We start from the raw sequence: 110,106 nt of genomic DNA, 5'->3' as shown, positions 1-110,106 counted from the left end.
ACGGGCAGGACATCACCGCCGTCACCCAGGATTCCTTGCGCGCCGCCATCGGCATGGTGCAGCAGGAAAGCACGCTGCTGCACCGCTCGGTGCGGGAGAACATCCTCTACGGCAGGCCCGAGGCGAGCGAGGCGGAGATGATCGCCGCCGCGCGGCGGGCGCATGCGCATGACTTCATCATGGGGCTGCGCGATGCGCAGGGGCGCAGCGGCTATGACGCGCTTGTCGGCGAGCGTGGCGTGAAGCTTTCGGGCGGGCAGCGGCAGCGTATCGCGCTGGCGCGGGTCATACTGAAGAACGCGCCGATCCTCATCCTCGACGAGGCCACCAGCGCGCTCGACTCGGAGGTCGAGGCGGCGATTCAGGAAACCCTTGCGGACATCATGGAGGGCAAGACGGTGATCGCGATTGCGCACCGGCTCTCCACCATCGCCCATCTCGACCGCATCGTGGTGCTCGACCAGGGCCGCATCGTGGAGGACGGCAGCCATGCCGAGCTGATCGCCCGAGGCGGGCTCTACGCGCAGTTCTGGGCGCGGCAGTCGGGCGGGTTTCTGGGGCTCGAGGAGGCGGCGGAGTGATGGGCGGGGCGATCGCACGCTTCTTCGCCGGGCTCATCGACCCCGAGCGCCCGGCCCCCGGCCCGCCGCCTCGGAGCCGCGCGCGCTTCTTCGCCTGGGTGCTCGAGGGCGCCTGGGGCGTGCTGGCGGCGGCGGCGCTGGCCTCGATGGTCGCGGGCGCGCTCGAGGTCGTCACCGCGCTCATCCTCGGCCGGGTGATCGACGCGGCGGTTGCGGGCCGGCCGGAGAGCTTCCTTGCCGACAACGCCGGGCTCATCGGCGCGGCGCTTGTGTTCATGCTGGTGCTGAGACCCCTTTCCTTCGGGCTGTCCTCGGCCTTTCAGAGCCTGACGCTGCAACCGAACCTCAACAACCTCGTTCTGGCGCGGCTGCACCGCTGGACGCTCGGTCAGGCGGTGACCTTCTTCGACAACGACTTTGCCGGCCGCATCGCCCAGAAGCAGATGCAGACCGCCCGCGCGCTCACCGAGGTGGTGGTGGAGAGCGTCAACACGCTCTTCTTCGCGCTTGCCACCGTGGCGGGTGCGGCAACGCTTCTTCTGGCCATCGACTGGCGGGCGATGGTGGTGCTGGCGCTCTGGTTCTGTCTCTATCTCGCCGCGATCCGCGCCTTTCTGCCGCGCATCCGCGCCCGCAGCGCCGAACGGGCCGGGGCACGCGCGATGGTGACGGGGCAGGTCGTTGACACCATCACCAACATCAAGATGGTCAAGCTCTTCGCCCATGATGAGCATGAGGATCGCGCCGCGCTCTCGGCGATGCGCGGCTATCGCGATGCGGCGGTGGGCTTCGGGCGCATGTCGGCGAGCTTCCGGCTGGTCTTGATGACGCTTGCGGGGGTGCTGCCGGTGGCGGTCGTCGGCACGGTTCTGTGGCTCTGGACGAAGGGCATGGCCGGGGCGGGCGACATTGCCGCGGCCGGCACGGTGACCATCCGCATCGCCCAGATGACCGGCTGGGTAAGCTTCACGCTGATGAACATCTACGCCAATCTCGGCGAGGTGGAGGACGGCATCCGCACCCTGACCCCGCCGCATCAGCTCACCGATGCCAAGGATGCGCGCGAGCTGCCCCATGCCTCGGCCATCGAGTTTCGCGACGTGAGCTTCGCCTACGGCCAGCGCACGGGCGGGGTGGACGGGATCAACCTGAAGATCGCGCCGGGCGAGAAGATTGCCATCGTGGGCGCTTCGGGGGCGGGCAAGTCCACGCTCGTGTCGCTTCTGTTGCGGCTCTATGACACCGAGAAGGGCGCGGTTCTGGTCGATGGCCGCGACGTGCGCGAGGTCAGCCAGGAGAGCCTGCGCCGCCAGATCGGCATGGTCACGCAGGAGACCGCGATGTTCAACCGGTCGGCGCGGGAGAACATCCTCTATGGCCGGCCCGATGCCAGCGAAGAGGAGATGATCGCGGCGGCGAAGCGGGCGCGGGCGCATGACTTCATCCTCGGGCTGCGCGATCACGCGGGCCGCAAGGGATATGACGCGCATCTCGGCGAGCGGGGGGTGAAGCTTTCGGGCGGGCAGCGCCAGCGCATCGCGCTTGCCCGGGCGATCCTGAAGGACGCGCCGATTCTCGTGCTCGACGAGGCGACGAGCGCGCTCGACTCGGAGGTGGAGGCCGAGATTCAGGCCGCGCTCGACGAGGTGATGGAGGGCAAGACGGTGCTCGCCATTGCCCACCGGCTTTCGACCATCGCGCGGATGGACCGCATCATCGTGCTGGATCAGGGTCGAATCGTCGAAGAGGGCACCCATGCCGAGCTTCTGGCGCGCGGCGGGATTTACGCGCGTTTCTGGGCGCGGCAGTCCGGCGGTTTCATCGGACTCGATGCAGCGGCGGAGTAGGCGATGGGCGAGGTGCGGCGGCTGACGGTCGAGCGGCTCGGCCATCGCGGTGACGGTGTGGCCGGTGACGTGTTCGTGCCCGGCTCGCTGCCGGGCGAGCAGGTCGAGGGCGAGGTAGAGAAGGGGCGCATGAGCGCGCCGCGCATCCTTGCGCCCGCGCCCATGCGCGTGCGCCCGCCCTGCCCGCACGCCAAGGCATGTGGCGGTTGCGCGCTGCAGCACGCAAGCGACGCCTTCCTGCGCGCGTGGAAGGCGGAGGTGGTGAGGGGCGCGCTCGCCGCGCAGGGGCTCGCGGCGCCGATCCGCGCGGTGCATGTCTCCCTGCCCGCGAGCCGGCGGCGGGCGGTGCTGCACGGCCGGCGCACCAAGCGCGGCGCCACGGTGGGGTTTCACGGACGCGCCTCTGATGTGATCACAGCCGTGCCCGAGTGCCGCGTGCTCGACCCGCGCATCGTTGCCGCGCTGCGCGCGCTCGCGGCGCTGGTCGAGGCGGGCGCCTCGCGCCGGGCGCGGCTCGACATCGCGGTGATCGCGAGCGAGAGCGGGCTTGATGTGGCCGTCACCGGGGGCGGCGTGCTCGATGCTGCGCGCCGCGCGCGGCTTGCGGGGCTGGCGATGGAGGCCGGCCTTGCCCGGCTGTCATGGGAGGGCGAGCCGCTCGCCATGGCGCGCGCGCCGCTTGTGCGCTTCGACGGCATCGCCGTCGAGCCGCCGCCGGGCGCTTTCCTTCAGGCCACCGCGGAGGGCGAGGCGGCGTTGCGCGCGTGCGTGGCCGCGGCGGTGGGAGAGGCCCGGCGCGTGGCCGATCTCTTCGCCGGCTGCGGCACCTTCGCCTTGCCGCTCGCGCGGCGGGCCGAGGTGCTCGCGGTGGAGGGCGACCCGGCGCTCGTGGCGGCGCTCGAGGCGGGCTGGCGCGGAGCGGGCGGGGCGCTCAGGCCGGTCACGGTGGTGCGGCGCGATCTCTTTCGCCGTCCGCTGACGCCGCCGGAGCTGGCGCGCTTCGAGGCGGTGGTGATCGACCCCCCGCGCGCGGGTGCCGAGGCACAGGCCCGGGCGCTGGCCGAAAGCCCCGTGCAGGCGGTGGCGGCGGTGTCCTGCAACCCGGTCACATTCGCGCGCGATGCGCGGATTCTGGTGGCGGGCGGATTTTCCCTCGACTGGATCGAGGTTGTGGACCAGTTCCGTTGGTCGCCGCATGTGGAGCTTGTGGCCAGGCTGTCGCGACAAGGCCGTTCGTGATAGCCTGCCGGAAAAGCAGTCGAAACGGGCAGTCAGATGGGCATCCTGCGGGTAGTTGCGGCGGCGGCGCTGGTGCTGGCGCTTACCGGCTGCGCTTCGAAGTTCAAGAGCTATGACGGCCCCGAGGTCACACGCATCGTCGTGCACAAGAGCGCGCGCGTGATGTATCTGATGCACCACGATCAGGTGCTGACACGTCACCGGATCGACCTCGGCTTCGCGCCCGAGGGCGCCAAGCGGGCGGAGGGCGACGGGCGCACGCCCGAGGGGCGTTATTACATCGACCGGCGCAACCCGCGGAGCCGTTACTATCTCTCGCTCGGCATCTCCTACCCCAATGCGCGCGACATTCAGGTGGCGCGGGCGGCAGGCGCCTCGCCGGGGGGTGACATCTTCATCCACGGCAAGGCCAGCCCGTTTCCCTGGGCGCGCGAGGACTGGACATGGGGGTGCATCGCCGTCACCAACCGCGAGATGCGCGACATCTACGCGATGGTGAAGCTCGGCACGCCGATCGACATCTACCCTTGAGGCATCAGCTGGTGGCGGGCGGGGCTGATTCTTCAACCGTGGGGTCGGTGAGCTCGTCTTCGCCGACCGGCACGGTGGGCGGCGCGCCCGGAGGTGCGGTGTTGGCCGGCGGCGTGACCACGGGCGGGGTCTGCAGCGGGCCGCCGCCGATGATCAGCGTCCACCAGATCTTGCCGCCCTGCTCCTGAAACCAGCCAAGCCCCATTTCCTCGGCCTGCGGATCCATGATCGGCTGGCGGGTCGTGGGCTCCTCCATCCAGGCGGCGAGAACTTCGAGCTCGGTCTCGTAGGTCTCGGCGATGTTCTCTCCGACAAGCTCCTTGTCATAGCCAACGCGCTGGACGCGCTGCACCGGCGAGGAGCCGTCGTGGCCGAAGTGCCAGGGGCGCTGCTGGCGGTACATGTCTTCGGAGTGAAGCTCGGCGGCGCGGTTGAGGCGCTCGTCGAGTGTCAGGGGCGGCAGGCCTTCGGCCTGGCGAAGGGCATTGATGCCGTCCAGCATCCGGAAACGCACGCGGGATGGCGACTGGCCGTCGAGATTGTAGGGCCGGAAGCCGGAGGAGGAGGGCCCCATCGTCGAGGTTGTCGCAGGCGCGCAGGCGGCGAGCGCCAGGAGGCTGGCGAAAAGAAGGCCCAGTAGACGTGTCATGCGAGGTCCGATCCCTTGGCGAATGGCGCGCGCACTATACGTGGGAGGACGGGCAATGAAAGCCCCATCGGCGCCCGTTTGCCGATATCGCGCGGGATTGCACGGGCGCGTGAATTGCAGGCGCGCGCCTGTCGGGTATAAGGGCGATGACCATGATGGCTTCGTGCAAGGGAAACAGGCGATGACGGACAGGACAAAGACCGGCATGAGCCGGCGGGCACTCCTGGTGACAGGTGCCGCGGCGCTCGGCGCGGCGGCGTCCCCGGCGCTTGCCCAGACCATCGAATTCGAGAAACAGGTGAATCCGGGCACGGTGCGGCGCAACATATCGGCCTTCCGCATGCTGCACTGGCAGCCCTATTTCGACGATCTGAAGAACGGCGCGATCCTTGTCGACACGATCTCCCGCGCGCTGCACTTCTGGTCGGAGGACGGGCAGACATACAAGCTCTATCCCACCAGCGTGCCGCTCAGCGAGGAGCTCACCCGCCGCGGCCGCACGCGGGTAGTGCGCAAGGTCGAGGGGCCGAGCTGGCGGCCGACGCCCTCGATGAAGAAGCGCTACCCCGACTGGCCCGACTACGTGCCGCCGGGGCCCGACAACCCGCTCGGCACGCATGCGCTGTATCTGTCGTGGCAGTACTACCGGATCCACGGCACGCACGACACGCGCAAGATCGGGCGGCGCTCGTCGAACGGCTGCATCGGCCTTTACAACGAGCACATCCAGGAGCTGTTCAATCTCGCCAAGGTCGGCACGCAGGTGCTTCTGATCTGAGACGACCGCGCGCGGCTGGCTTCAGTCAAGCCAGCCGGCGAGGTTGCGCGCCGCCACATCGGCCAGAAGCGCGATGTGCGCCTCGTCGTCGTTGAGGCAGGGGATGTAGGTGAAGCTCTCGCCGCCGGCCTCGAGAAAGGCGTCGCGGATCTCCTCGTTGATCTCCTCCAGCGTCTCGATGCAGTCGGCCGAGAAGGCGGGCGCGATCACCGAGATGCGCTTCTTCCCGGCCGTGGCGAGGCGGGCGACCTCCTCCACCGTGTAGGGCTTGAGCCACTCCTCCGAGCCGAAGCGCGACTGGAAGGCGGGCACGACGCGGCCCTCCTCCCACCCGAGGCGCTCGCGCAGAAGCCGCGTCGTTTTCACGCAGTGGCAGTAGTAGGGGTCGCCCTCGGTCAGGTAGCGCTCGGGCAGGCCGTGGTAGGAGGCGACGAGCACGTCCGGCTCGGCGCCCGTCTCCGCGACCGAGCGGCGCACGGAAGCGGCAAGCGCGTCGATATAGGCGGGTTCGTCGTAATAGGCCGGCACGGTGCGGATGGCGGGCTGCCACTTCTCCTCCATCAGCGCGCGGAAGAACTGGTCATTCGCCGTGGCCGTGGTGGTGGCCGAATACTGCGGATAGAGCGGAAAGAAGAGGATGCGCGTGCAGCCCTTCTCGCGCAACGCGCGCAGGCGCGAGGCGGTGGAGGGGTTGCCGTAGCGCATGCAGAAATCCACCTCGACCGCATCGCCGAAACGCTCGGTGAGCGCGGCGCGCAGCTTCTCGGTCTGCGCGCGGGTGATCGTCAGCAAGGGGCTCTCGTCGCGCTCCTCGTTCCAGATCGAGCGGTAGGCCGCGCCGGAGGTGAAGGGGCGCTTGGTGAGGATCACGAGTTGCAAGAGCGGCTGCCAGAACCACGGCGAATAGTCGATCACCCGCCGGTCGGACAGGAACTCGTTGAGATACCGGCGCATGGACCAGTAGTCGGTGCCATCCGGCGTGCCGAGATTGGCGATGAGCACGCCGACCTTCTGGGGCGGGATCGGCGGATGATCGGCGGGGGCATGTTCGGGCCTTGCGGCTTCGGTCATGGCGGCGGTCCCTCTCTGGAGTCCGGGGTGAGATAGCGGCTGAGGCAGGGCGGTCAATCGGTCGGCATGTCGCCGGGGCGCCGTTCGACGGTGCCGAGCGCATCGGCAAGCCTTTGCGCCGCCGAGCCGGGGCGGAGCGGCTTTTGCTGCGAGGGGTGCGGCGCCCAGCCGGTGAGCACCACCATCTCGAAGGTTGCCGGAATGCGCCCGCCCGGGCGGGCGTGGGCCCTGGCATAGAGCTCGGCGGCGGTGGTGAACAGGGCGCGCGGCGGCGTGCGGCGATGGCGCTGGGCGAGCGCGTTGGTCTCGCCCATGGCGCGCAGGTCGCGCATCAGCGCAAGCGCGTCGGGGTATTCCACCGTCACGTCGATGGCGTCGGCCACGGGCAGGGCGAACCCCGCCCGCTGCAGGAGCGTGCCGAGGTCGCGGATCTCGCCCATCGGGGCGACGCGGGGGGAGGCGCCCCCCGTCAGCGCGATCTCCGCTTGCAACAGGGCCGCGCGCAGCTCGGTGAGCGTGCGCCCGCCAAAGAGGATGCCGAGAAACAGGCCGTCGGGCTTCAGCGCACGCAGGCACTGGATGAGCTGGCCCACCGGGTCGTTGGCCCAGTGCAGCGCCAGCCCGTGGATGACGAGATCATGCGCCGCGGGCTCCAGCGTGAGGATCTCATCGTCAGGCACCACCCGTGCGGCGGGAAAGCGCGCCGACCACGGCGCGGGAAAGCCCGTCACCACCGCGGGCGCCGTAAAGGCCCTGTTAACCAGAGCCAGTCTCTCCTTGATCTCGCCCGCGGCGTAGTCGTGCAGAAACAGCGCCGGCTCGGCCATGGCGGCGGCGCGGGCGCGGTGGCGGGCAAGCGCCGCGCGGTCGACGAGCTGGGGCGGGGAGTGCGTCATTTCCCGTCTCTCTAGCCGATGGAAGGAGGGATGCAAGGCCCGCTCATGAAGGAGCTCATCAGCCTCGTGTATCCGCCCCGCTGCGTGGCCTGCGGCGAGCAGGTGCTTGACGAGGGCGGGCTGTGCGGGCCGTGCTGGCGGCAGACGCCCTTCATTACGGGCCTTGTGTGCGACCTCTGCGGCGTGCCGCTCATCGGTGCGGCAGAGGAGGGGGTGGCGGAATATTGCGATGACTGCCTCGGCGTCCTGCGCCCGTGGTCGCGGGGGCGGGCGGCTCTTGTCTATGCCGGGCAGGGGCGGCGGCTGGTGCTGAAGCTCAAGCATGAGGACCGGCACGATCTGGTCGCGCCGATGGCGCACTGGATGGCACAGGCGGCGCGGCCGCTTCTGCAGGGCGCAAGCGGGGAGGTGGTGGCGGTGCCGGTACCCTTGCACTGGCGGCGGCTCATGGCGCGGCGCTTCAACCAGTCCGCGCTTCTTGCCCGCGGGGTGGCGCGGCGGCTTGGCATCGCCTGCGCTCCCGCGGCACTGCGCCGCATCCGCCACACCGCGGAGCAGGAGGGCCGGGGGCATGACGCGCGCTTCGCCAATCTCGCCGGAGCGATCGTGCCGGGCCGCCGCGCGCGCGAGCGCCTCGCGGGCCGCACGGTGCTCATCGTCGATGACGTGATGACATCGGGCGCCACGCTTTCGGCGGCGGCGGAAGCGGCGCGTGCATCCGGTGCAAGGGAGGTTTTCGCGCTGGTTCTGGCGCGCGTTGCGAAGGCGCCCTAAATCCCCCATCATCGCGGCGTTCCGGTGCAATGGGCAAATGATGAAGAAGGTCGAGATCTATACCTCGCCGTTTTGCGGCTACTGCCACATGGCCAAGCGGCTTCTGACGCAAAAAGGCGTCGCGTTTCACGAGATCGACGTGATGCGCGAGCCGCATAGGCGCGAGGAGATGGTGCGCCGTGCTGCCGGCGGCTACACCGTGCCGCAGATCTTCATCGGCGAGACGCATGTGGGCGGTTGCGACGACCTCTACGCGCTCGAACAGGCGGGCAAGCTTGATCCGCTTCTGGAGGGCGCGTGAGCCGCATTGCCCTCATCCAGATGACAAGCTCCGACACGCCGTCGGAGAACCTCGAGACGCTGCGCGCCATGCTCGGCGAGGCGGCGGCGGGGGGCGCGGAATTCGTGCTGACGCCTGAGGTGACGAATTGCGTCTCGCTCAGCCGGGCGCGCCAGCGCGAGGTGCTCCGCCGCGAGGCCGATGACCCCACGCTTGCCGCCATGCGCGAGGAGGCGGCGCGGCGGGGGCTCTGGCTTCTGATCGGCTCGCTCGCGCTCAAGGGCGAGGACGAGGCGGACGGCCGCTTTGTCAACCGCTCCTTCCTCATCGCGCCTTCGGGCGAGATTGCCGCGCGCTATGACAAGATCCACATGTTCGACGTGGAGATCGGCGGGACCGAGAACTTCCGCGAATCGGAAGGCTTCCGCCCCGGTGACCGCGCGGTGCTGGCCGAGACGCCCTTTGGCCGGGTGGGGCTCAGCATCTGCTATGACCTGCGCTTTCCGGCGCTCTACCGGGCACTTGCCAAGGCGGGGGCTGAAATCCTGACCGTGCCGGCGGCGTTTTCGCCGGTGACGGGTGCGGCGCACTGGGAAGTTCTTGTGCGCGCGCGTGCCATCGAGAATGGCTGTTTCGTGCTTGCTCCGGCGCAGTGCGGGCTGCATCCCGCGCGCGAGGGGCGGCAGCGGCGCACCTGGGGGCACAGCCTCGCGGTCGGGCCCTGGGGCGAGGTGCTGGTGGACGCGGGCGCGGCGCCGGGCGTGGTCTTTGCCGAGATCGACCGGGAGAAGGTGGCGAAGGCGCGCCGGCGCGTCCCTTCACTCTTCCATGACCGCCCCTTTGGAGGACCGGATGGCCGAGACGATTGACAGCCTGTCCATTGCGCTGTTCGGCGAGCTCCTGATGGCCGATCAGCTGGCGCGCAGCCGGCTGGCCAAGGCGTTGCCGAAGGGGATGGAGCTGAGCCATTTCGCGGTGCTCAATCATCTGGCCGGATCGGGCGCCGAAAAGACCCCGGCGCAGCTTGCCCGCGCCTTCCACGTCACGCGCGGTGCGATGACCAACACGCTCAACCGATTGGAATGGGCGGGTTACGTTCATGTCCGCCCCGACTGGGAAGATGCCCGCCGCAAGTTCGTCTCGATCACCCCGGCGGGGCGGCGGGCGCGCGATGCCGCGATCGACTCGATCGCGCCGATTCTGGGCGAGGTGGTGCAGGCGGTCGGGCCCGAGCGGGTGCGCGCGGTGCTGCCCGTCTTGCGCGAGCTGCGCATCAGGCTTGAGCGGGAAGAGTAGCCTGCTCTCACGGACGGAACGGAGGGCATGTGCCCGGCCCGGTGGGCATCTCAGGGCCTGCGGGCGGCCGTGACGTAGTTGACCGACAGGTCGCGCTCCGAAATCGACCAGCTCCAGGTGAGAGGGTTGAAGACGAAGCCCTTGGCATCGAGCGGCTCGAGCCCCGCAGCCTTGCTCATGGCGCGCAGCTCATCGGGTGTGATGAAACGCCGCCAGTCATGGGTGCCGCGCGGCAGCCAGCGCATCACCCATTCCGCCCCGACGATGGCCAGCGCGAAGCTCCTTGCCGTGCGGTTGATGGTGGAGCAGATCATCAGCCCGCCGGGCTTCAGCAGCTCCCGGCAGGTGGCGAGAAAGGCGCGCGGGTCGGCGACATGCTCGACCACCTCCATGTTCAGCACCACGTCGAAGCGCTCGCCCGCCTCGGCCAGCGCCTCGGCGGTGGTGTGGCGGTAGTCGATGGCAAGCCCCGACTGCTCGGCATGGATGCGGGCGACATGGATGTTGCCCTCGGCGGCATCGGCGCCCACGACTTCGGCGCCGAGCCGGGCCATGGGCTCGGAAAGCAGTCCGCCGCCGCAGCCGATGTCGAGAAGCCGCAGGCCCTTGAACGGCGCCTCCTCGCGCAGGTCGCGTTCGAACTCGGCCTCGATCTGGCGGGTGATGTAGTCAAGCCGGCAGGGGTTGAGCATGTGCAGCGGCTTGAACTTGCCGTGCGGATCCCACCACTCGGCGGCCATGGCCTCGAACTTGGCGATCTCGGCGGGGTCGATGCTGGTCTGACTGGCTTGCATTCCGGCGCTCCTGCTGCATGCTCGTCATGCGCCCGGATCGGTCCGGGTGCAAGGTGTTACGCAGGGCGCGCGGTGATGGATCGGAACAGAGGCGGCAGGCAAGCGGGTCACGGGCTCTATCCGCCGCTCGATCCGTTTGACCAGCGCATGCTGCCGGTGGGCGATGGTCATGTGATCTATGTCGAGCAATGCGGCAACCCCGATGGCGTGCCGGTGGTGGTGCTGCATGGCGGGCCCGGCGGCGGCTGCAGCCCGGCGATGCGGCGCTATTTCGACCCGCGGCATTACCGCGTGGTGCTGTTCGACCAGCGTGGTTGCGGCCGCTCGCGCCCGCATGCAAGCGTGGAGGCCAACACCACCTGGCATCTTGTCGCCGACATCGAGGCGATCCGGCAGGCGCTGGGCATCACCGCCTGGGCCGTCTTCGGCGGCAGCTGGGGGGCGACGCTGGCGCTCGTCTATGCCCAGACCCACCCCGAAAGGGTGCGTGCGCTGATCCTGCGCGGGGTGTTCCTGATGACCCGCGCCGAGCTTGACTGGTTCTACGGCGGCGGGGCGGGGCAGTTCTGGCCCGAGCTCTGGGCGCGCTTCAAGAGCCAGATACCCGAAAGCGAGCAGGGCGATCTGATCGCGGCCTATCACCGGCGGCTGTTTTCGGGCGATCTGATGCTCGAGACGCGCTTTGCCCGCGCCTGGGCCGCTTGGGAAAACGCGCTCGCCTCGATCGACAGCAACGGCCACGCCGGCGAGAGCCCCGCCGACTACGCCCGCGCCTTTGCCCGGCTCGAAAACCACTATTTCATCAACGGCGGATTTCTGGAGCGCGACGGCCAGATTCTCGAGGACATGCCGCGCATCGCCCACATCCCCGGCGTCATCGTGCAGGGCCGGTATGACATGATCTGCCCGCCCGTGTCGGCCTGGCGCCTCAAGCAGAGATGGCCCGCGGCGGAACTGCGGATGGTGGCGCGCGCAGGCCATGCGCTCTCGGAGCCGGGGATAACGCAGGAGCTCGTGCGGGTGATGGACCGGCTCTCATACGGGCCGCTGGCCCGGCCGGGCCTTACCTGACGTCACCCTCCTTGCCGCGATGCCAAGGCAAGATTCTTGCCTTTACACTCGCGTGTCAGCCGTTAACGTTGCGCACATACGGGGAGGGGGCAGAAAGAGCCTTGGGAGCAATCCTGAAGATCATAGCGCAGCGGCTGGTGCTCGGGGGTGTCACGCTGCTGGTTGTGTCGCTGGTCATCTTTCTCGCGGTCAACGCGCTTCCGGGCGATTTCGCCGAAGCGATCCTCGGGCAAGGCGCCACGCCGGAGGCGATCGAGGCGATCCGCCGCGACCTCGGCCTCGACCGGCCGCTGTGGGAACGCTACCTCGTGTGGCTCGCGCGCATGCTTCAGGGCGACCTGGGGGTCAGCTTCGCGCAGCTCAACTTCCAGTCCAACCTTGGCGGCACGCAACTCAAGACCGTGGCCGAGCAGATCGCCCCGCGCTTTGCCAACACCATCTTCCTCGCTGGCGTGACTGCCGCCATCGCGGTGCCGGTGTCGCTGATGCTGGGCGTTCTCGCCGCGCTCTATCGTGGCTCGATCTTCGACCGTGCCGCGAACATCTTCACGCTCACCTCGATCTCGAGCCCGGAATTCTTCCTCGCCTACATCCTGATCCTGTTCCTTGCGGTGCTGAACCCGGTGTTTCCCTCGCTGTCGAACATCTACGAGGGGATGAGCTTTTTCGACCGGCTCGAGCGCACCATGCTGCCCGCGCTGACGCTGACGCTGGTGGTGACCGCCCACATGATGCGCATGACCCGCGCGGCGATCATCAACCTGCTCGCCAGCCCCTACATCGAGATGGCGCGGCTCAAGGGGCTTTCCCCGATGCGGGTGATCGTGGTGCACGCGCTGCCCAATGCGCTGGCGCCGATCATCAACGTCATCGCCCTCAACCTCGCCTATCTCATCACCGGCGTGGTGGTGGTGGAGGTGGTGTTCGTCTATCCCGGCATCGGCCAGCTCTTCGTGGACAGCGTGAAGATCCGTGACATCCCGGTGGTGCAGGCCTGCTGCCTGATCTTCGCGGGGGCGTACATCCTCCTCAACCTGACGGCCGACATCCTGTCGATCCTGTCGAACCCGCGGCTGAGGCACCCGAAATGAGCTTCTGGGCGACGATCCTTCTGAGCCTGGCCGCGATTGCCGTGGCGGCATGGGTGTTTCGCTGGGGGGGTCAGAAGCTGACGAACAACCGCCCCTTCTTCCGCGACATGCCGTTTGGCGTGGCCTTCGGTTATGTATTCGGCGCGGTGGCGCTTGCGGGCGTCGTCCACCTTTATGTGCTGGCGCGCACCCTGCCGCCGGCGGAGGCGAACAAGTATTTCTTCTTCCGCCTCGCGGTGGAGGGCTTCATCGGCTTTTCCATCGCCGCCTGGCTCTTTCGCGCGGCCGGCCGGCGGATCGGCACGCAGGCATCCCGCAAGCTCTTCCGCCAGATGCCGCTGACCGCCGCCTTCGGCATCATGATCATCCTCGCCTACGCCTTTGTGGCCATCTTCGCCGGGTGGCTCGCGCCCTATGGCCAGGAGGAGGTTCTGGGCGCGGCCAATGTCGTGCCCGGCGGCGACCCGGCGATCGGTGGTGATCCGCGCTTCCCGCTCGGCACCGACCAGATCGGCCGCGACATTCTCTCGCGCCTCATCTACGGGGCGCAGAACACCGTGGGCATCGCCTTTGTCACCACCGCGCTGGCCTTCTTCCTCGGCGGCAGCTTCGGCTTTCTCGCCGCCACGCTGGGTGGCTGGCTCGATCAGCTCCTGAGCCGCTTTGTCGATGTGCTGATGGCCATTCCCGCGCTCATCTTCGCGCTTCTCCTGATGACCATCGCCACCGTCTGGGCGCCGAAGCTCGGCATTCCGCTCACCGTCTTCATGGTCATCATCATCGCGGTGATCGATTCCACCCGCGTCTTTCGGCTGGCCCGGGCGGTGGGGCTCAACATCGTGGTGATGGACTATATCGAGGCGGCGAAGCTCAGGGGCGAGGGGCTGGGATACCTCATCTTCCGCGAGATCCTGCCCAACGCCTATGCGCCGCTTCTGGCGGAGTTCGGGCTGAGGTTCTGCTTCGTCTTTCTCACCATCGCCTCGCTCAGCTTCCTTGGCGTCGGCATCCAGCCGCCGCTTGCCGACTGGGGGACGATGGTGCGGGATCTCGCTCAGTTCATCAATTTCGCCGCCTTCGCGCCGCAGGTGGCCGTGGCACCGCTGCTGGCGGCAGGCGCCATCGCGCTTCTGACCGTGGCGGTCAATTTCGTCGTCGACTGGATGCTGCAGAAATCCTCGGGGCTGAAGGAATGAGCCGGCTTCTCGAAATGCGGGATATCTGGATCGAGGGCCGCACCGACGAGGAGTGGATTCCGATCATCAACGGCGTCGACCTGACGCTCGACAAGGGCGAGGTGCTGGGGCTGATCGGCGAATCCGGTGCCGGCAAGTCGACGCTGGGGCTGGCGGCGATGGGCTACACCCGCGACGGTGTGCGGATCAGCAAGGGCAGCGTCGTCTTTGACGGCATCGAGCTCACCACCGCCCCGGCGAGGGTGAAGCGCGATCTTCTCGGCCGGCGCATCGCCTATGTGGCGCAGTCGGCGGCGGCGAGCTTCAACCCCGCGCATCGGCTGATCGACCAGCATGTGGAGGCGCCCGTCGTCCACAAGGTGATGAGCCGTGAGGAGGCGATGCGCGATGGCATCGAGCTTTACCGACGCCTGCGCCTGCCCAACCCCGAGGAGATCGGCTTTCGCTACCCGCATCAGGTCTCGGGCGGGCAGCTGCAGCGGGCGATGACGGCAATGGCGATGTCGTGCCGGCCCGATCTCATCATCTTCGACGAGCCGACGACGGCGCTCGACGTGACCACGCAGATCGAGGTGCTGGCGGCGATCCGCGACATCGTCGAGCAGTTCGACACCGCGGCGATCTACATCACCCATGACCTTGCGGTGGTCGCCCAGATGGCCGACCGCATCAAGGTGCTCTTGAAGGGTGACGAGGTGGAGGAGGCGCCCACGCGCGAAATGCTGGCGCATCCGAAGGAGGATTACACCAAGTCGCTCTGGGCGGTGCGCAGCTTCCAGCGGCCGCAGAAGCCGCCCGCGCCCCCCGATGCCACCCCGGTGATCCGGGTCGATCACGTCACTGCCGCCTATGGCAAGGTGCCGGTGCTGTTCGACGTCTCCTTCGACATCCACGCCGGCCGCACCGTGGCGGTGGTGGGCGAGTCGGGCTCGGGCAAGTCCACCGCGGCGCGGGTCATTACCGGGCTTCTGCCGCCGCGTCAGGGACAGGTCTTCTTCAAGGGCGAGCCGCTGCCCGCCGACTACCGCCACCGCACGAAGGACCAGCTGCGCCAGGTGCAGATGATCTATCAGATGGCCGACACCGCGCTGAACCCGCGCAAGACGGTGGGCGAGATCATCGGCCGTCCGGTGGAATTCTACCTCGGCCTCAAGGGAACGAAGAAGCGCGAGCGCGTGCGCGCGCTTCTCGACGCCATCGAGCTTGAGCCCGACGAGTTCATCGACCGGCTGCCCGGCGAACTTTCCGGCGGGCAGAAGCAGCGCATCGGCATTGCCCGCGCGCTCGCCGCCGAGCCCGAGTTCATCATCTGCGACGAGGTGACGAGCGCGCTCGACCAGCTCGTGGCCGAGGGCATCCTGCGGCTTCTCGCACGCCTGCAGGACGAGCTCGGGCTGAGCTACATGTTCATCACCCATGACCTTGCCACGGTGCGCGCGATCGCCGACGAGGTGGTGGTGATGAAGGACGGGCGTGTGGTCGAGTCGGGGCCGAAGGACGAGATGTTCACCCCGCCGCACCATCCCTATACCGATCTTCTCTTGAGCTCGGTGCCGGAGATGGATCCGGACTGGCTGACAAATCTTCTCGCCGAGCGCGGAGTTGAGAACATCGGCGATGCTGCGGCTGGTAGAATGTAGGCGAATCACCCGGGCGAGGGGCCGGGAGATCAACCGGCGGCATGTGCCGCCCAAATCTTGAACCGATCAGGGAGAGACTGAATGACACGTATCAGCAGACGCGGACTTCTCGGCAGCTCGGTTGCCGCGGGCGTTCTTGCCGCCACCGGGGTGCCGGTCTTCGCGCAGGCGAAGCGCGGCGGGCATTTCAAGGCCGGGCTTTCCGGCGCCAACACCTCCGACAGCTGGGATGGGCGGACGCACTCCGACCTGTTCATGATCGCCTCCGCACAGGGCGCGGTCTTCGACAGCCTCACCATGGTTGCCGCCGACGGCACGCTGGTGGGCGAGCTCGCCGAAAGCTGGGAAGCCTCGCCGGACGCCAAGGTGTGGACCTTCAACCTGCGCAAGGGCGTGACCTTCCACAACGGCAAGTCCTTTGGCGCCGATGACGTGATCGAGTCGCTGCAGATGCATGTGGCCGAGGGCGCCAAGTCGGCAGCGAAGCCCATTGTCTCGGCGATCGCCGAGATGAAGAAGCTGGGCGAGCATCAGGTGCAGTTCACGCTTCAGTCGGGCAACGCCGACTTCCCCTACCTGATGTCGGACTATCACATCCTGATCTATCCGGCGGGGATGATCGAGGAGGCCATCGCCAAGGGCATCGGCACCGGCCTCTATCAGGTCGAAAGCTTCGACCCCGGCGTGCGGATGGTCGCCAAGCGCTACCCGAACCACTACAAGGGTGACAGCGCGGGCTTCTTCGACTCGATCGAATACATCGCCATCAACGACAACACCGCGCGGATGAACGCGCTCCTCACCGGGCAGGTGCACGCGATCAACCGCATCGACTTCAAGACCGAGGCGCTTCTGAAGGCCAACCCGGCGGTGCGCATCCAGGAGGTGACGGGCAACCAGCACTACACCTTCGCGATGCTGACGGATGTGCCGCCGTTCAATGACGTGAACGTGCGGCGGGCGCTGAAATACGCCATCAAGCGGCAGGAGATGGTCGACAAGATCCTGCTCGGCCACGGGATGGTGGGCAACGACCACCCGATCGGGCCGGCCAACCAGTATTTCGCCGCCGACCTGCCGCAGCTCGAATTCGACCCTGACAAGTCGCGGTATTACCTCAAGCAGGCCGGGCTCGACTCGCTCGACATCGACCTGAGCGCCTCGAACGCCGCCTTCGAGGGCGCGGTGGATGCGGCGCTCCTCTACCAGGCTTCGGCGAAGGAGTGCGGGATCAACATCAACGTCATCCAGGAGCCCGCGGATGGCTACTGGTCGAACGTGTGGCTGAAGAAGCCCTTCTGCGCCGTCTACTGGTCGGGCCGGGCCACGGAGGACTGGATGTTCTCCACCGCCTATGAGGAGGGCGCGCCCTGGAACGACAGCCAGTGGGACAGCAAGGACAGCGCCCGCTTCCAGGAGCTCCTGAAGCTCGCCCGCGCCGAACTCGACAGTGAGAAGCGGCGGGCGATGTATCGCGAGATGCAGGACATCCTGCGCACCGACGGCGGCGTAATCATCCCGATGTTCGCCAACTACGTGCAGGGGGTGAGCAACCAGATCGCCACGCCCGAGATCATCGGCAATCTCTGGCAGATGGACAACGCGCGGATGGCGGAGCGCTGGTGGTTCGCCTGATCTCCACGGCCTGAAATGCCAAACGCCCCGCCCTCGCGGCGGGGCGTTTTCGTTGTGCGGCTATTCCTCCTCGATGCGCCCGCGTTGGGCCTTCACGGCCGCGCGCCGCTTCTTGGCGGCAATCCGCCGCTCGATGCTGCCCTTGGTGGGGCGCGTCGGCACGCGGCGCTTGGGCTTTTCCAGCGCCTTGCGGATCAGCTCGGCAAGCCGCTCGCGGGCGATCTCGCGGTTGCGCGTCTGGCTGCGCGTGTCCTCGACGCGGATGACGATCTCGCCGCTGTCGGTCCAGCGCCGCCCGGCAAAGCGCTTCAGGCGCCGTTTCACCGGCTCGGGCAGGTGCGGGGAGCGTTCGGCGGCGAAGCGCAGCTCCACCGCGGTGGAAACCTTGTTCACGTTCTGCCCGCCGGGGCCCGAGGCGCGGGTGAACTGCTCTGTGAGCTCCCAGTCGGCGATGGCGATGTCGTCGGTGATGCGCAACATGCGCGCGCTCCACAATGCGGAAAGGGCCGCCCTCAGGCGGCCCTCCGAGTTCTCGCGGAGATGGGCCAGTTAGAGCCTCGGCCCAATCGGAGGCGTTCTGCCTTCGGGGCTGCCCTCAGGCAACCGGCCCTCCGACTGTTCCGGCACCTCTCTCCAACATCCCTCTCGACACTGGACCACCTCCTTTCTTCTGGTTGCTGCTGAAGGCAAGGTTGGCACAGATCTTGGGGATGTCAAAGATTTTTACACAGCCTGTGGCCGCAGCCAGCCGATGATGAGGCGGAAGGGCACCAGCGCGACCAGGGCAAGCGAGAGCTTGACCATCCAGTCGGCGACGGCGAGCGACACCCACAGCGGCGACTCCGGCCCAACCCCGAGCAGCGGCAGCACCTCGTTTGCCCAGCTCACATCGTTGGAGGGCTCGATCCAGCTGAAGGCGGCGGCGAAAGCGATGGAGAAGAAGATCGCCGTATCGAGCGTGGATCCGACGAGGGTGGAGACGAAGGGCGCGCGCCACCAGACGCCCTTGCGCAGCCGGTCGAAGACGAAGACGTCAACCAGCTGGGCCACGAGGAAGGCCGTGCCCGAGCCGATGGCCACGCGGAGCGTCACGAGGGGGCCGAATTCGCCTTGAATCTGGCTGCCGATCAGCGAGCAGATCACGCCGGTGACGAAGCCTGCAAGCACCACCTTGCGGGCGGTGGCCGCGCCATAGACACGGTTCATCACGTCGGTGACGAGAAAGGCGAAGGGATAGGTGAAGGCCCCCCAGGTCAGCCACTGGCCGACGAGATATTGCACGAGGATGTTCGAGGCCACGACGACGGCGGCCATGGCGATGATGCCGGGAAGAAGGCGCTGCATGTTCATGGTGTTCCGTTTTGACAAGGTTGCGGAGACTTGGCCCCGCCTGGGCTGGCATGCCGCGCGGGACGCGGTCACATAGCGCCTGGTGAGGCTTCCGGCAAGTCATTCCTCAATGGCGTATTCGACGAATTCGGTGCGCTGCAGCAGCGGGTTGTTGTTGTCATCGGAGATCATCGTGAGGCGGATGCGCCCCGCCCCGTCGCGCCACACGGCGATGCCTTCGAGGTTGTCGTGTCGGCCGATTTCCGTCTCAAGCTCCACGCGCTCGCCCTCGAGCCCGCCTGACGTGACGGCAAAGCTGCGCACGCGGGTGGCGAAACCGAAGAAGCCGCCGAAGCGGCGCTCGAGCACATAGAGCCGCCCGTCCGGCCCGAAATCCGCGCCGACCACGAGAAACGCCCCGCGCCGCGGGATGCGGGCGAAGGTGCGCCAGCGCGCGCCGGGCTTCGCGCGGTAGAGCTTGTAGGGCCGGTCGAGCGCGCCGGAGCGCTCGGGGATGGCATAAAGCGCGCCATCCGGTCCCATCGCCAGCGCCTCGATGCCGGAGTTGCGCTGGAGCCGGGTGAAGTCGATGTGCAGGCGCAAGGGGCGTGCGGGCGCGGTGGGGGTTGCATAGGCCCAGATGCGGTGGCCATGCTCGAAGGAGACGTAGATCGTGCCATCGGGGCCGATGGCCAGCCCCTCGGCATCCCCGCCGAGGCCGTGCATGGGCTGGCCATTGGTATCGGGCAGGCGGAGGATCGGGCCGGCCTCGACGCCGATGATGCGCCCTTCGCCGTCGCGCCGAAAGCGGCCTTCGACGAAGCGCGCGCCTTTGTCGGCGTTGGCGGCAAAGCGTGTGCCGTCCGCCGAGACCTCGAGGCCCGAGAAGCCGCCGAAGCCGCGCACGCTCTCCGTCCAGCGCCAGGCACCGAGAAACACCGCCTCGGCAGCGGCGGGCGCGGTCAGGGCGAGAAGAAGCGCGGTGATCAGCGCGCCGAGAGCGTGGCGAGGCATTGCGCGGGCAGATCGGCGAGCGTCAGTTGCGGCCGGGGTTTCGGCGGCGGCGCGTCAGGGTCGGGCGGCGGCGGGTTGAGGATGCGCTCGACCCAGCCTTCGGCTTCGGCGCAGCCGTCGCCGGGCGGGGGTGGCGGCTGATCGGTGCAGGCGGTCGAGCCCTCGGGGCATTTCAGGCGTACATGGAAGTGATAGTGATGTCCCCACCACGGCCGCACCTTTCTCAGCCAGCGCCTGTCGCCGGTTTCGTCGCGGCACATCTGCACCTTGGCGCCGGGAAAGACGAAGATGCGCGCCACCGCCGGATCGCGCGCCGCCGCGCGGATGATGGCGTGGTGCTGCGCCGTCCAGTTCTCGTTGACATAGGCGCCGGCCGCCCGGCGGGTGGAGATGGAGCTGAGCGTTTCGCGCTCCTCGGCCGAGAGGTCGAGCCGTTTCGGCGGCAGCATCCAGATGTCCACGTCAAGCCCGATCTGGTGCGAGCGGTGGCCCGTCAGCATCGGCCCGCCGCGCGGCTGGGACATGTCGCCCACATAGAGCCCTGCCCAGCCGGGCTGGGTCGCGGCGAAGGCGGAGAGGCGCCTGACGAAGGCGATGAGCTCGGGATGGCCCCAGTTGCGGTTGCGTGAAAGCCGCATCGCCGCCCAGGTCGGGCCGGTCTCGGGCAGGCGCTCGGCGCCGGCGAGGCAGCCGCGCGCGTAGCTGCCGATGGCGGCGGGCGGCTCGGGCGAGGGGGTGGAGAGCCGGCCGAAGAGCTGCTTTGCAACGGCAGCGAGATCGAAGTTCGCCGCGCTGTGGCTGACGACGATGCGCGCGGCCTCGTTGCCGCTGCCGCAGCCGGCAAGGGCGGCGAGTAGGGCGAGTGAGGTGAGAACGGGGCGGATCATGGGGTTTCGCGGTGTCCCTCGGGGCGGACCCACAGTAGCAGGACAAGCCCCAGAAGGAAGAGCGCGATGAGCGGGGTGACGCCCATGCGCTGGCTGCCGCTCAGATCGGTGGTGACGGCGATGGCCGCGGGGGCGAGGAAGGTGGTGGCCTTGCCGGCAAGCGCATAGAGCCCGAAGGCCTCGGTCATGCGCGCGGGGTTGGCCTGGCGCACCATCATGGTGCGGCTCGCCGCCTGCAGCGTGCCGCCCGCCCCGCCGATCACCCCGCCGCAGATGTAGAACAGGATGTCGGGCAGCGCCGAGCTCTGCGCAAGCGGCAGCCCGAACACCGCCTCGCGCGAGATGCCGACAATGACGATAGCCGTCAGCGTGAGCGCGAGGATCGAGGCAACGATCACCGGTTTCGGGCCGAAGCGGGCATCGGCCTTGCCGCCCAGCCAGGCGAAGAGCGCGCCGGTGAGCGCGGCCATGATGCCGAAGATGCCGATGTCGATCACGCTCCAGCCCAGCACGCCCAGCGCATAGATGCCGCCGAAGGTGTACATGCCGTTGAGCGCGTCGCGGTAGAACATCGACGAGCCGAGATAGGCCGAGAGCGAGACATTCCGCGGCAGCCGCCTGAGCGTGGCCCACAGATCCCGCAGCCCCTGCGCCACGCTGGGCCCGCGCACGACCTCCGCGCGCGGCTCCTTCACCCAGGCGAAGAAGGGGATCATGAAGACGGCATACCAGAGCGCCGTGAAGGGGCCGACAAAGCGCGTGCCCTCGCGCGCCGCCGGGTCGAGCCCGAGCGCGGGCGGGGTGCCGAGCATGGTCACGCCCTGGGCGTTTTCGGCGAAGAAGGCGAGCATGATGACGAGCGATAGCACGCCGCCGACATAGCCCCAGGCCCAGCCCGAGCCGGAGATGCGCCCGATCTCCGGGTCTTGGCCCAACGCGGGCAGAAGCGCGTTGGTGAAGATGGTGGCGAATTCCATGCCGATGAGGCCGATGCCGAAGGCGACAAGCAGGAAGACGACGCTGAACTGCCCCGGCGCGGAGAACCACAGCGCGCCCGCGCCCACCACGTAGAGCACCGAGAAGGCCCGGATCCACGGCATGCGGCGCCCGGCGGAATCGGCGATCGCGCCGAGAACGGGCGCGAGAAAGGCGATGAGAAGCCCCGCCGTGGTCAGCCCGTAGCCCCACCAGGCCTGCGCCTCGGCGCGCGCCGCCTCATGGGGCACACCTTCGCCCTCGAGCCGGGCGATGACGATTTCGGCGAAATAGGGGCCGAAGATGAATGTGAGAAGCAGCGTGTTGTAGGGCTGGCTTGCCCAGTCGAACATCATCCAGCCGAAAATGCGCTTGCGGCGCTCGTCCATGGCGCGTCTCCCCCGTCCCGGCCCGATCAAACGGTCAAAACCGGCGCTTGGCAACGGGAAACGGGGGCTGATCCTTGCCTGAGGCTTCAGCGTTCCGGTGGCCAGGGGCGACGGTTTTCGAGTTCGACCCAGCCGGCGACCCAGTCTGGCAGCTTCGGGGCGTTGCCCTCGACACCGAGTGCGGCGGCGACTTCGGCGGTCGGCACGATGCCCGACGGCCCGGTGATGGCGCTGCGGTAATGCACCTGGCTGGCGCATTCGCCGTTCTTCTTCCACATCGACTGCTCGATGTAGATGAAGCGCTCGTCCCAGCCCACGCAACGGCTGTGAATCTCCACCGTCTCGAAGGCGCGCACGCGCCGGCGCCAGCGCACCACGGCGCCCGCCATCGTCAGCCCCCAGCCGCGCGCGCGCAAGACGCGCACAAGACCGATGCGCATGGCCAGCGGGATGCGGCCGAGGTCATAGAGCGTGAGCGAGCGGCCGTTGTTGAGCTCGGCCCACATGTCGATGTCCCACGGCCAGCAGGTCAGCGTCGTCACATGGGTTCCGTCCACCGGCAGGGGTGGGGCCTTGCGGTGGCGGATGAGCTCCTTGGCCATGCGGATGAAGGGATACATCGGGCACGCTCTCCTGCCGTGATGACGACCGATTGCGGGCAGGCTGCCCGAACGTCAAGCCGTGACGCGGCGGCAGCGGGTTGTCATGTGCGGGCGCGCGCCTTACCTCTGCGCGAAACCCGCAATGCAGGGACGCATCCCATGACCTCGCTCTTTCAGATCCTGATGCTCGTGCTCGACGTGGTGTGGTTCATCATGATCGCCCACATCATCATGAGCTGGCTGATCTCCTTTCAGGTGCTCAACCTGCGCCAGCCGCTGGTGGCGCAGATCTGGCACGGGCTGAACAGCCTTCTCGAGCCGATCTATCGCCCCATCCGCCGGGTGCTGCCGCCGATGGGTGGGCTCGACCTTGCGCCGCTGGTGGCGCTCATTGGCGTCTATGCCATCCGCATCATCCTCGTGAACAACATGCACGCGTTCATGTGACGGAGGCACACTCGAGGTTTTGACATCCCCTGCCGCGGGGTGCCGGTTCCCGTAGCGCTTATGTTTCGCCCGGCCGTCAGGCCGGGCAGCGCCCGACCCGCCCCCCCACTGGGCGGGCGCTTCGCTGCCCACCCCGCCGGGCCGGCCGCTGCCCTTCGTGCGTGTTCAGGTCAAGGCGCGCAGAGCGCCTGAGATCGGGTCTTGTTGGCGATTCGTTCATGTGAAACTGTTCCGCTCGAGGCGAGCAGTGCGCATGAACGAGGGACCATGAGCCGCGCAGAGGCGATCCTTTCCGACATCTTCGGGTTTGACAGCTTCCGCCCCGGCCAGCGCGAGATCGTGGAGGCCGTGGCCGCGGGGCGCGATGTGCTGGCGATCATGCCCACGGGCGGGGGCAAGTCGCTGTGCTACCAGCTGCCGGCGCTCATGCGCGAGGGCGTCACGGTGGTGATCTCGCCGCTGATCGCACTGATGCGCGACCAGGTGCGCGCGCTCAGGGAGGCCGGCGTGGAGGCGGGCGCGCTCACCTCCGGCAACACCGAGGAGGAGACCGAGGCCGTCTTTTCCGCGCTGGAGGCGGGGCGGCTGAAGCTTCTCTACATGGCGCCCGAGCGGCTCGCCTCCACCGCCACGGCGGCGATGCTCAGGCGCATCGGCACCAGCGCCATCGCCGTGGACGAGGCCCATTGCGTGAGCCAATGGGGCCATGACTTCCGCCCCGATTACCTGCGCATCGGCGAATTGCGCCGCCGCCTCGGCGTGCCTCTTGCCGCCTTCACCGCCACGGCCGATGCCGAGACGCGACAGGAGATCGTCGCCCGCCTCTTCGAGGGTCGCGCGCCGCAGACCTTCATCCACGGCTTCGACCGGCCCAACATCCACCTCGCCTTCGCGCCGAAGGACCGCCCCCGCGCGCAGATCCTCGCCTTCGCTGACGCCCGGCGCGGGCAGTCGGGCATCGTCTATTGCGCCACGCGGGCCAGGACCGAGACGCTGGCGCGTGCTCTGACCGAGGAAGGCCACGCGGCGGCGGCCTATCACGGCGGCATGGAGGCCGAGGCGCGGCGGGAGGTCGAGGCGCGGTTTCAGCGCGAGGACGGGCTCATCGTGGTGGCCACGGTGGCCTTCGGCATGGGGGTGGACAAGCCCGACATCCGCTGGGTGGCGCATGCCGATCTGCCCAAGTCCATCGAGGCCTATTATCAGGAGATCGGCCGCGCGGGCCGCGATGGGGCGCCTGCCGAGACGCTGACGCTCTTTGGCCCCGACGACATCCGCCTGCGCCGCGCGCAGATCGACGAAAGCCTCGCGCCCCCCGAGCGCAAGGCTGCCGATCACATGCGCCTCAACGCGCTTCTGGGGCTCGCCGAGGCGGTCGAGTGTCGCCGCCGCCGGCTTCTGGCCTATTTCGGCGAGGCCGAGGCGGAGCCCTGCGGCAACTGCGACCTGTGCGACGCGCCGCCCGCGACCTTCGACGGCACGGAAGCGGTGCAGAAGGTGCTCTCGGCTATCCTCCGCACCGGCCAGAGCTTCGGCGCGGGGCATGTCGTTGACATTCTCACCGGCACGCTGACCGACAAGGTGGCGGCGCGCGGCCATGACCGGCTGCCCACCTTCGGGGTGGGGCGAGAGTTCGACCGGCGCGGCTGGCAGGCGGTGATCCGGCAGATGCTGGGCCATGACCTCATCCGCCCCGACCCCGAGCGGCACGGGGCGCTCGTCATGTGCGGAGGCGCGCGGGCGGTGCTGAAGGGGGAGGCGGCAATCACCCTCAGGCGGGACAGCGTGGCGGCGGCGTGGCGCCGGCCCGTGGCGCGGGCGCTGGTGGCCGAGGAAGATGCGCCGCTCCTTTCGGCGCTGAAGGCCAAACGCCGGGCACTCGCCGAGGCCCAGGGCGTGCCGGCCTATGTGATCTTTCCCGACCGCACGCTGATCGAGATGGCCGAGAAGCGCCCCGTCACGCTTGACGAGATGGCGCGCATCTCGGGCGTGGGCGCGAAGAAGCTCGAGCGTTACGGGCCGGCCTTTCTCGCCGTGATCACCGGCGAGGCGGCGGCCACCGCGCATCCCGCGCGCAGGCGGCTTGCCGGCCGCGCGGCGGGCACGCTCTATGACCGGCTTCTCGAGGTGCAGGCGCGGCTCTCGCGCGGCGCCTGTGGCACGGAAAAGCCGCTGAGCTGTTCGGCCTCGCAGCTCGCAAAGCTTGCCGAGCTGCGCCCGCGCGATGCCGGCACGCTGGCGGCCATTCTGGGCGAACGGCGCGCGGAGCGCTTTGCCGAGGCGTTTCTCGAAGTGCTGCGCGAGGCGTGCTAGTCTGGCGGCGCCATCAAGGGGAGATGAGATGCTCGTCGTTGTCTCACCGGCCAAGCGGCTTGACCTTTCCTCCGACCCCGCGCTTGCCCGGAGCAAGCCGGAGTTTCTGGCCGAGGCGAACCGCCTTGCCGCCCGCGCCAAGCGGCTGACGCTCACCGAGCTCAAGGCGCTGATGGGGCTTTCCGACAGCCTCGCGCGGCTCAACCGCGACCGCTTTCGCGCCTGGGAGGATGACCCCGCGCCTCAGAGCACTCGCGCCGCCGTCTTCGCCTTTGCCGGCGATACCTATGTGGGGCTCGAGGCGAAGAGCCTTGAGCCCGAGACGCTCGACTATGCCCAGCGGCACTTGCGCATCCTCTCCGGGCTTTACGGTGTGCTGCGCCCGCTTGACGCGATTCAGCCGCACCGGCTGGAGATGGGCACAAGGCTGAAGACGCGACGCGGGCGCAACCTCTATGACTACTGGCGCGATCTGCCCGCGCGCGCGCTCAACGCCGCCGCCGAGGAGGCAGGCACGGCTATTCTCGTCAATTGCGCGAGCCGCGAGTACTTCGCCGCCGTCGATCGCGCACGGCTGAAGCTGCGGGTGATCGAGCCGGTGTTCATGGAAGACCGCGGCGGCACGCCGAAGATTGTCAGCCTGTTCGCCAAGCGCGCGCGGGGGGCGATGGCGCGCTTCATCCTCGAGCGGCGGATCACCGACCCAGAGGGGTTGAAGGATTTCGACAGTGGCGGCTACCGCTTCCGCCCCGAGATGAGCGAGGGCGAGAGGCTCGTCTTCGTGCGCGGCGAGGAGGCGGCGCGCGAAAGCGCGGCCGCCTGAAGAAGGATCATGGCGACAGGCCAGGCCCGGGCGGCGTGGGGTGTGCGACTGCCGGCGGCGGCGGGTCCTCGCCCGCAGGGGCGGCGGGCGGCTCCGGCGGGCGGCACTCCGGCGGGCAGTGCGCCGCGATCGCCTCGAAGATTGCAGGTTTGCGCAGCGGCTTGGTGAGGTAGTGATCGAGCCCGGCGGCAAGGATTTCCTCGGCGTCGCCGGGCATGGCATGGGCGGTGAGCGCCACGATTGGGGTGCGGCCAAGCCCCTCGCGCGCCTCGATCGCGCGAATGCGGCGGGTGGCTTCCTTCCCGTCCACCTCGGGCATGGAAATGTCCATGAACACGAGATCGGGGCGGAATGACTCGAACTTCTCCACCGCCTCGGCACCATCGCAGGCGAAGGTGAGGTCAAGATCGAGCCTGCGCACCAGCCGCTCGAAGACCAGCCGGTTGGTTGCGTTGTCCTCGGCGGCGAGCACGCGCATCGCGCGTGGCGGCGCGCTTGGCTTGCGCCCTTCCTCGCCGTTCGCGGGCGTGTCCTGCGCCCGTTCGGACGTGGCATTTTCAGCGGGATCGGGCAGGCTTGCGAGGAGCTCGGCCAGGGCGCTGCGGCGGAGAGGCGCGGCAAGGCGGCTCATGCGGGCATCGTTGCAGGCCGGTGCCGTGCCCTCGCCGGGCGCGCAGAGCACGACATGCCCCGCAAAGCCCGACTGGCGCAGATCGGAAAGTATCGCGGCGGCGTCCTCCTCGGTTCCAATGCCGAGCACGAGCACATCCTCCCGCCGGCTGGCGTTGGCGGGCGCCTCCCGCCAGTGGCGCAAGGCGCGTGTTTCGGCCCCGAGCGCCGAGAGCTGCCGTTCGGCGATGATCGCGTCAAGCCGCCCGAGGCCCGCGAGGCATACGGTTCCGAGCCATGGGGGCAGCGCCAGCGGCTCGGGGCGCTCCGCGCGCGCTGGCGGCAGCATCAGCTTCACCCCGAAGACGGAGCCTTCGCCCGGCGCGCTCTCCACCCATATCTCGCCGCCCATCATCGTGACGAGGCGGCGGGTGATGGCAAGGCCGAGCCCGGTGCCCTCGAACCTGCGGTTGCGCTCATCCTCGACCTGGTTGAACTCGCCGAATATGTGCTCGAGCTTGTCGGGCGGAATGCCGACGCCGGTATCCTCCACCGTGATGTGAAGGCCGAATGCCTCATTCTCCCCCGCTGGCTTCCCGGTGACGCGCACCAGAACATGGCCGGCCTCGGTGAACTTGACGGCGTTGCCGATGATGTTGGTCAGCACCTGCCGGATCCGGCCCGGGTCGCCAATGAAGCCCGTGGGCGCGAAGATGTCATAGTCGAGCCCCAGCTCGACGGGCCGGCCCTGCACGGTTGCCTGCATCAGCACCAGGACTTCCTGAATGCAGCGCTCAAGATCGAAGGGTTCGGGGTGCAGGACGAGCCTTTCGGCCTCGATCTTGGAATAGTCGAGCACATCGTTGATGAGCACCAGAAGCGCTTCGCTGGAGCTGCGGATGGTGTCCACATAAAGGCGCTGGTCGTCATCGAGGGCGGTATCGGCGAGAAGGTCGGCCATGCCGAGCACGCCATTCATCGGCGTGCGCAGCTCGTGGCTCATGTTGGCCAGAAACGCCGACTTGGCGCGGCTTGCGGCTTCGGCCCGGCGGCGGGCCTCGTTGAGTTCGCGCTCGCGGCGCATGGTCTGGGTTATGTTGAGCGCCAGCAGGACCGTGTCGCCTCCCGGGGTGCGCCTTTCGGTCAGGCGGATGTAGATGCCGTTGTACAGGCGCAGCGTGATCGGCGCGATTCTGTCCTCGCGCCAGCGGAGCCGCATCGTTTCAATCCATTCGGCGGGGCGCCGGCTGCCGATGTCAACCACCCCCTCCTCCACGGCGAGGCGCAGGAGATCGTCGTAGGCGATGCCGGGCCCGACACTTTCAAGCCCGTCAAAGGGAGCGAGAAACGCGGCATTGGCCGCAACCATGACATTGTCGGGATCAAAGACCGCGAAGCCGTCGCTGATGGCGTCGATCGATTCCCACAGGCGGCGCCGGGCAATCAGCACCTCGCCGCGCATGTTCTCGAGTTCGCACCTTGCCGCCTCGCTCTGCGCCCTGAGCGCCTGTGCCTCCTCGCGCTTTTCGATCACCTCTTCGGAAAGGTGGCGGGCATGGGCGGCAAGCTTGCGGTTGGCTTCGAAAAGCTCGGCCTGCTTCAGTTCCAAAAGCCGCTCGGCCGCGAGCCGCGCGCGGCGTTCGCGTGCCAGAAGATCGGCCAGGTCCATGAACGTCCTCTCCCGTGCGTTCGCGCCATCCTGGCCAACGTCTGGTGAATGGAGCCTTAACGCCCGTGAGCAGCCCGCCCCGCCGGTCGCGCGCCACGGCAAGGGTGGCTCTGTAAGCGTCTTGCGTCGGAACCGCCCGCCTCAGGCGGCCTTCTCCAGATCGCCGATCAACCCGGCGATCGAGCCGCGGTTGCGGTCGAGCATGGCGCGGATCTCCACCGCCTCGCTCTTCAGCAGGCTCACGCCTTCGATCACCATGTCGATGAATTTCGTCGAACCGCCCCGGTCGGAGACGATGAACACCACCTCGAAGGGTTCGCGGCCCGGGAGCACGGTGGTGGTGACGACCTCGACGTAGCGGCCGGCCGAGCGGACGCCCCGCACCTCGACGCGCCCGCCGACGAATTCGCGAAAGCGCGCGCCATACTTGCGCGCCATGTAGCGCGCGAAGGCGTCGGTGTAGGCCCTGAGCTCGGCCGGGCTTGCCGTGCGGGCCGCCGGCCCCAGCGCCGCGGCGGCAATGCGCGGCACATCGGCATATTCCCGGAAGATCTCCTCGAAGCGGGCAAACATCCATTCCCGCGAGCGCCCCGAGTTGATGACCTCGTTGATCTCGGCGATCGCGCGGTCAATGAGCGCGCGCGCCTCGCCTTGTGTCAGCGCGGTTGCGGGTGCGGGCAGAGCCACCAGCGCGCCCGCGCCAAGTGCCGCGGCGAGAAATCCGCGGCGGGTGAGATCACTCCGCATAGGGAAGCTCGAAAAGCTCTGCATAGGGGTCCTGTTCCTCTTCGCCGAGAACCTTGCGCCCGCGAATCTCGAAGCGGCGGTTCTCCAGATAGATCAGCCGCGCCTGGGCATATGAGTCGGCCGATCCGTACAGAAACGCATCCACGGTTTCGCCGTAGGCGCTGCGCTGGCCGAGAGCCGCCGCGGCCTTCGCGCCAAGCACGATGTAGGGGTATTCGTCCGGCACCGCCCAGGCCAGCGGATCGAGCGCCAGATCAACGACCATGCCGACCGTATCGCGCTCGGTGGAGGGGCCGATGAGGGGGTGCATCACGAAATTGCCCTCGGGCACGCCCCAGACGCCCAGCGTCACGCCGAAGTCGGTGGCGCGATGCTCAAGCCCCATCTCGGTCGCCGGGTCGAGCAGCCCGCCCAACCCGAAGGTGGCGTTTACCAGCAGGCGCATCGAGTTGTGAGCTGCATCGTCAAGCCGCAGCTGCAGCACGTCGTTGACGATGCTGCGCGGCAGCGCGAGGAAACCGGCAACGTTGCCGAGCGTCCGGCGCACCGGCTGGGGCAGCTGCGTGTAGCCTTCCGCCACCGGTTTAAGGAAGGCGCGGTCGAGTTTCAGGTTCGCCTCGTGCACACGCCGGTTGCGCTCCTCGTAGGGATCGTTCAGCCCCTGCGCGACGTCCGGCCCGCGCGCGCAGCCCGCAAGCAGCACGGCCGCCACAACAACCACCCATCGCGCCGGCCATGCCAATCTCATGCGAGCTCCGCGGATCTCAAGATACACCCAACCCTAGAGATAAGCCGGGGCCGGTTGCAACCAACCTTCGCGCGGCCTCGGGCAGGACGTGTTGCGCGAACGCGCCGCCGCGCGCGATGGTCGCGCGGTTTCCCGCTTGCGCCGCACCGTGCGCACGCTAGCTTGACGCGCGACAGAACGATGCACGGAGCACCCCACATGGCAGGAAAGATCGAAACGCGGCTCGCCGAACTCGGTGTGACGCTGCCGCAGGCGCCGGCCCCGGCCGCCAATTACGTTCCCTTCGTGCGGTCGGGCAACACCGTTTATGTCTCCGGTCAGATTTCGCAGGGGCCCGGGGGGCTGATCGTCGGCAAGCTCGGCGCCGACATGGACGTTCCCGCCGGGGCTGCCGCCGCGCGCATCTGCGCGATCAACCTGCTTGCCCAGGTGAAGGCCGCCTGCGATGGCGATCTCGATCGGCTGCGTCGGGTCCTGAAGCTGACCGGCTTTGTCAACTCCACCGCCGATTTCACCGATCAGCCCAAGGTCATCAATGGCGCGTCCGACTTTTTCGTCGAGGTGCTGGGCGATGCGGGACGGCATGCGCGCTCGGCCGTCTCGGCCGCCGCGCTGCCCCTGGGCGTGGCGGTGGAGATCGAGGGCATCTTCGAGATCGCGTGATGGCACCGCAGTCGCCGCCCCTGCACCCGGCTTTCCTGCGTGCGCCCATTGCGCATCGCGGGTTGCATGACCTCGCCGCCGGGCGGCCCGAGAATTCCCGCGCGGCGGTGGCGGCGGCCGTGGCGGCGGGCTATGGCATCGAGATCGACGTGCAGCTCACCGCCGACGGGCGCGCGGCGGTGTTCCATGACTATCACCTCGGCCGGCTGACCGGCGAGACGGGGCCGCTGCGCCAGCGATCGGCTGCGGAACTCGGCCGGCTCGGGCTCACCGGCGGCGCCGAGGGCGTGCCCATGCTCGAGGACATCATTGCGCTCGTCGCCGGGCGGGTGCCGCTGCTGATCGAGGTCAAGGATCAGGACGGCGCCCTCGGGCCCGATGTGGGCGCGCTCGAGGCGGCGGTTGCCGAGGCCATCAAGGGCTATGCGGGGCCGGTTGCGGTGATGTCCTTCAATCCGCACAGCATCGGTTGGCTCGGCGCGCGGGGCGGCATGCCCGCGCTCGGGCTCGTCACCTGTGCCTTTGACGATGATGAATTCGGTCCGCTGCCCGAGGACCGGCGCGCACATCTGCGCGATATAGCCGATTTCGAGGCGGTGGGCGCGAGCTTCATTTCCCACGACAAGGGTGATCTCGGCAATCCGGCCGTCGCCCGCCTGAAGGCGCGCGGCGTGCCCGTTCTGTGCTGGACGGTGCACTTGCCCGAAGAGGGGGCGGAAGCGCGGCGGATCGCTGACAACATTACCTTCGAGGGCTATCTTCCCGCCATTCCGGCTTGACCGCATGGCAGGCGCGCCCACCTTTCGGCCCATGCGCGAGACCCGGATCGAGATTTCCATGCTGGCCGGGCTGTCCGAGATTGCCCCGGCCGAGTGGGACGCCTGCGCCTGCCCCGAGGCGGCCGACGGCGGGCAGCCGCGTGACCCATTCACGACGTGGCGCTTTCTCCATGCGCTCGAGGCCTCGGGCTCGGTCGGCCCCGGCACCGGCTGGCAGCCGCGCCATCTGGTGGCGCGCATCGACGGCGAGGTGATTGCCGTTGCCCCCTGCTATGCCAAGGCCCACAGCCAGGGCGAATACATCTTCGACCACGGCTGGGCGCACGCCTATGAGAATGCCGGCGGGCGCTATTACCCCAAGCTGCAGATCGCGGTGCCCTTCACCCCGGCGACGGGGCGGCGCTTTCTGACCCGGCCGGGGCTTGAGGACACGGGCCGCGCGGCACTGGTGCAGGGCGCGGTTCAGGTGGCGGCGAAGAACGGGCTGAGCTCCGTGCATGTCACCTTCTGCACCGCTGGAGAGGCGGAGGCGGGCACGCGCATGGGGCTTCTGCCGCGCATCACCGAGCAATTCCACTGGGAAAATCGCGGCTACGGGAGTTTCGATGACTTCCTCGCCGCGCTGTCCTCGCGCAAGCGCAAGAACATCCGAAAGGAGCGCGCCACCGCGCAAGGCTTTGGCGGGCGCATCCTTGCGCTGACCGGAGACGATCTGCGCCCCGAGCACTGGGATGCCTTCTGGCGCTTCTATCAGGACACCGGCGCGCGCAAATGGGGCCGCCCCTATCTCACCCGCGCCTTCTTCGACGAGCTGCAGGCGCATCTGCGCGATGACGTGCTTCTCTTCCTCGCCGAGCGCGATGGGCGTCCTGTGGCCGGCGCGCTCAACTTCATCGGGCGCGACACGCTCTACGGCCGCTACTGGGGCTGTGTGGAGGACCACTCCTGCCTGCACTTCGAGTTGTGCTATTATCAGGCCATTGACTGGGCCATCGCGCATGGGCTCAGGCGCGTGGAGGCCGGCGCGCAGGGGCCGCACAAGCTTGCGCGCGGCTATCTGCCGGTGGCCTGCCACTCGCTGCACTGGATCGCCGATCCGGGCTTCCGGCGGGCGGTGGAGCAGTATCTCGCCGCCGAGGCCGAGGCGGTGGAGGAGGAAATCGAGGTGCTCACCGATTACGGGCCGTTCCGAAAGGTGAAGGAGGAAGAGTGATGGCCGAGAAGCTGACCGGGGAGGAGCGCGCGCGCGAACTTCAGCCGCTGCTCGAGGCTGGGTGGCGCTTGGTCGAGGGCCGCGACGCCATCGCGAAGAACTACAGCTTCGCCAATTTCGTCGAGGCTTTCGGCTGGATGACGCGCGTGGCACTCTGGGCGGAGAAGCTGAACCATCACCCCGAGTGGTCGAATGTCTACCGCACGGTTGAAGTGACGCTTTCCACCCATGACGCGGGGGGCCTGACCATGCTCGACGTCAGGCTCGCCCGCAAGATGGATGAACTGGCAGGACTGTAAGGCGCGTCAGAGCGCCTCGAGGATTGCCTCGCCGGCGGAAACCGAGCAGTCGGTGTCGGGCTCGAGGTTGAACACCGTCACCACACCGTCATCGGCCACCATCGCATAGCGGCGCGAGCGGCGGTAAAGCCCTGCCGCGGGCGCATCGAATGCGAGCCCGAGCGCCTCGGTGAAGCTCGAATCGGCATCGCCCAGCATGGTGATGCCCGCCTTGCCGGCGCCGGTGGCCTCGTCCCACGCCTTCATCACGAAGGGATCGTTGACCGAGATGCAGATGATCTCGTCAACGCCCTTCTCGCGCAGCCTGTCGGCGGTGCGGATGAAGCTCGGCACATGGGCATTGGAGCAGGTTGGCGTGAAGGCTCCCGGCACGGCGAAGATCACCACCTTGCGGCCGGCGAGCTTCGGCGCCAGCTCCACCGCCTCGGGCCCGTTCTCGCCCAGCCGCAGGAGCTTCGCGTCCGGCAGCCGGTCACCCACCTTGAACGTCATCGCCATTCCTCCGCTGATGCGATTGCCATTCTCTTGCCCAAGCTTATAGGGTCTCGCCCCGAAAGCTGCCAGAGGGGGCAACGGGCATGGAGCGCATCGTCATCGTCGGCGCGGGTCAGGCGGCGCAGTCGCTGGCGGCCAAGCTCAGGGCGCTCGGCCACGCGGGGCCGATCACGCTCATTGGCGAGGAGCCGGTGCCGCCCTATCAGCGCCCGCCGCTTTCCAAGGCCTATCTCCTGGGCGAGATGGAGCGCGAGCGGCTCTATCTGCGCCCCGAGAGCTGGTATGACGAGCAGGACATCGCGCTTCTCACCGGCACGCCGGTGACGGCCATCGACCGCGCTGCAAGGACGGTTGCCGCCAGCGGCCGCGAGATCCCCTACGACCGGCTCGCGCTGACCACGGGCGCGGTCCCGCGCCGCCTGCCGGCCGCGATCGGCGGCGATCTCGCCGGCGTCTACACGGTGCGGACCTTGGCCGATGTCGATGCGATGGCGCCCGAGTTTGCTGCGGGGCGGCGGGTGCTGATCGTGGGCGGGGGCTATATCGGGCTCGAGGCGGCGGCGGTGGCGCGCAAAAAGGGGCTCGAGGTGACGCTTGTCGAGGCCGCACCGCGCATTCTCGCGCGCGTCGCCTGCACCGAGACGGCCGCCTGGTTCGCCGCGCTTCATCGCGCGCATGGGGTCGATCTGCGCGAGGGTGTGACGCTTGAGCGGCTCACCGGGGAGGCTGGGCGGGTCACCGGCGCTGCGCTTGCCGGCGGCGAGACGGTCACGGCGGATTTCGTGATCGTCGGCATCGGCGTGGTCCCCGACACGCGCCTTGCCGAGGCGGCGGGGCTTGCCATCGACAACGGCATCGCGGTGGGCGAGTTCTGCCGCGCCTCCGACCCTTTGATCTGGGCGGCGGGCGATTGCGCCTCCTTTCCCTGGCGCGGGCGGCGGGTGCGGCTCGAGAGCGTGGGCAACGCCATCGACATGGGCGAGGCGGCGGCGGCGAACATGCTCGGGCAGAGCACGCCCTATGTGGCAAAGCCCTGGTTCTGGTCCGATCAGTATGACGTGAAGCTGCAGATCGCCGGGCTCAGCACCGGCTATGACCGGGTCGTGACCCGTGGCGACCCGGAGGCTGGGCAGGGAGCACCGGTGAGCTTCTGGTATTACGCGGGTGCCGAGCTTCTGGCGGTGGACGCGATCAACGACCCACGGGCCTACATGGTGGGCAAGCGGCTGATCGAGGCGGGAAAGTCGCCCCACCCGGAGGCGGTCGCGGACACCGGAACCGAGTTGAAGGCGCTGCTCTAGCATGGCGGCGTCGGGTGGATCTCGCGCGCGGCGTGACAACGTCTGTTTCCTTCGAGAAGGGCAGCGCCCGGCACGGCGGGGTGGGCGTGAAGCGCCCGCCCCGTGGGGGGCGGGTCGGGCGCTGCCCGGCCTTTCGGCCGGGCGTGCCTGCTTTCGGAACCCTGAACCATGCGCATCATCGGCGGCGCGCTGAAGGGGCTGCGGCTGGCTGCGGTGGGTCGCGGCGACCCGGCCGCGCGTCTGCGCCCCACCGCCGACCGGGTGCGCGAGGCGATCTTCAACGTGCTCGGCGGCGGCGCATTCGAGGTGGAGATCGAGGGCGCCGAAGTGCTCGACCTCTTTGCCGGCACCGGTGCGCTCGGGCTCGAGGCGCTCTCGCGCGGGGCGGCGCATGCGACCTTCGTCGAGCAGGGGCGCAAGGCGCTTGCGCTTCTGGCCGAGAACATCGCCCGCGCGCGGATGGGCGACCGCGCGACCGTGCTGCGCCGCGACGCCACCCGCCCCTTCCCCTGGGCACGCCCGCCGGCGACGCTCGTGTTTCTCGACCCGCCCTACGGCAAGGGGCTCGGGGCGCGCGCCCTCGGCGCTGCGCTGGCCTCGGGCGCGATCGCTCCCGGCGCGGTGGTGGTGTGGGAAGAGTCAGGGCCCCAGGAGCCGCCCCAGGGCTTCACCCTTCTCGACCGCCGCCGCTGGGGCGAGGCGCATGTCACCTTCTTGCGTCGGAACCCGGCGTGAAGGTTGGCATAGCGAAGGGCATGCGCCCGCCAAGGGGGCGGGCGGGCGCATGCCCGGGCCGCTTCGCGCACCGGGCGAGAATGCGCGGGCCGAGACCGGTGCGGCTCAGTCCCAGCTCGGGTAGAACTTCCCCGCCGGCGACAGGGTGAAGATCTCGCAGCCGTCCGCCGTCACCCCGATGGAGTGCTCGAACTGCGCAGAGAGCGACTTGTCGCGGGTCACGGCCGTCCAGTCATCGGCGAGCACCTTGGTCTCGGGCCGGCCGAGGTTCACCATCGGTTCGATGGTGAAGAACATCCCCTCCTCCAGCACCGGCCCGGTGCCCGGCCGGCCGTAGTGGAGCACGTTGGGCGGGGCGTGGAAGACGCGGCCGAGCCCATGGCCGCAGAAGTCCCGCACCACCGACATGCGGTGGGCCTCGACGAAGCTCTGGATGGCGTGGCCGATGTCGCCGAAGGTGTTGCCGGGCCTGACCGCCTCGATGCCCTTGAAGAGGGCGTCATGCGTCACGCGTATCAGCCGCTCGGCCTTCCGGCTGGGCTTGCCGGCCACATACATGCGGCTCGTGTCGCCATACCAGCCATCGACGATCACGGTGACGTCGATGTTGAGGATATCGCCCTCCTTCAGCACCTTCGGCCCCGGAATGCCGTGGCAGACCACGTGGTTGACGCTGATGCAGCTCGCGTGCTGGTAGCCGCGATAGCCGATGGTGGCCGAAACCGCCCCCGCCTCCTTCACCATGCGCTCGATCTCGGCGTCGATGGCCGCGGTCGTCTGGCCCGGAAACACATGCTCCCCGATCGCGTCGAGGATCTCGGCCGCGACACGGCCGGCCTTGCGCATCCCTTCGAAATCCTGCGGCTCGTGAATGCGGATCCCGTCCCGCGTCAGCCGCCCGCGATGCTGGTCCTTCAAGAAACTCATCTCCATCTGCCGTTCCCGCCCTAGATAGGCGAGCGGGGCGCCGAGAACCAGAGGCGCGGCTCAGCCCTCGTCGATGGGGAGGGGCTCGGCAAGCGTCACGTCCTCGGGCGAGATGCGCGTGCCGAAGGCAAGCGCCTCGACGCCCGCCGCCCGCGCCTCTGCGAAGGCCGCGGCATAGGCCGGGTCAATGTCGGCGGCGAGGCGGAAGCGCGTGCAATCGGTGCGCTGGACGAGATAAAGCATCACCGCCCTGTGCCCCTCGCCCACCGCCGCCGCCAGCTCGCGCAGGTGCCGCGTGCCGCGCGCGGTCACCGAATCGGGAAACTCCGCCCAGTCGCCCTCGCGGCGAAGGTGAACGTTCTTCACCTCCACATAGGTGTCGGGCCGCCCGTTGCCTGCGAGCAGAAAGTCGATGCGGCTCTTCTCGCCGTATCGAACCTCGGCCCGAAGATGCTCGTAGCCGGAAAGCGGCGCGATCTGACCCGCCTCCAGCGCCTCGCGCACCACCCGGTTGGCGAGCGTCGCATCAATTCCCGCCCAGTGGCCGCCGCCAAGCTCCACCAGCCGCCAGGCGAAGGGCAGCTTGCGGCGCGCATCGCGGGCGGGTTCGAGCCACACCCGCATGCCGGGCTCCGCAAGCCCCGTCATCGCGCCCGGATTGGGGCAGTGCACCGTGAGCTCGCGCCCGTCCGCCTCCAGCGCCACATCGGCGAGGAAGCGCTTGTAGCGGCGGATCAGCCGGGCCGGCACGAGCGGGGTTTGAAAGCGCATGGCCCCCCTCTATAGATCGCAGGCGGCTGCGCAACCCCGCGCAGCCCCACGCCGCAGAGGAAGGCAGAAAGCCCATGGCCAACCCCACCGCCGCAATGCTGGTGATCGGCGACGAGATCCTCTCGGGCCGGACCCGCGATTCGAACATGCACCATCTCGCCCGCAAGCTCAGCGAGGCGGGCATCGACCTGCGGGAGGTGCGCTTCGTGCCCGACGAGGCGGAGGCGATCATCGCCGCCCTCAACGCCCTGCGCCACGCCTACGACCATGTGTTCACCTCGGGCGGCATCGGCCCCACCCACGACGACATCACCGCCGATGCGGTGGCGGCGGCCTTCGGCGTGCCGATCGACGTGCGCGAGGATGCGCGCGCCATTCTCGCCGAACATTACGCCCGCAATGGCATCGAGATGAACGCGGCGCGGCTGCGCATGGCGCGCATTCCAGAGGGTGCGACGCTCATCGAAAACCCGGTGTCGGCGGCACCGGGCTTCAGCCTTGGCAACGTGCATGTCATGGCAGGCGTTCCGGCGGTGTTCGAGGCGATGGTGGCCAGCCTTCTGCCGCGGCTCACGGGCGGTGCGCCGCTGACCTCCGCCTCGGTGGACATTCCCCGCCCGGAAGGCGACATCGCCGGCCCGTTGGCGGCTCTCGCCGCGGAGTTCCCGCAACTCTCCATCGGCAGCTATCCCTACATTCGCGAGGGCCGCTTCGGCGCCAATGTGGTCATCCGTGGCAGCGATGCAGAGGCGGTCGAGGCCGCCCGCGCGCGGCTTATCGAGATGTTCCCCGGGGAGGCAAGGTGAGCGAGGCCGCACTGCCGGACACGCGGCGCCTTCTGGCGGCGATCGATGCCACCTGGCCGGCGGCGCGCAGGCTTCGTGTGGGGCCATGGCTCATTCGCGAAGGTGCGGGCGGCGGACAGCGGGTTTCGGCGGCTTCGCCGGCAGCGCCCGTGAGCGGGGCCGACATTCCCGATGCCGAAGCGGCCATGCGTGCGCTCGGCCAGACTCCGCTCTTCATCCTCACAACGGCCGATTCGGCACTTGACGCGGCGCTCGGGGGACGCGGCTACGAGGTCGTCGATCCGGTCAACCTTTACGCGGCGCCGGTGGAGGAGCTGGCGCGTCAGCCGCTGCCGCCGGTCCGCGCCTTCGCCATTTGGCCGCCGCTCGCGATCATGCGTGACTTGTGGGCCGCCGGTGGTGTGGGCGCGGCGCGAATCGCGGTCATGGAGCGGGTGCGCGGTCCGGCCACGGGCATTCTGGCGCGCAGCAACGACCGACCCGCAGGGGTGGGATTCGCCGCGATCGACGGCGAAATCGCGATGATTCACGCGCTGTATGTGCCGAGCGAGCATCGGCGTGGCGGCTCGGCAACCAACATGATGCGTCTTGCGGCGCGCTGGGCACAGGATCGCGGGGCGAAATATCTTGCATTGGCGGTAACCCGCTCAAATCTGGCGGCAAATGCGCTATACACTTCCCTCGGAATGCAGGTGGTGGGAGAGTACCACTACCGAAAGGCAAAGAGGGACGGTTGAAAGCCCCGTGAACGAGCAGTTGTTCGAGGAAAACTTGCGCAAGGGTGTCGCGAGGATGTGCTCCTTTGTGGGCGGCGCTCTGCGTCGTCACGCGGCGACCACCATCGCCTGCGTGGCCTGTCTTGCCAGCGGTGCCGGATCGGCGATGGCGGCTCAGGCCACGGCGCAACCGATAACGCTCGAGTTTTCGGCGGCAGCGCGGCAGACCGCCGAGATCCGGGTGAGCCATGAAAGCTACCGCCTGCCGGTTTCTCCCTACCGTGACGGGGGAATGGAAGAGATTCAGGCGGAAGGTCCGGTTGTCACCCGTGCCTGGCGCGTCGCTGCGCCGGGGATGACCACCCTGCAGTTGCTGGCGCCGTTGCGCGACCAGCTTGCGTCGGCGGGATTCACGGTGCTCTTCGAATGCGCCGATCGCGCCTGCGGCGGTTTCGACTTCCGCTTCAATGCCGAGATCCTGCCCGAACCGGAGATGCATGTCGATCTGGGCGACTTCCGCTACGTCGCCGCCCGGCGCGAGACGCAGGGCGGGCCGGAATACGCGGCGCTCGTTGTCAGCCGGTCCGCGGAAGCGGGTTTCGTGCAGCTCACCCTCGTCGGCCAGGCAGCTGCCGTGCCGGAGCTGACCGTGGCGACCAAGTCGCCCGATGCGGCCGGCATCGCACTTCCCGCGCCACGTGGCGCGCTCGCCGAGGTGCTCGCGGCCGAGGGGCGCGCGACGCTCGAGGATCTGCGTTTTGCCACCGGCTCGAGCGCGCTGGAGAGCAAGCGTTTCGAGTCGCTCGATTCGCTTTCCGCCTTCCTGAAGGCCGACCCCTCCCGCAGGGTGACGCTTGTCGGTCACACCGATGCCACGGGTTCCCTCGAGGCCAATATCGCGCTGTCGCGCAAGCGCGCCCAGGCGGTGGCCGACCTTCTCGTTTCCGTCTATGGCGTGGCGCCGGAGCAGGTTGCGGCCGAGGGCGTGGGTTATCTCGCGCCGCGCGCCCGCAATGACACGGCCGAGGGCCGCGCACTCAACCGCCGCGTGGAGGCGGTTCTCGTCACCGAGTGAGCTGCCCCGGCCCGCAGCCGGCGGCAGGATGCCCCCCCGCGCCTTGCATACGGGGCGCGCCAGCACCAGCGCGCCCGCCCCTTTACCAGCGGTCTGGCCCCTTGTCGGCGAACTTCTCGACAAGAAAGTCGATGAAGGCGCGCACCTTGGGCTGGGTGAAGCGGCCGGGCGGATATACGGCGTAGATGCCCAGCGTCTCCCGCGGCAGGTCGGGAATCGCCTCCTCGACAAGCCCCTTCGCCATGGCGTCGTGGTAGAGGTAGCTCGGCAGATAGGCGATGCCGAGCCCGCTGATTGCGGCGTTCAGCAGCGATTGGCCGTCATTGACGCTGAGCCAGCCGGAGGTGCGCACCTGGCGCTTCTCGCCGGAGGGCGCGGTGATCTTCCAGACACTGCCCGAGGCCTGGCTGGAATAATGCAGAAGCTTGTGCTCGTTGAGATCGTCGATCTTCATCGGCCGGCCGTAGCGCTGGAAATAGGACGGCGAGGCGATCATCCGCTTCGTTGTCTCGGTCAGCTTGCGCGCCCGCAGCGATGAATCCTCCAGCTCGCCGATTCGGATGGCCATGTCGAATCCCTCCGAAATCAGCTCGACGAAGCGGTTGTTGAGCACCATGTTGATGCTGATTTCGGGGTAGGTCTGAAGAAACTCCCCCAGTATCGGCGAGATGTGGTTCACGCCGAAGTCGGTGGCCACCGAAATGCGCAAAAGCCCCGAAGGCGCCGACTGCATTGCGGTGACCAGCGCCTCGGCTTCGCCGGCATCGTTGAGCACCTTTCGCGCGCGGTCGTAGAAGATCAGCCCGATCTCCGTCGGACTTACCCGCCGCGTGGTACGGTTGAGCAGCCGCGCGCCCAGCCGCTGTTCCAGCGAGGAGACATGCTTGGACACGGCGGACTTTGAAATTCCCAGCTTCTTGGCAGCATCGGTGAAACCGCCCTGGTCAACGACGGTCGCAAAGGCCTCCATCTCGGTCAAACGGTCCATCTCGTCACTCGCATCATTTCGGCCCCACGGCGAAACGATATGCCGCCGAATTCCGGCGAGATTGCGGAACCTCCCCGACAATATCGGGAATTCGGACCGAAAGTCGGCCGACCGGAAACCGGACTGTTGCCGCAATGGAAACAGCCGGCGCTCAGAGCCGGGCGGCGAGCCGCGTGCCCTGTCCGATCGCGCGCTTGGCGTCGAGCTCGGCGGCGACATCGGCCCCGCCGATCACATGCACCTCGGCGCCCGCTGCTGCCAGCGCGTCGGCAAGCCCGCGCTCGCTTTCCTGACCGGCGCAGATGACGATGTTGTCAACCTCGAGCACGCGCGGCCTCTCGCGCGCCGGCCCGAAGGATATGTGCAGCCCGTCGGCGTCGATCCGTTCGTAGTTGACGCCCGAGAGCATCTCGACACCCTTCATCCTGAGCTGGGCGCGGTGGATCCAGCCCGTGGTCTTGCCAAGCCGCTTGCCGGGGCGTTCGGGCGAGCGCTGCATCAGCGTCACTCGGCGCGCGGGCGGCGCGGGGTGGGGGCCTTTCGGGTCAAGCCCGCCGCGGGCGCGCTCGGGGTCTTCCACGCCCCACTCCTCGAGCCATTCACGCAGGTTGAGCGTCGGGCTCTCGGTGGTGACGAGGAATTCGGCCACGTCGAAGCCGATGCCTCCGGCGCCGATGATCGCGACCCGATCGCCGACCTCGGCGCCGCCGCGCAGCACGTCGATGTAGCTGAGCACATGCGGCGCATCCTGACCGGGGATCCGCGGGTCGCGGGGGCGCACACCGGTGGCCACCACGACGGCGTCAAACCCATCGAGAAGCGCGGGGCTGGCCTCCACGCCCAGTTCCAACTCCACGCCGGTTTGCTCCAGCATGGTCCCGAACCATTCCACGAGCCCGTCAAACTCCTCCTTGCCGGGGATGACGCGCGCCATGTTGAGCTGGCCGCCGATGACCGTGTCCTTCTCGAAGAGCGTCACCAGATGCCCGCGCTGGGCGGCGGTGATGGCCGCCGACATGCCGGCAGGCCCCGCGCCGACCACGGCAATGCGGCGCGGCCGCGCGGCGGGCTCGATGACGAGCTCGGTCTCGTAGGCCGCGCGCGGGTTGACGAGGCAGGTGGAGATCCTGCCCTGAAAGGTGTGGTCGAGACAGGCCTGATTGCAGGCGATGCAGGGGGCGATCTCGCGCGCCCGCCCCGCCGCCGCCTTGGCCACGAAATCGGGGTCGGCGAGGAAGGGGCGGGCAAGCGAGACCATGTCGGCGCAGCCCTCGGCGAGCACGCGCTCGGCGAGCTCGGGCGTGTTGATGCGGTTCGAGGTGATGACGGGCACCGAGACGTGGCCCATCAGCTTCTTCGTCACCCAGGTGAAGGCGCCGCGCGGCACCGAGGTGGCAATGGTAGGCACCCGCGCCTCGTGCCAGCCGATGCCGGTGTTGATGAGGTTGACGCCGGCCTTCTCCACCTCGCGGGCGAGTTGCACCACTTCGTCCCAGCTCGAGCCCTCGGGCACGAGGTCGATCATCGAGAGGCGATAGATGACAATGAAGTCCTCGCCCACGGCCGCGCGCACCGCCCGCAGAACCTCGAGCGGAAAGCGCATGCGGTTCTCGTAGCTCCCGCCCCAGTCATCGGTGCGCTTGTTGGTGCGGGTGACGAGGAACTCGTTGATGAGGTAGCCCTCCGAGCCCATCACCTCGACCCCGTCATAGCCTGCCTCGCGGGCGCGGGCGGCGGCGGTGGCGAAATCGGCGATCTGCTTTCTTATGCCCGCCTCGTCGAGCTCCTTCGGCGGGAAGGGCGAGATCGGCGACTTGATCGGCGAGGGCGCCACGCAGTCGGGGCTGTAGGCGTAGCGTCCGGCGTGCAGGATCTGCATGGCGATGCGCCCACCCTCCTCATGCACGCGGCGGGTGACGATACGATGATTGGCAATGTCCTCCGGCGTGAAAAGCCCCGCCGCACCGGGAAAAACCGCGCCCTCCGGGTTTGGCGCCATTCCGCCGGTGACCATGAGAGCCGCACCACCGCGCGCGCGCGCGGCGTAGAACTCGGCCACACGGTTCCAGTCGCCCGTCTCCTCGAGATTGGTGTGCATCGAGCCCATCAGAACCCGGTTGGGCAGGACGACATGGCCGAGGTCGAGGGGCGAGAGAAGATGGGGATATGCGCTCATCATCGGGCCTCCGCTCAGGCGCGCAGAATGGCGCGGGCGCGCGCCGCTGTCACGCGGGACGCGACGTCAGCCGGCTCACATGGCGCCGGTTTCCACGCAATGGCGGCGGAAGGCGCGCTTGAGCATGTCGAGCTCGGCGCGAAGAAGCCGCACTTCGGCCCGCAAGTCTTCCGTTTCGTCGGCATCGGCTGCAATGGTCACGCGGCCCAGAACGGTGCCGGTTTCGCGCTCTGCGATGGTGACGAGGTGCACGCCGTCGGAGATCAGCTCGCGCCCCAGCGGAATGCGCAGGAGAAAGGCGACCTCCTCGCCCGGCACCGGCTCGAGCGTGAAGTCCTCGATGGCGCCGCCGGGGTGGAAGATCTCGAGCGCCGGCGGCGTCGGCGCGCCGGTCGCGCAGCTCAGGACGCCTTCCCAGACGCCGCCCCTGAGCTGGGTCTTGACCAGGGTGAGCCCCCGATCTTCCGCTTCAGGCCTTGCGCTCATGCGATCCTCACAGTTCGGCGCGCGGGCGCCGGGTGAGCGCCACGTCGCGCAGGGTGATCTGGTTCATCGCCGCGCCCTCGAAGATGAGGTCGAGCCACATGTGCTCCACCCGCTTCTCGTTCAGCTCGGTATAGGCGAGGTCGAAATCGACAGACACTTCCGGCTTGTCCAGCGGCAACTCGCGCACGATCTGCTCGGTGTTGGGCCCGTGGCGGATGTTGAGGCGGGCGAAGATCTCGAGCGGCCGTTCCATCTCCAGCACCGTGGCGAGACGCACCAGATGGCGGCGCTGCAACCCGGCCACGCCCTCCTTCGGAACTTCGAGCACGAGGCTGAGAAAGCTGCCGTCGAAGGCGAAAACGTCCATGCGCAGACCGAAGGGGGCAAGGTCGCTTTCCCGCTGGTTCCGCACCTGGCGGATCGTCAGCTCCGACACCCGGCAGTCGTGAAAGATCTTCAGTTTCGGCCCGATATCCGTCTTGGAGGCGACCGAGGACATTCCCGGTGGGGATACGGGCCGCCGCCAGAGCTCGGGCCGCCACGCCCAGTCGGTGAAAAGGGGCTTCTGGATGGCATTGGAGCCGATGGCGGGCAGCGCGAGCCGGTCATTGGCGACGTCGAGAAAACGGTCTATCTGGCGGCGCAGGCTCTGCGCGCGGTCGCGAAGACTGCGCAACCGGGCGAGGTCAAGCGTGCCCGCCCTTCGTTCGGCCCGGCGCCACCGGCGAAGCTCGGCCGCATGCCGCAGCCGCCCAAGCGCGCCGTCAATCAGTCTCGACATGCCCTGCCTCGTGCCCCCTGCCGATGAACGTCGTGCCTGCCGCGCGCGCAGGATACCAACGCCCGGTTTCACCTTAGCAAACGGGAAAGCAGGCTGGAAAGGGGCGCTGGTCCGCGCCTGCCCTTCGCCTCGGTCTCCTCGGCGGCACGCGGCGGCGGGCTGTGCCTCTCGACGCGCGAGATGAAGGCGCGCAGGGTTGCCAAGCCGGCGTCGCGGCTCATGGGGCGGCTGGCGAAACTCAGTACCGACAGCGTCACCAGCTGTCCGTTGAGCGCGAAGACGCCGCGCCAGTAGAGCGGCACGGTGCCCGGCGGCGCGCCGGCGCCGGTATCCTCGATGAACATCATCACCGCATCGCCCTCGACGAAGGAGTCGAGGACGCGCACGGACGAAGGCTTCCCATCGCGTGCCAGCGCCGCGCGCCCTGCCGGGCTGACGAAGAAGCTGCGCATGATATCGGGCGTGGCGCCCTCGACCCTGGCTTCGGTCACCGAGGCGGTCAGCAGACCGGCCACGAGCGGACGGGGAGCCGCCGGATCACCGGTGATCGCAGCGCAGCTGGCCAGGAGGACGAATGCCGGTTCACCGCCGCGGCTGGCGCGGCGGTCCACGCAATAGCCCTCGGGACCGACGACGATCACGGCGCCGCGCGCCACGGCCATTTCGGTTGGCGCGGCACGGCCGAAGGAGGTCATGCCGCTGCCGCTGCAACCGGCAAGGACAAGTGCAAGGCCGCCCGCGAGGGCGGCCGCGCGCAGCGGCAGGGCCATGCTAGAGGTCCATGTAGGAATGGCCTTCGGCAGCCCCGCCAGGATGAGTGACGGCGCCCTTGTAGGTCGGGCCGACAAGCTGCGCGTATTTCCACAGCGCGCCGGAGGTGTAGATGGTCTTGCGCGGGCCCTTCCACTCGGCACGGCGGCGCTCGAGCTCCTCGTCGGAGAGATCAACGCTGATCTCGCCCTTGATGGCGTCGATGGTGATGATGTCGCCGTCGCGGACGAGCGCGATCGGCCCGCCGTGATAGGCCTCGGGGCCGACGTGACCCACGCAGAAGCCCCGCGTGGCGCCCGAGAAGCGGCCATCGGTGATCAGCGCCACCTTCTTGCCCATGCCCTGACCGGAGATCGCGGCGGTGGTGGCCAGCATCTCGCGCATCCCCGGCCCGCCTGCAGGCCCCTCGTTGCGGATGACGATCACCTCGCCCTCCTTGTACTGCCGCGCCTTGACGGCGGCGAAGGCATCCTCCTCGCATTCGAAGACGCGCGCCGGGCCGCGGAACACCTGCTCCTCCTCGCTCATGCCGGCGACTTTCACGATGGCACCTTCGGGCGCGAGGTTGCCCTTCAGCCCCACCACGCCGCCGGTTTTCGTGATCGGCGACTCGATGGGGTAGATCACCCGGCCGTCGGCCTCGCGCTCGATGAGGTCGAGTTCCTCGCCGATGGTGCGGCCGGTGACGGTGAGGCAGTCCTCGTGGATGAGGCCCGCCTTGCGGAGCTCCTTCATCACCACCGGCACGCCGCCGGCCTCCCAGAGATCCTTGGCGACGTATTTGCCGCCCGGCTTGAGATCGACGAAATAAGGCGTGTCCTTGAAGATCTCGCAAACGTCATCGAGGTAGAACTCGATGCCCGCCTCATGGGCGATTGCCGGCAGGTGCAGCCCGGCGTTGGTGGAGCCGCCGGTGCAGGCGACCACGCGCGCGGCATTCTCGAGGCTCTTGCGGGTGACGATGTCGCGGGCGCGAATGTTCTTCTCGATGAGGTTCATCACCGCCTCGCCCGAGGCTTCGCAGTAGCGGTCACGGCTCTCGTAGGGCGCCGGCGCGCCCGAGGAGTTGGGCAGCGCCAGCCCGATCGCCTCGGAAACGCAGGCCATGGTGTTGGCGGTGAACTGGCCGCCGCAGGCGCCGGCCGATGGGCAGGCGACGCGCTCGAGCACCGCCAGTGCCTCGTCGGAGAGATTGCCGGCCTGATGCTGGCCCACCGCCTCGAACACGTCCTGAACGGTCACGTCGCGGCCGTCGAGCCGGCCCGGCAGGATCGACCCGCCATAGATGAAGACGGAGGGCACATTGAGCCGCACCATGGCCATCATCATCCCCGGCAGCGACTTGTCGCAGCCGGCAAGCCCGACGAGCGCGTCGTAGCTGTGTCCGCGCATGGTCAGCTCGACGCTGTCGGCAATCGCCTCGCGGCTCACCAGCGAGGAGCGCATCCCCTCGTGCCCCATGGCGATGCCGTCGGTAACGGTGATGGTGGTGAATTCGCGCGGGGTGCCGCCCGCGGCCTTCACGCCGAGCTTCACCGCCTGCGCCTGGCGGTTCAGCGCGATGTTGCAGGGCGCGGCCTCGTTCCAGCAGGTGGCGACGCCCACGAAAGGCTGGGCGATTTCCTCATCCGACAGCCCCATAGCGTAGTAGTAAGAGCGGTGCGGCGCCCTTTCGGGGCCGACGGTGGCGTGACGGCTGGGCAGACGGGACTTGTCGAAGTTGCGCTTGAGCATCGTGCACCTCCCATTGAGCGGCGCCCTCGGAATAGTGAAGCCTCCCCGGATGCACAAGGGACCCCGGATGCACGAGGGACAGGACCGCGGGAATGGACGCCCGCCCGCGGCAGCCCTAGTGTCGGGCGGGTTCGCAGCAAGGGAGGCGGCCGTGTTCAACCCCGACTTCGAAACCTATCTCGCACCGGCGCGCGCGCGCCCCGAGCTCTGGCGGCTGATCCTTGGCGTGATCCTCTGCGCGCTCGTCTATGCCGGTTATGTCGGGGCGCTCGTCGGGCTGGTGGCGTGGCTGGCCGGGCCCGAGGCGCCCCCGATTCTCGCCGGCATGGTGCGGGGGACGACGCCCACGGGCGCGCTCCTGCTGCTTCTGAGCTTTCTGGGCATGGCGCTTGGCCCCGCGATCGCGGTGCGCCTCCTGCATGGCCGGCGCGCGGCCACGCTCTTCGGGCCGGCGGGGCGTGTCGTTCTGCATTTCCTGGTCGCGGCCGCGGTTGTGGCGATCATGAGCGGGCTTTCCGTGGCGCTCTGGCGCAGGAGCTTCACGCCCGAGCCCGGCCTGCCCTTCGATCTGTGGCTGCGCCTCCTGCCGCTCGCGCTTCTCGGCGTGCTGATCCAGACCGGCGCGGAGGAGGTCCTGTTCCGCGGCTACCTGTTGCAACAGCTCGCCGTGCGCTTTCGCCGCCGCCTCGCCTGGATGGTGCTGCCGAGCCTGATCTTCGGCGCGCTTCACTTCGACCCGGCGGCGGGCGGCGCCTCGGCGCTTCTGGTGGTGGCCGCGGCCGCGCTCTTCGGGCTGATCGCCGCCGATCTCGTCGCCGCCACGGGCAGCCTTGGCGCGGCATGGGGCTTTCACTTCGCCAACAATGTCTTCGCGATTCTCGTGCTGGCCACCAAGGGCACGATTCCGGGCCTTGCGCTGTGGCTCACGCCTTATGAGGCGCGCGACATCGCCGCGCTGGGGCCGATGGTGCTGCACGATCTCGCGGCGATGGCGGCGGCGTGGCTTCTGGTGCGGCTTCTCCTGACGCGCTGATTGCAATTCGCGCCCGCCGCGCTTATCTGCCAGCGCGATCCTTTCACGCAAGGGCACCGAGAGATGAACTGGATCACCAACTATGTCCGGCCGAAGCTCGGCTCGCTTTTCGGCACGCGCCGCGAGGTGCCCGAGAACCTGTGGATCAAATGCCCCGAGTGCGGGACGATGCTGTTTCACCGCGAGGTGAAGGAAAACCTCAACGTCTGCACGCAGTGCGACCATCACATGGCGATCTCGCCGCGCGACCGGCTCAGAGCGCTCTTCGACGGTGGCGCGTTCGTCGAGATCGAGGTGCCCGAGCCCGTGCACGACCCGCTGCATTTTCGCGACCAGAAGAGATACCCCGACCGGCTGAAGGCGGCGCAGAAGGCCACCGGCGAGAAGGAGGCGATGCTGGTGGCCGAAGGCGCACTCGGCGGCGTCGAGGTGGTCGCCGCGGCGCAGGACTTCTCCTTCATGGGTGGCTCGATGGGCATGTATGTGGGCAATGCGATGATCGCCGCCGCCCGCCGCGCCGTCGAGCGCAAGCGGCCCTTTATCGTTTTCACCGCCGCGGGCGGGGCGCGGATGCAGGAAGGCATCCTGAGCCTGATGCAGATGCCGCGCACCACGGTGGCGGTGGAAATGGTCAAGGAAGCGGGCCTGCCCTACATCGTGGTGCTGACCCACCCCACCACGGGGGGCGTGACGGCCTCCTACGCCATGCTCGGCGACATCCAGATCGCCGAGCCCAATTCGCTGATCTGCTTCGCAGGCCCGCGGGTGATCGAGCAGACCATCCGCGAGAAGCTGCCCGAGGGCTTCCAGCGCGCCGAATACCTGCTCGATCACGGCATGCTCGACCGGGTTACGCACCGCAAGGAGCTGCGCGAGGAGCTCATCACCATCCTGCGCATGCTGCTCGGCCTGCCGCCCGCGGTGAAGGGCGACCTGCCCGAACCGGAGGAAGAGGAGGCGCCGCAGAACGCGTCAGAGGAAGCGAAGGAGCAGGCCGAGGCGAAAGATGGTGGGCCGAAGGCGGCGGCATCCGCCCCCGCCTCCGAGGCCGCGGAGAAGCCGAAGCGGTGAGCGGCCAGGGCTCGGACATCATCCTGCAGCGGATGATGTCGCTTCATCCGAAGATCATCGACCTCACGCTTGACCGCGTCTGGCGGCTTCTCGCCCGACTCGGCCATCCCGAGCGTGACCTGCCGCCGGTGATCCATATCGCCGGAACCAACGGCAAGGGCTCGGTGCAGGCGATGATCCGCGCGGGGCTTGAGGCCTCGGGCGCCCGGGTGCATGCCTACACCTCGCCGCATCTGGCGCGGTTTCACGAGCGCATCCGCCTTGCCGGCCGGCTGATCGAGGAGGAGGCGCTCAGGGAGGTTCTCGACGAATGCGAGCGCGCCAATGCCGGCGCGCCGATCACCTATTTCGAGATCACCACCTGTGCGGCGCTGCTCGCCTTCGCCCGCACGCCCGCCGACTACACCCTGCTCGAGGTCGGCCTTGGCGGGCGGCTCGATGCGACCAATGTCGTCGAACGGCCGCGGCTCACGGTGATCACGCCCGTCGATCTTGATCATCAGCAGTATCTGGGCGAGACGCTGGCCGAGATCGCCGGCGAGAAGGCCGGGATCATCAAGCGCGGCGTGCCCAGCATCGTCGGCCGCCAGCACGACGAGGCGCTCGAGGTGATCGAGGCCCGCGCCGAGCGGCTGGGCGCGCGGGTCTGTGCATACGGCCAGCACTGGCACGTGGCCGAGGAGCACGGGCGGATGGTGTTTCAGGACGAGCGCGGGCTCATCGACCTGCCGTTGCCGAACCTCATCGGCCGCCATCAGGTGGAAAATGCCGGGATCGCGCTCGCCGCCCTGCGCGAGCTCGGCCTTGGCGAGAGGGAATGCGAGGCGGCGGTGACCCGCGCCGAGTGGCCCGCGCGGCTGCAGCGGCTGCGCCACGGCCCGCTGGTCGAGGCAGCGGGGGCGGCCGAGCTCTGGCTTGACGGCGGGCACAACCCGGCGGCGGGCGTGGCGCTGGCCGAAGCGCTGTCGCGACTGCCGGCAAAGCCGCTGCAGCTTGTCTGCGGCATGCTGCGCACCAAGGATGCGGCGGGCTACATGCGCCCGCTCGCGGCACTGGCCGAGGCGCTGCACGCGGTGGAGATTGCTGGCGAGGCGGCAACGCTTTCTGCCGAGGAAACCGCCGCGGCGGCGCGCTCCGTGGGCCTTGCGGCGCGGGTCGCCGCATCGCCGGCCGAGGCCGTCGCGCGCATCGCCGCCGAGGCACCGGGCGCGCGCATCCTCATCTGCGGCTCGCTCTATCTCGCCGGGCAGATCCTGCGCGAGAACGGCTGAAGCCTCAGCGCCGCGTGCGCGTCACCTTGCGCCGCACCTTCGCGCCCTTGCGTGCCGCCTTGGCCGGCTTGCGCCCGACCGGCGCCTTTGCCTTGCGCCCGCCCTTGCCGCGCGCGCGGGGGGCCGGCCGGCCACCGGCGGCGCCGGCCTCGACAAGCTCGAACAGGAGCCCACCCGAGACCGGCGCGGCCTCCACGAGCTTCACCGTCACCTTCTGGCCGATCTCGAACACCGCGCCGCTCTCGCTGCCTGTCAGCGCCTGCAGATGCGGGTCATAATGGAAATACTCCCGCCCCAGCGCGCGGACCGGGATGATCCCTTCCGCCCCGGTGTCATCGAGCCGCACGAAGACGCCGAAGCGCTGCACCCCGGTGATCCGCCCGGTGAACTCGGCCCCGACCCGGTCGGCGAGGAAGGCGGCAAGGTAGCGATCGGCGGTGTCGCGCTCGGCGGCCATCGAGCGGCGCTCGGTCTCGGAGATGTGCTTGGCCGTCTCCTCCAGATGCTCGATGTCGGCCTCGCTCAGCCCGTCCTTGCCCCAGCCATGCGCCGAGATCAGCGCACGGTGCACGATCAGGTCGGCATAGCGGCGGATGGGCGAGGTGAAATGGGCGTATGAGCGCAGCGCCAGCCCGAAATGGCCGAAGTTCTCGGGGTGGTAATAGGCCTGCATCATGGCGCGCAGCGTGGCCATGTTGATCAGCTCGTCATGCGGCGTGCCTTCGGCCTGCTCGAGAAGCTGGTTGAGATGGCGGGTGTGCAGAACCTGCCCCTTTGCGAGCGTCAGCCCCGAGGCCTCGGCGATCTCGCGCAGGGCTTCGAGCTTTTCGGGGCTCGGCTCCTCGTGCACGCGGTAGAGAAGCGGGCGGCGGCGGGCGAATAGCTCCTCGGCGGCGCAGACATTGGCGAGGATCATGAACTCCTCGATCAGCCGGTGCGCCTCGAGCCGGTCGCGGAAGCCGACCGAGACGACGCGCCCCTCCTCGTCGAGCACGATCTTGCGCTCGGGCAGGTCGAGATCGAGCGGCTGGCGCTCGGCGCGGGCCTTCTTCGCGCATTCGTAAGCCGCGTAGAGGGGCGCGATCACCCGCTCCATGAGCGGGCCGGTGCGGTCGTCGGGCTTGCCGTCGGCGGCGGCCTGCACCTCCTCATAGGCAAGCGATGCCGCCGAGCGCATCAACCCGCGCACGAAGCGGTGCGAGCGTTTGTGGCCCTTGGCGTCGATGACCATGCGCACGGCGATGCAGGCGCGTGGCACGCCCTCGTGAAGGCTGCACAGATCGCCCGAAAGCCGCTCGGGCAGCATCGGCACCACCCGGTCGGGGAAATAGGTGGAATTGCCGCGCCGCCGCGCCTCGCGGTCGAGCGCGGTGCCAGGACGGACGTAGTAGGCGACATCGGCGATGGCCACCCAGATGACGTGCCCGCCGGGGTTCTTGGGGTCATCGTCGGGCTCGGCAAAGACAGCGTCGTCATGGTCGCGGGCGTCCGCAGGGTCGATCGTGATGAGTGGCAGATCGCGCAGGTCTTCGCGGCCCTTCAGCCCGGCGGGCTTCAGCCGCTCGGCCTCCTCCAGCACCTCGGGCGGGAACTCGTCGGGAATGCCATACTGGTGGATGGCGATGAGCGAGAAGGCCTTGGGCTGGGACGGGTCGCCAAGCCGCGCGACGACACGCGCGCGCGGCAACCCGTAGGCGCCGGCACGTCCCGATGCCTCGGCCTCGACCAGCTCGCCGTCCCTGGCGCCATGGGTGGCGTCGCGGGGAACGAGCCATTCGCGGTCCACCCCCTTGTCGATGGGTACGAGGCGCCCGCCTTCCGCGGACTTGCGGAAGATGCCCAATATGCGCTTCGGCCCCTGCCCGATGCGGCGGATGACCTTGGCGACATAGGCGTGATCCTCGCCCTTCGCGGGGGTAAGACGGGCCAGAACCCGGTCCCCCTTGCCCGGCGCGGGGCCGGGGCCGGGCGCGATCAGCACGCGCGGCGGCTCGCCCTCGCCATGCCACTCGAGCGGGCGGGCGAAGAGATCGCCATCGGCATCGGCGCCGGTGACCTCGAGCACGGTGACAGGCGGCAGGCGCGAGGCGTCGCGATAGCTCTTGCGGCGGCGCTCGAGCAGGCCCTCATCCTCCATCTCGCGCAACAGCCGCTTGAGCTCGACCTTCGCCTGCCCCTTCACGCCGAAGGCACGGGCGATGTCGCGCTTGTTCGTCTCGGTCGGATGTTCGGCGATCCAGGCGAGGATCTCTTCCTTGGTCGGCAGTGCTTTCATGCCCTTGCCCTATCACCGCGCCCTGCGGCCGTCACGCCCAATCGCGCGCAGTTCTTCGGGCTCGTCCACGTCCGCCAGCAGGTCAATGAGCGCCACCCGCGCCCGGCCCAGGCGTGCGCGCGTATCGGCGAGCGCATGTTCGCTCGACCAGCGCACGCCGTCGAGCAGCTGCTCGCGCCACCGGCGGGGGTGGGCAAGGCCGATGGCCCAGTAGCCGCCGTCTTCGGCCGGGCCGAGCACCGCGTCATGCGATCCGAGCGCACGAAAGGCACGGGCAATGTGACCCGGGCCGAGTGCGGGGATGTCGCCACCCACGACGAGTGCCGGCCCCGCCGGCATGGCGCGCATCACCCGCATCATGCGCCGGCCGAGGTGCCCCCTGCCCTGTGGCATGCGCGGCAGATGCGCGGGCCAGGCGCGGCTCCCCCGCGCCGTGTCGGGGCTGACCGCCAGCACTAGCCGCCAGCGCCGGTCCTCGAGCCGGCGTAGAAGCCGCGCCGTCTGGTGGCGCACCCACCACGCCGCCGCCACCGTGCCGATACCGCGCGCAAGCCGGGTCTTCACCCGCCCCGGCCGCGGCTCCTTCAGCATCACGATCAGATGACCGCGCCGCACCGCGCCTCACGCAAACCAGTCGCGCAGGATCCGCGCGTAGATGCGCTTGAGGCCGCGGATGTCCTCCACCGCAACGTGCTCGTCCGCCTGGTGCATGGTCTGCCCCACCAGCCCGAACTCCAGCACCGGGCAGTGATCCTTGATGAAGCGGGCATCCGAGGTGCCGCCCGATGTGGAAAGCCTGGGCGTGATGCCGGTTTCGGCTGCCACCGCCTTCGAGACCAGATCAACGAACGGCCCCGGCGGGGTGAGGAAGCTTTCGCCGGAAACATGCACCTCCATCTCGATGCTCACGCCCGTCTCGGCGGCCACGCGGTCAGCCTCGGCGCGCAGCCAGCGGGTGAGTGCGGCCGAATCGTGCAGATCGTTGAAGCGGATGTTGACCGCCCCCGAGCAGGTTGCCGGAATGACATTTGTGGCCGCATTGCCGGTGTCAATGGTGGTCGGCGCCAGCGTGGACGGGTCGAAATGGGCCGAGCCCTTGTCGAGCTCATGGGCAGCGAGCCGGTCGATCAGCCGCGCCATGGCGGTGACCGGGTTTTTCGCCCGGTGCGGGTAGGCGGTGTGGCCCTGAACGCCGCGCGCGGTCAAGCGCGCCGTCATCGAGCCGCGCCGGCCGATCTTGATCATCTCCCCCAGCCGCTCCGGGCAGGTCGGCTCGCCGACAAGGCAAACGCTCATGTGCTCGCCCTCCTCGGCCATCCAGTCGAGAATGGCGCGGGTGCCGTTGATCGCCTGGCCTTCCTCGTCGCCGGTGATGGCGAGGATCACCGCCCCGTCAGGCGGCGTATCAGCGACGAAGTCGATGGCGGCAGCAGCGAAGGCGGCAACGCCCGATTTCATATCGGCCGCGCCCCTGCCCCAGAGAAACCCGGCCCGGATCTCGCCGCCGAAAGGGTCCACCGTCCAGGCGTCGGGGTCACCCACGGGCACCACGTCGGTATGGCCGTTGAAGCCGAATGTGCGGCCATGCCCCTTGCGCCCCCAGCGGGCGAACAGGTTGGGCACCCCGCCGCGATCGACGCGGTGGCATTCGAAACCCGCCGGGCGCAGCACCTCCTCCAAGAGTTGCAGCGCGCCGCCCTCGAGCGGGGTGACCGAGGGGCAGCGAATGAGGCGGGCGGTGAGATCGACCGGATCGGTCATTGACGGTGGCTCCCTTGTGGCCTTCACGAAACAGCGGTTCCCCGTTTTGCCGGGCAGGGCCGAAAAGTTCTCCACATGTGGGCCTTGCTGCGCCACTGTGCATGGCAAGAATGAATAACGGCAGGCAGGGTGCGGTGCCACGGCAAATATGCCGGGCTGCAAAACAGGGCAGATGAGTTTCAGAGACAGGGGCCGCGCGGCGGCATCCGGGTCGTGACCTGGATCGCACTGGCCGACCTTTCCGGGCGCCGGATGCACGGCTCGTCGGCCTTCAGGCCCGGCGGGCTGGCGCTGATGCCCCGCGGCACGCTCGTCATCGAGGCGCAGATCGGCACAGGGCGCGAGCGGCCGCTTCCCCTTGTCGATTGCCGCGCCGACCAGGGCTGGCGGCGGCTCTTCTCGGTGATCCTCTACCCGCAGGGGCAGGTGGAGCTGACCATTGTGCAAGGCGTCTCCGAAACGCGCGGCGACGTGCGGCTGGCATTGCCCGCAACGGAGGAGATCGTGCGCATCTCCTATGGCTGGGACGCGCCCGCGCGGCGCGGCTTTCTCGCCCTTGAGCTTCCCGATACCGGGGTCTGGGCGCGTGCGCCTGTCGAGGCGCCGAGCCCCCTGCCATGGAGCGATCTTGCCGCCGTTCTTGGCCTGTCGAGCGGCTGCGCCCATGGGCGGGAGCTGTCGCTCGTGGCGTTGTCGGATCGGCTGGAGCCGGTCGGGCCGGTGCCAGGCATCGGTGCGGGCACGCCCGTGCGGACGGCGGCGGGATGGAAGCCGGTGGAAGCAATCGCGCCGGGCGATCTCGTGCACACCGCGTGGGGCGGGCTCAGGCCGGTGCTGGCGCTGCTGTCGCGCGAGATGCCGGTGCTTGGCCGGCACGCGCCGGTCCGGTTGACCGCACCCGCCCTCGGCTTGCGGCGGGACGTGACCGTTGCGCCGGACCACCGCATGCTGGTTGCCGGTGGACACGCCGAATATGCCTTTGGAGAAGAGGCCGTTCTGGCCGAAGCGCGGCATCTTGCGCGAACCAGGCCGGCGGCTTCGCCGGGCCGGCGCATGGTTTGCGGTATCCGCTATCACCAGCTTCTGCTGGATGCCCACGACTGCCTGATGCTCGCTGGAGCCTGGGGCGAGAGCATGCGCGTTCCGTCGCAAGGCGACCTGCGCGGGACGGTGCTCGACCTGCCGGGCCTGCGCCTGCCTCCTCAGCGGCCCTGCCGGGCACGCGGGCTCATGGCCTTCGAGGCGCGTGAACTCGCCTCGGTCGCGCGCGCTTGAGGCCCGCGCGGCTCAGTCGTCGAAAAAGGGCGTCATCTGGGCGATGATGACCGCATTCTCGTCGAGCGCGCGCTGCATGAGCGCGCGCTCCTCCACGTCGATGTCGTGGCCTTCGGCGAGGCGCTCCTCGAGCGAGCCATAGCCCGAAACTTCGAGCGGGTTCAGTCCTGCCTGTCGCAGCAGCGCCACCGTCTCGCGCACCGCCTCGGCCTCGTCCACGCCCGAGGCATAACACATCAGCGCCGCGCCGGTGGCGCCTTCGGGCAGGCCGTCGCCGTCCTTCCGCCCCACCTCGGCAAGCAGGGTGTAAACCTGCTGGGGGCGCCTCGCCTTGCCGTCGTTCCTGTCGCCCACCCGCTCAATCCCGGAGCAGCTCGTTGATGCCGGTCTTGGCGCGGGTCTTCTCATCCACCCGTTTGACGATGACCGCGCAGTAGAGGTTCACGCCTCCCTTCGAGGGCATCGAGCCGGCCACCACTACCGAATAGGGCGGCACCTCGCCATAGAAGACCTCGCCCGTCTCGCGATCGACGATCTTGGTGGACTGGCCGATGAACACGCCCATCCCCAGCACGGAGCCTTCGCGCACGATAACGCCCTCGACCACCTCCGAGCGCGCGCCGATGAAGCAGTTGTCCTCGATGATGGTGGGGTTCGCCTGCATGGGCTCCAGCACGCCGCCGATTCCCACCCCGCCCGAGAGGTGCACATTCTTGCCGATCTGGGCGCAGGAGCCGACCGTGGCCCATGTGTCCACCATGGTGCCCTCGTCGACATAGGCCCCGAGATTGACGAAGGAGGGCATGAGCACCACGCCGGGCGCGATATAGGCCGAACGCCTCACCACGCAGTTGGGCACGGCACGGAAACCCGCCTGCCGCCAGCGCGCCTCATCCCAGTCCTTCCACTTGGAATCGACCTTGTCCCACCAGTGGCCGCCCTGGGGGCTGCCTGGCATCAGTTCCATGTCGCGCAGGCGGAAGCTGAGCAGCACCGCCTTCTTGGCCCACTGGTTGACGTGCCAGTTGCCGTCCTCGCGCCGCTCGGCGACCCGAAGCGCACCCGAATCGAGCGCCTCCAGCGTGGCCTCGACGGCATCGCGCACCTCGCCACGGGTCTGCGGCGTGATGCTGTCGCGCCGCTCCCAAGCGGATTCGATGGCGGCTTCAAGCTGGGCGTTCGACATGATCCCTCCGGCGAATGTCTCTGGTCTTGGCTGGACCCTAGCCTATAGTGGGCCGGCACAGGCGGAGCAATGGACGAAAGGGATACCGGCCAGATGAAGGATCATCGCGAGCGCATCTTTCCCGATGCCAGGCAGGACATCGAGACGACACGCGAGATCCCCCATACGCCGCAGACGGAGTCGCCGGCCTACAGGCTGGCCTTCGCCGACCCGGACTTTCTGTGCCGCGACGAGCTGAGGCCGGTCAGGCTTCAACTCGAACTGCTCAAGCCTGAACTCTACCTCACCGAATACGGGGTGGAGAGCACCATCGTGCTCTTCGGTGGCGCGCGCATTCCCGAGCCCTCGCAAAGGGAGCAAGCCGCAACGACGACCCTCGCCGAGCTGAGCCGCTACTATGAGCAGGCCCGGCGCTTCGCCTACGAGATGACCTTGCGCTCGAAGGCAGACGGCGGGCTCAGGGGGGTGATCGTCACCGGCGGCGGGCCGGGGGTGATGGAAGCCGGAAACCGCGGCGCGGCCGAGGCCGGCGGCGTTTCCATCGGGCTCAACATCGTGCTGCCGCACGAGCAGGCGCCAAACCGCTATGTGACGCCCGATCTGTGCTTCAACTTTCACTATTTCGGCATCCGCAAGATGCACTTCCTGATGCGGGCCGAGGCGGTGGCGGTGTTTCCCGGCGGCTTCGGGACGCTCGATGAGCTTTTCGAGACGCTGACGCTCATCCAGACCGGACGCATGCAGCGCGTGCCGGTGATCTTGTTCGGCGAGAAGTTCTGGCGCGACATCATCAACTGGGAGGCGCTGGCCGACGCCGGCACCATTGCGCGAGAGGATCTCGAGCTGTTCCGTTTTGTCGAAACGGCCGAAGAGGCGATTGCCGCCATCGATGGCTGGGAAGGGGCGGGCGAAAGGCGCCGCTCCGTTCCCGGCCGCTGACGCGTGCCTCAGAGCGGGCCGATCACCGTGCCGTGCGGCAGCGAGGTGATGAGGCGGCCGCGGGCGGTGTCGGTCAGCGCATAGCCATAGCCCTTCAGCCGGTGGCGCCATTCGCGCTCCGAAAGCGCCATGCGGCGTTCACGCATGACGATGCTGCGCGCCTCGGCAATCGCGGCGGGGTCGATGTGAATGACATTGGTGTTCATGAATCCTCTCCCTGCGAGAACAGTGCTTCGATGCTGCCAGGTTGCGTTTCGCAAATGGCGACAATTGGGGAGGGATCGGGATTTGTGGCGGCAATTGTGGCTGAAAGAGGGCGGCTCAGCCGCGCGCAAGCCCCGCTTCGGCCGCGATCTCGGCGGCGGACTTGCGGGCGCGCTCGGTGGCCGACTTGAGCTGACCGCAAGCCGCCATGATGTCCTCGCCACGGGGCGTGCGGATGGGCGAGGCGTAGCCTGCCTTGTGCACGATGTCGGCGAAGGCTTCGATCCGCTCCCAGTCGGAGCGCTCGTAGGGCGCGCCGGGCCATTCGTTGAAGGGGATGAGATTGATCTTGGCGGGGATGCCCGCGATCAGCTTCACCAGCCGGCGCGCGTCCTCGTCCGAATCGTTCACGCCCTTGAGCATGACGTATTCGAAGGTGATGCGCTCGGAGTTGGACAGGCGGGGATACTCGCGCAGGGCGCCCAGAAGCGTCTCGATGTTCCAGCGCCTGTTGATCGGCACAAGCTTGTCGCGCACCTCGTCGGTGGTGGCATGAAAGCTCACCGCCAGCATGCAGCCGATCTCGGTTGCGGTGCGGGCGATCATCGGCACCACGCCCGAGGTCGAGAGGGTGATGCGCCGGCGGGAGATCGCGATGCCCTCGCCGTCCATGGCGATCTTCATCGCATCGCGCACGTTGTCGAAGTTGTAGAGCGGCTCGCCCATGCCCATCAGCACGATGTTGGAGACGAGCCTGGGCCGCTCGCCCATCGCCTCGCCGGGCTTTGGCCATTCGCCAAGGTCGTCGCGCGCCACCATGATCTGGCCGACGATTTCGGCCGCGGTGAGGTTGCGCACGAGCCTCTGCGTGCCGGTGTGGCAGAAGGAACAGGTGAGCGTGCAGCCGACCTGTGACGAGATGCAGAGCGTTCCGCGCCCCTCCTCGGGGATGTAGACGGTTTCCACCTCATGCCCGCCTGCGATTCGCATGAGATACTTGCGCGTGCCGTCGGCCGAGATCTGGCGGCTCACCACCTCGGGCACGGCGATGACGAAGTTTTCGGCCAGCCGCGCGCGGTAGTCCTTGGCAAGGTTGGTCATCGCGCCGAAGTCGCGCACGCCGCGATGATAGATCCAGTGCCAGATCTGCGCGACGCGCATCCTGAGCTGCCGCTCGGGCGTCCCGATCCTCGCCAGCGCCTCGGCCATCGCCTCGCGCGTGAGCCCGACGAGATTGGCCGGCCCTTCGGGCAGAATCCGGGGGATCGTCACCACGTCCTGTGTGATCGGTGCGGCGCGCGTCATCTCATCCTCCGACAGTGTCAGGAGGGCAGCATATAGGGGCTTTGCGCTGATTCTCCCAGCCCGCGCGGCAACGACTCAGCCCGAGCAGCGCCGCTCTGCTTCCTCCACCGCGGCAGTGAAGCCGAAGAGCGAGAAGGTGTCCTTCGTCGTCGTCCCGCGCGAGGAAATGCCGGTCACGACCGCCTCGGCGCCGCGCTTCATGGCGGTAATCAGCTTGGCGTCGTCCGCCTCGGAGGGGGACCACGCCCATTCGCCCTTGGTGAAGAGCTGGAAGGTCTGGCCATCGACCTCGAGCGAGACGGTCGAGCCCTCCTTGAAGGGGTAGCCGCCGGTGAAGGAGACCTGCCCCTTCACCCCCTGATCGGGCACCCAGGAGACGAACAGCAGAATGTCGCCGCGGCGCACCGCAACCACGCGCCCGTCACGGGTGTTCACGGTTTCCTTCGGCGCGGAGACGGCCCAGCACTGCTTGGGGTCGGTTTCCTCGAAGACGGACCAGTCGGTGTGCGCGCCCACGCGGTTGTCGGATTCCTGCGCCCCCGCGCCCGCCGCCATCCAGATTGCGGCCGCGACCGCCAGACCGCGCATTCCCAGCTTCATCATGTGACTGCAGCCTCCTGCCGCGATTTCCTGCCTGCCGCCTTGCGCGCGTGACCTTCTGCGGGTCGCAACTTCGGCGCGGCGGCTTTTCAAACCAACGGGCGGAGTTTAACGGATTGCGCACCGACAGGAAAACCCCCGCGTGCGGATTTCCGCGCGCCATCAGCGAGGGCAGCCCATGGCCGATGCCGAACTCGTCGAACTCACCCGTGGTCCCTTCACCGAATCGCGTCATCGCGGCCATGTCGCGATTGCCACGGCCGAGGGCGGGCTCGTGGCCGCGCTGGGCGCGCCCGAGGCGGTGATCCTGCCGCGCTCGGCGGCGAAGATGATTCAGGCGCTGCCGCTTGTCGAAAGCGGCGCGGCGGACGCCTTCGGGCTTTCGAGCGAGGAGCTCGCCCTTGCCTGCGCCTCGCATCAGGCGGCCGAGATCCACACCCGGCGGGTCACCGCCTGGCTCGAGCGGCTCGGCCTTTCCGACGACGACCTGCGCTGCGGGCCGGAGATGCCGCGCGACGAGGCGGCGAAAAAGGCGCTGATCTGCTCGGGCGGGCAGCCCTGCCAGATTCACAACAACTGCTCGGGCAAGCACACGGGCTTTCTCACCCTCAGCCGCCATCTTGGCGCGGGGCCGGAATACATCGACCCTTCCCACCCCGTGCAGCAGGCGGTGCGTGCGGCCTTCGAGGAGGTCACCGGTGCGGCGAGCCCCGGCTTTGGCATCGACGGCTGCTCGGCGCCGAATTTCGCCGCGCGGCTTGCCGATTTCGCCCTTGCCATGGCGCGTTTCGCCGATGCCGTGGCAAGCGGGGCCACCGGCGCGCGGCCCTCGGCCATGGCCCGGCTCTATCGCGCCATGGTCGCCCACCCCGAGCTTGTCGCCGGCGAGGGGCGCGCCTGCACGCGGCTGATGCGGGCGATGGGCGGGCGCGCGGCGGTGAAGACCGGGGCGGAGGGCGTCTTTGCCGCCATCATCCCCGAGCGGCGCATGGGCGTGGCGGTGAAGATCTCCGACGGGGCGACCCGCGGGTCGGAGGCGGTGATTGCCGCGGTGCTGATCCGTCTCGGGATGCTCGATGCGTCCGACCCGGTGGCGAAGAGCCTGATCGACGCGCCGATTCTCAACCGTCGTGGTCTGGAAGTGGGCGTGATTCGCCCGGCGGAGCCGCTGGCGCGCCTCAGCCTGTGACGAACTCCGCGCGCGTATAGCCCTGCAGGTAGAGAAGCGCCGTCAGATCACCGTGGTTGATGCGCAGATCGACCTCGGCCGCGACCGCGGGCTTGGCGTGCAGCGCCACACCCGCGCCCGCGAGCTTCAGCATGCCAAGATCGTTGGCGCCGTCGCCCACCGCCATCACCTCCTCAAGCGCGATGCCCCGCTCGGAGGCAACCTCGCGCAGCGTCTCCACCTTCGCCTCGCGGCCGAGGATCGGCTCCTCCACCCGGCCGGTGAGCGCGCCCTGGGCGATCTCGAGCCGGTTGGCGCGGTGAATGTCGAAGCCGAACCACCCGGCCACCGCGGAGGCGAACTGCGTGAAGCCGCCGGAGACCAGAACCGTCACCGCCCCATGCGCCCGCATCGTCGCCACCAGCTCCCGCCCGCCCGGCGCGGGCGTGATGCGCTGCTCGAGCACCTCGGCGATCACCGACTCCGGCAACCCCTTCAGAAGCCCCACGCGCTCGCGCAGCGCCTCCTCGAAGTTCAGCTCGCCATTCATCGCCCGCGCGGTGATCTCGGCCACGCGCGCTCCCACCCCGGCCAGATCGGCCAGTTCGTCGATGCACTCCTGCCCGATCATGGTGCTGTCCATGTCGGCGATCAGCATGCGCTTGCGCCCGCGCCGCTCCTGCACCGCCATGTCGATGCCGCGCGCCTGAAGCTCGGCCCAGACCTCCCAGCGGTTGTCCGGCACCGTGGGCAGCTCGAACTCGGCCGCCTCGCCGGGTGCCAGCCAGCGCGCCGCGCCGCCGCCCCAAGCGCTGCGCAGCGCCTCGACCATGGCGGTCTCGAGCGCGCCGGAACCGGGCGCGGCGATCAGCGTGACATGGGGCATGGGCGTTCCTTCGTGTCGCAATCAATCCGCGAAGCGTCGCCATAGACGAGATTTCGCACTTGCGAAAGGCCCGGTGCGGGCGTATTGGCGGCGGCGGGACACCCCTCCCCAACGAGGGGCGCATATCTGGAAGGATACCATGACCAAACCCGTGACCCCGGCCGCGCGGCCGGCCAATCCGCGCTTCTCCTCCGGGCCCTGTGCCAAATACCCCACATTCTCGCTTGAAGCCCTCGCCGACGCGCCGCTCGGCCGCTCGCACCGTGCCGCTATCGGCAAGGCGAAGCTGAAGGCAGCCATCGACGGCACCCGCGAGATTCTGGGCGTGCCCGACGACTATCTCATCGGCATCGTGCCCGCCTCCGACACCGGCGCCTTCGAGATGGCGATGTGGAACCTCCTGGGCGCGCGGCCCGTGGAGATGCTGGCCTGGGAGAGCTTCGGCCAGGGCTGGGTGACCGACGCGGTCAAGCAACTCAAGCTCGATGCGCGGGTGCACGAGGCGCCCTATGGCGAGATCGTGGACTTCGGCCGCGTCGATTTCGACCGCGACGTCTGCTTCACCTGGAACGGCACCACCTCGGGCGTGCGCGTGCCCTCGGGGGATGTGATCCCCGCCGAGCGCGAGGGGCTGACGCTGTGCGACGCCACCTCCGCCGCCTTCGCCATGGAGCTGCCCTGGGAGAAGCTCGATGCCACCACCTTCTCCTGGCAGAAGGTGATGGGCGGGGAGGCCGCGCATGGCGTGCTGATCCTCTCCCCCCGCGCGGTGGAGCGGCTTGAGAGCTACACGCCCGCCTGGCCCTTGCCCAAGATCTTCCGGCTCACGAAGGGGGGCAAGCTCATCGAGGGCATCTTCCGGGGCGAGACCATCAACACCCCCTCGATGCTCTGCGTTGAGGACTGGTTGAAGGCGCTCGACTGGGCGCGTGAGATCGGCGGCCTGCCGGCGCTCATCGCCCGCGCCGAGGCCAACGCCAAGGTCGTCAACGACTTCGTCGAGGCGCGCGACTGGATCGCCAACCTCGCCGAAGATCCGGCGATTCGCTCCACCACCTCCGTCTGTCTCAAGTTCACCGATCCGGCGATCGCCGATCCGGCTGCCTTCTCCAAGGCCGTCGTCCGCCGGCTCGAGGCCGAGGGCGTGGCCTATGACATCGGTGCCTACCGCGACGCGCCGCCGGGATTGCGCATCTGGTGCGGCTCGACGGTGGAAACCGCCGATCTCGAGGCGCTGATGCCCTGGATCGAATGGGCCTATGAGGCCGAGCGCGCGGCGCTTTCGGCTGCCGCCTGAGACATATCCGCCGCGCGCAGGCCTTACCGCGGCGCGCGGAGTCCGTGCATTCTTCACATCGAGAGGACATGAGCCATGGCACCCAAGGTGCTCGTCTCCGACAAGCTGTCTGAAACCGCCGTGCAGATCTTCCGCGACCGCGGCATCGACGTGACCTTCGAGCCCGATCTGGGCAAGGACAAGGAACGCCTCGCCAAGGTCATCGGCGAGTATGACGGCCTCGCCATCCGCTCTGCCACCAAGGTCACCGAGAAGCTTCTGCGCAATGCAAAGAACCTCAAGGTGATCGGCCGCGCCGGCATCGGCGTTGACAATGTCGATCTGGCCGCCGCCTCCAAGCGCGGCATCATCGTGATGAACACGCCCTTCGGCAACTCCATCACCACCGCCGAGCACGCCATCGCCATGATGATGGCGGTGGCGCGGCAGATTCCCGAGGCCCATTACTCCACCCGCTCGGGCAAGTGGGAGAAGTCGCGCTTCATGGGGGTGGAGCTCACCGGCAAGACGCTTGGCGTGATCGGCGCGGGCAACATCGGCTCCATCGTCATCGACCGGGCGCTCGGGCTGAAGATGAAGGTGATCGCCTACGACCCCTTCCTCAGCCAGGAGCGGGCCGACAAGCTGGGGGCGGAGAAGGTGGAGTTCGAGGAGCTTCTGGCGCGCTCGGATTTCATCACCCTGCACGTGCCGCTCACGGACAAGACGCGCAACATCCTTTCGCGCGAGGCGATCGCGAAGATGAAGCCCGGCGTGCGCATCATCAACTGCGCCCGCGGCGGGCTGATCGACGAGGAGGCGCTCGTGGAGGCGCTGAAGTCGGGCCATGTCGCCGGCGCCGCCCTCGACGTGTTTGCCGAGGAGCCCGCGACACAGCACCCCGTGTTCGAGCTGCCCAATGTCGTCACCACGCCGCATCTGGGCGCCTCGACGCGCGAGGCGCAGGAGAATGTGGCGATCCAGATCGCCGAGCAGATGTCGGACTATCTCCTGACCGGCGCGGTGCAGAACGCGCTCAACATGCCCTCGGTCACCGCCGAGGAGGCCAAGGTGATGGGGCCGTGGATCAGGCTGGCCCAGCACCTCGGCGCCTTCGTCGGCCAGATGACCGAGGAGCCGATCAAGGCGGTCAACATCCTCTACAACGGGCAGGTCGCCGAGATGAACACCGCCGCGCTCAACGCCGCCGCTATCGCAGGCGTCATGAAGGCCGTGAACCCGGAGGTGAACATGGTCTCCGCCCCGGTGCTGGCGAAGGAACGCGGCATCGACGTGACCACCACCACCCAGGGCAAGACCGGCGTCTTCGACGCCTACATCAAGCTCACCGTGGTGACCCCGGGCCGGGAACGCTCGATCGCCGGAACGGTGTTTTCCGACGGCAAGCCGCGGTTCATCCAGATCAAGGGCATCAACATCGACTCGGAGGTGGCACCCTACATGGTCTATACCACCAACAAGGACGTGCCCGGCATCATCGGCACGCTCGGCCAGACCATGGGCGCCCATGGCATCAACATCGCCAACTTCACGCTTGGCCGGTCCGAGCGCGGGGGCGACGCCATTGCGCTTCTGTCGGTGGACGAGCCGGTGCCGGCGGAAGTGCTCGATGAGCTGCGCGCGACCGGAAAGTTCCAGAGCGTGCGCCCGCTCGTCTTCGAGGGCGCCTGAGGCGCGGCGCGAAAGGGGCAGCGATGCGGGTCTATGCCATCGGCGACGTGCACGGCCAGCTTGAGATGCTGCGCGCCGCGCACGCCCGCATCGCCGCCGACCGCGCGCGCGTTGGCGATTTCGACGCACCGGTCGTGCAGCTCGGCGATCTCTGCGACCGCGGGCCGGACACGGCCGGAGTGATCGACTTCATCCTCGAGCGCCGGGTGGCAGGCGAGCTGTGGGTTACGCTCAGGGGCAATCACGACCGGATGTTTCTCGACTTCATCGAAGAGCCGGGGGCGGTCGGCCCGGCGCAGCGGCCGGGCCTTGTGTGGCTCGACCACAGGCTTGGCGGCATCGAGACCTTGCGCTCCTACGGTATCGAGGCCGACGGCCGGCTCGATGTCGAGGAGCTGCAGGCGCTGGCGCCTGCCCGCGTGCCCGCGGCGCACAAGCGGCTCCTGCGCGAGCAGCGGCTCTACATGGCAACCGATGATCTTATCCTGGTGCATGCGGGAATCCGCCCTGGCGTGCCGCTCGAGGAGCAGAGCGAGGAGGATCTGATCTGGATCCGCGAGCCGTTTCTTTCCGACCGGCGCGATCACGGGCGGCTGGTCGTGCACGGCCACACCCCCGTCGAGGCGCCGATGCACGCGGGCAACCGCGTGAACCTCGATACCGGCGCAGGATATTTCCGCCGGCTGACGGCGGCCGTGTTCGAGGGGCGGAGATGCTGGATTCTTGAAGACGAGGGGCGGGTGCTTCTGCCCCCGCCGCCGGGCTGGCATTGACGGGGCTTGGGGGCGCTGCCCCCTCTGCCGCTTCGCGGCATTCACCCCCGGGGTATTTCCCCCCAGGATGAGGATCAGGAGCGGGGCTTGAGGCCAAGCTCGGCGAGGATTTCGGCGCTGTGGGCGCCGCGGGCGGGCGGCGCTGGCGGCTCGGGGGGTGGCGCATTGTCGAAGCGCGGGGCGGCGCGGGGCTCGAGCCGGCCATGGGCGCGGCTCCAGGTCTGGCGGGCGCTCATGTGCGGATCTTCGGCGGACTCTTCGGGGTCGAGGACAGGAGCAACGCAGGCGTCCGTTCCCTCGAAGAGTTTTGCCCAGTGGTCTCTCGGGCGGCTGGAGAAGAGCGTTTCCAGACGGGCTGTGGCGTGTGGCCAGCTCTCCGGGTCGAACTGGGCGGCGAAGTCAGGGTCTTTCTCGAGGTCCAGGAGCTTCAGGAAGGTGGCGTGGAACCTGGGCTCGAGGCACTGGACCGAGATGAAACGGCCGTCGGCACAGGCGTAAGTGCGGCTCCAGTAGGGGCCGTCGAGCAGGCCCTTGCCGCGCGGGGGCAGGGGCGTGCCCGGCGCGAGCAGGGAGAGCGCGAGCGCCTGCATGTGCGCCGAGCCGTCGACAATCGCGGCATCGACCACCGTTCCCTTTCCCGTGGCGCGGGCGCGGATCAGCCCGGCGAGCATACCGATGACGAGGTAGAGCGCGCCGCCGCCGATGTCGCCGAGGAGCGTGGGCGGGGTGAAGGGCGGCTGGCCGGGCGGCGAGGCGCCCCAGAGCGCGCCCGACAGCGCGATGTAATTGAGGTCATGGCCTGCCTGATGGGCGCGCGGGCCGGTCTGGCCCCAGCCGGTCATGCGGCCGTAGACGAGGGCCGGGCGGATGGCATGCACCGCCTCGGGGCCGAAGCCGAGGCGCTCCATCACGCCGGGGCGGAAGCCCTCAATGAGCCCGTCAGCCGTGGCGAGCAGCGCGCGAAGCGCCTTTGCGTCATCGGTGTCCTTCAGGTCGAGGGCGATGGAGCGCTTGCCCCGGTCGAGAAGGTTCGGGCCGGGGGCGCGGGGCGTGTCGGAAGGTGTCCTGCGGTGGACGACGATGACATCTGCGCCGAGCTCGGCCAGCATCATGGCGGCGAAGGGGGCCGGGCCGAGCCCCTCGATCTCGATGATTCGGATGCCCTCGAGCATACGCTGCCCCCGTTGCCGTGCGGGGCTCACTCAATCGCGGAAAGGGGTGCGGGCGCAAGAGGCGGGGCACCTGCGAATGAGTGACGGAAAGGCTGCTTGTGGAGCGGGCAGCGGGAATCGAACCCGCACCGCTGGCTTGGAAGGCCAGAGCGCTACCATTACACCATGCCCGCCGGCAGTTCGCTGGTTAAGTGACGCCCGCGCCAGCGTCAAGCGGGCAGGCTCGGTGCGTCGTCATCAAAGAGCGTGTCGATGATGGGGCAGGCGGGCACGTCGCCCTGGGCGCATTGGGCCGCCATGGCGGAAAGATCGGCCTCGAGCCTTGCGAGGTCTGCGAGGCGGCGGCGCACCTCGGCGAGCTGGTGGGTGACGATGGCGTGGACCTCGCCGCAGGTCACGTCGCGGCTGTCCACCATCGACAGGAGAGCGCGGATCTCGGCAACGGGAAAGCCCAGCGCCCGGCAGCGGCGGATGAAGGAGAGCCGCTTGAGGTGCTCATGCGTGTACTGCCGGTTGCCCCCCGCCGTGCGGCCGGGCTCGGGCATGATGCCGATGCGCTCGTAATAGCGGATCGTCTCGACCTTCACCCCGGTCGCGCGGGAGAGCGCGCCGATGGAATATCCTCGCGCGGATGTGAGCGGTGCCATGCCTTATGCCCTTGCATCTGTAGCGGCTACAGATCGTAGGGAGAAAGGCGTGATCGGGCAATGGAGGCGAGATCATGAGTTCGGGTGATGAGCTCCACGCGCGTAGTGATGAAGGAGGGGAGACTGGTGTGCGTCTTGCCGCGGCCGGCGGGATTGCGGGGGCGCTGGCGATGACGTCGTGCTGCGTTCTGCCGCTTGTGGCTTTCAGTCTTGGCGCGTCCGGGGCGTGGATCGGGCGCATGGGAGCGCTCTATCCCTACAAATGGTATTTCTTCGCCTTTGCCGGCGCCTCGCTCGCCTATGGGTTCTGGAAGCTCTACCGGCCCGCAAGGCCGGCCTGTGCCGATGGCCGCTGCACTCGCCCGCTGAACCGGGGCGTGATGAAGGCGGCATTGTGGACGGCGAGCGGCCTCACGTTACTTGCTGTCTTCTTTCCCTACCTGTCGCCTTGGCTCATTGGCTACTAAAAGGAGTGCCAGAATGCAGAGACTCATCCTGACTGTTGGTCTGGTGCTTGCGGCAGCGAGCGCCGGGGCGGCGGAGCGCATCGCCCGCATAGAGGTGTCGGGCCTTTATTGTCCCTCGTGTTCCTACATTGCCGGGGAGGCGATGAAGCGTGCTGCCGCTGGCGTGGAGATCGTCAGTTTCGAGGAGCAAGGCGACGGGAGCACGGTCATCTACCTTGTGCGCTTCGATGACGCAGTTGTCGGCGCAGAGGAGATTGCGGCTCAGCCTGCGAAGTTCGGTTATTCGGGGCGACTTCTGGGGACGGAGGCAGAGGGATCGTGATAGGTGACCGACTCCTGCGGACAGGCGTGATCGGCACGCTGGTTGCCGCGCTGTGCTGCTTTGCGCCGGTGCTCGTGGTGTTGCTGGGCGTGGTCGGGCTTTCGGCGCTGGTCGGTGTTCTCGATTATGTGCTGGTGCCCGCGCTCGCCTTCTTCGTGGCGCTGACGGGCTATGCCCTGTGGCGGCGGAAGCGAGCGAAGGGCGGCTGAGAGATGCGAGCGAAAGTCTCCGCAAGGAGCCTCTTCAAGGGCGGCAATGAAGGCAGCGAAGAGCGTTTCGATCTCGTGGTGATCGGGGCCGGATCGGCCGGCTTCTCTGCGGCGATCACCGCGGCCGACGAGGGCGCGCAGGTCGCGCTGATCGGCCACGGCACCATCGGCGGCACCTGCGTCAATGTCGGCTGCGTGCCGTCGAAGGCGCTGATCCGGGCCGTCGAGCCTCTTCACCATGCGAGAGCGGCCCGGCGCTTTGCCGGTATCGAGGCTGAGGCGCGGGTGACTGACTGGGCCGCGACCGTGCGTCAGAAACGCGAGCTGGTCGAAGAGCTTCGCCGCGCGAAATACATCGACGTGCTGCCGAGCCACCCGCGCGTGCGTTACATCGAAGGTGCGGCACGCCTCGCTCCCGACGGCGCGGTTGAGGTTGAGGGGCGGCGGCTTGAGGCGCCTCGCATCATCATCGCCACTGGCTCCCGCCCGCATGTGCCGGAGATTCCGGGGCTTGGCGATGTTCCCTGGCATGACAGCACTTCGCTGCTGGAGCTCGAGGAGGTTCCCGACTCGCTCATCGTGATCGGCGGCGGCTACATCGGTGTCGAGCTGGCGCAGATCCTTGCCCGCGCGGGAAGCCGCGTGTCGATCCTGACCCGGCACGGCCTCCTGCCGCGCGCGGAGCCGGAGATTTCGCAGGCGCTCACCGGATATTTCGCCGAAGAGGGCATCACCGTGCGGAAGGTCGGGGGCTATGAGCGGGTCGAGGCAGGGGGAGAGGGCGTCGTTGTTCACGTGCCCGAGGCCGGCGAGGCGCGGCGGATCACGGCTGAAGCGCTTCTCGTTGCCACCGGCCGAGTGCCGAACAGCGGCGGGCTGGGGCTGGAAGAAGCCGGTGTGGCGACCGATGCGCGAGGCGGCATCGTCATTGACGCGCACATGCGCACGAGCCGTGCGGGTGTCTACGCCGCAGGCGATGTCACCGGGCGCGACCAGTTCGTCTACATGGCCGCCTATGGCGCCAAGATCGCGGCGAGGAATGCGCTTCAGGGCGACAGGTGGAGCTATGACAACAGCGCCATTCCATCGGTCGTGTTCTCCGACCCGCAGGTGGCAAGCGTCGGCATGACCGAGGCCGCCGCGCGCGCTGCGGGGCACGATGTGCGGGTGTCGGTGTTGCCGCTTGAGCATGTCCCGCGCGCCATTGCCGCGCGCGATACGCGCGGGCTCATCAAGCTGGTGGCCGATGCCGCGACGCACCGGCTTCTCGGCGCGCATGTTCTGGCGCCCGAGGGCGCCGACAGCATTCAGGCGGCGGCCTTTGCGATTCGCGCCGGCATGGGCTGGGACGAGCTCGGCGATGCGATCTTCCCCTATCTCACCACGGTGGAGGGGCTGAAGCTCGCCGCCCAGACCTTCGAGAAGGATGTGGCCGCGCTCTCCTGCTGCGCCGGCTAGAGGCTATTCGCCGAGCTTGGCGTGCACCTCGTCAAGGTCGATCTCGCCGATCGGCATCTTGTTGGAGGGATCGTCGATGTCATACTTGAACACCTCGAAGTCGCGCTTGTAGATCTCGCGCACGAGGTGCATGGAGAGGTCGTCGAAATAATCCTCGACGGGGTGCGCGCGCTTCGGCCCGTGCCCCTCGCTCTCGTTGAAGCGGGGCACCTTCGCAAGATCGACGGGGTGGGCAAGCTCGACATTGTCGAGCACCGTCTGCATGCCCTCGTTGAACTTCTCGGTGAAGAAGATGTGATTGTAGCGCCCGCCGTTGACGATGAAGGTCGAGACGTGCCCCGACACCGATGACCAGTGGATGTCGGGCTCCATCGGGCGGCGGAAGCGGATGGTGTCGCGCACGAAGAGCAGGAACCGCCGGAAGGAGCGGATCTGGTCGAACTCCTCCTTGCCATCGGGGCCGCCCACCTCGACGCCGTATTTCTGGATCAGCATCGGCACCAGATTGCCCCGGTAGCGCCGGCCGTTGCGCTGGATGCCGCAGATCTTGTCGAAGAAGGAGGAGAGGATGCGGGTGTAGGGGTTGCGCACGCAGGTGAAGGCATAAGCCTCCTGCGCCTTCACCACCTCGGAGATGCGCGCCTTCGACTCCTCGATGCCCCATTTGTGGATGCCCTCGGTGGCATCGTGAATGTCGCCATCGAAGAAATGCCCGTGATCGCCGTAATACATGATCTGCCCGATGGTGGAGCAGGCGCATTTCGGCACAACGCGATAGACGAGGCGCTCGTCAAGCGTCATCCAGGTTCCGGGAAAGCCCATATGCTGCTTGCCTCCGATCCTCCGCCGCCGTCAAGCGCGACGAGGCTCTGTTTTGGCGCAGAAAAGCAAAGAATCCCTGTCCATTCAATGCTCCTTCAAGCTATGTAGGGGCAAAACAGCGCGCCAAGCGGCCAGAACCTCTCGAGCTCATGTCACAGATCGCCTTCATTCTCCTGTGTCACAAGGATCCACAGGGCATCATCGACAAGGCCGAAAGGCTCACGGCTGCGGGTGACTATGTAGCCATTCATTTTGACGGCCGCGCTTCCGATACCGACTACGCGCGCATCCGCTCTGCCCTCGATGAGAACCCGCATGTCGCCTTCGCGCCGCGCCGGGTGAAGTGCGGCTGGGGCGAGTGGTCGCTGGTCAAGGCCACGCTCCTGGCGCTGGAGACCGCGGTGGAGGCGTTTCCGCGGGCCACGCATTTCTACATGATCTCGGGCGACTGCATGGCGATCAAGTCGGCCGAATATGCCCATGCCTTTCTCGACGCCGAGGACGTGGACTACATCGAGAGCTTCGACTTCTTCGAGAGCGACTGGATCAAGACCGGTCTGAAGGAAGAGCGGCTCATCTACCGTCACTTCTTCAACGAGCGCGAGAACAAGTGGCTGTTCTACCGCTCGCTGGAGCTGCAGAAGGCGCTCGGACTCAGCCGCCGCATCCCCGAGGATCTCGAGATGCGCATCGGCTCCCAATGGTGGTGCCTGAGGCGCAACACGGTGGAGGCCATCCTCGACTTCTGCCGGCAGCGGCGGGACGTTCTGCGCTTCTTCTCCACCACCTGGATCCCCGACGAGACCTTCTTTCAGACGCTGGTGCCGCATCTGGTGCCGCGCGCCGAGATACGCACGCGCACGCTGACCTTCCTGATGTTCACCGACTACGGCATGCCGGTGACATTCTACAACGACCATTACGATCTTCTGCTCAGCCAGGACTATCTCTTCGCGCGGAAGATCTCGCCGCATGCGCATGAACTCAAACGCCGGCTGGGCGAGCTCTACAACGCCACCGGCGTGCACTTTCAGATCTCGAACGAAGGCACGAGACTCTTCAAGTTCCTCACCCAGCGGGGGCGAGTGGGCAGGCGCTTCGCGCCGCGCTTCTGGGAGTCGGAAGCCTCGCTCGGGCGTGACCGCCAGCTTCTCATCGTGGCCTGCAAGAAATGGCATGTGGCCAAGCGGCTGATCGACCGCATCCGCGAGGTCGCCGGCCTGCCGGTCATCGGCTATCTCTTCAACGAGCAGGACACGCCGCTGCCCGACCTGGGCGGAATCCAGACCACCATCGAGAAGCGCCACCGCCACCGCCGGGCACTCATGCGCATGCTGTTCGACTATTACGATACCAAGCGGCTCGTCATCTGCCTCGATCCGGCCAGCATCGACCTGATGCGCGACTTCTATTCCGACCGCGGCGAGACGCGCCTTCTGGAAGTGCAGTGCAGTTTCTCCGACGAATATCTGATCGGCCACGCCAAGCGCGTGGGTCTGATGGGCGAGAACGCCCCCCGCGAGACGGCGGAACTGATCCTGCCCACGATTCGCCGTTCCGTCGCCGAGGAGAGCGAGGCGATTCGCGACGAGGGTTTTCCGCATCTCTATGTGATGCGTGACGGCTGGGAGCCGCAGCTGAACGCCCGCCCGCTTGCGCAGTTTCTCGACTTGTCGGAAGACAGGGCGCGAGAGATCGCCGAAACCGACTATCTGTTCGCCGATTGAGGATGACCCATGGCCTATGCCTATGACGACCAGAACGTGTTCGCGAAAATCCTGCGGGGCGAGATTTCCTGCGACAAGGTGCTCGAGACCGAGCACAGCCTCGCCTTCAACGACATCGCGCCGCAGGCGCCGACGCATGTGCTGGTGATCCCCAAGGGGCCTTACGTGAACTACGACCATTTCGCCGCCGAGGCGAGCGAGGCGGAGATCGTGGACTTCAGCCGCGCGGTGCGTCAGGTGATCGCGAAGCTCGGGCTGGAGCCGGGGCAGGGCGGCATGGGTTATCGGCTCATTGCCAACTCCGGCGAGGCGGGCGTGCAGGAGGTGCCGCACATGCACATGCACATCCTCTCGGGCCGCCGGCTGGGGCGGATGCTGCCCAAGGCCGAGTGAGCATGCTTGCCCGCAGGGTGCGCATCGCTATGATGCGCGCCCGGCCCATCTCGCTTTAAGGGGAACGCCGAGAATGACCATCGCACCACCTGAAACCGAGGTCGTGAACGCCTGGCGCGTCGCCTGTGACGGCGGCGAAGGGGCGCTGGGCCATCCGCGCGTGTGGCTGTCGATCCCGCATGACCGCGGCTGGGTCGAGTGCCCCTATTGCGACAAGCGCTACGTGCACCAGAGCCACGCACAGGAGGCGGGCGACGCCGCCGCCTGATCCGCGCGCCAGCCTCGGCGCTGGCACAGGCGGGGCTTTCGTGGCAAACGCCGGTGCGGAGCATCGAGCAAGGGAGGCGCGCATGTCGTGCAACTTCGGCAAGGGCAGTCATCTGCATCTGATCGACGGCTCTTCCTTCATCTTCCGCGCCTTCCATGCCCTGCCGCCGCTGACGCGCCCCTCCGATGGCCTGCCTGTGGGGGCGGTGGCCGGTTTCGTCAACATGATCTGGCGCTACATCGAGGACAACAAGGGCCCGGACGCGCCAACCCATGCGGCGGTGATCTTCGATGCCGCCGGCCCCACCTTTCGCGACGAGCTCTACGAGGCCTACAAGGCCAACCGAGAGGAAATGCCCGAGGATCTGCGCCCGCAGATCCCGCTGACGCGCGAGGCCACCCGCGCCTTCAACCTCGCCTGCATCGAGAAGGAGGGCTACGAGGCCGATGACATCATCGCCACGCTCACGCGCATGGCGCGCGAGAAGGGCGGGGAGGTCACCATCATCTCCTCCGACAAGGACCTGATGCAGCTTGTCGGCGAGGGGGTCGAGATGCTCGACGCCATGAAGGATCGGCGCATCGGCTCCAAGGAGGTGGAGGAGCGTTTCGGCGTGCCGCCGGAGAAGGTCGTGGATGTCATGGCGCTCATTGGCGATCCGACCGACAACGTTCCCGGCGCGCCGGGCATCGGGGTGAAGACGGCGGCGCTGCTTATCAGGGAATATGGCGACCTCGACAATCTTCTCGCCCATGCCGAAGAGATCAAGCAGCCCAAGCGCCGCCAGACGCTGATCGAATACGCCGACCAGATCCGCCTCTCGCGCGAGCTGGTGAAGCTCGACGATCATGTGCCGCTCGACGTCACCCTGTGCGATCTCGAAGTGAAGCGGCCCGACCCGGAAGTGCTGCTGGACTTCCTCAAGAAAATGGAATTCCGCACCATCACCAAGCGCGTGGCCGAGGCGCTGGGGGTCGAGGCGCCCGAGATCGAGACGAAGACCGCCGCCGAGCGCGCGCCTGAGGCACCCGAGATGCCGCCGTTTTCAAAAGCCGTTTATGAGGCTGTGACGGACCGGCAGGCGCTTGAGAAGTGGATCGAACGCATCAACGAGCGGGGCTGGGTGGCGATCGACACCGAGACCACCTCGCTTGACGAGATGCGGGCGGAACTCGTGGGGATCAGTCTGTGCATGGAGCCCGGCCATGCGGCTTATGTGCCGCTGGCGCACCGCCCCGACTCCTCGGGCGATCTCTTCGGCTCCGAGGCGCTGGCCGAGGGGCAGATGAGCATGGAAGAGGCGCTGGAGATGCTCAAGCCCGTGCTCGAGGACGAGGCGGTTCTCAAGATCGGGCAGAACGTGAAGTATGACGCCAAGGTGTTCGCCCGGCTCGGCATCGAGATGGCGCCGATCGACGACACGATGCTGCTTTCCTACGCCATGCACGCAGGCCTTCACGGCCACGGCATGGACACACTCTCGGAGCTCTACCTCGGCCACAAGCCGGTGGCGATTAAGGAGCTCATCGGCTCGGGCAAGTCCCAGATACGTTTCGATCAGGTGCCGGTGGAGAAGGCCGTGCGCTATGCGGCCGAAGACGCAGACGTGACGCTGAGACTGTGGGAGCTGTTCAAGCCCCAGCTTCACCGCAAGCGCGCCACCACCATCTACGAGACCGAGGAGCGCCCCCTGGTGCCGGTGCTCGCCCGCATGGAGATGGCCGGCATCAAGGTTGACCGCGACGCGCTCTCGCGCCTGTCGTCAATGTTCGCCCAGAAGATGGCCGCGCTCGAGGCCGAGATTCACGAGCTTGCGGGCGAAAAGTTCAACGTCGCCTCGCCAAGCCAGCTTGGCGAGATCCTCTTTGGCAAGATGGGCCTGCCCGGCGGCAAGCGCACGAAGACCGGGCACTGGTCCACCTCGGCGCAGGTGCTGGAGGATCTTGCCACCGAGCATCCGCTCGCGGCCAAGGTGCTCGACTGGCGGCAGCTTGCCAAGCTCAAGTCCACCTACACCGACGCGCTGCAGGCGCATATCGACCCGGAGACGGGGCGGGTGCACACATCTTACGCGATCGCGGGCGCGAACACCGGCCGGCTTGCCTCCACCGAGCCCAACCTGCAGAACATCCCCGTGCGCACGGAGGAAGGCCGGCGCATTCGCGAGGCCTTCGTGGCCGAGGAGGGGCGGCTTCTGGTCAGTCTCGACTACAGCCAGATCGAGCTGCGCATCTTCGCCCACATGGCCGACATCGACGCGCTCAAGCACGCCTTCGCCGAGGGGCTCGACATTCACACCATGACCGCCGCGGCGATCTTCGAGATCCCGATGGAGGAGGTGACGCCGGAGATCCGCCGCCGCGCCAAGGCGGTGAATTACGGCATCATCTATGGCCTTTCGGCCTTCGGGCTGGCGCGCAACCTGCGCATCCCGCGCGCGGAGGCGCAGGAGTTCATCGACGCCTACCTCAAGCGCTTCCCCGGCATCCGCGCCTACCAGCAGGACATCATCGAGCGCGCCCGCAAGCAGGGCTATGTCGAGACACTGTTCGGCCGTCGCATCCACACGCCGGAGATCGAATCGGGTGGCGCGCAGGCGGCGGCAGCGCGCCGGGCGGCAATGAACGCCCCCATTCAGGGCACCGCGGCCGACATCATCCGCCGCGCGATGGTGCACATGGAGCGGGGCATCGGTGACTTGCCCGCGCAGATGCTTCTGCAGGTGCATGACGAGCTGGTCTTCGAGGTGGCCGAGGAGGCGGCGGAGGAACTCATCGCGCGCGCCCGCGCGGTGATGGAACATGCGCCCGAGCCGGCGGTGAAGCTTTCCGTGCCGCTCGAGGTTGATGCCGGGAAGGGGCGCAACTGGGCCGAGGCGCATTGACCGGCAACGCCCCTGCCCCCGGGCTTGAACCCGCGCCCGTCCGAACCACTTGCCTTTCCGAGAGATCTTGTCGACCGCGGCAGGCGCGCGGTTTGGAAGGATGCGGAAGAACGAACTGTCGGATCTCCTGATCGCAGCGCTGCGCATGCCCTTGCGGCTGCCCGGCACGATGGGCCTCGTTTTTCTCGCGGCGGCGCTGACGCAGCTTCTTGCCATCCTGCCGTTGATGGCGATCGCTCTCGTCGGCGCGGAGGCGCGATTTCTGACCGTGCTCGCTGATCGCTCGGGCGCGGAGCGCAATCCGCGCGCGGCATCGGCGGTGTTGATCCGGCTTCTGATCCTGTTTCCGCTGGCAGTGCCGCTCGTTGGCATGTGGCTCATGGTTCTCCCGGCCGTGCTGGTCGAGCCTTTCGGCCTGTCCGACGTTGCCGGCATGTCGATTTTCCTGCTGCTCCTCCAGCTTGCCGGGGCCGGGGCGGCGCTCTGGCGCCTCGGGCCGGCCAGGGGCGGCGGCAGGTGGGCGCCGGCCACGGCGGCCGCCCTTGCCGCTACGCTGCCTTGGGCGGCCCATTTCCTGTGGGGCGGAGATGCCTTGGCGCCATCTTTGAGCGGGGCGCTTGCCTTCGGGGTGTCGGAAACCCTGGCGATGGCGGTGATCGGCGCGGCCGCCTTTCCCGAACCGCGCACGGAGGGCGGGAAGCGCGCCGAATGGGTTCACGATGCGCTGGCCTTTCTGGGTGAAACCCTGGCGCTGGTGCGGCGGGCACCGCTTGCGCTTGCGGTCGTGCTTGCAGCGATACCCTCCGACCCTCTGGCCTTTTTCTTCTTCTCGTGGAGCATCTCCACGGCCCCCTACCGCAGCTGGGCAGAGCAGCTGCCGGAAGATGCCGTCGAGGGTATCACTCTTTTGGCATGGGGGACGATGGTTGCGGCTCTTGCGCATCTTGTGGCCCGGGTCGGCGGGCGGATGTGGCCGCGCCCGATGCTCAAGGCTCTGGCCGTCGTGTTCGGGGCGCTGACGCTGCGCGTTGCGGGCTGGTATCTGATGACGGTGCTGGTGATGCTGATCGCGGTCGCGGCCGGGTGGAATGGAGCGTCAGCGGCACCGGGGGCGGATGTGCTGGTCTACCCGCTGCTGCTGGCCCTTGCGGGCGCGGCCAGCAACCTGCTCGCCCTCGCCGTCATGCTGGTTGCGCGCCCCGCGCTGGCCCGCGCCGTGGCTGGCGCGCAACCGGGCAAGTCCCCCGCCATCGCCGCCGTGGTGCTGTCGCTCCTCGGCATGGCGCGGGTCGGGGCGCTTTTCGTTGCCTTCGGCCTTGGGGAAGTGTCGGCCATCGCGAATGTTCTCGGGATCGCGCTGTTCGGACTTGTCGAACTCCTGACCCTCGCCGCGCTCGCCTGCGCCGCGCTCGGGCCTGCCACGGCCGACCCGCGCGCCGAAGCGTGAGACGCGCGGTCCGGTCAAGAACGAGGCGGCAGCGGTTGCCCGTGGCGGGCGGCTCGGGCACAGTGCGCGCGCAAGACGGCACCGGATCGCACGGGGCCGACGCGGCGCGGAGAGCCGAGGCGATGAGCGCACATCACCATCACCACGACCACCACCATTTCGCGCACGTGCAGGGCGACCGTCGGCTTCTGCTGGCCATTGCCGTCAATCTTGCGCTTACCGTGGCGCAGGCCGTGGCGGGCATCATCTCCGGCTCGCTGGCGATGATCGCCGACGCGGTGCACAACTTCTCGGATGCAGGAGCCCTCATTCTTGCCTGGGCCGCGCGGCGTATCGCGCGCCGGCCGGCGCATCCGGGGATGAGTTTCGGCTACGGGCGCGCCGAGATCGTTGCGGCATTTGCCAATTATGTCGCGCTCGTGCTCATCGCGCTCTGGCTGGTGTGGGAAGGGATACTGCGCATTCTCGCGCCACAGCCGGTGGAGGGCTGGATCGTGGTGATCGTGGCCGGTATCGCGCTTGCCGTCGATGCCACCACGGCGGCGCTCACCTGGCGCATGGCGCGGGAGAGCGTAAATGTGCGCGCGGCGTTCCTGCACAACCTCGCCGATGCGCTGGGCTCCGTGGGCGTGATGGTGGCGGGCGGGCTGATCCTGCTCTTCGGCTGGTGGGTGGTTGATCCGATCGTAACCTTCGGCATCGCGGGCTACATTCTCTGGCATGCGGCAGTGGAACTGGGCCCGGTGATGCGGATGCTGATGCTGGGCGCGCCGCCCGGCCTTGATCCCGGCGAGGTGCGCGAGGCGATGCGGTCCGTCGAAGGGGTGGAGGACGTTCACCACCTGCACCTGTGGCAGATTGACGAGCATCGCACCTCTCTCGAGGCGCATGTGGTGCAGGCGCCGGACGCTCCTCCGGGGCTCCGGCGCCGCATCGTGGAGATGCTGGGGCAGCGCTTCGACATCGGTCATGCCACGCTGCAGATGGAAAGCCGGGAGGAGGCCTGTGGGGAAGGCGCCGAGCGGGGCGACGCGCCGGGCGCGCGAGGTGGCGCTGCACGCTCTTGAGTTTCTCCACCGCTGCCATTCTGATAGGGGCGACTGATCGAACCGCCGGGAGCGGCCTCCATGCACAGCAACCTCAGCGGCGCGCTCTTTGCGCTCGCCGCCTTCGCCCTGTTTGCCACTCATGATGTCATCATCAAGTGGCTCGGCGCGGTCTACACGCCGTTTCAGCTCATCTTCTTTGCCACGCTCATGTCCTTTCCGCTGGTCACGGTGATGCTGATGAGCGACCGCACCGAGGCCCATTTGCGCCCGGTTCATCCGTGGTGGTCGGCGCTGCGCACCGGCTGCGTCGTGGTCGCGATGCTGTGCGGCTTTTATGCCTTCTCGGTTCTGCCGCTGGCGCAGGTCTATGCGATCCTGTTCATGGCGCCGATCGTCATCACGCTGCTGTCTATTCCGATTCTGGGCGAGCGCGTCGGCTGGCGCCGTGGCCTGGCGGTGCTGGCGGGGCTTGTGGGGGTGCTGATCGTGCTGCGGCCGGGAGGGGCATCGCTGACGCTGGGGCATCTGGCGGCGATCACCTCGGCGGTGGCGAGCGGCACGGCTTCGGTCATCGTGCGGCGGATCGGGCGGGACGAGCGGCCTGTTGTGCTGCTGATGTACCCGTTGATGGCGAGCTATCTCATCATGGGCGGCGTGCTCGGTTTCGTCTACGAGCCGATGCCGGTGGAACATTTGGCCGGCGTGGCGCTGATCGCGTTTCTGGGCTTCGTCGCGGGGCTCCTGATGATCGCCGCCTACCGCCGCGCGGAGGCGGCCATCGTGGCGCCCATGCAGTATTCGCAGATCCTCTGGGCAACGGGCTACGGGGCGGCGTTTTTCGGCGAGACGGTCGATGCCGCCACCATGACGGGCGCCGCGGTTATCATTGCCGCGGGGCTCTACATCGTCTTCCGGGAGGCGCGCAAACCGGCGTCACAAACGCCTGTCCTGCGTACGCGCTCGAGGGGGTATGGCATGTCGTTCCGCATCTCGCCGTTTCTGCGCCGCAGCCGGGACGGCGACGACGACAGCGGCACCGGCTGAACGGTTTCTCAATACATTGCCGGCAGGCTCGCGGCATGGCGGCAAACGGGCCGGACACGATGGTGAAGGCGGGCGCGCTGGCATCTGCGCTCCTGATCGCGGGCTGCGCCTCTCCAAGCTTGTGGATGGGAGATGGCGGGGCGTTCCTTGGCCGCGCGGCGGTCAACGGCGCGGTGTTTGACGTCTGGCGCAAGGGCGATGTGGCCGAAGCCCATCGGATGGGGTGGGATGCGCGGCTTGCGCGTTATCCGATGGTGCTGAGAGGCGGGGTGGCCATCAGCGCCCTTTCCGGCTGCGCGGTACGGCCGGGCAGTCTTGAGGGAGACCAGGCCTTCGTGCGGGCGCGCCTCGACTGCGGTGGCGAGGGGCAGGCGCGGCCTGGCCCCGCACCGCTGCCGCCCGTCGAGATCGTCTGCGTCCTGCCGCCGGAGCCCGTGGGGTTGGACGGGCAGGCGCCCGAGGTGTTCCTCACGGACTGCTTCGTGGAGTGACTGCCTCAGCCCCGAAGCCTGTCGATGATCTGCCGCGCGCTGTTCGAGCGCGGCTGCCAGAGTCCGCGGTCGATGGCCTCGGCGAGCCGGTCGGCGATCTCGCGCAGGGCGGCGGGGTTGTGCTCGGCGATGAAGCTGCGGGTGTCCTCGTCCTCCAGATAGGCGGCATGGACGAGGTCGAAGTGGTGGTTCTTCACCGCGCGCGTGGTGGCGGCGAAGGCGAAGAGATAGTCCACCGTCGCCGCCATCTCGAAGGCGCCCTTGTAGCCGTGGCGCTTCACCCCCTCGATCCATTTGGGATTGACCACGCGGGAGCGGACGACGCGGGCGATCTCCTCCTCCAGCGTGCGGATGACGGGGCGCTCGGGGCGGGAGTGGTCGTTGTGATAGACGGGCCTCTCGCGGCCCTGCAGCGTGGCCACCGCCGCCGCCGCGCCGCCCTCGAACTGATAGTAGTCGTCCGAATCGAGCAAGTCGTGCTCGCGGTTGTCCTGGTTCTGGACGATGGCCTCCACCTGCCCGAGCCGGGTCTCGAGCGCGGCGCGCGCGGGCGTGCCCTCGGCCGCGGCGCCATAGGCGTAGCCGCCCCATTCGAGATACGCCTCGGCGAGATCGGCGCGGTCCGACCAGATGCGCTCGTCGATCAGCGCCTGCAGCCCCGCGCCATAGGCGCCGGGCTTGGCGCCGAAGACGCGGAAGCGCCCCGCCTCGCCTTCGGCGCGGGCGCGGGCGGCGGCGGGGTTCACGTCTTCGGGCTCGTCGAGCGCCATCACCGCGCGCGCGGCCGAATCGACGAGCGCCACGAGGCCGGGGAAGGCATCGCGGAAGAAGCCGGAGATGCGCAGCGTGACATCGACGCGCGGTCGCCCGAGGGCAGTATGGGGGATGATCTCGAAGCCGGTGACACGGCGGTTGGCGGCGTCCCACGTGGGGCGCACGCCCATCAGCGCGAGGCACTGTGCGATGTCGTCGCCCCCGGTGCGCATGTTGGAGGTGCCCCAGGCGGTGACGAGCATCGCGCGCGGCCAGTCGCCGTGGGTCTGCAGGTGCTTCTCGATGAGGAGATTGGCCGATTTCCAGCCCAGCGCCCAGGCCGTGGGCGTGGGCACGGCACGGCTGTCGACCGAGAAGAAGTTGCGCCCGGTGGGCAGAACGTCCGGCCGGCCTCGCGTGGGTGCGCCGGAGAGGCCGGGGGCGACGAAGCGGCCGTCGAGCGCGGTCAGGAGTCCGGCCGTCTCGGCCGGGCCGCAGGCGCGCAAGGCGGGAGCGAGGTGCTCGCGGAGCCGGGTGAGGACGGCGGTGCTGGCCGGACCGGGCGCGGCGATGTTTGGTTTTCCGGCCGGTTCGCGCGCGAACCGGCCAGCGCCCGACCCGCCCCCCAGGGGCGGGCGCTGCTGCGCCCACCCCTCGGGCCGGGCGCTGGCCTCCGTATGGTTTGCTGCGTTGGCGTTGTCGGGCATACCCTCCGCCTCGATCAGCTCGAGCGCCAGGAGCTCCAGCCGCTCCACCGTGTCTCCGTGCGTCCGCCAGGCATCACCACTCACCGCCTCGAGCACATCGGGCCGTGGCCCCTGCCACGGCGCGGCCATGTCGCAGTCGAGCGGGTCGAAGCCGAGGCCAAGGTCATCTGCCAATGCCCGCGTCAGCGAGGCATCGCCCCCTTCTCCGGCCCCGCGCGGGATGCGCGCGAGCGCCATCAGAAGGTCGCGCTCGAGCCGGCCTTCGGGCGAGGCGCCGAAGACGTGCAGCCCGTCGCGGATCTGCGCTTCCTTCAACTCGCACAGCCAGGCGTCGAGCCTGGCGAGGTCCGACTCGCTGTCGTCCCCCGCGAGCCCCGCGTCGGCGTCGATGCCGGTGGCCGCGGCCAGCGAGAGGATCTCGCTCCGCAGCCGCTCCACCCGGCGCGGGTCAACGCCCGCGGCCTCGTAATATTCGTCCACCAGCGCTTCGAGATCGCGCAGCGGCCCGTAGCTTTCGGCGCGGGTCAGGGGCGGCGTGAGGTGGTCGATGATGACGGCCTGCGCGCGGCGCTTGGCCTGCGTGCCCTCGCCGGGGTCGTTGACGATGAAGGGGTAGATGTGCGGCAGCGGCCCCAGCACCGCCTCGGGCCAGCACCCGGCCGACAGCGCCACCGCCTTGCCCGGCAGCCATTCGAGATTGCCGTGCTTGCCCATGTGCACGATGGCATGGGCCCGGAACTGGTGGCGTAGCCAGAAATAGAAGGCGAGGTAGTTGTGGGGCGGGACGAGATCGGGCGCGTGGTAGGTGTCGGAAGGGTCGATGTTGTAGCCGCGCGCAGGCTGGATGCCGACCACGACATTGCCGAACGCGAGCACCGAGAGCTTGAAGCGCCCGCAATCAACTTCGCCGGGCTCGAAGAAGGGGTCGGCCTCGGGCGGGCCCCAGCGGGCCTCGATGTCGCGGCGCAGCTCCCAGGGAAGCTGGCCATAGTCGATCTGGTAGTCGGCGTAGGAAAGCTCCACCCCGCCCTTGCGCTCGGCGCGGTCGGTGAGCCAGTTCGTCGGCCCGGCGAGGATCGCGTCCATCAGCGCCTCGGCGGTCTCGGGTGCGCCGGTCACCCGGTAGCCGGCGCCGGCCAGCGCCTGCACGACGGCCACCGTCGAGGCCGGCGTGTCGAGCCCGACGCCATTGGCAAGCCGCCCGTCGCGATTGGGGTAGTTGGCGAGCACCAGCGCCACGCGCCGCTCGGCGGGCGGCGTGCGCCTGAGCCGCGCCCAGTTCGCCGCGAGTTGCGCGACGAAATCGACCCGGTCGCCGCGCGCGCGATAGCTCGCGATGGAGCATTGCGTGGCCTCGTCGAAGAAGGCCTCGCCCTTGAAGCTGATGGCGCGGGAAAGGATCCGCCCGTCGATCTCCGGCAGCGCGACGTTCATTGCGATGTCGCGTGCCGAGAGGCCGGCCGTGCCCTCTTCCCACGCGGCTTCGGTGCCGCCCGAGAGCACAAGCTGGAACACCGGCGCGCCATTGGCCTCGGGCGCGGCGAGGGGGTTGCCGGATGCGGCCGGATCCTCCCCCGGCGTGCCTACGGCAAAGGCGGTGGCGTTGAGGATGACCTCGGGCGGCGCCTCGGTGAAGAGCCGAGCAAGCGTCGCCGCCGAGAGCGGATCCTTCAGCGAAGCGACGAAGACGGGCAGGGGGTTGAGCCCCGCGCGCATCAGCGCCCGCGTCAGCCGGTTGATCGGGTTGAGCCCCGCCCCCTGCACCAGCGCGCGGTAGAAGATCACCGGCACCACCGGCGCGCCCTCGCGCCAGTTCGCGCGCGCGGTGTCGAGATCGGCCACCCCGGCGCCCGGCCAGTAGACGCCAGCGCGCAACAGCGGCTTTGCCACCGGCGGGGCGGGGCGGGTGCGCTCAAGCATGTGCGCGGCGTGGGCAAGGAAGTTTGCCGCATTCTCCGGCCCGCCCTCGACGAGATAGGCCCAGAGCGCGTCATAGTCGCTGTCAGAAACGGTGGAGAGCTCGCGCAGCTCGGCATCTTCGCGGTCGTCGCCGGGCAGGAGCGCGAGCGGCACGCCCGCTTCCGCAAGCCGGGCGGCGTATTGCTCCACCCCGTAGGGCCAGTAGCCGCGCCCGCCGAGGATGCGCGCGATGACGAGCCGCGAGCGGGTGGCGCAGCTGTCAAGGTGCAGGTCCACCGACATCGGGTGGCGCAGGTGGTTCAGGCTCGCAAGGCGCAGGCTCGGCGCGTCGGCCATCTCGGCGCGCGCCTCCGAGAGCGCGGCAAGCTCGGTATCGGCGGCCGAGATGAACACGACATCGGCCGGGCTTTGGCCGAGATCAACCGGCTCGGAGCCGTCATCGATCGTGCCCGGCGTGGCGGCGAGCAGGTGCATCAGCTTCCCTCCGGCTTCCGCCACAGAAGGCAGCGCCCGACCCGGCGGGGTGGGCGTGAAGCGCCCGCCCCGTGGGGGGCGGGTCGGGCGCTGCCCGGCGCGTGGCGCCGGGCGAAACGTCGGTTGTTCGCGCGGTAGCCCAATGCGCTCATCCCAACCGCTTCTCCATGAACACGCTCGTGCCGCCTTCGGGGTAATCGCCGAAGGCGCCCCGCCGGCGGAAGCCTGCGCGCTCGTAGAAGCGCAGCGCGGCGGTGAGCGCGTCGCCCGTCTCGAGCCGCAGAACGGGCAGGCCGGCGGCGCGCGCCTCCGCCTCGATGCGGGCGAGAAGCGCGTCGGCCACGCCCTGGCCCCGCGCCTCCTCGGCCACGAACATCGACTTCACCTCGCCATAGCCCGCGTGCCGGGCGAGCGCGGCGCAGCCCACGGTCTTGCCGTCGCGCTTCGCCACGAAGAAGGAGATGTCGGGCGCGGCCAGCGCGTCGATGTCGAGGTAGTGGTTGTCCTCAGGTGGAAACAGGCTCTCCATCAGCGCGTGGCTGGCCTCGATGAGCGCCCGCGCCTGCGCCTCGCGCGGATCACCGGGGGCCACCTCGATCGTCATGCCCTGAGCGCCGCCTCGATCGCGGCGCGGTCAAGCCCGGCCTCGCCGATCACCACAAGCCGCGCAGAGCGTGCCTCGCCGGGGGCGAAGGGGCGGTCGAAATAGGTTTCCACACGCGGGCCGACCGCCTGCAGCGCCAGCCGCATCGGCTTGCCCGCCACCGCGGCAAAGCCCTTGAGCCGCAGGATGTCATGGGTGCGGATCACCTCGGCCACCTGCCGCGCGAAGGCGGATGCATCGGCGATCTCGCCCCGCTCGACCACGAAGCTTTCGAACTCGTCATGGCCGTGGGCGTGTTCGTGGTCTTCCTCGTCGTCATGGTGGTGGTGGTGGATCTCGCCGCGCGCGTCCATGTCGGTCTCTGCCGCGCTGCCGATCCCGAGAAGCACCTCGACGGGCAGCGCCCCGTGGGCCGCGCGCACCACCCGCACGCCCTCGCGCGCCTTCGTCGCGAGTTCGGCGGCGAGAGCCTCCGCCTCTTCGGGCGAGAGAAGATCGGTCTTGTTGACCACGATCATGTCGGCGCAGGCAAGCTGATCCTCGAAAAGCTCGGCAAGCGGCGTGTCGTGGTCGAGCGTTTCATCGGCGGCGCGCTGGGCGGCGAGCGCTCGCTCGTCGGCGGCGAAGCGCCCTTCGGCCACCGCCTTGCCGTCGACCACGGTCACGACGCCATCCACCGTCACGCGGGTTGAGATGCCCGGCCAGTTGAAGGCGCGCACGAGCGGCTGCGGCAGGGCAAGGCCCGAGGTTTCGATCACGATGTGATCGGGGGGCGTCGCGCGCTCGAGCAGCTTTTCCATGGTGGGGATGAAATCCTCGGCCACGGTGCAGCAGATGCATCCGTTCGACAGCTCCATGATGTCGTCCTCGGTGCAGCCGGCAATGCCGCAGCCCCTGAGGATTTCGCCATCGACGCCGAGGTCGCCGAACTCGTTGATGACAAGCGCAATGCGCCGGCCGTTGGCGTTGGCGAGCATGTGGCGAATGAGCGTGGTCTTGCCGGCGCCGAGAAAACCGGTCACCACCGTGGCAGGCACCTTTCGGGGCATGGGAGCGTTACTCCTTGAACGAGTCGGTCGGCATCTCTCGCGCCATCCTATGCGCATGTTGCGCCGCGCCGGGCAAGCCGGCCGCGGGGGAAGGCTTTGCCCGGGCGCTCGCCGCGCGGCTGGCGGATGAGGCGGGAATCGTGGTCGAGACGACCGAGTGCATGAACATCTGCGCGCGCCCGGTCGCGCTGGCACTGAAGGCCGAGGGCAAGCCCGCCTATCTCTTCGCCGGGCTCGATCCGGCGCGCGACCTTGAGGACGCCGTCGCGCTCTGCCGGCTCTACGCACAGGCGGGCGCCGAGGGCATCCTCGACGCCCGGCCCGCCGGGCGGCTGCGCTTCTGCCTTGTCGGCCGCGTGCCGGTCTGACCTACGCATCGCGGAAGCGGTTGAGGAAGAAGGCGCAGAGAAAGCCCAGAAGCGTCCACCCCGCCGCCGCCACACCGAGGCTCACCGTGGCAAACTCGGCCGAAAGTTCGGGAGGCGCGACGCCCCAGTAGGTGTCGAGATGCGGCGCGCCCACGAGATGCGGCGCGAGGATGAGCGCCGCCCCGGCGATGGCCGCCACGACTCCCTGCCCGAAGGCGATGAGCGCAATGCCTGCGGCGGTCATGAAGATTGTCGCCGCCCACCATGCCTGACGCGGCCCGATCTCGGCCGCGGGGGTGCCGGGCAGCTCGGGGGGAAGGCCGATGGCGGGGGCGAGCTGCACCGCGACGAAACCGGCAAGCCCCCAGACGATGCCCTGTTTCGGTGTCACCGTGATGCCACGCCGCTCGGCAAGCGCCATCAGCGCCACGAGGATCAGCGCAAAGCCCGTGTAGGTGACGATGTTGAAGGCAAGTGTCATCGCGTGCCGCCCCGGCTCGTCGCCAAGGGAGGGGGCGCCACGCTCGCTCTGCGGGGTGCCGTCTTCGACAAAATGCACCCGCGCACCGGACTCGTAGAGTTCGCCCTCGAGCAGCAAGGGCACGACAAAGGCGAATTGCAGCAGCGCGGCGACGAGCCCCGCTGCTACGCCAGCGAACACCGCGCTGGCCAGCAATGTACGGATCATGTTGCGCCCGAATGCCTCAGTGGCAGGGGAAGGCCATGGCGTGGCGCTGGTCGTGGGCGGCGTCGTGCAGCACTGTGGCCTGCGCGAGCCCCGAGACGAAGAGAAGCCCGAGCCCCGCGAAAAGGGCGAAGGCGATGCCGAGAAGCTGGCTGTCGGCGCGGGTGATGCCGCGAATGGCAGTGGTCATGGTCACGTCTCCTTTCCTGTCACACCCGACAGGGGGTTGGGCCAATCGCAAGGCCGGTCTCCTGGCTCGCGGGTCATGGCGCTTTCGTCCCCTTCCCGGGCCGCTGGCCCAGTGGTCATGGACGGGCGCTCGCCGCTTACAGTCGCGGGGGCGGCTGCGGCATAGGGCCCCGGTTTGGGTCGCCCGCACCGCATTCCCGTTTCATCCCCGTCGCGCTTTGCGCATGGGGGAACCTTGCCCTCCCTTGATGCGGCGAGGGCGGCGCCCCGGTCAAGGGGGAAAAAGCCGGCGACTGGGGGCTGGTCTGGCGACGGTGTTTCAAGATGTTGTGGCGGGGGTGTTCGGCGCCGCCAGATGCTGAGGCCGAGATTGACTTCCGCGCTCCACGCACCGAAACTTGCCAGGCGGAATCACCTCGGAGTGTCCCTTGCGCTTCCAGCGGCTCAGGCTCAACGGCTTCAAGAGCTTCGTCGACCCCACCGAGCTTGTCATCGGCGAGGGGCTTACCGGCGTGGTCGGCCCCAACGGCTGCGGCAAGTCGAACCTGCTCGAGGCGTTGCGCTGGGTGATGGGCGAGAACCGGCCCACGGCGATGCGCGGCGAGGGGATGGAGGACGTGATCTTCGCCGGCACCGCCCGGCGCCCGGCACGGGCCTATGCCGAGGTGGCGCTGGTGATCGACAACTCCGAGCGGCTGGCGCCGGCGGGCTTCAACGACTCCGACAAGCTCGAGGTCGTGCGGCGGATCACCCGCGAGGCGGGCTCGGCCTTCAAGATCAACGGGCGCGACGTGCGCGCGCGCGATGTGCAGATGCTGTTTGCCGACGCCTCGACGGGGGCGCACTCGCCCGCGCTCGTCCGTCAGGGGCAGATCGCGGAGCTCATCAACGCCAAGCCCAAGGCGCGGCGCCGCATCCTCGAGGAGGCAGCGGGCATCTCGGGGCTTTACCAGCGCCGCCACGAGGCGGAGCTCAAGCTGAAGGCGACCGAAGCCAACCTCGAACGCGTCGATGACGTGATCGAGGCGCTCACCCAGCAGCTCGCCCAGCTCGAGCGGCAGGCGCGGCAGGCGCAGCGCTACCGCGCCATCGGCGAGGAGCTGCGCCGGGCGGAAGGCGCGCTGCTCTACCGCCGCTGGAAGGAGGCAGATGCCGCGGCGCAGGCGGCGCGGGCGGCGCTCACGGAGGCGTTGCGTGCGGCCGGTCTTGCCGAGCGGCAGGCGCGCGCGGCCGAGACGGCGCGGGCGCAGGCGGAGGAGGCGCTGCCGCCCCTGCGCGAGGAGGCGGCCATTGCCGCGGCGCTCAAGCAACGGCTCGAGGTGGAGCGCGCGCGGCTGTCAGACGAGGCGACGCGGGCGGAGGAGAAGCTCGCGGCACTCAGCGCGCGGCTTGAGCAGCTCGCCCGCGACCGCGAGCGCGAGGAGGCGCTGAACCGCGACGCGGGCGAGAGCATCGCGCGGCTCGAAGAGGAAGCGGCGGGGCTCAATGCCGAGGCCGAGAGGCATGAGGCGGCGCTTGAAGAGGCGGCCGCGGCGGCGCGCGTGGCGGCCGCGGCGCTTGCAGACCGGGAGGAGCGTTTCGGCCAGCTCACCGAGGAGGCGGCGCGGCTTGCCGCCCGGCACCAGTCGGCCGAGCGGCTGGTGGCCGATCTCGAGCGCGCCGCGCGCAGCTCCGAAACCGAGGCCGAGCGCGCCCGTGCCGCCGGCGAGGAGGCGCGGGCGGCACTAGCGCGCATCGAGGCGGCGCTTGAACGTGCCCGCGCCGATCAGGCCCGCGCCGCGGCAACGGCCGAGGAGGCCGAACGGGTGCTGCGCGAGGCCGACGAGGCCCGGGCCGAGGCCGCCGCGCGCGAGGCCGAGGCCCGCGCCGCCCGCTCCGAAGCCGAAGGCGAGGAAGGGGCGCTGAGGGCCGAGGTCGCCGCGCTTGCCCGGCTGGTGGCGCGCGACACCGCCGAGGGCGGACAGATCCTGGATTTGGTCTCGGTCGAGCCGGGATACGAGCAGGCGCTCGGCGCGGCGCTTGCCGATGATCTGCGCGCGCCGGCGGTGGAGGGAGAGGGGCGTTCGGGCTGGGTCGAACTGCCCGACTATGACGAGACCCAGCCCCTGCCCGAGGGCGTCGAGCCTTTGGCGGCGCATGTGCGCGTGCCGGGAGTGCTCGCTCGCCGCATCGCCCAGGTGGGCGTGGTCGAGGCCGCGCGCGGCGGCGCTCTTCAGCCCCGGCTTCTGCCCGGCCAGCGGCTGGTGAGCCGCGAGGGCGATCTGTGGCGGTGGGACGGCTTCCGTGCCGCGGCGGAGGATGCGCCCTCGGCTGCCACGCTCAGGCTTCAGCAGCTCAACCGCCTGCAGGAGCTGCGCCAGGATCTCGAAGAGGCCTCGGCCCGCGCCGAAGGCGCGCGCAGGGCGCATGAGCATCTGACCCGCCGGCTCAGGGAACTCACCGAGGCCGACCGCGCCGCGCGCGAGGCGCGCAAGGCCGCCGACCTGCAGCTTGCCGAGGCGGGGCGCGCGCTCAGCCGTGCCGAGGCCGAGCGCAACATCGCCGCCGGCAAGCTCGAGACGGCGACGCTTGCCGTGACCCGCCATGAAGAGGAGGCCCGCGCCGCGCGCGAGCGGCTCGCCGAGGCGCGCGGGGCACTCGCCGCGCTCGAGGATCTCGATGCCGTCCGGGCGCAGGTGGAGGCCGCCCGCCGCGAGGTGGAGGCGGCACGGGCAGAGACGCTTGCCCGCCGCAGCGCCCATGAGGAGCTGAGGCGCGCCGGCGAGCGGCGGGCGCGACGGCTTCAGGAAATTGCGCGCGAGGTGGCCAAGTGGCGCGACCGGCTGGCCAATGCCGGCACCCGGCTTGCCGAGCTTGACAGCCGCCTTGCCGAGACGCGCGCGGCACTCGAGGCGGCTGAAAGCGAGCCCGCGCGCATCGCGGCCGAAAAGGCGCGGATTGCCGAAGCGCTGGAACAGGCGGAGGCCCGCGACCGGGCGGCGCGCGATGCGCTGGCCGCAGGCGAGGCGGCGCTGCGAGGGGCTGCGGAGGCCGCACGCGAGGCCGAGCGCGCGGCCGGGGCGGCGCGCGAGGCGCGGGCCGCGGCCGAGGCGCGCGCCGAGGCGGCGGAGGCGGGCGTGCGCGCGGCGGCGGCCCGCATCGCGGAAGATCTCGAGATCACCCCCGAGGCGCTTGCGCAGAGCCTCGGAGAGACCACCGACCCCGACAGCCTGCCGCCGGCCGAGCGCATCGAGGCCGAGGTCAACCGGCTCAAGCGCCAGCGCGAGGCACTGGGAGCGGTCAACCTGCGCGCCGAGGAGGATGCCCGCGAGGTGGCCGAGGAGCGCGACGCGCTTGCCGGCGAAAAGGCCGATCTGGAGGCGGCGGTGGCCAAGCTGCGCGCCGGCATCGCCAACCTCAACCGCGAGGGGCGGCAGCGGCTGCTGAACGCCTTCGAGGAGGTCAACCGCAATTTCGCCAATCTCTTCACCCATCTTTTCGGCGGCGGCGAGGCGAAGCTCGTGCTGGTGGAGTCGGACGACCCGCTCGAGGCCGGGCTCGAGATCATGTGCCAGCCGCCGGGCAAGAAGCTCTCCACCCTCTCGCTTCTGTCGGGCGGCGAGCAGACGCTGACGGCGCTGGCGCTGATCTTCGCCGTGTTCCTCGCCAACCCCGCGCCGATCTGCGTGCTCGACGAGGTGGATGCGCCGCTTGACGATGCCAATGTGGCGCGCTTCTGCGACCTTCTCGACGAGATGACACGGCGCACGGAGACGCGCTTTCTCATCATCACCCACCACGCCGTGACCATGAGCCGGATGGACCGGCTCTTCGGCGTGACCATGGCCGAGCAGGGGGTGAGCCAGCTCGTCTCTGTTGATCTGAAGAAGGCCGAGGCGCTGGTCGCCTGAGCGCGCTCAGAGCCGGTTCAGAAGCTCGCGTGTGGGCCAGGCGTCGGCGGGCAGGCCAAGGCGGCGCTGCTCGATCTGCACCGCCTCGCGAGTCTTCTCGCCGAGAATGCCGTCGATCCCGCCCACGTCATGGCCGCGCGCGGCGAGCTTCTGTTGCAGAAGTCGCATCTCGGCATCGCTCAGCCCCGGATCGGGGTTGCCGGGGTTGTAGATGGGCGCGCCCTCGAGCCGCGTGGCGAAATAGGCCGCGGTGGTGACGTAAACCATGCTCATGTTCCACTCGAAGAGGGTGGAGAAGTTGGGGTAGGCCAGAAAGGCCGGCCCCTTGCGCCCCTGCGGCAGCAGGATCGCGGCCTTGAGGTTTGCGCCCTCGAACCGGCCCGAGCGCGGCTTCACGCCCATCCGCGCCCATTCCGAGACGGGTTTGGGGTGGTTGAGGCCAGTCTCGTGCCAGGGCAGATCGGCGGGCACGCTCACCTCCTCGAGCCACGGCTCATTCGGGCGCCAGCCGAATTCGCGCAGCATGTTGGCGCCGGAGAAGAGCGCGTCCGCCAGCGAGGTCTTCAGCCGCACATGGCCGTCGCCGTCGCCGTCAACGCCGCGTTCGAGAATGTCGCGGGGCAGCATCTGCACCATGCCGATCTCGCCCGCCCAGGCGCCGGTGGTGTCGGTCGGGAAGTCGCCGCGCCTGTGCAGCTCGAGCGCGGCGAAGACCTGCGGGCGGAAGATCTCCGGCCGGCGGCAGTCATGGGCGAGCGTCACCAGCGCGTCGCGCGTGTTGAAGTCACCCTGCACCGCGCCGAAGTCGGTCTCGAAGGCGAGAAAGGCAAGGAGAATGCCGCGCGGCACGCCATACTGCCGCTCGATGGCATCGAAGAGCGCGTCGTGCTTGCGGGCGAGCTCGCGGCCCCTGTCGAGGCGGTATTGCGAGATCAGCCGCCGCGAGAAGTCGGTGAAGGTGGTCTTGAAGATGCCCTGCCGCCGGTCGGCCGCGAGCACGCCCCGGTCCTGCCGGACGCCGGCAAAGAAGCTCTCGATGGTGGCGCGGTCGTAGCCGCGCTTGACGGCCTCGGCCTTCAGCGACTGCACGAAGCGGCCGAAGTCGCCGCCGCAGGGCGTGTTCTGCGCCTCGGCGGCGGCGGTCATGGTCAGCGAGATCGTGAAGGCGGCGACAAATCGGCGCATGGCAATCCTCTGGATACGATGTGCGCCGAGGTTATCAGGCGCGGCGCCTCAGACAACCGCCAAGGCCGCGAGCATCGCCACGAGCGCCGTGAACAGCGCCCAGACCCGCCACAGCATCGAGACCGCCGCGCGGATTTCGCCGGCGCCGATTGCCGTCCTTCCGTCCGGGTTGACGAAGGGATAGGCGCGCCGCACGCCCCCGTAACTGCGCGGCCCCGCGAGCGCCACGCCGAGCACGCGCGCGAGCGCCGCCTCCGGCCAGCCGGCATTGGGCGAGCGGTGGCGGCGGGCATCGGCGACGAGTTCGCGCCAGTTTGGCCAGCTGAGACCGGCGACGATGCACAGAAGCGCGGTGAGCCGCGCGGGAATCCAGTTGAGCAGGTCATCGAGCCGCGCCGCGGCCCAGCCGAATTGCTCGAAGCGGGCATCGTGGTAGCCGATCATGCTGTCGGCGGTGTTGACGGCCTTGTAGATCGCAAGGCCGGGCAGACCGGCGAGGAGAAACCAGAACGCAGGCGCGATCACCCCGTCCGAGAGGTTCTCCGCCGCGCTTTCGATGGCGGCCCGGGCGACGCCGGGGCCGTCAAGCTCGGCGGTGTCGCGGCCGACGATGCGGGCTACGGCACGGCGGCCTTCGGTCAGGGAGCGCTCGAGCGCTTCCGCCACGGCGGCGACATGATCGGCAAGGCTGCGCTGGGCAAGGAGAACGGCGGCGGCGAGGATTTCCCAGACCGGCGCAAGCGGAAGCGCCCCGATTGCGACGGCAGCGGCGCAGCTTGCGCCGATCAGGAGGGCAAGCGCGAGAACGCCCTTGGCGCGCCGCCAGCGGCCCCGGTTGAGGCGCCTCTCGAGCGCGTCGATAAGCCGGCCCATGAGCACCGCGGGGTGCGGCAGGCGCGACCAGAGCAAGCGCGGCTCGCCAAGGATCGCGTCCAGCAGAAGTGCGGGCAGGAGCATCAGCGCGTTTGCCGGCATCCGTGCGCCCGCCTCAGTCTTCAGGCAGCGGGGGGTGCCGGGTGATGAAGTGTCCCTTCACCTCCTGCGGCCACTGCCGGTAGGGAACCTGGCCCGTGGCGCTCTCGGCATGAAGTCTGGCATAGGCGACGATGGCTTCAGCGGCTTCGGGACAGGGGATGAAGTCGCCCAGCGTGTAGCCGATCTTGCCCCGCGCCTGGATCGTGACATTGCAGCCCCGCCCGCAGCCCATCAGGCAGCTGTGGCGGCGCACTCTGAGATGGGTGCAGTTGCGCGCCGCGGCCTCGATCAGCGCGGCCAGTGCCTCGCCATCCGTCTGGGGCTGCGCGGCGGCATCCCAGCCCTCGCGCTTGCAGGTGTCGCAGACGGTGATCCAGGTGATGGTCATTGTCGCCCCAGCCCTTGCGTCGGCGCCATGAAGCGGATTCGCGCATCCGGCGCAAGGGCGAAGGAGGCATCGGGTGAGGCGCGGCGACTATCGGATGCGGCGGCTTTACGCCTGCTTCACGAAGATGACCAAAGCGTTAACCCTTCGTTAGCAATTCGGGGGGAGGTTGCGCCCGCGACAGCCGGCCATTTGCTGCGCTGTCGTCGGAGAATGGCAGCATGAGAGTTCTGATCGTCGAGAGCAATGCCGCGCTTGCGGGCATCTGGCGCGCGCATCTCGAGCGTCTGGGGGCCGAGGTATGTCTGGTCACGACGCAGGCCGAGGCAATCGCTGTCCTGCAGAAGCGGGTCATCGACGTGATCGTGCTCAATCTGATGCTGGCGCAGGGGAGCGCCCTGGCTGTCGCCGATTACGCCAGCTACCGCCAGCCCGGGGCGCGCGTGGTGTTCGTCACCAACACCAGCTTCTTTTCGGACGGCTCGATCTTTCGCCATGTGGGCAATGCCTGCGCCTTCCTGCCCTCCGGGATCTCGCCCGAGGATCTGGCCGCCGTGGTTGACCATTACGCAATGCGCTAGGCGCTTGCCTCATCCCCGGCCGTGCGGCGCCTGCCAGTCGATCTCGGGGCAGAGCGGCACGATGCGGTTCGGGTTGATGCTCTCGTGGCTGTAGTAGTAGTGCCGCCGCGCGTGATCGAGCCGGGTGACGCCGGCGACCCCCGGCCACTGCCAGAGCTCGCGCGCATAGGCCCAGAGATTGGGATAATCGACGATGCGCGCGCGGTTGCACTTGAAATGGGTGTGATAGACCGTGTCGAAGCGCGCCAGCGTCGGGAACAGCCGCCAGTCGGCTTCGGTGATGCGCTCTCCCATCAGGTAGCGGTTGGTCGCCAGTCGTTCCTCGAGCCAGTCGAGCGTGCCGAAGAGCGCCGTCGCGGCAGCGTCGTAGGCGCTCTGGCTCGAGGCGAAACCGGCGCGGTAGACGCCGTTGTTGACCGTCTCGTAGATGCGCGCGTTGACCGGCTCGATGGCGGCGCGCAGATCCTCAGGCCAGTAGTCGTCGCTGTTGCCGGTGATGTGGTCGAAGGCCGAGTTGAACATGCGGATGATCTCGGCCGATTCGTTGGAGACGATCGTCTCGCGCTCCTTGTCCCACAGCACGGGCACGGTAACGCGGCCGGTGTAGTGCGGATCGGCGCGGGCGTAGATCTCGCGCAGGTATTTCAGCCCGTAGAGCGTGTCGCCGGTGGCGCCCGGAAAGCCGGTGTCGAAGGTCCAGCCGTCGTCGAGCATGTCGGGATGGACGGCCGAGATGGAGATGTGCGGCTCGAGCCCCTTGAGCGCCCGGAAGATCAGCGTGCGGTGCGCCCAGGGGCAGGCGTAGGAGACATAGAGGTGATAGCGCCCCGATTCCGCGGCAAAACCGCCTTCGCCGGTCGGGCCGGGGCGGCCATCAGGCGTGATCCAGCTGTGAAACACCGTGGGCTCCCGCCGGAATTCGCCGCCCGTCTGGCGTGTGTCGATGGGCCCCGCGACCCATTTGCCGTCGATCATCTGGCCCATGCCGGCCTCCTGTCTTACGCTGGTCGCTTACCGTTCCGTGGCAAGCTAATGGCCCCGAGCGCGGCGGCAACCGCAGTGCAGCGCGCAGGGAGTTCTGCGTCTGCGCACAGGCTGCGTCTGCGCACCGGCTGCGCCGGCGCGCGCGTTGCCGCTTCCGTTTCCGAAGCCGTCGCGATTTCGATTTGCGCCCTTGGCCCGTCGCGCCTATAACGGGTGCGACGACACCCCGCCGGGGTCAGAGAGGTTGGCGGCACGGGATCGACCCAATCCGGGGGTTCCACTCCGCATCGTCACGCGGCAGCGCGCGGCCTCGCTGGCTTTGGCGCGCCTGACAAGAGGATGCCGCGATGATCCGATTCTTCACCCTGCCGATCCTTCTGATGCCGGTCACGGCGGCGGCTCACCCGGGCCACATTGCCGCATCGGGCGGGCATGACCACTGGATTGCGGGAGCGGCAATCGCGCTGGGGCTTGGCATCGCGCTGTGGAGCCTGTTGCGCGACCGGCGCCGCGGGTCGGAACAGGCGGAGGCCGACGAGGGCGAGTCGGAGACGGCCGAGGCCGAGGCCCAGGAGGGCTGAGCCGTGACGAAGACCGGCGTGATGCTCTGCGGTCACGGCTCGCGAAGCCAGGCCGCGGTGGACGAGTTTGCTGCCTTTGCGGCCAGGCTGCCTGCGTGGCTTCCGCTGGACTGGGAAGTGGAGCATGGCTATCTGGAATTCGCCAACCCGGTGATCCGTGCCGGGCTCGACCGGCTGCGCGAGAAGGGCTGCGAGCGCATTCTTGCCGTGCCGGGGATGCTCTTTGCCGCCATGCACACCAAGAACGACATCCCCTCGGTGCTCAACGCCTATGCGCTCGAGCACGGTATCGAGGTGCGCTACGGGCGCGAGCTGGGCGTTGATCCGAAGATGATCGCCGCCGCGGGCGCGCGCATCATGGAGGCGGTGGCCGAGGCCGATGCGCGCTCGGGACCGGTGCCGCTGACCGAGACCTGCCTCGTCGTCATCGGCCGCGGCGCCTCGGACCCCGACGCCAATGCCAATGTCGCCAAGATCGCGCGGATGCTGTGGGAGGGCTTGGGCTTCGGCTGGTGCGAGGTGGGCTACTCGGGCGTGACCTTTCCGCTCGTGGAGCCCTGCCTGCGTCATGTCGCCCGGCTCGGCTACCGGCGGGTCGTGGTGTTTCCGTATTTCCTGTTCTCGGGCATTCTCATCGACCGCATCTACGGCTTCACCGACATGGTCGCGGCCGAGACGCCGGGCATCGACTTCGTCAAGGCCCGTTACCTGGGCGATCACCCGAAGGTGCTGGAGACCTTCGCCGAGCGGGTGCGGGAGCTCGACAGCGGCGCGCCCATCCCCAACTGCGGCATTTGCCCCTACCGCGAGCAGGTGCTGAGCCTGGGCGACGGGGCGCACAGGCACATTCGTCCCGAGGAGCGGGGCGGCGCGTTCTTCGGCGAGGTGCCGCCGCCCACCTGCGTTCTGTGCAAGTACCGCATCGAGGTGCTTGGCTTCGAGACCGAGGTGGGCGCGGTGCAGGAGAGCCATCATCATCATGTCGAGGGACAGGGGGCGAGCGCGCCGGGCTCGAACGTGGCCGACTGCAGCTTGTGCGAAAACTTCTGCACCGGGCTCTGCCGGCTCGAGGCCGATCCTCGGCATCACCACCACCATCACCATCATCACGGTCACGGCGACCATCATCACCATCATCACCATCACCCGCCCTATCCGCATGCCGATCACCCGCTCGGGCCGGAAAGCGTGCGGCGGCTGAAGGGATGAAGCGGCCCATGCGCCCCTACGAGCGCGATCCCGCGCGCATCTACGCCCAGAGCTTCGAGACCGTGCGGCGCGAGGCGCGGCTCGAGCGCTTTCCGCCGGGGATGGACCGGCTGGCGATGCGGGTGATCCACGCCTGTGGCATGGTCGAGGTGGCCGACCGGCTCGCCTTCTCGCCCGGCGCCTATGAGGCGGGGCGCGCCGCGCTTGCGGCCGGGGCGCCGGTGATCTGCGACTGCGAGATGGTGGCGGCCGGTATCATCCGGGGCCTCCTGCCCGCCGGCAACGAGGTGCTTGTCACGCTCAATGAGCCCGGTGTGGCCGAGCGCGCGGCCGAAATCGGCAACACCCGCTCGGCCGCGGCGGTGGAGCTTTGGCGTGAGCGCATCGAGGGGGCGGTGGTGGCCATCGGCAATGCGCCGACGGCGCTCTTTCATCTTCTGGAGCTTCTTGACGAGGGCTGGCCGCGGCCGGCGCTGATCCTCGGCTTTCCTGTCGGTTTCGTCGGTGCGGCGGAGGCGAAGGCGGAACTCGCGGCCAACCCGCGCGGCTGCGACTTCGTGGCGCTGCGCGGGCGGCGCGGCGGCTCGGCCATGGCGGCGGCGGCGGTGAACGCGCTCGCCGCGCCCCTGCCCGGAGAGATGCAATGACCGCGCCCTGGCTGCATATTGTCGGTATTGGCGAGGACGGGATGGAGGGGTTGCGGCCGGCCACCCGCGCCGTGGTGGAGGCGGCCGAGGTCATCATCGGCGGCGACCGGCATCACCGGCTGTCGGATGCCGTCAAGGCCGAGCGCATCGCCTGGCCTTCGCCGTTTGACGCGCTCATCGACACGCTGAAGAGCCTCAAGGGGCGCCGGGTGGTGGTGCTCGCAACGGGCGATCCGCTCTGGTATTCGGTGGGCGCGCGCATCGGCCGGGCGATCCCGGTCGAGGAGATCGTCTATCACCCGCAGCTTTCGGCCTTCCAGCTTGCCGCCGCCCGGCTCGGCTGGAGCCTGCCGGATGTGGAGACGCTCACCGTCCACGGCCGCCCGGTGCAGCAGATGATCCCCTTCGTCATGCCCGGCCGACGGCTTCTGATCCTGACCACCGGCTCCGACACGCCCGGCGAGATCGCGCGCATTCTCACCGAGCGCGGCTATGGGCGCTCGCCGATGACGGTGTTCGCAGCCATGGGCGGGCTGCGCGAGCAGCGCTTTGACGGCATCGCCGAGGAATGGCGCAAGGAGGTGCCGGACTTCAACACCTTGGCGGTGGAATGCGTGGCCGGGCCGGGGGCGGAGGTGCTTGCGCGCGTGCCGGGGCTGCCCGACGAGGTTTTCGCTCATGACGGGCGGATGACGAAACGCGAGGTGCGCGCGGTGACGCTCGCGGCGCTGATGCCGATGCCCGGCGCGCTGTTGTGGGACATCGGCGCAGGCTCGGGCTCGGTCTCGGTGGAGTGGATGCGCGCGGCGCGCGAGGCGCAGGCCATCGCGCTTGAGCCGCGCCCCGACCGCCGGGCGCTGGCGGCGGCAAACGCCGCTGCGCTGGGTGCGCCGAAGCTCAACATCGTGCCGGGCCGCGCGCCCGAGGCGCTGGCGGGGCTGCCCGCGCCTGATGCCGTATTCATCGGCGGCGGGCTTTCGGAGGCGGTGGTGGAGGCGGCCTGGGCCGCGCTCAAGCCCTTCGGCCGGCTGGTGGCGAATGCGGTGACGCTCCAGTCGGAGGCGGAACTCATGCGCCTTCAGGCGGCGCGCGGTGGCGAGCTCGTGCGCCTTGCCGTGGCCCGCGCCGAGCCGGTGGGCCGCATGACCGGCTGGCGCCCGATGATGCCTGTGACGCAGTGGCGGCTGGTGAAGGCATGAGCGGCACGCTTTACGGCATCGGCGTCGGCCCCGGTGACCCGGAGCTTCTGACGCTGAAGGCGCTGAGGCTGATCGAACAGGCCGAGGTCGTCGCCTACCCCTGCCTGCCGGGGGCGGAGAGCTTCGCGCGTTCCGTGGTTGCCGCGGTGATCCCGGCCGAGGCGCGCGAGATTGCCATCGAGGTGCCGATGACGTCCGCCCGCGAACCCGCGCAGGCCGCCTATGACGCCGGTGCGGCGCGCATTGGCGCCGAGCTCGAAGCGGAGCGCGACGTGGTGTGCCTGTGCGAGGGTGATCCGCTGTTCTACGGCTCCTTCATGTATCTCCACGCCCGCCTCGCTTCGCGTTTCGAGGTGGTGGTGGTCCCGGGCGTCACCTCCCTCACCGCCTGTGCCGCGGCGGCCGGGCGCCCGCTGGTTGCCCGGAACGAGGCGCTCACCGTGTTGCCCGGCCCTCTGAGCGACGAGGAAATGCGCCGGCGGCTCGAGGGCGCCGAGACCGTGGCGATCATGAAGGTGGGGCGGCACCTGCCCCGTCTGCGCGCGCTTCTCGCGGGTGAGGGGCTTGCCGACAAGGCCGTCTATGTGGAGCGGGCGACGCTTGGGGTGGAGCGCGTCTGCCCGCTTGGCGCGGCACCCGACGAGGCGCCCTATTTCTCGATGGTTCTGGTGACGAAGGGGGCGGACCCTTGGCTTTAGGCGTGGTGCCGATGTGGGGCGGAAGGCAATTTGCCGAGAAGCGGTTCAGGGGCAGGTCTGCCCCTGAACGCGCCTTTGCGAGGGTGCAGCGAGTCGGGCCGCCGTCAAGGAGCTTCGCCCGCTGCGCGGCGCCTTCGGTGTCCTTGACCGCGTCCCGACTCGCGGGAAGGGGGCGATGAGCGGGCCGGTGGTAGTGGCGCTCAATCGCGCCGGGGAGGACACCGCGCGCCGGATTGCCGGGGCGCTGGGCGCGGCCTTGCACGGGCGCGAGGGGCGCGTGAGCGCGGCGGATGTGTTCTTTCCCGATGCGCTTGAGCATGTGCGCGATCTGTTTGCGGCGCGGGTGCCGGTGGTGGGCGTGTGCGCGGCCGGCATTCTGGTGCGCGCGGTGGCGCCGCTTCTGGCCGACAAGCGCGTCGAGCCGCCGGTGATCGCCGTCTCCGACGATGGGCGCGTGGTGGTGCCGCTTCTGGGGGGGCATCGGGGCGGCAACCGGCTGGCGCGCGCGGTGGCCGAGGCGCTGGGCGGGGTCGCGGCGGTGACCACGGCCGGCGAGGTGGCGCTCGGCGTGGCGCTGGACGAACCGCCGGCGGGGTGGTGGCTTGCCAACCCCGAGGCGGCGAAGGCGGCCATGGCCGCGCTTCTGAACGGCGGCGGTGCGCGCGTGACCGGCGAGGAGGCCGGGCGGGCCGGGTGGCTTGGCGGTCTGCCGGAGGGCGACGCGGTGGAGATCATCTGCACCATGGCTCCCGCTGTAGGCGGCGAGGGCAGGCTCATCTACCACCCGCAACGGGCGGTGCTGGGCGTGGGGTGCGCGCGCGGCTGCCCGCCTTCGGAGCTGGGGGAACTCGTCGAGGCGCTCCTGAGCGAGGCGCAACTTGCGCCGGGGGCGCTGGCGGCGGTGGCGACGGTCGACATCAAGGCCGATGAGCCGGCGGTGCTGGAGCTTGCGCGGCGGCTCGATGCGCCGCTGCGGCTTTTCACGCCCGCCGAGCTCGAGGCCGAGACGCCGCGCACGGCGAACCCCTCGGAGGTGGTCTTCTCCGAGATCGGCAGCCATGGCGTGGCCGAGAATGCGGCGCTCGCGGCGGCCGGGCCGGATGCGCGCCTGAGCCATCCCAAGCGCAAGACGGCGCGGGCGACGGTGGCGCTGGCGCTGGCGCCCGAGCCGATTGCGGCGCCAGGGGGCCGGGCGCGGGGGCGGCTTGCGATCGTCGGCATCGGGCCGGGCCGGGCGGACTGGCGCACCCCCGAGGCAAGCCGCCTTGTCGCCGAGGCCGATGAGCTCGTGGGCTATGGGCTCTATCTCGATCTTCTGGGCCCGGCGGCGGCGGGCAAGCCGCGGCATGACTTTCCGCTCGGGCAGGAGGAGGCGCGCTGCCGCTTCGCGCTCGAGCGCGCGGGCGAGGGGCGGAATGTGGCGCTGGTCTCCTCGGGGGACGCCGGCATCTATGCGATGGCCGCGCTGGTCTACGAGCTTCTGGACCGGGCGCCCGAGGCGGGCGGGGTGAGCGATGCGGCGCGCCGGGCGGAGGTGGTTGCAACCCCCGGCATCACCGCCATGCAGGCGGCGGCGGCGCGGGCGGGCGCCCCCTTGGGGCATGACTTCTGCGCCGTCTCGCTTTCGGATCTCCTCACCCCGCGCGAGGACATCCTGCGCCGGCTGCGCGCTGCCGCCGAGGGCGATTTCGTCATCGCCTTCTACAATCCTGTCTCGCGGCGGCGGCGCACGCTTCTGGCCGAGGCGCGCGAGATTCTGCTGCGCCACCGACCGGCCGACACGCCCGTGCTGCTCGCCGCCTCGCTCGGCCGGCCCGAGGAGGCGCTGCGGCTGCGCCGGCTCGAGGCGCTCGATGTCGATGAGGTGGACATGCTGACGCTGGTCATCGTCGGCTCCTCGCAGACAAGGGTGGTCGACACGGCCGAGGGGCCGAGGCTCTACACGCCGCGCGGCTATGCGCGAAAGCATGGGGACGGCGCGTGAAGGTCTTTTTCATCGGTGCGGGGCCGGGCGACCCGGAGCTTCTGACGCAGAAGGCCGCGCGTCTGATCGCCGCCTGCCCCGTCTGCCTTTACGCGGGCTCGCTGGTGCCGCGTGAGGTGGTGGCGCTGGCGCCCGAAGGCGCGCGCGTGCTCGACACCGCCTCAATGACGCTCGATGAGACCCATGCCGAGATCCTTGCGGCGCGCGAGCGGGGCGAGGATGTGGCGCGGGTGCATTCGGGCGATCCCTCGCTCTACGGGGCGATCGCCGAGCAGATCCGCCGTCTCCGCGCCGACGGCATCGACTACGAGATCGTGCCGGGCGTGCCCGCCTATGCCGCCGCCGCGGCCGCGCTCGGGCAGGAGCTGACCATTCCCGAGCTTGCCCAGTCGATCGTGCTCACGCGCATGTCGATGAAGTCAACCGCCATGCCGGAGGGGGAGCGGCTCGAGAACTTCGCCCGAACCGGGGCGACGCTGGCCATTCATCTGGGCATCCGCGCGCTGCGCGAGATCGTGCGGGTGCTCACGCCTCATTACGGCGAAGACTGCCCCGTTGCGGTGGTCTATCGCGCGAGCTGGCCTGACCAGCAGATCATCCGCGGCACGCTGGCCGACATTCACGGCAAGGTGCGGGCGGCGAAGATCACCCGCACGGCGCTGATTCTCGTGGGCCCCGCCCTTTCCGAATCGGCCGAGTTTCCCGACAGCGCGCTTTATGACCCCGCGCATCCGCATGTTCTTCGGCCGAAAGTGCTGGGCAAACCGGGCCGGTAGCGCTCGCAATCCCTGATTGTGCCGCTGTCACGGTAACTTCGCTTGACCGGGGCGTGACAGCGATGCGAGGCTGGAGCGGTGGGGATGCGAAGGCGGGTGGAGGCGCGGCCGATCATGGACATCAACATGCTGCCGAAGGAAGTTCGTGACGGGCTCGCGCAGGCGCGCAAGCATCAGTTGAAGCGTGCCAGCCGCTACCGCGTGCTTGCCGGTGACGAGGTGTTCCGCGTCCTGCGGTTGTGGAGTGACGGCTTTTCGGTCGATCTGCAGGACGCCCCGCATCTGCGCGGACTGGTGGACATCTATGAGGGCACCAGGCATCTGTGGCAGTGCCTGATCGTGGCCTCCGAGGAGGCGGATGGCGAGATGGTCTACGAGTTCAAGCGCCACACCGCCGCGCTTGACCGCGCGCCGCTCGACTTCGCGCGTGAGGAGGATGCGCCGATCGCGCTTCTCCCACGCTGACAGTCCCTACTGCAGATCGGCGAAAGCCTCCTCCAGCCGCTCGATGGCCTCGATCAGGCGCGTGCGCGGCATGGCGATGTTGAAGCGGTGCCAGCCGGCGCCGCCCTGGCCGAAGACCTCGCCACGGTTTACCCCGATGCCCGCGAGGCGGATGCGTTCGAGCGATTCGTCACCGCTCATGCCGGTGCCGCGGAAATCGACCCAGGAGAGGTAGGTCGCCTGCATGTCCATCACCCGCACGCCGGGAATGGCACCGATGCGTGCGCGCCAGAGCTCGAAATTGGCGGCGATGTAGCCGCGGACGGCCTCCGACCATTCGTGGCCGCCCGTGAAGGCGGCCTTGGTCATCAGCATCCCGAAACGGTTGGGCGTGCCGCCGAGCTTGGCATGTGCGCGGTCGAAGCGCGCGCGCAGGGCATCATCGGGGATGATGGCAAAGCCCGTCTCGCCGCCGGCGATGTTGAAGCCCTTGGAGGCGGCGGTGATCGTCACGAGCCGCGGCAGCGAGGCGGGCGCGGCCACGGCAGTGGGCAGATGCGCCACGCCCGGAAAGGTGAGGTCCATGTGGATCTCGTCGGAGCAGAGGATGAGCCCGTGTTCGGCGCAGAAGGCGTCGAGCGCGGCGATCTCATCGGCCGTCCACAGCCGCCCGCCGGGGTTGTGGGGCGAGCACAGCACGGCGATCTTCTCGCGCCCGGTGAGCTGGGTGGCAAGCGCCTCGAGGTCCATCTCGTAGCGGCCGTCGCGCAGGACAAGCTCGCTTTGCAGCACCTTGCGGCCCATGGCGGCGGCCTTCCTGAAGAAGGCGTGGTAGACCGGCGTGAACAGGATCACCGAGTCGCCGGGCTCGGAGAATGCCTCGAGCACCATGCCGAAGCCGGCCACCACGCCATGGGTATAGCGCACCCACCCGGGCTCGACCGGCCAGCCGTGCATCTCGCGCATCCAGTCGCAGACGGCCTCGGTGACGGGGCCGAAATTTCCGAAATAGCCGAGAAAGCCCGAGGCGATGTCGGCGTGCAGGGCGCCGAGAATGCAGGGCGCGGCGTCGAAATCCATGTCGGCCACCCACATGGCGATGCCATCCTCGGGCGACACGCCGCAGGCCTCTTCCATGTGGTCCCACTTCGCGCGATGCCCGCCGCGCCGATCCTTCACCTCGTCGAAGTTGAACTCCACCGCCGGACTCCCTTGTTGCCGCCGCCGGCAGGCTAGCGATGCGACGCCCGCATGCAAGGGGCGGATTGCGCGCGCGCCTGCCATCACCTACATGGGCGGCATGACCATCAGACCCATCCTCATCCATCCCGACCCGCGACTGAAGAAGCGCTGCGCTCCGGTCACCGAGATCACCGATGCGCATCGCAAGCTGGCCGAGGACATGCTCGAGACGATGTATGCCGCCCCCGGCATCGGCCTTGCCGCGCCGCAGGTGGGCGTGCTCGAGCGCATCCTCGTCATGGATTGCGTCAAGGATCCCGAGGCCGAGCCGCGCCCGATGGTGCTGATCAACCCCGAGATCACCTGGGCCTCGGAGGAGACGCGCGTCTACGAGGAGGGGTGTCTTTCGATCCCCGACCAGTTTGCCGAGATCGAGCGGCCGGCCGAGGTGCGGGTGCGCTGGCTCGATCTCGAGGGGCGGGAGCAGGAAGAGCATTTCACCGGCCTTTGGGCGACCTGCGTGCAGCATGAGATCGACCATCTCGATGGCAAGCTCTTCATCGACTACCTCAAGCCGCTCAGGCGCCAGATGATCACCCGCAAGATGGTGAAGCTGAAGCGCGACCGCGAACGCGAGCGCGTTGCCGAGCGCGCGCGGGGCTGATGCGCCTCGTCTTCATGGGAACGCCCGATTTCGCGGTGCCCGCGCTCGAGGCGCTGGCCGCGGCGGGTCACGAGATTGCCGCCGTCTACACCCAGCCGCCGCGCCCCGCGGGCCGGGGCAAGAAGCCGCGACCCTCGCCGGTGCAGGCGCGCGCCGAGGCGATGGGGCTTGAGGTGCGCCACCCCGTGAGCCTGCGCGATGCGGCCGAACAGGCGGCCTTCGCGGCGCTGAAGCCCGAGGTCGCGGTGGTTGTGGCCTACGGGCTCATCCTGCCGCGCCCGATTCTCGAGGCGCCGGCGCGGGGATGCCTCAACATTCACGCCTCGCTTCTGCCGCGCTGGCGGGGGGCGGCGCCGATCCAGCGGGCGATCATGGCCGGCGATGCCGAGACCGGCGTGTGCATCATGCAGATGGAGGAAGGGCTCGACACCGGCCCGGTTCTGGCCTGCGAGGCCACGCCCATCGGGGCGGAGGAAACCGCCGGCGAGCTCCATGACCGGCTGGCGGAGATGGGCGCGCGGCTGATTGTCGAGGTGCTCGGCCGTCTCGATGAGATCGAGCCCAAACCTCAGTCCGAAACCGGCGTGACCTATGCCGCCAAAATCGACAAGGCCGAGGCGCGGGTGGACTGGCGCCGGCCCGCGGTGGAGATCGACCGGCAGATCAGGGGGCTGTCGCCCTTCCCCGGCGCCTGGACGGTGATCGGGGGCGAGCGGGTGAAGCTTCTGGCCTCGCGGCTTGCCGAAGGGCGGGGCGCGCCCGGCGAGGTGCTCGCGGGCAGTCCAGGCGAGCGGCTCGTGGTGGCCTGCGGCCAGGGTGCGGTGGAGATCACCCGCCTGCAACGGGCCGGGCGCGGCGCGCAGGAGGCGGCGGCCTTCCTGCGCGGCCATCCGGTGCCGAAGGGCGCGCGGCTCGGAGGATAGGCAGATGTTCTTCACCCTGTTCGGAACGATCGTGATCGCCGCCGTGGTCGGTTACGTTTCCGAGCGCACCGAATTCACCCGGAACGGCATACTGCCCTCGATGATCATTTGCATCGGTGGTGCCGTCCTGTTCTACTTCGCACGGGTCATGTTCGGCCTGAGCTTCGGGCCGCCGGGGGTGGACGCGCTGGTCTCGTCGATCGGGGCGCTCGTGATCGTGCCGACGCACTGGCGCAAGGGGAAGCAGCGCTCCCGAAAGTGACGAGGAAAGGCGGATGGCGATTGTCTATCTCATCATCATCGGTGCCGCTGCGGGGTTCATAGCCACGCGCCTGATGAAGCTTGAGACCGACCTTGTCACCACCATTGCCATCGGTATTGCCGGGGCGCTCATCGGCGGCTTCGTCCTGCGCGCGCTCATTGCCGTGATGGGCTGGGCCGCGGGCTTCGTGGGCGCGGTACTGGGCGCGATGCTCTTGATCTGGCTGTGGGAGACCTACGGGCCGAAGCGCAAGTAGCGGCGGCTCACGCCTGCGCCAGCTCCCTCACGATCGCCTCTGCCGCCGCGCGCGGATCGTCCGCCTGCCAGACGGGACGGCCGACGACGATGTGATCGGCGCCCGCGGCGATGGCGGCCGCCGGGGTGGCGATGCGCTTCTGGTCGCCGGCGGCGGCACCCGCAGGGCGGATGCCGGGAGTAACGATGAGCTTGCCCTCGGCCTCGGGCAGCGCGCGGATCGCGGCCACTTCCTGCGGCGAGGCGATGACACCATCAGCCCCGGCCTCGAAGGCGCGGGCGGCGCGCTCGCGCACCAGATCGGGGATGGCACCGGGCTTGATGAGGCAGGCGTCGAGATCGGCGCGGTCGAGCGAGGTGAGGATGGTGACGGCGAGGATCTTCAGCCCCGAGCCGGCCGCGCCCTCCCGCGCGGCGCGCACCACATGCGGGTCGCCATGCACGGTGAGAAAGTCGAGGTCGAATTGCGCCAGCCCCCGCACCGCCGCCTCGATGGTGGCGGAAATGTCGAAGAGCTTCATGTCGAGAAACACCCGCTTGCCGAGCTCGTCCTTCAGCTCGCGGGCAAGCGCCAGCCCGCCGCCGGTGAGCATGCCAAGCCCGATCTTGTAGAAGGAGACGGCATCGCCAAGACGCTCGACGAGCTCGAGCCCGGCCACGGCGTTGGGCACATCGAGGGCAACGATCAGGCGGTCATCGGCGGTTTGCATGGCGTCTCCTTCCGTGTCCCGGCGGGCTTGGCGCGGAACCGGGCGCGCGTCAAGCCATGCGTCATGATGTCGGGCGCTGCGCCGCGGCGAAAACCGCCCCGGCGGCCTTGCAACCGCTGGGCGTGCTTCCCAAATACCTCACGAGGCTTGCGAAAAGGGGCGCGCCGCGCGGCGGGCGCCGGAACGCAAGCGCTTCAGAGAAAGGAGAAACAGAATGAACCTGGAGAAGTTCACCGAACGGTCGCGCGGATTCCTTCAGGCGGCGCAGACGATCGCCGTGCGCGAAGGGCATGCCACGCTCTCGCCCGAGCATCTCCTGAAGGCGCTGATGGATGATGAGGAAGGCCTTGCCTCCAACCTCATCCAGCGCGCGGGCGGTTCGCCCGAGCGGGTGCGCGAGGCGGTTGAACTTGCGCTTGGCAGGCTGCCCAGGGTGTCGGGTGCGGCGGCCGCGCCCGGGCTGGACCGACAGCTTGCGCGGGTGCTTGACGAGGCGGAACGGCTGGCGACGAAAGCCGGGGACAGCTTTGTTCCGGTGGAGCGGATTCTGACCGCGCTGGCGATCGTGCCGTCGAAGGCGAAGGAGGCGATCGAGGCTGGCGCCGTCACGGCGATGGCGCTGAACTCCGCCATCAACGAGATCCGCAAGGGCCGCACGGCTGATTCCGCGAGTGCGGAAGAGACCTTCGAGGCGCTGAAGAAATACACCATCGACCTGACCGAACGCGCCGAGGCCGGCAAGATCGACCCGATCATCGGCCGCGACGAGGAAATCCGGCGCGCGATGCAGGTTCTGAGCCGCCGCACCAAGAACAACCCGGTGCTGATCGGTGACCCGGGCGTGGGTAAGACCGCCATCGTCGAGGGCATGGCGCTTCGCATCGTCAATGGCGATGTGCCGGAAAGCCTGAAGAACAAGAAGCTTCTCGCACTCGACATGGGTGCGCTGATCGCCGGTGCGAAGTATCGCGGCGAGTTCGAGGAGCGGCTGAAGGCGATCATCAGCGAGATCACCGCGGCGGCGGGCGAGATCATCCTCTTCATCGATGAGATGCACCTCCTCGTGGGTGCGGGCAAGACCGACGGCGCCATGGATGCGGCCAACCTCATCAAGCCGGCGCTGGCGCGCGGCGAGCTGCACTGCATCGGCGCCACGACGCTCGACGAATACCGCAAGTATGTCGAGAAGGACGCGGCGCTCGCGCGGCGCTTCCAGCCCGTCTATGTGGATGAGCCGAGCGTTGAGGAGGCGATCTCGATCCTGCGCGGCATCAAGGAGAAATACGAGCTGCACCACGGTGTGCGCATCTCCGACAGCGCGGTGGTGGCGGCGGTCACGCTCAGCCATCGCTATATCACCGACCGTTTCCTGCCCGACAAGGCCATCGACCTGATGGACGAGGCTGCGGCGCGGCTGCGGATGGAGATCGATTCGAAGCCCGAGGAGCTTGATGCGCTTGACCGCGAGATCCTGCAGAAGGAGATCGAGGTCGAGGCGTTGAAGAAGGAGACCGACGAGGCCTCGAAGGAGCGGCTCGCGGCGCTCGAGAAGGAGCTTGCCGAACTGCGCGAGCGCGCGGCCGAGCTGACGGCCCGCTGGCAGGCGGAGCGCGAGAAGCTCAACCGCACGCGCGAGCTCAAGGAAAAGCTCGACCAGGCCCGCGCCGAGCTGGAGGCGGCGAAACGCGAGGGCGATCTGACCCGCGCGGGCGAGCTTGCCTACGGGGTGATCCCGCAGCTTGAGCGTGAGCTTGCCGAGGCCGAGTCTCAGGGCGACGACCTGATCGTCGAGGAGACGGTGCGCCCCGAGCATGTGGCGCAGGTCGTCGAGCGCTGGACGGGCATTCCGACCTCGAAGATGCTGGAGGGCGAGCGCGAGAAGCTTCTCAAGATGGAAGAGGAGCTCAGGAAGCGCGTCGTCGGTCAGGAGGCCGCGGTGCAGGCGGTCGCGAACGCGGTTCGCCGGGCCCGCGCCGGACTCAACGACCCGAACCGGCCGCTTGGCTCGTTCCTGTTCCTCGGGCCGACGGGCGTGGGCAAGACCGAGCTCACCAAGGCGGTGGCCGAATATCTCTTCGACGACGAGCATGCGATGGTGCGCATCGACATGTCGGAGTTCATGGAGAAGCATTCGGTCGCGCGGCTCATCGGTGCCCCGCCGGGCTATGTGGGCTATGAGGAAGGCGGGGTGCTGACCGAGGCGGTACGGCGCCGGCCTTATCAGGTCGTGCTGTTCGACGAGGTCGAGAAGGCGCACCCGGATGTCTTCAACGTGCTCCTGCAGGTGCTCGATGACGGTGTGCTGACCGACGGGCAGGGCCATCGCGTCGACTTCAAGCAGACGCTGATCGTGCTGACCTCGAACCTTGGCAGCCATGCGCTGAGCACGCTGCCCGAGGGCGCCGACCCGAGCCAGGCCAAGGCCGAGGTGATGGAGGCGGTCAGGGCGCACTTCCGGCCCGAGTTCCTGAACCGGCTTGACGAGATCATCGTCTTCGACCGCCTGACCCGGAAGGACATGGCCGGCATCGTGGAGATCCAGCTGGCGCGGCTGCAGAAGCGGCTCGACCAGCGGAAGATCACGCTGGAGATCGACGACTCCGCCAAGGAGTGGCTGGCGAACGAGGGCTACGACCCGGTGTTCGGCGCCCGGCCGCTGAAGCGCGTCATTCAGCGCGAGCTGCAGGATCCGCTCGCCGAGATGATCCTTGCCGGCGAGGTTCGCGACGGCGACACGGTGACGGTCACCGCCGGGCCCGCGGGGCTCATCATCGGTGGGCAGGTCGCGCGTTCCAACCGGCAGCCGCCGGAAGCGGCCGTGCTGCACTGATCGCAGCCAGAAAACACCCGACGAAGGGGCGGCTCCGAAAGGGCCGCCCCTTTTTGCGTGGAAGCGGGGACATGGGCCGCGTTTCAGCCGGGACGCGGGAATGTGAGCGAAGTTTTGTGTCGTGACGCGGCAAAGCCGGGTACACCTCGGGCATTGGATTTGACGCACATGACAGGAGGTTCGACATGGCCGGGGGATGGAAAGGCGACCAGCGCTGGTCTGATGTGACCCCGAAACAGGCCTGGCTCGATCGGCGCGCGTTGCTGGCCGGGGCGGGGGCGGCCGGGCTTGCCTCGCTCGCGGGGGCGGCGGTGGCCGGCCTCGGTGCCAAGCCAAGTCGCTGGTCGACCGACGAGCCGCCAACCGCCTACGAGCACATCACAAGCTACAACAACTTCTATGAGTTCGGCACCGGCAAGGAGGATCCCGCCCGCGAGGCGCACCGCCTGACCATCGACCCCTGGTCGGTAAGGATCGACGGACTCGTGGAACGGCCGGGAACCTATGACCTTGGCGATCTGCTGAAAGGGGTGACCCTTGAGGAGCGCATCTATCGCTTTCGCTGCGTGGAGGCGTGGTCGGCGGTCATTCCGTGGGTCGGCTTCGAGTTGCGCGATCTGTTGAACCGGGTCGGCGTGAGCCCATCCGCGAAATATGTCGCCTTCGAAACGTTGTTGCGTCCCGAGGAGATGCCGGGCACGAGGCGGCGGGTGCTGGACTGGCCCTACCGCGAGGGTCTGCGCCTGGACGAGGCGATGCATCCGCTGACAATTCTGGCCACGGGGCTTTATGATGAGCCATTGCCAAAGCAGAACGGCGCCCCGATCCGCCTCGTCGTTCCCTGGAAATACGGCTTCAAGTCGATCAAGTCGATCGTGCGGATCACACTGACCGACACTCAGCCGTACTGCACGTGGAATCAGGCGAACCCGCGCGAGTACGGCTTCTATTCCAATGTGAATCCCAACGTCGACCACCCGCGCTGGTCGCAAGCCACCGAACGGCGCATTGGCGAGGGGCTGTTTGCGCGGCGGCGCCCGACGCTGATGTTCAACGGCTACGAGAAGGAAGTGGCCGGGCTCTACGCGGGCATGGATCTTCGCAAGTTCTACTGATCGCCTCGGGTGAGCGGAATGGGGCGCATCGTCGACCTGACAAACCGGGCTCTACGTCGCGTCGCGCCTTCCGTGTTGTATGTTCTCGCGCCGCTGCCGGCCGGCTGGTGGCTGTGGCAGGGGTTC

At 68.8% G+C, this 110,106-nt stretch carries 110 protein-coding genes, 1 tRNA gene and 1 riboswitch (2 of these 112 cut by a window edge); of the genes, 65 read left to right on the top strand and 46 right to left on the bottom strand.

Annotation, left to right across the window (positions count from 1 at the left end; genetic code table 11):
- The 4 genes in view from BLQ14_RS00595 to BLQ14_RS00580 are tightly spaced (at most 36 nt apart) and all read left to right on the top strand, a layout consistent with a single transcriptional unit that may run on beyond the window.
- Positions 1-581, top strand: the 3' end of a protein-coding gene (locus BLQ14_RS00595; RefSeq protein ID WP_092497151.1) for an ABC transporter ATP-binding protein. 1,264 nt of this gene lie to the left of the window's left edge; the window shows 581 of its 1,845 coding nt (coding positions 1,265-1,845); its start codon lies beyond the left edge, outside the window; its stop codon occupies positions 579-581.
- Complete coding sequence (locus BLQ14_RS00590; RefSeq protein WP_092497149.1) at positions 581-2,428, top strand: ABC transporter ATP-binding protein; 1,848 nt, start codon at positions 581-583, stop codon at positions 2,426-2,428. Before BLQ14_RS00595 ends, BLQ14_RS00590 begins: the two co-directional genes overlap by 1 nt.
- 3 nt (positions 2,429-2,431) lie before the next feature.
- On the top strand, positions 2,432-3,667 hold the full coding sequence (locus BLQ14_RS00585; RefSeq protein ID WP_092497147.1) for a class I SAM-dependent RNA methyltransferase: 1,236 nt from the start codon (positions 2,432-2,434) through the stop codon (positions 3,665-3,667).
- Positions 3,668-3,703: 36 nt separating this feature from the next.
- Positions 3,704-4,198 carry a L,D-transpeptidase family protein gene (locus tag BLQ14_RS00580; RefSeq protein ID WP_092497145.1) on the top strand — a complete coding sequence of 165 codons (495 nt, stop codon included), beginning with the start codon at positions 3,704-3,706 and terminating at the stop codon, positions 4,196-4,198.
- A 4-nt stretch (positions 4,199-4,202) separates the two neighbouring features.
- Here the strand turns inward: BLQ14_RS00580 and dalA are convergent, their stop codons facing one another.
- The gene (dalA, locus tag BLQ14_RS00575) at positions 4,203-4,847 is read right to left on the bottom strand and encodes a divisome-associated lipoprotein DalA (protein ID WP_092497143.1); all 645 of its coding nucleotides are present in this window, start codon (positions 4,845-4,847) and stop codon (positions 4,203-4,205) included.
- Positions 4,848-5,028: 181 nt separating this feature from the next.
- On the opposite strand from dalA, the gene BLQ14_RS00570 reads away from it, so the two are divergent.
- The gene (locus BLQ14_RS00570; protein WP_092497141.1) at positions 5,029-5,625 is read left to right on the top strand and encodes a L,D-transpeptidase; all 597 of its coding nucleotides are present in this window, start codon (positions 5,029-5,031) and stop codon (positions 5,623-5,625) included.
- A 21-nt stretch (positions 5,626-5,646) separates the two neighbouring features.
- Here the strand turns inward: BLQ14_RS00570 and hemH are convergent, their stop codons facing one another.
- Together hemH and BLQ14_RS00560 are read right to left on the bottom strand one after the other, a co-directional pair.
- Positions 5,647-6,696: a ferrochelatase gene (gene hemH, locus BLQ14_RS00565; RefSeq protein ID WP_092497139.1), complete on the bottom strand. Its 1,050-nt coding sequence runs from the start codon at positions 6,694-6,696 to the stop codon at positions 5,647-5,649.
- A gap of 53 nt (positions 6,697-6,749) precedes the next feature.
- A complete protein-coding gene (locus tag BLQ14_RS00560; RefSeq protein WP_092497137.1) occupies positions 6,750-7,592 on the bottom strand; it encodes a methyltransferase domain-containing protein in 843 nt (280 codons plus the stop codon).
- Positions 7,593-7,622: 30 nt separating this feature from the next.
- Between BLQ14_RS00560 and BLQ14_RS00555 the strand changes: the two genes are divergently transcribed.
- Genes BLQ14_RS00555 through BLQ14_RS00540 form a run of 4 tightly spaced genes read left to right on the top strand, consistent with a single transcriptional unit; the run spans position 7,623 to position 9,942 of the window.
- Positions 7,623-8,366 (top strand): ComF family protein, encoded by a 744-nt coding sequence (locus BLQ14_RS00555; protein WP_245656784.1) that lies wholly within the window; start codon positions 7,623-7,625, stop codon positions 8,364-8,366.
- A 40-nt stretch (positions 8,367-8,406) separates the two neighbouring features.
- Positions 8,407-8,667, top strand: coding sequence for a glutaredoxin 3 (grxC, locus tag BLQ14_RS00550; RefSeq protein ID WP_092498258.1), 261 nt, complete (start codon positions 8,407-8,409; stop codon positions 8,665-8,667).
- Positions 8,664-9,515 (top strand): carbon-nitrogen hydrolase family protein, encoded by an 852-nt coding sequence (locus BLQ14_RS00545; RefSeq protein ID WP_281220835.1) that lies wholly within the window; start codon positions 8,664-8,666, stop codon positions 9,513-9,515. Before grxC ends, BLQ14_RS00545 begins: the two co-directional genes overlap by 4 nt.
- Positions 9,499-9,942, top strand: coding sequence for a MarR family winged helix-turn-helix transcriptional regulator (locus BLQ14_RS00540; RefSeq protein ID WP_092497135.1), 444 nt, complete (start codon positions 9,499-9,501; stop codon positions 9,940-9,942). Before BLQ14_RS00545 ends, BLQ14_RS00540 begins: the two co-directional genes overlap by 17 nt.
- Positions 9,943-9,992: 50 nt before the next feature.
- On the opposite strand, the gene ubiG is transcribed toward BLQ14_RS00540, so the two are convergent.
- Complete coding sequence (gene ubiG / locus BLQ14_RS00535; protein WP_092497133.1) at positions 9,993-10,736, bottom strand: bifunctional 2-polyprenyl-6-hydroxyphenol methylase/3-demethylubiquinol 3-O-methyltransferase UbiG; 744 nt, start codon at positions 10,734-10,736, stop codon at positions 9,993-9,995.
- Positions 10,737-10,811: 75 nt separating this feature from the next.
- Between ubiG and pip the strand changes: the two genes are divergently transcribed.
- The 5 genes from pip (at position 10,812) to BLQ14_RS00510 (ending at position 17,369) form a co-directional block, all read left to right on the top strand.
- Positions 10,812-11,807 (top strand): prolyl aminopeptidase, encoded by a 996-nt coding sequence (gene pip, locus BLQ14_RS00530; protein ID WP_092497131.1) that lies wholly within the window; start codon positions 10,812-10,814, stop codon positions 11,805-11,807.
- A gap of 101 nt (positions 11,808-11,908) precedes the next feature.
- Entirely contained in the window at positions 11,909-12,898 is a 990-nt protein-coding gene (locus BLQ14_RS00525) for an ABC transporter permease (RefSeq protein WP_092497129.1), read from the top strand.
- On the top strand, positions 12,895-14,094 hold the full coding sequence (locus BLQ14_RS00520; protein WP_092497127.1) for an ABC transporter permease: 1,200 nt from the start codon (positions 12,895-12,897) through the stop codon (positions 14,092-14,094). The genes BLQ14_RS00525 and BLQ14_RS00520 overlap by 4 nt, the downstream gene beginning before the upstream one ends.
- Complete coding sequence (locus BLQ14_RS00515) at positions 14,091-15,734, top strand: ABC transporter ATP-binding protein (protein ID WP_092497125.1); 1,644 nt, start codon at positions 14,091-14,093, stop codon at positions 15,732-15,734. Before BLQ14_RS00520 ends, BLQ14_RS00515 begins: the two co-directional genes overlap by 4 nt.
- A gap of 81 nt (positions 15,735-15,815) precedes the next feature.
- Positions 15,816-17,369 (top strand): ABC transporter substrate-binding protein, encoded by a 1,554-nt coding sequence (locus tag BLQ14_RS00510; RefSeq protein WP_092497123.1) that lies wholly within the window; start codon positions 15,816-15,818, stop codon positions 17,367-17,369.
- Between the two features lie 60 nt (positions 17,370-17,429).
- On the opposite strand, the gene arfB is transcribed toward BLQ14_RS00510, so the two are convergent.
- The 6 genes from arfB to BLQ14_RS00480 all read right to left on the bottom strand — a co-directional run bounded on the left by arfB (position 17,430) and on the right by BLQ14_RS00480 (position 22,583).
- Positions 17,430-17,849 carry an alternative ribosome rescue aminoacyl-tRNA hydrolase ArfB gene (gene arfB, locus BLQ14_RS00505; protein WP_092497121.1) on the bottom strand — a complete coding sequence of 140 codons (420 nt, stop codon included), beginning with the start codon at positions 17,847-17,849 and terminating at the stop codon, positions 17,430-17,432.
- Between the two features lie 243 nt (positions 17,850-18,092).
- Positions 18,093-18,713 carry a queuosine precursor transporter gene (locus tag BLQ14_RS00500; protein WP_092497119.1) on the bottom strand — a complete coding sequence of 207 codons (621 nt, stop codon included), beginning with the start codon at positions 18,711-18,713 and terminating at the stop codon, positions 18,093-18,095.
- A 105-nt stretch (positions 18,714-18,818) separates the two neighbouring features.
- Entirely contained in the window at positions 18,819-19,712 is an 894-nt protein-coding gene (locus tag BLQ14_RS00495) for an esterase-like activity of phytase family protein (RefSeq protein ID WP_092497117.1), read from the bottom strand.
- Positions 19,685-20,599: a penicillin-insensitive murein endopeptidase gene (gene mepA, locus BLQ14_RS00490; RefSeq protein ID WP_092497115.1), complete on the bottom strand. Its 915-nt coding sequence runs from the start codon at positions 20,597-20,599 to the stop codon at positions 19,685-19,687. Before mepA ends, BLQ14_RS00495 begins: the two co-directional genes overlap by 28 nt.
- The gene (locus BLQ14_RS00485; RefSeq protein ID WP_092497113.1) at positions 20,596-21,963 is read right to left on the bottom strand and encodes an MFS transporter; all 1,368 of its coding nucleotides are present in this window, start codon (positions 21,961-21,963) and stop codon (positions 20,596-20,598) included. Before BLQ14_RS00485 ends, mepA begins: the two co-directional genes overlap by 4 nt.
- Positions 21,964-22,049: 86 nt before the next feature.
- Positions 22,050-22,583 carry an acyl-CoA thioesterase gene (locus tag BLQ14_RS00480; RefSeq protein ID WP_092497111.1) on the bottom strand — a complete coding sequence of 178 codons (534 nt, stop codon included), beginning with the start codon at positions 22,581-22,583 and terminating at the stop codon, positions 22,050-22,052.
- A 141-nt stretch (positions 22,584-22,724) separates the two neighbouring features.
- On the opposite strand from BLQ14_RS00480, the gene BLQ14_RS00475 reads away from it, so the two are divergent.
- The 3 genes from BLQ14_RS00475 to yaaA all read left to right on the top strand — a co-directional run bounded on the left by BLQ14_RS00475 (position 22,725) and on the right by yaaA (position 26,148).
- Positions 22,725-23,012, top strand: a complete 288-nt coding sequence (locus BLQ14_RS00475; protein ID WP_092497109.1) for a YggT family protein — start codon at positions 22,725-22,727, stop codon at positions 23,010-23,012.
- 267 nt (positions 23,013-23,279) lie between these two features.
- Positions 23,280-25,325: a DNA helicase RecQ gene (gene recQ, locus BLQ14_RS00470; protein ID WP_092497107.1), complete on the top strand. Its 2,046-nt coding sequence runs from the start codon at positions 23,280-23,282 to the stop codon at positions 25,323-25,325.
- Between the two features lie 28 nt (positions 25,326-25,353).
- Positions 25,354-26,148 carry a peroxide stress protein YaaA gene (gene yaaA, locus BLQ14_RS00465; protein ID WP_092497105.1) on the top strand — a complete coding sequence of 265 codons (795 nt, stop codon included), beginning with the start codon at positions 25,354-25,356 and terminating at the stop codon, positions 26,146-26,148.
- A gap of 7 nt (positions 26,149-26,155) precedes the next feature.
- Here the strand turns inward: yaaA and BLQ14_RS00460 are convergent, their stop codons facing one another.
- The 3 genes from BLQ14_RS00460 to BLQ14_RS00450 form a co-directional block, all read right to left on the bottom strand.
- On the bottom strand, positions 26,156-28,426 hold the full coding sequence (locus tag BLQ14_RS00460) for an ATP-binding protein (protein WP_092497103.1): 2,271 nt from the start codon (positions 28,424-28,426) through the stop codon (positions 26,156-26,158).
- Between the two features lie 141 nt (positions 28,427-28,567).
- Entirely contained in the window at positions 28,568-29,173 is a 606-nt protein-coding gene (locus BLQ14_RS00455) for an MlaC/ttg2D family ABC transporter substrate-binding protein (RefSeq protein ID WP_092497101.1), read from the bottom strand.
- Positions 29,163-29,921 (bottom strand): MlaA family lipoprotein, encoded by a 759-nt coding sequence (locus BLQ14_RS00450; RefSeq protein WP_092497099.1) that lies wholly within the window; start codon positions 29,919-29,921, stop codon positions 29,163-29,165. Before BLQ14_RS00450 ends, BLQ14_RS00455 begins: the two co-directional genes overlap by 11 nt.
- 198 nt (positions 29,922-30,119) lie before the next feature.
- On the opposite strand from BLQ14_RS00450, the gene BLQ14_RS00445 reads away from it, so the two are divergent.
- Genes BLQ14_RS00445 through BLQ14_RS00430 form a run of 4 tightly spaced genes read left to right on the top strand, consistent with a single transcriptional unit; the run spans position 30,120 to position 32,875 of the window.
- Positions 30,120-30,584, top strand: a complete 465-nt coding sequence (locus BLQ14_RS00445; protein WP_092497098.1) for a RidA family protein — start codon at positions 30,120-30,122, stop codon at positions 30,582-30,584.
- Entirely contained in the window at positions 30,584-31,363 is a 780-nt protein-coding gene (locus BLQ14_RS00440; protein WP_092497096.1) for a glycerophosphodiester phosphodiesterase family protein, read from the top strand. The genes BLQ14_RS00445 and BLQ14_RS00440 overlap by 1 nt, the downstream gene beginning before the upstream one ends.
- Positions 31,364-31,394: 31 nt before the next feature.
- Complete coding sequence (locus BLQ14_RS00435) at positions 31,395-32,576, top strand: GNAT family N-acetyltransferase (RefSeq protein ID WP_092498254.1); 1,182 nt, start codon at positions 31,395-31,397, stop codon at positions 32,574-32,576.
- Positions 32,576-32,875, top strand: a complete 300-nt coding sequence (locus BLQ14_RS00430) for a 4a-hydroxytetrahydrobiopterin dehydratase (RefSeq protein WP_092497094.1) — start codon at positions 32,576-32,578, stop codon at positions 32,873-32,875. The genes BLQ14_RS00435 and BLQ14_RS00430 overlap by 1 nt, the downstream gene beginning before the upstream one ends.
- Positions 32,876-32,881: 6 nt before the next feature.
- Here BLQ14_RS00430 and BLQ14_RS00425 read toward each other — a convergent pair whose 3' ends face one another.
- A complete protein-coding gene (locus tag BLQ14_RS00425; RefSeq protein ID WP_092498252.1) occupies positions 32,882-33,367 on the bottom strand; it encodes a peroxiredoxin in 486 nt (161 codons plus the stop codon).
- Positions 33,368-33,453: 86 nt separating this feature from the next.
- On the opposite strand from BLQ14_RS00425, the gene BLQ14_RS00420 reads away from it, so the two are divergent.
- Both BLQ14_RS00420 and rsmD read left to right on the top strand, forming a co-directional pair.
- Entirely contained in the window at positions 33,454-34,671 is a 1,218-nt protein-coding gene (locus BLQ14_RS00420) for an NAD(P)/FAD-dependent oxidoreductase (RefSeq protein WP_092497092.1), read from the top strand.
- 168 nt (positions 34,672-34,839) lie between these two features.
- Positions 34,840-35,406 carry a 16S rRNA (guanine(966)-N(2))-methyltransferase RsmD gene (gene rsmD / locus BLQ14_RS00415; protein ID WP_092497090.1) on the top strand — a complete coding sequence of 189 codons (567 nt, stop codon included), beginning with the start codon at positions 34,840-34,842 and terminating at the stop codon, positions 35,404-35,406.
- 105 nt (positions 35,407-35,511) lie between these two features.
- Here the strand turns inward: rsmD and map are convergent, their stop codons facing one another.
- Together map and sfsA are read right to left on the bottom strand one after the other, a co-directional pair.
- Positions 35,512-36,333 (bottom strand): type I methionyl aminopeptidase, encoded by an 822-nt coding sequence (gene map / locus BLQ14_RS00410; protein ID WP_425412077.1) that lies wholly within the window; start codon positions 36,331-36,333, stop codon positions 35,512-35,514.
- A gap of 60 nt (positions 36,334-36,393) precedes the next feature.
- Positions 36,394-37,104: a DNA/RNA nuclease SfsA gene (gene sfsA / locus BLQ14_RS00405; RefSeq protein ID WP_092497086.1), complete on the bottom strand. Its 711-nt coding sequence runs from the start codon at positions 37,102-37,104 to the stop codon at positions 36,394-36,396.
- A gap of 74 nt (positions 37,105-37,178) precedes the next feature.
- Between sfsA and BLQ14_RS00400 the strand changes: the two genes are divergently transcribed.
- The 3 genes from BLQ14_RS00400 to BLQ14_RS00390 are packed head-to-tail and all read left to right on the top strand — an operon-like array spanning position 37,179 to position 39,701.
- Positions 37,179-37,910, top strand: a complete 732-nt coding sequence (locus tag BLQ14_RS00400; protein WP_092497084.1) for a competence/damage-inducible protein A — start codon at positions 37,179-37,181, stop codon at positions 37,908-37,910.
- Positions 37,907-38,647, top strand: coding sequence for a GNAT family N-acetyltransferase (locus BLQ14_RS00395; RefSeq protein WP_245656782.1), 741 nt, complete (start codon positions 37,907-37,909; stop codon positions 38,645-38,647). The genes BLQ14_RS00400 and BLQ14_RS00395 overlap by 4 nt, the downstream gene beginning before the upstream one ends.
- 55 nt (positions 38,648-38,702) lie before the next feature.
- Entirely contained in the window at positions 38,703-39,701 is a 999-nt protein-coding gene (locus BLQ14_RS00390; RefSeq protein ID WP_170068372.1) for an OmpA family protein, read from the top strand.
- Between the two features lie 82 nt (positions 39,702-39,783).
- Here the strand turns inward: BLQ14_RS00390 and BLQ14_RS00385 are convergent, their stop codons facing one another.
- From BLQ14_RS00385 to ilvD, 6 genes are all read right to left on the bottom strand, one after another.
- Complete coding sequence (locus BLQ14_RS00385) at positions 39,784-40,689, bottom strand: LysR family transcriptional regulator (protein WP_092497080.1); 906 nt, start codon at positions 40,687-40,689, stop codon at positions 39,784-39,786.
- A gap of 151 nt (positions 40,690-40,840) precedes the next feature.
- Positions 40,841-42,865, bottom strand: coding sequence for an NADPH-dependent 2,4-dienoyl-CoA reductase (locus BLQ14_RS00380; RefSeq protein ID WP_092498248.1), 2,025 nt, complete (start codon positions 42,863-42,865; stop codon positions 40,841-40,843).
- A gap of 75 nt (positions 42,866-42,940) precedes the next feature.
- Positions 42,941-43,351 (bottom strand): hypothetical protein, encoded by a 411-nt coding sequence (locus BLQ14_RS00375; RefSeq protein WP_092497078.1) that lies wholly within the window; start codon positions 43,349-43,351, stop codon positions 42,941-42,943.
- Positions 43,352-43,358: 7 nt separating this feature from the next.
- On the bottom strand, positions 43,359-44,132 hold the full coding sequence (locus BLQ14_RS00370; RefSeq protein WP_092497076.1) for a DUF6478 family protein: 774 nt from the start codon (positions 44,130-44,132) through the stop codon (positions 43,359-43,361).
- A gap of 68 nt (positions 44,133-44,200) precedes the next feature.
- Complete coding sequence (locus tag BLQ14_RS00365) at positions 44,201-44,902, bottom strand: hypothetical protein (RefSeq protein ID WP_092497074.1); 702 nt, start codon at positions 44,900-44,902, stop codon at positions 44,201-44,203.
- Position 44,903: 1 nt separating this feature from the next.
- Positions 44,904-46,637: a dihydroxy-acid dehydratase gene (gene ilvD, locus BLQ14_RS00360; RefSeq protein ID WP_092497072.1), complete on the bottom strand. Its 1,734-nt coding sequence runs from the start codon at positions 46,635-46,637 to the stop codon at positions 44,904-44,906.
- 151 nt (positions 46,638-46,788) lie between these two features.
- Here ilvD and BLQ14_RS00355 point away from each other — a divergent pair, with 151 nt between their 5' ends.
- The 3 genes from BLQ14_RS00355 (at position 46,789) to BLQ14_RS00345 (ending at position 50,012) form a co-directional block, all read left to right on the top strand.
- Positions 46,789-47,670: a CPBP family intramembrane glutamic endopeptidase gene (locus tag BLQ14_RS00355; protein WP_170068371.1), complete on the top strand. Its 882-nt coding sequence runs from the start codon at positions 46,789-46,791 to the stop codon at positions 47,668-47,670.
- A gap of 63 nt (positions 47,671-47,733) precedes the next feature.
- Positions 47,734-48,741 carry an acetyl-CoA carboxylase, carboxyltransferase subunit beta gene (gene accD, locus BLQ14_RS00350; protein ID WP_092497068.1) on the top strand — a complete coding sequence of 336 codons (1,008 nt, stop codon included), beginning with the start codon at positions 47,734-47,736 and terminating at the stop codon, positions 48,739-48,741.
- The gene (locus BLQ14_RS00345; protein WP_092497066.1) at positions 48,738-50,012 is read left to right on the top strand and encodes a bifunctional folylpolyglutamate synthase/dihydrofolate synthase; all 1,275 of its coding nucleotides are present in this window, start codon (positions 48,738-48,740) and stop codon (positions 50,010-50,012) included. The genes accD and BLQ14_RS00345 overlap by 4 nt, the downstream gene beginning before the upstream one ends.
- Before the next feature lie 4 nt (positions 50,013-50,016).
- Here the strand turns inward: BLQ14_RS00345 and rnr are convergent, their stop codons facing one another.
- The 3 genes from rnr to dapE are packed head-to-tail and all read right to left on the bottom strand — an operon-like array spanning position 50,017 to position 54,048.
- The gene (gene rnr / locus BLQ14_RS00340) at positions 50,017-52,287 is read right to left on the bottom strand and encodes a ribonuclease R (RefSeq protein WP_092497064.1); all 2,271 of its coding nucleotides are present in this window, start codon (positions 52,285-52,287) and stop codon (positions 50,017-50,019) included.
- 12 nt (positions 52,288-52,299) lie between these two features.
- The gene (locus BLQ14_RS00335; protein WP_092498246.1) at positions 52,300-52,878 is read right to left on the bottom strand and encodes a TIGR04282 family arsenosugar biosynthesis glycosyltransferase; all 579 of its coding nucleotides are present in this window, start codon (positions 52,876-52,878) and stop codon (positions 52,300-52,302) included.
- A 30-nt stretch (positions 52,879-52,908) separates the two neighbouring features.
- Positions 52,909-54,048 (bottom strand): succinyl-diaminopimelate desuccinylase, encoded by a 1,140-nt coding sequence (gene dapE, locus BLQ14_RS00330; RefSeq protein ID WP_092497062.1) that lies wholly within the window; start codon positions 54,046-54,048, stop codon positions 52,909-52,911.
- 213 nt (positions 54,049-54,261) lie between these two features.
- Here dapE and BLQ14_RS00325 point away from each other — a divergent pair, with 213 nt between their 5' ends.
- Positions 54,262-55,323, top strand: coding sequence for a Hint domain-containing protein (locus BLQ14_RS00325; RefSeq protein WP_143004448.1), 1,062 nt, complete (start codon positions 54,262-54,264; stop codon positions 55,321-55,323).
- Between the two features lie 12 nt (positions 55,324-55,335).
- Here the strand turns inward: BLQ14_RS00325 and BLQ14_RS00320 are convergent, their stop codons facing one another.
- Positions 55,336-55,677 carry a hypothetical protein gene (locus tag BLQ14_RS00320; RefSeq protein WP_092497058.1) on the bottom strand — a complete coding sequence of 114 codons (342 nt, stop codon included), beginning with the start codon at positions 55,675-55,677 and terminating at the stop codon, positions 55,336-55,338.
- Positions 55,678-55,681: 4 nt separating this feature from the next.
- Positions 55,682-56,509, bottom strand: coding sequence for a 2,3,4,5-tetrahydropyridine-2,6-dicarboxylate N-succinyltransferase (gene dapD, locus BLQ14_RS00315; protein ID WP_092497056.1), 828 nt, complete (start codon positions 56,507-56,509; stop codon positions 55,682-55,684).
- A gap of 93 nt (positions 56,510-56,602) precedes the next feature.
- Between dapD and BLQ14_RS00310 the strand changes: the two genes are divergently transcribed.
- Complete coding sequence (locus BLQ14_RS00310; RefSeq protein ID WP_092498244.1) at positions 56,603-57,448, top strand: LOG family protein; 846 nt, start codon at positions 56,603-56,605, stop codon at positions 57,446-57,448.
- An 8-nt stretch (positions 57,449-57,456) separates the two neighbouring features.
- Here the strand turns inward: BLQ14_RS00310 and BLQ14_RS00305 are convergent, their stop codons facing one another.
- From BLQ14_RS00305 to BLQ14_RS00295, 3 genes are all read right to left on the bottom strand, one after another.
- The gene (locus BLQ14_RS00305; protein ID WP_092497054.1) at positions 57,457-57,654 is read right to left on the bottom strand and encodes a hypothetical protein; all 198 of its coding nucleotides are present in this window, start codon (positions 57,652-57,654) and stop codon (positions 57,457-57,459) included.
- Positions 57,655-57,769: 115 nt separating this feature from the next.
- The gene (gene rlmN, locus BLQ14_RS00300; RefSeq protein WP_092497052.1) at positions 57,770-58,957 is read right to left on the bottom strand and encodes a dual-specificity RNA methyltransferase RlmN; all 1,188 of its coding nucleotides are present in this window, start codon (positions 58,955-58,957) and stop codon (positions 57,770-57,772) included.
- A gap of 75 nt (positions 58,958-59,032) precedes the next feature.
- On the bottom strand, positions 59,033-59,557 hold the full coding sequence (locus BLQ14_RS00295; protein WP_092498242.1) for an invasion associated locus B family protein: 525 nt from the start codon (positions 59,555-59,557) through the stop codon (positions 59,033-59,035).
- A 178-nt stretch (positions 59,558-59,735) separates the two neighbouring features.
- Between BLQ14_RS00295 and BLQ14_RS00290 the strand changes: the two genes are divergently transcribed.
- Complete coding sequence (locus BLQ14_RS00290; RefSeq protein ID WP_092498240.1) at positions 59,736-60,746, top strand: asparaginase; 1,011 nt, start codon at positions 59,736-59,738, stop codon at positions 60,744-60,746.
- Here the strand turns inward: BLQ14_RS00290 and serB are convergent.
- Positions 60,736-61,611, bottom strand: coding sequence for a phosphoserine phosphatase SerB (gene serB, locus BLQ14_RS00285; protein ID WP_092497050.1), 876 nt, complete (start codon positions 61,609-61,611; stop codon positions 60,736-60,738). The two genes, BLQ14_RS00290 and serB, sit on opposite strands and share 11 nt — an antisense overlap.
- Before the next feature lie 139 nt (positions 61,612-61,750).
- Between serB and BLQ14_RS00280 the strand changes: the two genes are divergently transcribed.
- The 3 genes from BLQ14_RS00280 to BLQ14_RS00270 all read left to right on the top strand — a co-directional run bounded on the left by BLQ14_RS00280 (position 61,751) and on the right by BLQ14_RS00270 (position 65,352).
- Entirely contained in the window at positions 61,751-62,908 is a 1,158-nt protein-coding gene (locus tag BLQ14_RS00280; protein ID WP_092497048.1) for a phosphoserine transaminase, read from the top strand.
- 75 nt (positions 62,909-62,983) lie between these two features.
- Positions 62,984-64,579 carry a phosphoglycerate dehydrogenase gene (gene serA, locus BLQ14_RS00275; protein ID WP_092497046.1) on the top strand — a complete coding sequence of 532 codons (1,596 nt, stop codon included), beginning with the start codon at positions 62,984-62,986 and terminating at the stop codon, positions 64,577-64,579.
- Between the two features lie 23 nt (positions 64,580-64,602).
- Complete coding sequence (locus BLQ14_RS00270) at positions 64,603-65,352, top strand: metallophosphoesterase (protein ID WP_092497044.1); 750 nt, start codon at positions 64,603-64,605, stop codon at positions 65,350-65,352.
- A gap of 74 nt (positions 65,353-65,426) precedes the next feature.
- On the opposite strand, the gene BLQ14_RS00265 is transcribed toward BLQ14_RS00270, so the two are convergent.
- The 3 genes from BLQ14_RS00265 to BLQ14_RS00255 all read right to left on the bottom strand — a co-directional run bounded on the left by BLQ14_RS00265 (position 65,427) and on the right by BLQ14_RS00255 (position 67,171).
- On the bottom strand, positions 65,427-66,524 hold the full coding sequence (locus BLQ14_RS00265) for a CaiB/BaiF CoA transferase family protein (RefSeq protein ID WP_092497042.1): 1,098 nt from the start codon (positions 66,522-66,524) through the stop codon (positions 65,427-65,429).
- Positions 66,525-66,623: 99 nt separating this feature from the next.
- Positions 66,624-66,697 (bottom strand) — tRNA-Gly (locus tag BLQ14_RS00260).
- A 36-nt stretch (positions 66,698-66,733) separates the two neighbouring features.
- Positions 66,734-67,171: a MerR family transcriptional regulator gene (locus tag BLQ14_RS00255; protein ID WP_092497041.1), complete on the bottom strand. Its 438-nt coding sequence runs from the start codon at positions 67,169-67,171 to the stop codon at positions 66,734-66,736.
- Between the two features lie 128 nt (positions 67,172-67,299).
- Here BLQ14_RS00255 and BLQ14_RS00250 point away from each other — a divergent pair, with 128 nt between their 5' ends.
- The 4 genes from BLQ14_RS00250 to merA are packed head-to-tail and all read left to right on the top strand — an operon-like array spanning position 67,300 to position 69,627.
- Complete coding sequence (locus BLQ14_RS00250) at positions 67,300-67,638, top strand: mercuric transporter MerT family protein (RefSeq protein WP_245656780.1); 339 nt, start codon at positions 67,300-67,302, stop codon at positions 67,636-67,638.
- A gap of 13 nt (positions 67,639-67,651) precedes the next feature.
- Complete coding sequence (locus BLQ14_RS00245) at positions 67,652-67,960, top strand: hypothetical protein (protein ID WP_092497037.1); 309 nt, start codon at positions 67,652-67,654, stop codon at positions 67,958-67,960.
- Entirely contained in the window at positions 67,960-68,169 is a 210-nt protein-coding gene (gene merF, locus BLQ14_RS00240; RefSeq protein ID WP_092498238.1) for a mercury resistance system transport protein MerF, read from the top strand. Before BLQ14_RS00245 ends, merF begins: the two co-directional genes overlap by 1 nt.
- Positions 68,170-68,172: 3 nt before the next feature.
- Complete coding sequence (merA, locus tag BLQ14_RS00235) at positions 68,173-69,627, top strand: mercury(II) reductase (protein WP_092497035.1); 1,455 nt, start codon at positions 68,173-68,175, stop codon at positions 69,625-69,627.
- Between the two features lie 3 nt (positions 69,628-69,630).
- Here the strand turns inward: merA and BLQ14_RS00230 are convergent, their stop codons facing one another.
- Positions 69,631-70,449, bottom strand: a complete 819-nt coding sequence (locus BLQ14_RS00230; RefSeq protein WP_092497033.1) for a sulfotransferase family protein — start codon at positions 70,447-70,449, stop codon at positions 69,631-69,633.
- A gap of 149 nt (positions 70,450-70,598) precedes the next feature.
- Between BLQ14_RS00230 and BLQ14_RS00225 the strand changes: the two genes are divergently transcribed.
- The 8 genes from BLQ14_RS00225 (at position 70,599) to BLQ14_RS00190 (ending at position 79,752) form a co-directional block, all read left to right on the top strand.
- Complete coding sequence (locus BLQ14_RS00225; protein WP_092497031.1) at positions 70,599-72,176, top strand: DUF5928 domain-containing protein; 1,578 nt, start codon at positions 70,599-70,601, stop codon at positions 72,174-72,176.
- A 9-nt stretch (positions 72,177-72,185) separates the two neighbouring features.
- Positions 72,186-72,569: an HIT domain-containing protein gene (locus tag BLQ14_RS00220; protein WP_092497029.1), complete on the top strand. Its 384-nt coding sequence runs from the start codon at positions 72,186-72,188 to the stop codon at positions 72,567-72,569.
- A 73-nt stretch (positions 72,570-72,642) separates the two neighbouring features.
- Positions 72,643-72,837 carry a zinc-finger domain-containing protein gene (locus BLQ14_RS00215; RefSeq protein WP_092497027.1) on the top strand — a complete coding sequence of 65 codons (195 nt, stop codon included), beginning with the start codon at positions 72,643-72,645 and terminating at the stop codon, positions 72,835-72,837.
- Positions 72,838-72,919: 82 nt separating this feature from the next.
- Positions 72,920-75,721 carry a DNA polymerase I gene (gene polA / locus BLQ14_RS00210; RefSeq protein ID WP_092497025.1) on the top strand — a complete coding sequence of 934 codons (2,802 nt, stop codon included), beginning with the start codon at positions 72,920-72,922 and terminating at the stop codon, positions 75,719-75,721.
- Positions 75,722-75,821: 100 nt separating this feature from the next.
- A complete protein-coding gene (locus BLQ14_RS00205) occupies positions 75,822-77,168 on the top strand; it encodes a hypothetical protein (protein ID WP_092497023.1) in 1,347 nt (448 codons plus the stop codon).
- 122 nt (positions 77,169-77,290) lie between these two features.
- Positions 77,291-78,235, top strand: coding sequence for a cation diffusion facilitator family transporter (locus BLQ14_RS00200; protein ID WP_092497021.1), 945 nt, complete (start codon positions 77,291-77,293; stop codon positions 78,233-78,235).
- 60 nt (positions 78,236-78,295) lie between these two features.
- Positions 78,296-79,261, top strand: coding sequence for a DMT family transporter (locus tag BLQ14_RS00195; protein ID WP_092497020.1), 966 nt, complete (start codon positions 78,296-78,298; stop codon positions 79,259-79,261).
- A 35-nt stretch (positions 79,262-79,296) separates the two neighbouring features.
- A complete protein-coding gene (locus BLQ14_RS00190) occupies positions 79,297-79,752 on the top strand; it encodes a hypothetical protein (RefSeq protein ID WP_092497018.1) in 456 nt (151 codons plus the stop codon).
- A gap of 5 nt (positions 79,753-79,757) precedes the next feature.
- Here the strand turns inward: BLQ14_RS00190 and cobN are convergent, their stop codons facing one another.
- From cobN to cobW, 3 genes are all read right to left on the bottom strand, one after another.
- Positions 79,758-83,606, bottom strand: coding sequence for a cobaltochelatase subunit CobN (cobN, locus tag BLQ14_RS00185; RefSeq protein ID WP_092497016.1), 3,849 nt, complete (start codon positions 83,604-83,606; stop codon positions 79,758-79,760).
- 148 nt (positions 83,607-83,754) lie between these two features.
- Entirely contained in the window at positions 83,755-84,210 is a 456-nt protein-coding gene (locus BLQ14_RS00180) for a GNAT family N-acetyltransferase (RefSeq protein ID WP_092497015.1), read from the bottom strand.
- On the bottom strand, positions 84,207-85,259 hold the full coding sequence (cobW, locus tag BLQ14_RS00175) for a cobalamin biosynthesis protein CobW (protein WP_092497014.1): 1,053 nt from the start codon (positions 85,257-85,259) through the stop codon (positions 84,207-84,209). Before cobW ends, BLQ14_RS00180 begins: the two co-directional genes overlap by 4 nt.
- A 14-nt stretch (positions 85,260-85,273) precedes the next feature.
- On the opposite strand from cobW, the gene BLQ14_RS00170 reads away from it, so the two are divergent.
- Positions 85,274-85,627, top strand: a complete 354-nt coding sequence (locus BLQ14_RS00170; RefSeq protein ID WP_092497012.1) for a DUF1636 family protein — start codon at positions 85,274-85,276, stop codon at positions 85,625-85,627.
- Between the two features lies 1 nt (position 85,628).
- Here BLQ14_RS00170 and BLQ14_RS00165 read toward each other — a convergent pair whose 3' ends face one another.
- Entirely contained in the window at positions 85,629-86,315 is a 687-nt protein-coding gene (locus BLQ14_RS00165; protein ID WP_092497009.1) for a CbtA family protein, read from the bottom strand.
- Positions 86,316-86,331: 16 nt separating this feature from the next.
- Complete coding sequence (locus tag BLQ14_RS00160; protein ID WP_092497007.1) at positions 86,332-86,502, bottom strand: CbtB domain-containing protein; 171 nt, start codon at positions 86,500-86,502, stop codon at positions 86,332-86,334.
- Positions 86,503-86,536: 34 nt separating this feature from the next.
- A riboswitch (cobalamin riboswitch) is annotated at positions 86,537-86,754 on the bottom strand.
- A gap of 175 nt (positions 86,755-86,929) precedes the next feature.
- Here BLQ14_RS00160 and smc point away from each other — a divergent pair.
- The gene (smc, locus tag BLQ14_RS00155) at positions 86,930-90,391 is read left to right on the top strand and encodes a chromosome segregation protein SMC (RefSeq protein WP_092497005.1); all 3,462 of its coding nucleotides are present in this window, start codon (positions 86,930-86,932) and stop codon (positions 90,389-90,391) included.
- 6 nt (positions 90,392-90,397) lie between these two features.
- On the opposite strand, the gene BLQ14_RS00150 is transcribed toward smc, so the two are convergent.
- The 3 genes from BLQ14_RS00150 to BLQ14_RS00140 are packed head-to-tail and all read right to left on the bottom strand — an operon-like array spanning position 90,398 to position 92,939.
- Positions 90,398-91,576: a lytic murein transglycosylase gene (locus BLQ14_RS00150; protein ID WP_092497003.1), complete on the bottom strand. Its 1,179-nt coding sequence runs from the start codon at positions 91,574-91,576 to the stop codon at positions 90,398-90,400.
- 48 nt (positions 91,577-91,624) lie between these two features.
- The gene (cbiB, locus tag BLQ14_RS00145) at positions 91,625-92,551 is read right to left on the bottom strand and encodes an adenosylcobinamide-phosphate synthase CbiB (protein ID WP_092497001.1); all 927 of its coding nucleotides are present in this window, start codon (positions 92,549-92,551) and stop codon (positions 91,625-91,627) included.
- A gap of 13 nt (positions 92,552-92,564) precedes the next feature.
- Entirely contained in the window at positions 92,565-92,939 is a 375-nt protein-coding gene (locus BLQ14_RS00140; RefSeq protein WP_092496999.1) for a DUF1636 family protein, read from the bottom strand.
- Positions 92,940-93,157: 218 nt separating this feature from the next.
- Here BLQ14_RS00140 and BLQ14_RS00135 point away from each other — a divergent pair, with 218 nt between their 5' ends.
- On the top strand, positions 93,158-93,517 hold the full coding sequence (locus BLQ14_RS00135) for a response regulator transcription factor (protein ID WP_092496996.1): 360 nt from the start codon (positions 93,158-93,160) through the stop codon (positions 93,515-93,517).
- A 9-nt stretch (positions 93,518-93,526) separates the two neighbouring features.
- Here BLQ14_RS00135 and BLQ14_RS00130 read toward each other — a convergent pair whose 3' ends face one another.
- Positions 93,527-94,501: a glutathione S-transferase family protein gene (locus BLQ14_RS00130; protein ID WP_092496994.1), complete on the bottom strand. Its 975-nt coding sequence runs from the start codon at positions 94,499-94,501 to the stop codon at positions 93,527-93,529.
- A 347-nt stretch (positions 94,502-94,848) separates the two neighbouring features.
- Between BLQ14_RS00130 and BLQ14_RS00125 the strand changes: the two genes are divergently transcribed.
- The 8 genes from BLQ14_RS00125 (at position 94,849) to BLQ14_RS00090 (ending at position 102,060) form a co-directional block, all read left to right on the top strand.
- Positions 94,849-95,082: a DUF6732 family protein gene (locus tag BLQ14_RS00125; RefSeq protein ID WP_092496992.1), complete on the top strand. Its 234-nt coding sequence runs from the start codon at positions 94,849-94,851 to the stop codon at positions 95,080-95,082.
- A gap of 21 nt (positions 95,083-95,103) precedes the next feature.
- Positions 95,104-96,291, top strand: a complete 1,188-nt coding sequence (locus BLQ14_RS00120) for a sirohydrochlorin chelatase (protein ID WP_092498236.1) — start codon at positions 95,104-95,106, stop codon at positions 96,289-96,291.
- 8 nt (positions 96,292-96,299) lie between these two features.
- Positions 96,300-96,938 carry a precorrin-8X methylmutase gene (locus tag BLQ14_RS00115; protein WP_092496990.1) on the top strand — a complete coding sequence of 213 codons (639 nt, stop codon included), beginning with the start codon at positions 96,300-96,302 and terminating at the stop codon, positions 96,936-96,938.
- Positions 96,935-98,137 carry a precorrin-6y C5,15-methyltransferase (decarboxylating) subunit CbiE gene (cbiE, locus tag BLQ14_RS00110; RefSeq protein WP_092496988.1) on the top strand — a complete coding sequence of 401 codons (1,203 nt, stop codon included), beginning with the start codon at positions 96,935-96,937 and terminating at the stop codon, positions 98,135-98,137. Before BLQ14_RS00115 ends, cbiE begins: the two co-directional genes overlap by 4 nt.
- Positions 98,134-98,835, top strand: a complete 702-nt coding sequence (gene cobI / locus BLQ14_RS00105) for a precorrin-2 C(20)-methyltransferase (RefSeq protein ID WP_092496986.1) — start codon at positions 98,134-98,136, stop codon at positions 98,833-98,835. The genes cbiE and cobI overlap by 4 nt, the downstream gene beginning before the upstream one ends.
- A gap of 175 nt (positions 98,836-99,010) precedes the next feature.
- Positions 99,011-100,819, top strand: coding sequence for a precorrin-3B C(17)-methyltransferase (gene cobJ, locus BLQ14_RS00100; RefSeq protein ID WP_092496984.1), 1,809 nt, complete (start codon positions 99,011-99,013; stop codon positions 100,817-100,819).
- Positions 100,816-101,595: a precorrin-4 C(11)-methyltransferase gene (gene cobM / locus BLQ14_RS00095; protein ID WP_092496982.1), complete on the top strand. Its 780-nt coding sequence runs from the start codon at positions 100,816-100,818 to the stop codon at positions 101,593-101,595. The genes cobJ and cobM overlap by 4 nt, the downstream gene beginning before the upstream one ends.
- Positions 101,596-101,679: 84 nt before the next feature.
- Complete coding sequence (locus BLQ14_RS00090; protein WP_245656778.1) at positions 101,680-102,060, top strand: hypothetical protein; 381 nt, start codon at positions 101,680-101,682, stop codon at positions 102,058-102,060.
- Between the two features lie 6 nt (positions 102,061-102,066).
- Here the strand turns inward: BLQ14_RS00090 and BLQ14_RS00085 are convergent, their stop codons facing one another.
- Positions 102,067-103,239 (bottom strand): MalY/PatB family protein, encoded by a 1,173-nt coding sequence (locus BLQ14_RS00085; RefSeq protein ID WP_245656776.1) that lies wholly within the window; start codon positions 103,237-103,239, stop codon positions 102,067-102,069.
- A gap of 100 nt (positions 103,240-103,339) precedes the next feature.
- Between BLQ14_RS00085 and def the strand changes: the two genes are divergently transcribed.
- From def to BLQ14_RS00065, 4 genes are read left to right on the top strand one after another with little or no spacing between them, the layout of a single operon-like run.
- A complete protein-coding gene (def, locus tag BLQ14_RS00080; protein WP_092498232.1) occupies positions 103,340-103,885 on the top strand; it encodes a peptide deformylase in 546 nt (181 codons plus the stop codon).
- Complete coding sequence (fmt, locus tag BLQ14_RS00075; RefSeq protein WP_092496978.1) at positions 103,885-104,808, top strand: methionyl-tRNA formyltransferase; 924 nt, start codon at positions 103,885-103,887, stop codon at positions 104,806-104,808. Before def ends, fmt begins: the two co-directional genes overlap by 1 nt.
- A 4-nt stretch (positions 104,809-104,812) precedes the next feature.
- Positions 104,813-105,070 (top strand): hypothetical protein, encoded by a 258-nt coding sequence (locus tag BLQ14_RS00070; protein ID WP_092496976.1) that lies wholly within the window; start codon positions 104,813-104,815, stop codon positions 105,068-105,070.
- A gap of 13 nt (positions 105,071-105,083) precedes the next feature.
- Entirely contained in the window at positions 105,084-105,326 is a 243-nt protein-coding gene (locus BLQ14_RS00065; protein WP_092496974.1) for a GlsB/YeaQ/YmgE family stress response membrane protein, read from the top strand.
- A gap of 7 nt (positions 105,327-105,333) precedes the next feature.
- Here BLQ14_RS00065 and pyrF read toward each other — a convergent pair whose 3' ends face one another.
- Entirely contained in the window at positions 105,334-106,035 is a 702-nt protein-coding gene (gene pyrF / locus BLQ14_RS00060; protein ID WP_092496972.1) for an orotidine-5'-phosphate decarboxylase, read from the bottom strand.
- A 214-nt stretch (positions 106,036-106,249) separates the two neighbouring features.
- Here pyrF and clpB point away from each other — a divergent pair, with 214 nt between their 5' ends.
- From clpB to msrQ, 3 genes are all read left to right on the top strand, one after another.
- Complete coding sequence (gene clpB / locus BLQ14_RS00055; protein ID WP_092496970.1) at positions 106,250-108,865, top strand: ATP-dependent chaperone ClpB; 2,616 nt, start codon at positions 106,250-106,252, stop codon at positions 108,863-108,865.
- Positions 108,866-109,050: 185 nt separating this feature from the next.
- Complete coding sequence (msrP, locus tag BLQ14_RS00050) at positions 109,051-109,980, top strand: protein-methionine-sulfoxide reductase catalytic subunit MsrP (RefSeq protein WP_092496968.1); 930 nt, start codon at positions 109,051-109,053, stop codon at positions 109,978-109,980.
- Between the two features lie 18 nt (positions 109,981-109,998).
- Positions 109,999-110,106, top strand: partial view of a protein-methionine-sulfoxide reductase heme-binding subunit MsrQ gene (gene msrQ / locus BLQ14_RS00045; RefSeq protein ID WP_092496966.1) — the 5' end (the start) only. It continues 516 nt past the right edge of the window; 108 of the gene's 624 nt are visible here — the first part of the coding sequence; its start codon is at positions 109,999-110,001; its stop codon lies off the right edge, out of view.

It is taken from the genome of Meinhardsimonia xiamenensis, assembly GCF_900102905.1.
GTDB classification, from domain to species: domain Bacteria; phylum Pseudomonadota; class Alphaproteobacteria; order Rhodobacterales; family Rhodobacteraceae; genus Meinhardsimonia; species Meinhardsimonia xiamenensis.
The sequence above is the reverse complement of the archived record's forward strand: the minus strand, read 5'-3'. Positions and strand labels throughout refer to the sequence as shown.

Coding starts and splice junctions, on each gene's coding strand:
- BLQ14_RS00590 (WP_092497149.1), top strand. CDS start 581: ATGGGCGGGGCGATCGCACGCTTCTTCGCCGGGCTCATCGACCCCGAG.
- BLQ14_RS00585 (WP_092497147.1), top strand. CDS start 2,432: ATGGGCGAGGTGCGGCGGCTGACGGTCGAGCGGCTCGGCCATCGCGGT.
- BLQ14_RS00580 (WP_092497145.1), top strand. CDS start 3,704: ATGGGCATCCTGCGGGTAGTTGCGGCGGCGGCGCTGGTGCTGGCGCTT.
- dalA (WP_092497143.1), bottom strand. CDS start 4,847: ATGACACGTCTACTGGGCCTTCTTTTCGCCAGCCTCCTGGCGCTCGCC.
- BLQ14_RS00570 (WP_092497141.1), top strand. CDS start 5,029: ATGACGGACAGGACAAAGACCGGCATGAGCCGGCGGGCACTCCTGGTG.
- hemH (WP_092497139.1), bottom strand. CDS start 6,696: ATGACCGAAGCCGCAAGGCCCGAACATGCCCCCGCCGATCATCCGCCG.
- BLQ14_RS00560 (WP_092497137.1), bottom strand. CDS start 7,592: ATGACGCACTCCCCGCCCCAGCTCGTCGACCGCGCGGCGCTTGCCCGC.
- BLQ14_RS00555 (WP_245656784.1), top strand. CDS start 7,623: ATGCAAGGCCCGCTCATGAAGGAGCTCATCAGCCTCGTGTATCCGCCC.
- grxC (WP_092498258.1), top strand. CDS start 8,407: ATGAAGAAGGTCGAGATCTATACCTCGCCGTTTTGCGGCTACTGCCAC.
- BLQ14_RS00540 (WP_092497135.1), top strand. CDS start 9,499: ATGGCCGAGACGATTGACAGCCTGTCCATTGCGCTGTTCGGCGAGCTC.
- ubiG (WP_092497133.1), bottom strand. CDS start 10,736: ATGCAAGCCAGTCAGACCAGCATCGACCCCGCCGAGATCGCCAAGTTC.
- pip (WP_092497131.1), top strand. CDS start 10,812: ATGGATCGGAACAGAGGCGGCAGGCAAGCGGGTCACGGGCTCTATCCG.
- BLQ14_RS00520 (WP_092497127.1), top strand. CDS start 12,895: ATGAGCTTCTGGGCGACGATCCTTCTGAGCCTGGCCGCGATTGCCGTG.
- BLQ14_RS00515 (WP_092497125.1), top strand. CDS start 14,091: ATGAGCCGGCTTCTCGAAATGCGGGATATCTGGATCGAGGGCCGCACC.
- BLQ14_RS00510 (WP_092497123.1), top strand. CDS start 15,816: ATGACACGTATCAGCAGACGCGGACTTCTCGGCAGCTCGGTTGCCGCG.
- arfB (WP_092497121.1), bottom strand. CDS start 17,849: ATGTTGCGCATCACCGACGACATCGCCATCGCCGACTGGGAGCTCACA.
- BLQ14_RS00500 (WP_092497119.1), bottom strand. CDS start 18,713: ATGCAGCGCCTTCTTCCCGGCATCATCGCCATGGCCGCCGTCGTCGTG.
- BLQ14_RS00495 (WP_092497117.1), bottom strand. CDS start 19,712: ATGCCTCGCCACGCTCTCGGCGCGCTGATCACCGCGCTTCTTCTCGCC.
- mepA (WP_092497115.1), bottom strand. CDS start 20,599: ATGATCCGCCCCGTTCTCACCTCACTCGCCCTACTCGCCGCCCTTGCC.
- BLQ14_RS00485 (WP_092497113.1), bottom strand. CDS start 21,963: ATGGACGAGCGCCGCAAGCGCATTTTCGGCTGGATGATGTTCGACTGG.
- BLQ14_RS00480 (WP_092497111.1), bottom strand. CDS start 22,583: ATGTATCCCTTCATCCGCATGGCCAAGGAGCTCATCCGCCACCGCAAG.
- BLQ14_RS00475 (WP_092497109.1), top strand. CDS start 22,725: ATGACCTCGCTCTTTCAGATCCTGATGCTCGTGCTCGACGTGGTGTGG.
- recQ (WP_092497107.1), top strand. CDS start 23,280: ATGAGCCGCGCAGAGGCGATCCTTTCCGACATCTTCGGGTTTGACAGC.
- yaaA (WP_092497105.1), top strand. CDS start 25,354: ATGCTCGTCGTTGTCTCACCGGCCAAGCGGCTTGACCTTTCCTCCGAC.
- BLQ14_RS00460 (WP_092497103.1), bottom strand. CDS start 28,426: ATGGACCTGGCCGATCTTCTGGCACGCGAACGCCGCGCGCGGCTCGCG.
- BLQ14_RS00455 (WP_092497101.1), bottom strand. CDS start 29,173: ATGCGGAGTGATCTCACCCGCCGCGGATTTCTCGCCGCGGCACTTGGC.
- BLQ14_RS00450 (WP_092497099.1), bottom strand. CDS start 29,921: ATGAGATTGGCATGGCCGGCGCGATGGGTGGTTGTTGTGGCGGCCGTG.
- BLQ14_RS00445 (WP_092497098.1), top strand. CDS start 30,120: ATGGCAGGAAAGATCGAAACGCGGCTCGCCGAACTCGGTGTGACGCTG.
- BLQ14_RS00440 (WP_092497096.1), top strand. CDS start 30,584: ATGGCACCGCAGTCGCCGCCCCTGCACCCGGCTTTCCTGCGTGCGCCC.
- BLQ14_RS00435 (WP_092498254.1), top strand. CDS start 31,395: ATGCGCGAGACCCGGATCGAGATTTCCATGCTGGCCGGGCTGTCCGAG.
- BLQ14_RS00430 (WP_092497094.1), top strand. CDS start 32,576: ATGGCCGAGAAGCTGACCGGGGAGGAGCGCGCGCGCGAACTTCAGCCG.
- BLQ14_RS00425 (WP_092498252.1), bottom strand. CDS start 33,367: ATGACGTTCAAGGTGGGTGACCGGCTGCCGGACGCGAAGCTCCTGCGG.
- BLQ14_RS00420 (WP_092497092.1), top strand. CDS start 33,454: ATGGAGCGCATCGTCATCGTCGGCGCGGGTCAGGCGGCGCAGTCGCTG.
- rsmD (WP_092497090.1), top strand. CDS start 34,840: ATGCGCATCATCGGCGGCGCGCTGAAGGGGCTGCGGCTGGCTGCGGTG.
- map (WP_425412077.1), bottom strand. CDS start 36,333: ATGAGTTTCTTGAAGGACCAGCATCGCGGGCGGCTGACGCGGGACGGG.
- sfsA (WP_092497086.1), bottom strand. CDS start 37,104: ATGCGCTTTCAAACCCCGCTCGTGCCGGCCCGGCTGATCCGCCGCTAC.
- BLQ14_RS00400 (WP_092497084.1), top strand. CDS start 37,179: ATGGCCAACCCCACCGCCGCAATGCTGGTGATCGGCGACGAGATCCTC.
- BLQ14_RS00390 (WP_170068372.1), top strand. CDS start 38,703: ATGTGCTCCTTTGTGGGCGGCGCTCTGCGTCGTCACGCGGCGACCACC.
- BLQ14_RS00385 (WP_092497080.1), bottom strand. CDS start 40,689: ATGGACCGTTTGACCGAGATGGAGGCCTTTGCGACCGTCGTTGACCAG.
- BLQ14_RS00380 (WP_092498248.1), bottom strand. CDS start 42,865: ATGAGCGCATATCCCCATCTTCTCTCGCCCCTCGACCTCGGCCATGTC.
- BLQ14_RS00375 (WP_092497078.1), bottom strand. CDS start 43,351: ATGAGCGCAAGGCCTGAAGCGGAAGATCGGGGGCTCACCCTGGTCAAG.
- BLQ14_RS00370 (WP_092497076.1), bottom strand. CDS start 44,132: ATGTCGAGACTGATTGACGGCGCGCTTGGGCGGCTGCGGCATGCGGCC.
- BLQ14_RS00365 (WP_092497074.1), bottom strand. CDS start 44,902: ATGGCCCTGCCGCTGCGCGCGGCCGCCCTCGCGGGCGGCCTTGCACTT.
- ilvD (WP_092497072.1), bottom strand. CDS start 46,637: ATGCTCAAGCGCAACTTCGACAAGTCCCGTCTGCCCAGCCGTCACGCC.
- accD (WP_092497068.1), top strand. CDS start 47,734: ATGAACTGGATCACCAACTATGTCCGGCCGAAGCTCGGCTCGCTTTTC.
- rnr (WP_092497064.1), bottom strand. CDS start 52,287: ATGAAAGCACTGCCGACCAAGGAAGAGATCCTCGCCTGGATCGCCGAA.
- BLQ14_RS00335 (WP_092498246.1), bottom strand. CDS start 52,878: ATGCTGAAGGAGCCGCGGCCGGGGCGGGTGAAGACCCGGCTTGCGCGC.
- dapE (WP_092497062.1), bottom strand. CDS start 54,048: ATGACCGATCCGGTCGATCTCACCGCCCGCCTCATTCGCTGCCCCTCG.
- dapD (WP_092497056.1), bottom strand. CDS start 56,509: ATGTCGAACGCCCAGCTTGAAGCCGCCATCGAATCCGCTTGGGAGCGG.
- BLQ14_RS00310 (WP_092498244.1), top strand. CDS start 56,603: ATGAAGGATCATCGCGAGCGCATCTTTCCCGATGCCAGGCAGGACATC.
- BLQ14_RS00305 (WP_092497054.1), bottom strand. CDS start 57,654: ATGAACACCAATGTCATTCACATCGACCCCGCCGCGATTGCCGAGGCG.
- rlmN (WP_092497052.1), bottom strand. CDS start 58,957: ATGACGCGCGCCGCACCGATCACACAGGACGTGGTGACGATCCCCCGG.
- BLQ14_RS00295 (WP_092498242.1), bottom strand. CDS start 59,557: ATGAAGCTGGGAATGCGCGGTCTGGCGGTCGCGGCCGCAATCTGGATG.
- BLQ14_RS00290 (WP_092498240.1), top strand. CDS start 59,736: ATGGCCGATGCCGAACTCGTCGAACTCACCCGTGGTCCCTTCACCGAA.
- serB (WP_092497050.1), bottom strand. CDS start 61,611: ATGCCCCATGTCACGCTGATCGCCGCGCCCGGTTCCGGCGCGCTCGAG.
- BLQ14_RS00280 (WP_092497048.1), top strand. CDS start 61,751: ATGACCAAACCCGTGACCCCGGCCGCGCGGCCGGCCAATCCGCGCTTC.
- serA (WP_092497046.1), top strand. CDS start 62,984: ATGGCACCCAAGGTGCTCGTCTCCGACAAGCTGTCTGAAACCGCCGTG.
- BLQ14_RS00270 (WP_092497044.1), top strand. CDS start 64,603: ATGCGGGTCTATGCCATCGGCGACGTGCACGGCCAGCTTGAGATGCTG.
- BLQ14_RS00265 (WP_092497042.1), bottom strand. CDS start 66,524: ATGCTCGAGGGCATCCGAATCATCGAGATCGAGGGGCTCGGCCCGGCC.
- BLQ14_RS00255 (WP_092497041.1), bottom strand. CDS start 67,171: ATGGCACCGCTCACATCCGCGCGAGGATATTCCATCGGCGCGCTCTCC.
- BLQ14_RS00245 (WP_092497037.1), top strand. CDS start 67,652: ATGCAGAGACTCATCCTGACTGTTGGTCTGGTGCTTGCGGCAGCGAGC.
- merA (WP_092497035.1), top strand. CDS start 68,173: ATGCGAGCGAAAGTCTCCGCAAGGAGCCTCTTCAAGGGCGGCAATGAA.
- BLQ14_RS00230 (WP_092497033.1), bottom strand. CDS start 70,449: ATGGGCTTTCCCGGAACCTGGATGACGCTTGACGAGCGCCTCGTCTAT.
- BLQ14_RS00225 (WP_092497031.1), top strand. CDS start 70,599: ATGTCACAGATCGCCTTCATTCTCCTGTGTCACAAGGATCCACAGGGC.
- BLQ14_RS00220 (WP_092497029.1), top strand. CDS start 72,186: ATGGCCTATGCCTATGACGACCAGAACGTGTTCGCGAAAATCCTGCGG.
- BLQ14_RS00215 (WP_092497027.1), top strand. CDS start 72,643: ATGACCATCGCACCACCTGAAACCGAGGTCGTGAACGCCTGGCGCGTC.
- polA (WP_092497025.1), top strand. CDS start 72,920: ATGTCGTGCAACTTCGGCAAGGGCAGTCATCTGCATCTGATCGACGGC.
- BLQ14_RS00205 (WP_092497023.1), top strand. CDS start 75,822: ATGCGGAAGAACGAACTGTCGGATCTCCTGATCGCAGCGCTGCGCATG.
- BLQ14_RS00200 (WP_092497021.1), top strand. CDS start 77,291: ATGAGCGCACATCACCATCACCACGACCACCACCATTTCGCGCACGTG.
- BLQ14_RS00195 (WP_092497020.1), top strand. CDS start 78,296: ATGCACAGCAACCTCAGCGGCGCGCTCTTTGCGCTCGCCGCCTTCGCC.
- BLQ14_RS00190 (WP_092497018.1), top strand. CDS start 79,297: ATGGCGGCAAACGGGCCGGACACGATGGTGAAGGCGGGCGCGCTGGCA.
- cobN (WP_092497016.1), bottom strand. CDS start 83,606: ATGCACCTGCTCGCCGCCACGCCGGGCACGATCGATGACGGCTCCGAG.
- BLQ14_RS00180 (WP_092497015.1), bottom strand. CDS start 84,210: ATGACGATCGAGGTGGCCCCCGGTGATCCGCGCGAGGCGCAGGCGCGG.
- cobW (WP_092497014.1), bottom strand. CDS start 85,259: ATGCCCCGAAAGGTGCCTGCCACGGTGGTGACCGGTTTTCTCGGCGCC.
- BLQ14_RS00165 (WP_092497009.1), bottom strand. CDS start 86,315: ATGATCCGTACATTGCTGGCCAGCGCGGTGTTCGCTGGCGTAGCAGCG.
- BLQ14_RS00160 (WP_092497007.1), bottom strand. CDS start 86,502: ATGACCACTGCCATTCGCGGCATCACCCGCGCCGACAGCCAGCTTCTC.
- BLQ14_RS00150 (WP_092497003.1), bottom strand. CDS start 91,576: ATGCGCCGATTTGTCGCCGCCTTCACGATCTCGCTGACCATGACCGCC.
- cbiB (WP_092497001.1), bottom strand. CDS start 92,551: ATGCCGGCAAACGCGCTGATGCTCCTGCCCGCACTTCTGCTGGACGCG.
- BLQ14_RS00140 (WP_092496999.1), bottom strand. CDS start 92,939: ATGACCATCACCTGGATCACCGTCTGCGACACCTGCAAGCGCGAGGGC.
- BLQ14_RS00135 (WP_092496996.1), top strand. CDS start 93,158: ATGAGAGTTCTGATCGTCGAGAGCAATGCCGCGCTTGCGGGCATCTGG.
- BLQ14_RS00130 (WP_092496994.1), bottom strand. CDS start 94,501: ATGGGCCAGATGATCGACGGCAAATGGGTCGCGGGGCCCATCGACACA.
- BLQ14_RS00125 (WP_092496992.1), top strand. CDS start 94,849: ATGATCCGATTCTTCACCCTGCCGATCCTTCTGATGCCGGTCACGGCG.
- BLQ14_RS00120 (WP_092498236.1), top strand. CDS start 95,104: ATGCTCTGCGGTCACGGCTCGCGAAGCCAGGCCGCGGTGGACGAGTTT.
- BLQ14_RS00115 (WP_092496990.1), top strand. CDS start 96,300: ATGCGCCCCTACGAGCGCGATCCCGCGCGCATCTACGCCCAGAGCTTC.
- cbiE (WP_092496988.1), top strand. CDS start 96,935: ATGACCGCGCCCTGGCTGCATATTGTCGGTATTGGCGAGGACGGGATG.
- cobI (WP_092496986.1), top strand. CDS start 98,134: ATGAGCGGCACGCTTTACGGCATCGGCGTCGGCCCCGGTGACCCGGAG.
- cobJ (WP_092496984.1), top strand. CDS start 99,011: ATGAGCGGGCCGGTGGTAGTGGCGCTCAATCGCGCCGGGGAGGACACC.
- BLQ14_RS00090 (WP_245656778.1), top strand. CDS start 101,680: ATGCGAAGGCGGGTGGAGGCGCGGCCGATCATGGACATCAACATGCTG.
- def (WP_092498232.1), top strand. CDS start 103,340: ATGACCATCAGACCCATCCTCATCCATCCCGACCCGCGACTGAAGAAG.
- fmt (WP_092496978.1), top strand. CDS start 103,885: ATGCGCCTCGTCTTCATGGGAACGCCCGATTTCGCGGTGCCCGCGCTC.
- BLQ14_RS00070 (WP_092496976.1), top strand. CDS start 104,813: ATGTTCTTCACCCTGTTCGGAACGATCGTGATCGCCGCCGTGGTCGGT.
- BLQ14_RS00065 (WP_092496974.1), top strand. CDS start 105,084: ATGGCGATTGTCTATCTCATCATCATCGGTGCCGCTGCGGGGTTCATA.
- pyrF (WP_092496972.1), bottom strand. CDS start 106,035: ATGCAAACCGCCGATGACCGCCTGATCGTTGCCCTCGATGTGCCCAAC.
- clpB (WP_092496970.1), top strand. CDS start 106,250: ATGAACCTGGAGAAGTTCACCGAACGGTCGCGCGGATTCCTTCAGGCG.
- msrP (WP_092496968.1), top strand. CDS start 109,051: ATGGCCGGGGGATGGAAAGGCGACCAGCGCTGGTCTGATGTGACCCCG.